This is a genomic window from Profundicola chukchiensis (assembly GCF_029664245.1).
Taxonomy (GTDB): Bacteria; Bacteroidota; Bacteroidia; order Flavobacteriales; family Weeksellaceae; genus Profundicola; species Profundicola chukchiensis.
In genome coordinates, this window is the sequence record NZ_JANAIE010000002.1 from 1 (window position 1) to 115343 (window position 115343).

The 115343-nt window shown below is 34.7% G+C and carries 102 protein-coding genes and 1 pseudogene (1 of these 103 running past the window's edge); 46 read left to right on the forward strand and 57 right to left on the reverse strand.

Going from position 1 to position 115343, the window contains the following annotated elements:
• Positions 1–309: 309 nt before the first annotated feature.
• A complete protein-coding gene (locus NLM59_RS02270) occupies positions 310–2625 on the reverse strand; it encodes an inorganic phosphate transporter (RefSeq protein WP_304416120.1) in 2316 nt (771 codons plus the stop codon).
• A gap of 300 nt (positions 2626–2925) precedes the next feature.
• On the opposite strand from NLM59_RS02270, the gene fabD reads away from it, so the two are divergent.
• Positions 2926–3801, forward strand: coding sequence for an ACP S-malonyltransferase (fabD, locus tag NLM59_RS02275; RefSeq protein ID WP_304416121.1), 876 nt, complete (start codon positions 2926–2928; stop codon positions 3799–3801).
• A complete protein-coding gene (locus NLM59_RS02280) occupies positions 3801–4709 on the forward strand; it encodes a GYDIA family GHMP kinase (protein ID WP_304416122.1) in 909 nt (302 codons plus the stop codon). The genes fabD and NLM59_RS02280 overlap by 1 nt, the downstream gene beginning before the upstream one ends.
• Positions 4710–4776: 67 nt before the next feature.
• Here NLM59_RS02280 and metK read toward each other — a convergent pair whose 3' ends face one another.
• Positions 4777–6036, reverse strand: a complete 1260-nt coding sequence (gene metK, locus NLM59_RS02285) for a methionine adenosyltransferase (protein ID WP_304416123.1) — start codon at positions 6034–6036, stop codon at positions 4777–4779.
• 308 nt (positions 6037–6344) lie between these two features.
• On the opposite strand from metK, the gene NLM59_RS02290 reads away from it, so the two are divergent.
• Entirely contained in the window at positions 6345–7154 is an 810-nt protein-coding gene (locus NLM59_RS02290) for a M48 family metallopeptidase (protein WP_304416124.1), read from the forward strand.
• An 85-nt stretch (positions 7155–7239) separates the two neighbouring features.
• Entirely contained in the window at positions 7240–7914 is a 675-nt protein-coding gene (gene trmB / locus NLM59_RS02295) for a tRNA (guanosine(46)-N7)-methyltransferase TrmB (protein WP_304416125.1), read from the forward strand.
• On the opposite strand, the gene tamL is transcribed toward trmB, so the two are convergent.
• Positions 7911–10472: a translocation and assembly module lipoprotein TamL gene (tamL, locus tag NLM59_RS02300; RefSeq protein ID WP_304416126.1), complete on the reverse strand. Its 2562-nt coding sequence runs from the start codon at positions 10470–10472 to the stop codon at positions 7911–7913. The two genes, trmB and tamL, sit on opposite strands and share 4 nt — an antisense overlap.
• A 23-nt stretch (positions 10473–10495) precedes the next feature.
• Here tamL and NLM59_RS02305 point away from each other — a divergent pair, with 23 nt between their 5' ends.
• A complete protein-coding gene (locus NLM59_RS02305) occupies positions 10496–11227 on the forward strand; it encodes a TrmH family RNA methyltransferase (protein ID WP_407986203.1) in 732 nt (243 codons plus the stop codon).
• On the opposite strand, the gene NLM59_RS02310 is transcribed toward NLM59_RS02305, so the two are convergent.
• Both NLM59_RS02310 and NLM59_RS02315 read right to left on the reverse strand, forming a co-directional pair.
• Positions 11220–11885 carry a porin family protein gene (locus NLM59_RS02310; protein WP_304416128.1) on the reverse strand — a complete coding sequence of 222 codons (666 nt, stop codon included), beginning with the start codon at positions 11883–11885 and terminating at the stop codon, positions 11220–11222. The two genes, NLM59_RS02305 and NLM59_RS02310, sit on opposite strands and share 8 nt — an antisense overlap.
• A gap of 9 nt (positions 11886–11894) precedes the next feature.
• A complete protein-coding gene (locus NLM59_RS02315; protein ID WP_304416129.1) occupies positions 11895–12581 on the reverse strand; it encodes a porin family protein in 687 nt (228 codons plus the stop codon).
• Positions 12582–12634: 53 nt separating this feature from the next.
• On the opposite strand from NLM59_RS02315, the gene NLM59_RS02320 reads away from it, so the two are divergent.
• On the forward strand, positions 12635–14173 hold the full coding sequence (locus tag NLM59_RS02320; RefSeq protein ID WP_304416130.1) for a protein adenylyltransferase SelO: 1539 nt from the start codon (positions 12635–12637) through the stop codon (positions 14171–14173).
• A 40-nt stretch (positions 14174–14213) separates the two neighbouring features.
• On the opposite strand, the gene NLM59_RS02325 is transcribed toward NLM59_RS02320, so the two are convergent.
• Both NLM59_RS02325 and recR read right to left on the reverse strand, forming a co-directional pair.
• A complete protein-coding gene (locus NLM59_RS02325) occupies positions 14214–15044 on the reverse strand; it encodes a glycosyltransferase family 2 protein (protein WP_304416131.1) in 831 nt (276 codons plus the stop codon).
• Entirely contained in the window at positions 15045–15656 is a 612-nt protein-coding gene (gene recR, locus NLM59_RS02330) for a recombination mediator RecR (RefSeq protein WP_304416132.1), read from the reverse strand.
• 130 nt (positions 15657–15786) lie between these two features.
• On the opposite strand from recR, the gene NLM59_RS02335 reads away from it, so the two are divergent.
• Genes NLM59_RS02335 through NLM59_RS02345 form a run of 3 tightly spaced genes read left to right on the forward strand, consistent with a single transcriptional unit; the run spans position 15787 to position 18289 of the window.
• Positions 15787–17268: a sodium:solute symporter gene (locus NLM59_RS02335; protein ID WP_304416133.1), complete on the forward strand. Its 1482-nt coding sequence runs from the start codon at positions 15787–15789 to the stop codon at positions 17266–17268.
• Positions 17268–18056 (forward strand): pyrroline-5-carboxylate reductase, encoded by a 789-nt coding sequence (gene proC, locus NLM59_RS02340; RefSeq protein WP_304416134.1) that lies wholly within the window; start codon positions 17268–17270, stop codon positions 18054–18056. Before NLM59_RS02335 ends, proC begins: the two co-directional genes overlap by 1 nt.
• Positions 18053–18289 carry a hypothetical protein gene (locus NLM59_RS02345; RefSeq protein ID WP_304416135.1) on the forward strand — a complete coding sequence of 79 codons (237 nt, stop codon included), beginning with the start codon at positions 18053–18055 and terminating at the stop codon, positions 18287–18289. Before proC ends, NLM59_RS02345 begins: the two co-directional genes overlap by 4 nt.
• Positions 18290–18390: 101 nt before the next feature.
• Here NLM59_RS02345 and ctlX read toward each other — a convergent pair whose 3' ends face one another.
• Positions 18391–19320, reverse strand: a complete 930-nt coding sequence (ctlX, locus tag NLM59_RS02350; RefSeq protein ID WP_304416136.1) for a citrulline utilization hydrolase CtlX — start codon at positions 19318–19320, stop codon at positions 18391–18393.
• A gap of 18 nt (positions 19321–19338) precedes the next feature.
• Positions 19339–20439: a DNA-processing protein DprA gene (dprA, locus tag NLM59_RS02355; protein WP_304416137.1), complete on the reverse strand. Its 1101-nt coding sequence runs from the start codon at positions 20437–20439 to the stop codon at positions 19339–19341.
• Between the two features lie 402 nt (positions 20440–20841).
• On the opposite strand from dprA, the gene NLM59_RS02360 reads away from it, so the two are divergent.
• Both NLM59_RS02360 and NLM59_RS02365 read left to right on the forward strand, forming a co-directional pair.
• On the forward strand, positions 20842–21861 hold the full coding sequence (locus NLM59_RS02360) for an HU domain-containing protein (RefSeq protein WP_304416138.1): 1020 nt from the start codon (positions 20842–20844) through the stop codon (positions 21859–21861).
• 86 nt (positions 21862–21947) lie between these two features.
• Positions 21948–22478, forward strand: a complete 531-nt coding sequence (locus tag NLM59_RS02365) for an acyl-CoA thioesterase (RefSeq protein WP_304416139.1) — start codon at positions 21948–21950, stop codon at positions 22476–22478.
• Between the two features lies 1 nt (position 22479).
• Here the strand turns inward: NLM59_RS02365 and NLM59_RS02370 are convergent, their stop codons facing one another.
• The 11 genes from NLM59_RS02370 to NLM59_RS02420 all read right to left on the reverse strand — a co-directional run bounded on the left by NLM59_RS02370 (position 22480) and on the right by NLM59_RS02420 (position 31531).
• A complete protein-coding gene (locus NLM59_RS02370; RefSeq protein WP_304416140.1) occupies positions 22480–22923 on the reverse strand; it encodes a nucleoside deaminase in 444 nt (147 codons plus the stop codon).
• A 3-nt stretch (positions 22924–22926) separates the two neighbouring features.
• Positions 22927–23940: a glycosyltransferase gene (locus tag NLM59_RS02375; protein ID WP_304416141.1), complete on the reverse strand. Its 1014-nt coding sequence runs from the start codon at positions 23938–23940 to the stop codon at positions 22927–22929.
• Between the two features lie 3 nt (positions 23941–23943).
• On the reverse strand, positions 23944–25074 hold the full coding sequence (locus NLM59_RS02380; RefSeq protein WP_304416516.1) for a THUMP domain-containing class I SAM-dependent RNA methyltransferase: 1131 nt from the start codon (positions 25072–25074) through the stop codon (positions 23944–23946).
• Positions 25075–25230: 156 nt separating this feature from the next.
• Entirely contained in the window at positions 25231–25575 is a 345-nt protein-coding gene (gene rplS / locus NLM59_RS02385; protein ID WP_304416142.1) for a 50S ribosomal protein L19, read from the reverse strand.
• Between the two features lie 82 nt (positions 25576–25657).
• Positions 25658–25879 (reverse strand): putative signal transducing protein, encoded by a 222-nt coding sequence (locus NLM59_RS02390; RefSeq protein WP_304416143.1) that lies wholly within the window; start codon positions 25877–25879, stop codon positions 25658–25660.
• 3 nt (positions 25880–25882) lie between these two features.
• On the reverse strand, positions 25883–26650 hold the full coding sequence (gene ppk2, locus NLM59_RS02395; protein ID WP_304416144.1) for a polyphosphate kinase 2: 768 nt from the start codon (positions 26648–26650) through the stop codon (positions 25883–25885).
• Between the two features lie 260 nt (positions 26651–26910).
• Complete coding sequence (locus NLM59_RS02400; protein ID WP_304416145.1) at positions 26911–27690, reverse strand: zinc ribbon domain-containing protein; 780 nt, start codon at positions 27688–27690, stop codon at positions 26911–26913.
• 2 nt (positions 27691–27692) lie between these two features.
• The gene (locus NLM59_RS02405; RefSeq protein ID WP_304416146.1) at positions 27693–28790 is read right to left on the reverse strand and encodes a Nif3-like dinuclear metal center hexameric protein; all 1098 of its coding nucleotides are present in this window, start codon (positions 28788–28790) and stop codon (positions 27693–27695) included.
• 132 nt (positions 28791–28922) lie between these two features.
• Complete coding sequence (locus tag NLM59_RS02410; RefSeq protein ID WP_304416147.1) at positions 28923–29927, reverse strand: peptidylprolyl isomerase; 1005 nt, start codon at positions 29925–29927, stop codon at positions 28923–28925.
• A 64-nt stretch (positions 29928–29991) separates the two neighbouring features.
• Positions 29992–30528 (reverse strand): FKBP-type peptidyl-prolyl cis-trans isomerase, encoded by a 537-nt coding sequence (locus NLM59_RS02415; protein ID WP_304416148.1) that lies wholly within the window; start codon positions 30526–30528, stop codon positions 29992–29994.
• A complete protein-coding gene (locus NLM59_RS02420; RefSeq protein ID WP_304416149.1) occupies positions 30509–31531 on the reverse strand; it encodes a DHH family phosphoesterase in 1023 nt (340 codons plus the stop codon). The genes NLM59_RS02415 and NLM59_RS02420 overlap by 20 nt, the downstream gene beginning before the upstream one ends.
• A 157-nt stretch (positions 31532–31688) precedes the next feature.
• Here NLM59_RS02420 and NLM59_RS02425 point away from each other — a divergent pair, with 157 nt between their 5' ends.
• Positions 31689–32579, forward strand: a complete 891-nt coding sequence (locus NLM59_RS02425; RefSeq protein WP_304416150.1) for a DMT family transporter — start codon at positions 31689–31691, stop codon at positions 32577–32579.
• Between the two features lie 105 nt (positions 32580–32684).
• Entirely contained in the window at positions 32685–33344 is a 660-nt protein-coding gene (locus NLM59_RS02430) for an FAD-binding oxidoreductase (protein WP_304416151.1), read from the forward strand.
• A gap of 533 nt (positions 33345–33877) precedes the next feature.
• Here the strand turns inward: NLM59_RS02430 and nqrF are convergent.
• From nqrF to NLM59_RS02460, 6 genes are all read right to left on the reverse strand, one after another.
• Positions 33878–35194, reverse strand: coding sequence for an NADH:ubiquinone reductase (Na(+)-transporting) subunit F (nqrF, locus tag NLM59_RS02435; protein WP_304416152.1), 1317 nt, complete (start codon positions 35192–35194; stop codon positions 33878–33880).
• Between the two features lies 1 nt (position 35195).
• Positions 35196–35942 carry an NADH:ubiquinone reductase (Na(+)-transporting) subunit E gene (gene nqrE / locus NLM59_RS02440; protein ID WP_304416517.1) on the reverse strand — a complete coding sequence of 249 codons (747 nt, stop codon included), beginning with the start codon at positions 35940–35942 and terminating at the stop codon, positions 35196–35198.
• Between the two features lie 111 nt (positions 35943–36053).
• On the reverse strand, positions 36054–36701 hold the full coding sequence (locus NLM59_RS02445; RefSeq protein WP_304416153.1) for an NADH:ubiquinone reductase (Na(+)-transporting) subunit D: 648 nt from the start codon (positions 36699–36701) through the stop codon (positions 36054–36056).
• 1 nt (position 36702) lies between these two features.
• Entirely contained in the window at positions 36703–37479 is a 777-nt protein-coding gene (locus tag NLM59_RS02450; RefSeq protein WP_304416154.1) for a Na(+)-translocating NADH-quinone reductase subunit C, read from the reverse strand.
• A 2-nt stretch (positions 37480–37481) separates the two neighbouring features.
• Entirely contained in the window at positions 37482–38702 is a 1221-nt protein-coding gene (locus NLM59_RS02455; RefSeq protein WP_304416155.1) for an NADH:ubiquinone reductase (Na(+)-transporting) subunit B, read from the reverse strand.
• 18 nt (positions 38703–38720) lie between these two features.
• Positions 38721–40076 (reverse strand): Na(+)-translocating NADH-quinone reductase subunit A, encoded by a 1356-nt coding sequence (locus NLM59_RS02460; protein ID WP_304416156.1) that lies wholly within the window; start codon positions 40074–40076, stop codon positions 38721–38723.
• A gap of 420 nt (positions 40077–40496) precedes the next feature.
• On the opposite strand from NLM59_RS02460, the gene NLM59_RS02465 reads away from it, so the two are divergent.
• Complete coding sequence (locus tag NLM59_RS02465) at positions 40497–41696, forward strand: type IX secretion system plug protein (protein ID WP_304416157.1); 1200 nt, start codon at positions 40497–40499, stop codon at positions 41694–41696.
• A gap of 93 nt (positions 41697–41789) precedes the next feature.
• Here NLM59_RS02465 and NLM59_RS02470 read toward each other — a convergent pair whose 3' ends face one another.
• From NLM59_RS02470 to NLM59_RS02480, 3 genes are all read right to left on the reverse strand, one after another.
• Positions 41790–42122 carry a phosphoribosylpyrophosphate synthetase gene (locus NLM59_RS02470; protein ID WP_304416158.1) on the reverse strand — a complete coding sequence of 111 codons (333 nt, stop codon included), beginning with the start codon at positions 42120–42122 and terminating at the stop codon, positions 41790–41792.
• A 22-nt stretch (positions 42123–42144) separates the two neighbouring features.
• On the reverse strand, positions 42145–44280 hold the full coding sequence (locus NLM59_RS02475; protein WP_304416159.1) for a TonB-dependent receptor domain-containing protein: 2136 nt from the start codon (positions 44278–44280) through the stop codon (positions 42145–42147).
• A gap of 147 nt (positions 44281–44427) precedes the next feature.
• Complete coding sequence (locus NLM59_RS02480; protein WP_304416160.1) at positions 44428–44811, reverse strand: hypothetical protein; 384 nt, start codon at positions 44809–44811, stop codon at positions 44428–44430.
• A gap of 235 nt (positions 44812–45046) precedes the next feature.
• Here NLM59_RS02480 and pruA point away from each other — a divergent pair, with 235 nt between their 5' ends.
• From pruA to NLM59_RS02510, 6 genes are all read left to right on the forward strand, one after another.
• Positions 45047–46681: an L-glutamate gamma-semialdehyde dehydrogenase gene (gene pruA, locus NLM59_RS02485; protein ID WP_304416161.1), complete on the forward strand. Its 1635-nt coding sequence runs from the start codon at positions 45047–45049 to the stop codon at positions 46679–46681.
• 293 nt (positions 46682–46974) lie between these two features.
• Positions 46975–48351, forward strand: a complete 1377-nt coding sequence (locus NLM59_RS02490; RefSeq protein ID WP_304416162.1) for a tryptophanase — start codon at positions 46975–46977, stop codon at positions 48349–48351.
• A 174-nt stretch (positions 48352–48525) separates the two neighbouring features.
• Positions 48526–49188 (forward strand): succinate dehydrogenase cytochrome b subunit, encoded by a 663-nt coding sequence (locus NLM59_RS02495; RefSeq protein ID WP_304416163.1) that lies wholly within the window; start codon positions 48526–48528, stop codon positions 49186–49188.
• A 7-nt stretch (positions 49189–49195) separates the two neighbouring features.
• Positions 49196–51106 (forward strand): fumarate reductase/succinate dehydrogenase flavoprotein subunit, encoded by a 1911-nt coding sequence (locus tag NLM59_RS02500; RefSeq protein WP_304416164.1) that lies wholly within the window; start codon positions 49196–49198, stop codon positions 51104–51106.
• Positions 51107–51114: 8 nt separating this feature from the next.
• Positions 51115–51858 (forward strand): succinate dehydrogenase/fumarate reductase iron-sulfur subunit, encoded by a 744-nt coding sequence (locus NLM59_RS02505; RefSeq protein WP_304416165.1) that lies wholly within the window; start codon positions 51115–51117, stop codon positions 51856–51858.
• A 153-nt stretch (positions 51859–52011) separates the two neighbouring features.
• Entirely contained in the window at positions 52012–53439 is a 1428-nt protein-coding gene (locus NLM59_RS02510) for an AAA family ATPase (RefSeq protein WP_304416166.1), read from the forward strand.
• A 129-nt stretch (positions 53440–53568) separates the two neighbouring features.
• Here the strand turns inward: NLM59_RS02510 and lon are convergent, their stop codons facing one another.
• The 3 genes from lon to NLM59_RS02525 form a co-directional block, all read right to left on the reverse strand.
• Positions 53569–55983 (reverse strand): endopeptidase La, encoded by a 2415-nt coding sequence (gene lon / locus NLM59_RS02515; protein ID WP_304416167.1) that lies wholly within the window; start codon positions 55981–55983, stop codon positions 53569–53571.
• Positions 55984–56245: 262 nt separating this feature from the next.
• The gene (locus tag NLM59_RS02520) at positions 56246–57199 is read right to left on the reverse strand and encodes a transketolase family protein (protein WP_304416168.1); all 954 of its coding nucleotides are present in this window, start codon (positions 57197–57199) and stop codon (positions 56246–56248) included.
• A gap of 46 nt (positions 57200–57245) precedes the next feature.
• On the reverse strand, positions 57246–58094 hold the full coding sequence (locus tag NLM59_RS02525) for a transketolase (RefSeq protein ID WP_304416169.1): 849 nt from the start codon (positions 58092–58094) through the stop codon (positions 57246–57248).
• A gap of 150 nt (positions 58095–58244) precedes the next feature.
• Here NLM59_RS02525 and NLM59_RS02530 point away from each other — a divergent pair, with 150 nt between their 5' ends.
• Positions 58245–58610, forward strand: a complete 366-nt coding sequence (locus NLM59_RS02530; RefSeq protein WP_304416170.1) for a Na(+)-translocating NADH-quinone reductase subunit F — start codon at positions 58245–58247, stop codon at positions 58608–58610.
• Positions 58603–59622 carry an FAD:protein FMN transferase gene (locus NLM59_RS02535; protein ID WP_304416171.1) on the forward strand — a complete coding sequence of 340 codons (1020 nt, stop codon included), beginning with the start codon at positions 58603–58605 and terminating at the stop codon, positions 59620–59622. Before NLM59_RS02530 ends, NLM59_RS02535 begins: the two co-directional genes overlap by 8 nt.
• On the opposite strand, the gene NLM59_RS02540 is transcribed toward NLM59_RS02535, so the two are convergent.
• The 12 genes from NLM59_RS02540 to NLM59_RS02595 all read right to left on the reverse strand — a co-directional run bounded on the left by NLM59_RS02540 (position 59623) and on the right by NLM59_RS02595 (position 74474).
• Positions 59623–62154 carry a T9SS type B sorting domain-containing protein gene (locus NLM59_RS02540; protein WP_304416172.1) on the reverse strand — a complete coding sequence of 844 codons (2532 nt, stop codon included), beginning with the start codon at positions 62152–62154 and terminating at the stop codon, positions 59623–59625.
• Positions 62155–62249: 95 nt separating this feature from the next.
• Positions 62250–63074, reverse strand: coding sequence for a translation elongation factor Ts (gene tsf / locus NLM59_RS02545; protein ID WP_304416173.1), 825 nt, complete (start codon positions 63072–63074; stop codon positions 62250–62252).
• A 66-nt stretch (positions 63075–63140) separates the two neighbouring features.
• Positions 63141–63911 carry a 30S ribosomal protein S2 gene (rpsB, locus tag NLM59_RS02550; protein ID WP_304416174.1) on the reverse strand — a complete coding sequence of 257 codons (771 nt, stop codon included), beginning with the start codon at positions 63909–63911 and terminating at the stop codon, positions 63141–63143.
• 210 nt (positions 63912–64121) lie between these two features.
• Positions 64122–64508 carry a 30S ribosomal protein S9 gene (gene rpsI / locus NLM59_RS02555; protein WP_304416175.1) on the reverse strand — a complete coding sequence of 129 codons (387 nt, stop codon included), beginning with the start codon at positions 64506–64508 and terminating at the stop codon, positions 64122–64124.
• 3 nt (positions 64509–64511) lie between these two features.
• The gene (rplM, locus tag NLM59_RS02560; RefSeq protein WP_304416176.1) at positions 64512–64967 is read right to left on the reverse strand and encodes a 50S ribosomal protein L13; all 456 of its coding nucleotides are present in this window, start codon (positions 64965–64967) and stop codon (positions 64512–64514) included.
• A gap of 143 nt (positions 64968–65110) precedes the next feature.
• Entirely contained in the window at positions 65111–65971 is an 861-nt protein-coding gene (locus tag NLM59_RS02565) for a helix-hairpin-helix domain-containing protein (RefSeq protein ID WP_304416177.1), read from the reverse strand.
• An 88-nt stretch (positions 65972–66059) separates the two neighbouring features.
• On the reverse strand, positions 66060–68159 hold the full coding sequence (locus NLM59_RS02570; RefSeq protein WP_304416178.1) for an amino acid carrier protein: 2100 nt from the start codon (positions 68157–68159) through the stop codon (positions 66060–66062).
• A gap of 244 nt (positions 68160–68403) precedes the next feature.
• Positions 68404–68625, reverse strand: a complete 222-nt coding sequence (locus tag NLM59_RS02575) for a PspC family transcriptional regulator (RefSeq protein ID WP_304416179.1) — start codon at positions 68623–68625, stop codon at positions 68404–68406.
• Positions 68615–69880 (reverse strand): DUF2851 family protein, encoded by a 1266-nt coding sequence (locus tag NLM59_RS02580; protein ID WP_304416180.1) that lies wholly within the window; start codon positions 69878–69880, stop codon positions 68615–68617. The genes NLM59_RS02575 and NLM59_RS02580 overlap by 11 nt, the downstream gene beginning before the upstream one ends.
• A 76-nt stretch (positions 69881–69956) precedes the next feature.
• Complete coding sequence (gene prfA / locus NLM59_RS02585) at positions 69957–71045, reverse strand: peptide chain release factor 1 (RefSeq protein WP_304416181.1); 1089 nt, start codon at positions 71043–71045, stop codon at positions 69957–69959.
• 184 nt (positions 71046–71229) lie between these two features.
• Positions 71230–73416 carry a glutamine synthetase III family protein gene (locus NLM59_RS02590; protein ID WP_304416182.1) on the reverse strand — a complete coding sequence of 729 codons (2187 nt, stop codon included), beginning with the start codon at positions 73414–73416 and terminating at the stop codon, positions 71230–71232.
• A gap of 116 nt (positions 73417–73532) precedes the next feature.
• A complete protein-coding gene (locus NLM59_RS02595) occupies positions 73533–74474 on the reverse strand; it encodes a calcium/sodium antiporter (RefSeq protein ID WP_304416183.1) in 942 nt (313 codons plus the stop codon).
• A 206-nt stretch (positions 74475–74680) separates the two neighbouring features.
• Here NLM59_RS02595 and NLM59_RS02600 point away from each other — a divergent pair, with 206 nt between their 5' ends.
• The 3 genes from NLM59_RS02600 (at position 74681) to NLM59_RS02610 (ending at position 79880) form a co-directional block, all read left to right on the forward strand.
• A complete protein-coding gene (locus NLM59_RS02600; protein WP_304416184.1) occupies positions 74681–78094 on the forward strand; it encodes a methylmalonyl-CoA mutase family protein in 3414 nt (1137 codons plus the stop codon).
• Between the two features lie 143 nt (positions 78095–78237).
• A complete protein-coding gene (locus NLM59_RS02605; RefSeq protein WP_304416185.1) occupies positions 78238–78510 on the forward strand; it encodes an acylphosphatase in 273 nt (90 codons plus the stop codon).
• Between the two features lie 182 nt (positions 78511–78692).
• Positions 78693–79880, forward strand: coding sequence for a WG repeat-containing protein (locus tag NLM59_RS02610; RefSeq protein ID WP_304416186.1), 1188 nt, complete (start codon positions 78693–78695; stop codon positions 79878–79880).
• Between the two features lie 88 nt (positions 79881–79968).
• Here NLM59_RS02610 and NLM59_RS02615 read toward each other — a convergent pair whose 3' ends face one another.
• The 5 genes from NLM59_RS02615 to rho form a co-directional block, all read right to left on the reverse strand.
• The gene (locus NLM59_RS02615) at positions 79969–80685 is read right to left on the reverse strand and encodes an SDR family oxidoreductase (RefSeq protein WP_304416187.1); all 717 of its coding nucleotides are present in this window, start codon (positions 80683–80685) and stop codon (positions 79969–79971) included.
• 177 nt (positions 80686–80862) lie between these two features.
• A complete protein-coding gene (locus NLM59_RS02620; RefSeq protein WP_304416188.1) occupies positions 80863–82290 on the reverse strand; it encodes an outer membrane beta-barrel protein in 1428 nt (475 codons plus the stop codon).
• Between the two features lies 1 nt (position 82291).
• On the reverse strand, positions 82292–82849 hold the full coding sequence (locus NLM59_RS02625) for an RNA polymerase sigma factor (RefSeq protein WP_304416518.1): 558 nt from the start codon (positions 82847–82849) through the stop codon (positions 82292–82294).
• 17 nt (positions 82850–82866) lie between these two features.
• The gene (locus tag NLM59_RS02630; RefSeq protein ID WP_304416189.1) at positions 82867–83277 is read right to left on the reverse strand and encodes a hypothetical protein; all 411 of its coding nucleotides are present in this window, start codon (positions 83275–83277) and stop codon (positions 82867–82869) included.
• 398 nt (positions 83278–83675) lie between these two features.
• Positions 83676–85514, reverse strand: a complete 1839-nt coding sequence (gene rho, locus NLM59_RS02635) for a transcription termination factor Rho (RefSeq protein ID WP_304416190.1) — start codon at positions 85512–85514, stop codon at positions 83676–83678.
• A gap of 248 nt (positions 85515–85762) precedes the next feature.
• Here rho and NLM59_RS02640 point away from each other — a divergent pair, with 248 nt between their 5' ends.
• Complete coding sequence (locus tag NLM59_RS02640) at positions 85763–86170, forward strand: DUF4293 domain-containing protein (RefSeq protein ID WP_304416191.1); 408 nt, start codon at positions 85763–85765, stop codon at positions 86168–86170.
• Between the two features lie 291 nt (positions 86171–86461).
• Positions 86462–86614 (forward strand): annotated as a pseudogene (locus NLM59_RS11855) (LytTR family transcriptional regulator DNA-binding domain-containing protein); the annotation flags it as partial.
• Positions 86615–86651: 37 nt separating this feature from the next.
• Here NLM59_RS11855 and NLM59_RS02645 read toward each other — a convergent pair.
• The gene (locus tag NLM59_RS02645; protein ID WP_304416192.1) at positions 86652–88487 is read right to left on the reverse strand and encodes an ABC transporter ATP-binding protein; all 1836 of its coding nucleotides are present in this window, start codon (positions 88485–88487) and stop codon (positions 86652–86654) included.
• 89 nt (positions 88488–88576) lie between these two features.
• On the opposite strand from NLM59_RS02645, the gene NLM59_RS02650 reads away from it, so the two are divergent.
• Both NLM59_RS02650 and NLM59_RS02655 read left to right on the forward strand, forming a co-directional pair.
• The gene (locus NLM59_RS02650) at positions 88577–89107 is read left to right on the forward strand and encodes an adenine phosphoribosyltransferase (protein ID WP_304416193.1); all 531 of its coding nucleotides are present in this window, start codon (positions 88577–88579) and stop codon (positions 89105–89107) included.
• Positions 89108–89261: 154 nt separating this feature from the next.
• On the forward strand, positions 89262–90176 hold the full coding sequence (locus NLM59_RS02655) for a dimethylarginine dimethylaminohydrolase family protein (RefSeq protein ID WP_304416194.1): 915 nt from the start codon (positions 89262–89264) through the stop codon (positions 90174–90176).
• Positions 90177–90252: 76 nt separating this feature from the next.
• Here NLM59_RS02655 and NLM59_RS02660 read toward each other — a convergent pair whose 3' ends face one another.
• Genes NLM59_RS02660 through NLM59_RS02670 form a run of 3 tightly spaced genes read right to left on the reverse strand, consistent with a single transcriptional unit; the run spans position 90253 to position 93706 of the window.
• On the reverse strand, positions 90253–91143 hold the full coding sequence (locus tag NLM59_RS02660; protein WP_304416195.1) for a Ppx/GppA phosphatase family protein: 891 nt from the start codon (positions 91141–91143) through the stop codon (positions 90253–90255).
• Positions 91130–93220, reverse strand: a complete 2091-nt coding sequence (gene ppk1 / locus NLM59_RS02665; protein ID WP_304416196.1) for a polyphosphate kinase 1 — start codon at positions 93218–93220, stop codon at positions 91130–91132. Before ppk1 ends, NLM59_RS02660 begins: the two co-directional genes overlap by 14 nt.
• Positions 93221–93706, reverse strand: a complete 486-nt coding sequence (locus tag NLM59_RS02670; RefSeq protein WP_304416197.1) for a SixA phosphatase family protein — start codon at positions 93704–93706, stop codon at positions 93221–93223. It abuts the gene before it with no gap.
• Positions 93707–93918: 212 nt separating this feature from the next.
• Between NLM59_RS02670 and NLM59_RS02675 the strand changes: the two genes are divergently transcribed.
• From NLM59_RS02675 to NLM59_RS02715, 9 genes are all read left to right on the forward strand, one after another.
• Positions 93919–94539, forward strand: coding sequence for a DUF4290 domain-containing protein (locus tag NLM59_RS02675; protein ID WP_304416198.1), 621 nt, complete (start codon positions 93919–93921; stop codon positions 94537–94539).
• A gap of 14 nt (positions 94540–94553) precedes the next feature.
• Positions 94554–95870 carry a UDP-N-acetylglucosamine 1-carboxyvinyltransferase gene (gene murA, locus NLM59_RS02680; RefSeq protein WP_304416199.1) on the forward strand — a complete coding sequence of 439 codons (1317 nt, stop codon included), beginning with the start codon at positions 94554–94556 and terminating at the stop codon, positions 95868–95870.
• 154 nt (positions 95871–96024) lie between these two features.
• On the forward strand, positions 96025–97041 hold the full coding sequence (locus NLM59_RS02685; protein WP_304416200.1) for a DUF368 domain-containing protein: 1017 nt from the start codon (positions 96025–96027) through the stop codon (positions 97039–97041).
• Positions 97034–98047, forward strand: coding sequence for a DUF368 domain-containing protein (locus NLM59_RS02690; protein ID WP_304416201.1), 1014 nt, complete (start codon positions 97034–97036; stop codon positions 98045–98047). The genes NLM59_RS02685 and NLM59_RS02690 overlap by 8 nt, the downstream gene beginning before the upstream one ends.
• Positions 98022–98771: a shikimate dehydrogenase family protein gene (locus NLM59_RS02695; RefSeq protein WP_304416202.1), complete on the forward strand. Its 750-nt coding sequence runs from the start codon at positions 98022–98024 to the stop codon at positions 98769–98771. Before NLM59_RS02690 ends, NLM59_RS02695 begins: the two co-directional genes overlap by 26 nt.
• Before the next feature lie 195 nt (positions 98772–98966).
• Positions 98967–101090, forward strand: a complete 2124-nt coding sequence (locus tag NLM59_RS02700; protein ID WP_304416203.1) for a DUF349 domain-containing protein — start codon at positions 98967–98969, stop codon at positions 101088–101090.
• 99 nt (positions 101091–101189) lie between these two features.
• Positions 101190–102218, forward strand: a complete 1029-nt coding sequence (gene ribD, locus NLM59_RS02705; protein WP_304416519.1) for a bifunctional diaminohydroxyphosphoribosylaminopyrimidine deaminase/5-amino-6-(5-phosphoribosylamino)uracil reductase RibD — start codon at positions 101190–101192, stop codon at positions 102216–102218.
• A complete protein-coding gene (locus NLM59_RS02710; RefSeq protein ID WP_304416204.1) occupies positions 102215–102820 on the forward strand; it encodes an IMPACT family protein in 606 nt (201 codons plus the stop codon). The genes ribD and NLM59_RS02710 overlap by 4 nt, the downstream gene beginning before the upstream one ends.
• Complete coding sequence (locus tag NLM59_RS02715; protein ID WP_304416205.1) at positions 102811–103734, forward strand: DMT family transporter; 924 nt, start codon at positions 102811–102813, stop codon at positions 103732–103734. Before NLM59_RS02710 ends, NLM59_RS02715 begins: the two co-directional genes overlap by 10 nt.
• Before the next feature lie 152 nt (positions 103735–103886).
• On the opposite strand, the gene NLM59_RS02720 is transcribed toward NLM59_RS02715, so the two are convergent.
• Entirely contained in the window at positions 103887–104381 is a 495-nt protein-coding gene (locus tag NLM59_RS02720; RefSeq protein ID WP_304416206.1) for an acyl-CoA thioesterase, read from the reverse strand.
• Between the two features lie 79 nt (positions 104382–104460).
• Between NLM59_RS02720 and dnaA the strand changes: the two genes are divergently transcribed.
• From dnaA to NLM59_RS02735, 3 genes are read left to right on the forward strand one after another with little or no spacing between them, the layout of a single operon-like run.
• Complete coding sequence (gene dnaA, locus NLM59_RS02725) at positions 104461–105891, forward strand: chromosomal replication initiator protein DnaA (protein ID WP_304416207.1); 1431 nt, start codon at positions 104461–104463, stop codon at positions 105889–105891.
• A complete protein-coding gene (locus tag NLM59_RS02730; protein WP_304416208.1) occupies positions 105891–106337 on the forward strand; it encodes a low molecular weight protein-tyrosine-phosphatase in 447 nt (148 codons plus the stop codon). Before dnaA ends, NLM59_RS02730 begins: the two co-directional genes overlap by 1 nt.
• Positions 106337–107044, forward strand: a complete 708-nt coding sequence (locus NLM59_RS02735) for an SAM-dependent methyltransferase (protein ID WP_304416209.1) — start codon at positions 106337–106339, stop codon at positions 107042–107044. Before NLM59_RS02730 ends, NLM59_RS02735 begins: the two co-directional genes overlap by 1 nt.
• Positions 107045–107131: 87 nt before the next feature.
• Here NLM59_RS02735 and NLM59_RS02740 read toward each other — a convergent pair whose 3' ends face one another.
• Positions 107132–107980 (reverse strand): OmpA family protein, encoded by an 849-nt coding sequence (locus tag NLM59_RS02740; RefSeq protein ID WP_304416210.1) that lies wholly within the window; start codon positions 107978–107980, stop codon positions 107132–107134.
• Between the two features lie 333 nt (positions 107981–108313).
• Here NLM59_RS02740 and NLM59_RS02745 point away from each other — a divergent pair, with 333 nt between their 5' ends.
• The gene (locus NLM59_RS02745) at positions 108314–109153 is read left to right on the forward strand and encodes an ion transporter (RefSeq protein ID WP_304416211.1); all 840 of its coding nucleotides are present in this window, start codon (positions 108314–108316) and stop codon (positions 109151–109153) included.
• Positions 109154–109165: 12 nt separating this feature from the next.
• Here the strand turns inward: NLM59_RS02745 and NLM59_RS02750 are convergent, their stop codons facing one another.
• Positions 109166–110161, reverse strand: coding sequence for a YihY/virulence factor BrkB family protein (locus NLM59_RS02750; protein ID WP_304416212.1), 996 nt, complete (start codon positions 110159–110161; stop codon positions 109166–109168).
• 25 nt (positions 110162–110186) lie between these two features.
• Between NLM59_RS02750 and rlmH the strand changes: the two genes are divergently transcribed.
• The 4 genes from rlmH (at position 110187) to trmD (ending at position 114916) form a co-directional block, all read left to right on the forward strand.
• Entirely contained in the window at positions 110187–110660 is a 474-nt protein-coding gene (gene rlmH / locus NLM59_RS02755; RefSeq protein WP_304416213.1) for a 23S rRNA (pseudouridine(1915)-N(3))-methyltransferase RlmH, read from the forward strand.
• A gap of 1 nt (position 110661) precedes the next feature.
• On the forward strand, positions 110662–111555 hold the full coding sequence (locus NLM59_RS02760; protein ID WP_304416214.1) for a CPBP family intramembrane glutamic endopeptidase: 894 nt from the start codon (positions 110662–110664) through the stop codon (positions 111553–111555).
• A 142-nt stretch (positions 111556–111697) separates the two neighbouring features.
• Positions 111698–114136 carry an alpha-ketoacid dehydrogenase subunit alpha/beta gene (locus tag NLM59_RS02765; RefSeq protein ID WP_304416215.1) on the forward strand — a complete coding sequence of 813 codons (2439 nt, stop codon included), beginning with the start codon at positions 111698–111700 and terminating at the stop codon, positions 114134–114136.
• Between the two features lie 102 nt (positions 114137–114238).
• Positions 114239–114916 (forward strand): tRNA (guanosine(37)-N1)-methyltransferase TrmD, encoded by a 678-nt coding sequence (gene trmD / locus NLM59_RS02770; protein ID WP_304416216.1) that lies wholly within the window; start codon positions 114239–114241, stop codon positions 114914–114916.
• A gap of 2 nt (positions 114917–114918) precedes the next feature.
• On the opposite strand, the gene NLM59_RS02775 is transcribed toward trmD, so the two are convergent.
• Positions 114919–115343: the 3' portion of a response regulator gene (locus NLM59_RS02775; RefSeq protein WP_304416217.1), read on the reverse strand. 229 nt of this gene lie beyond the right edge of the window; 425 of the gene's 654 nt are visible here — the last part of the coding sequence; its start codon lies off the right edge, out of view; it ends in the stop codon at positions 114919–114921.

A 115343-nucleotide genomic window follows, 5' to 3' on the forward strand; every position in this document is an offset into this window, starting at 1 on the left:
GTCGTGCGTCTTTCGCGTGAAGGATGGACAGGGCTTGGTCTTCTGCTGGACTTAGCGTGACTTACTTGTGGGTGTTATTTAATGACGTATTGGTTTTTCCTACTACTAAGTTGGTCTAGGCCAGCAGAAGACGGAACCCCGAAACAGCCTGATCTTGTTGCCTACCTCCCCTTATGTTTGATTAGAAAACCTACTTGCCCATCCGTGATGCTTCTTTAATTAATGACGCTGGCCAGCAACAAGGACACGCCCAAATAAAATAAGGAGAGCTAATGCTCCCCCTTCTTTATATTAATATATGTATTAGAATTACTTGGTCAGTTTTCCGTCTTGATAAATTCGCTTGTATAATTTGGCGAATCTTGTAGAAACTGCGATTAGGTCTTTTAACTCCATCAATACTGTGAAGTATAAGGAAGTGTTTTTGAACCCATACTTCTTATCCATAATTCCTTCGATCTGTTGAGAAGTTGCCAACTCAATTTCTAGCAGAAGGTTTTTCTTTCTAATATATAACTCCTGAACATTGGCATCTGTGAAGTCTCCGTTACGAATGATGTCTTTTAAGAAGACCAAGTAATCGGATAATAAGTCTTTAACAGAAGCAATGTGTGTACACTGTTCGCGCGTAAGAGGCTTGTGGTTATTTTTAACATGGACCGTAGCCGACTCAACGATTAGTGACAAACTCTGAAGAATATCTTGCATTAAGTCGTAGGTTAATACATATAAATGCGCAGATGTGGTTTCGTCTGATTTGTTCTTCTTAATAATCTTGAACAATCCATTTTTAACCATGGCGTATTCATTATTAAGATGATCTAATTTTTCGTTTGCATCTGTAAGTGCACGTTTGTTCTCTTTCACTACACCAATATAAGTAAGCTCTAAGGTACGTTTGATATCACCGATAGCTTCATCAACACTTGCTGACAACAAGGATAATGTTTCGTTTACATCCTTGTAGTTGATTGAAGTTTTAGTTGCTGTTAAAGCTTCTTTCTCCAATTTACTTGTATGGTGTCTAGAAGTCTTGAAGATCATAAATCCAGCAGCTCCTACTAAAGCAAGAATTCCGTAGATTCCTCCGTAGTACATAATGGCCGCGAAAATAGCAGCAACTGTTGATGCGATAATTGCGGTCAAGAACCATCCCACAACAACATTCATAACTCCAGCAATTCTATACACTGCACTTTCTCTACCCCATGCTCTATCTGAAAGCGACGTACCCATTGCTACCATAAAAGATACATAAGTAGTAGATAAAGGTAGTTTAAGGTCGGTTGCGATAGCAATTAAAATAGATGCCGTTACTAAGTTAACCGATGCGCGCACTAAATCGAAATGAGCTGCAGCACCTTCATTCTCGGTAATATCTACTGGAGCAAATCTTTCATCTAACTTCTTAGCAATTGGTTTGGGCATAACCTTTCCAATGCTTTTATTAAGCGTAGCAGTTGCATCAACAATAAGTCTTGCAGCTAAGTTTGGTTTAAATCTTTCATCGATTTCTGCTTGAGCACCAAGTTTAACCTCTGTCTCGGTAACACTACGTGCTTTTTTAGAAAACCATAAAGTTAATGTCATGATAGCACCTGCCAACATTAACATAAAGTAAGGTGTCTCGACTTTACCAGCTAGTCCATCCATTAACATTTCAGTTGGAGCTAATCCAGAGCCACTCCATAGTTCAAAAGACTGCCATGCTGCAATAGGAACTCCAATAAAGTTCACCAAGTCGTTTCCTGCGAATGCCATTGCAAGCGAGAATGTACCAAAAAGAACCACCAATTTAAGTGGATTGATGTTTTTCTTTTGCAAGAAGAACATTACTATACTCGAAATGATGAAACTGATTAAAATAAATACTGGAATATGGGTTGATACCCAATTATAGAAGACAGCGAATTTAGCTTGGAAAAAATTCATTTGTCCAATTTCTACGTCTTTTACAACAGACCCCATTCCTTTAAAGATTAAGAAATATAGAATTGCTGCGAAGGCCAATCCACTGAAGATAGACCCAAAATATTTCATTTTATCATTATATCTAAATGAGAAGAAGAATCTAGAAATAAACTGAACTACAGCACCAATAGTAAAGGCGATTACAACGGAGAGCAGGATTCCCGAGACAATACCCCCGGCTTTTTCCCAGTTCATAAATCCGATTATACCTTTATCGGGTTGATCTAAGTTGAATAGATAATTCATTGGTAGATCGCCATTTAGGGTCTTGATGACCGACAATGCAAAGGACGCACCTAGGATTTCGAATACAATGGAGACCGTTGTACTGGTAGGCATTCCAAAGGTATTGAAGAGATCGAGGAGAATAATATCCGTGATCATAACCGCGAGGAATAGGATCATGATTTCATTGAAATAGAAGTGTTGGGGGTTGAATATCCCTTTCCGGGCTACTTCCATCATTCCTCCTGATGTCATTGCTCCCAACATAATACCTACCGAGGCAATTATCATGATGGTTCGCCATTTGGCTACGTTAGAACCAATTGCTGAGTTCAAGAAGTTTACAGCGTCATTACTAACACCGACCACCAAATCAAAAACAGCGAGTAAGAAAAGTAAACCTACTATGAAAACATATAAACTCTCCATATATTATTTTAAGTTTTGTGAATGGGCAAAAATATGAGTTTAAATTACCACCAATGTTAAATTTACGTTTCCTTTTGGAAAATATCCCAACTTTATTGAAAAAAGAAGATGTTTTTTAAGATATATCAGTTCGGATTGAATTTAAGTAACTCTAAAAAAGACACTTATCAAGTTTATAATTTGAAAGAAGAGATTGCTTACCTCCACTATTTCATTTGTTCGAGCTTTTAAAAATAGATTCTATATCATTAAAATTTACTATTAAACTGTATATTTGGATTTAGAACAAAATAAGAATATATGAAAGCTTACGTTTTTCCTGGTCAAGGATCACAATTCCCAGGAATGGGGAAAGAATTATACGAAAAAAGCGCTGTTGTAAGAGGCTTATTCGATCAAGCGAACCAAATATTAGGTTTTGATATTAAGAAAATCATGTTTGAGGGTACTGCTGAAGATTTAAAACAAACTAATGTTACTCAGCCAGCAGTATTTTTACATTCAGTTTCTTTGGCGCAGATGATTGAAACATTCGAGCCTAAAGCAGTTGCGGGACATTCTTTGGGTGAGTTTTCTGCTTTGGTGGCGGCTAATGCTTTGTCTTTTGAAGATGGAATGCAATTAGTTGCTAAACGTGCTGAAGCTATGCAAGAAGCTTGTGAGTTGCAACCCTCAACGATGGCGGCTATTTTAGGATTAGAAGATAGTATTGTAGAAGAAGTTTGTGCTTCTGTAGATGGTGTTGTAGTACCTGCGAATTATAATTGCCCGGGTCAGTTGGTGATTTCTGGTGAAGTAGAAGCTGTAGAGAAAGCTTGTGAATTATTAAAAGAAAAAGGTGCTAAACGAGCATTGATTCTACCTGTTGGAGGTGCGTTTCACTCGCCAATGATGGAACCTGCAAGAGAAAAACTTGAAAAAGCTATTGAACAGGTTAAGTTCCACAAGCCTATTTGTCCTATTTTTCAAAATGTAACGGCAAGTGCGGTAAGCGATCCAAATGAAATTAAGAAGAATTTAAATATTCAACTTACGGCTCCTGTTAGATGGACACAAACTATTCAAAATATGTGGGCTGAAGGTTTAACGAGTTATTTAGAAGTTGGACCAGGTAGAACCTTACAAGGTTTGATTAAGAAAATTGAAAGAGAAGCTCAAGTTTCAGGCGTATTATAATGCAGGAATACTTTGCGAACGGTAAATTATTGCTTTCCGGAGAATATGTAGTATTGGATGGAGCTTTAGCCATTGGACTTCCGACTAAATTAGGTCAGAGGATGAAGGTTGAAGAATCCGAGCAAGATAAAACACATATTCTGTGGAAAGCATACTTGAATGATGATTCATTGTGGTTTGAGGCAGAATTAAACGATGAATTAGATGTCATTTCATCTAGTGATTCGATTTTAGGAAATAATATTTCTAATATTCTGAAGGCTGTTGAGTCATTAAAACCTGAAGTTTTTAAAAATAAAAGAATAGAATTCACCACTCAGTTGGAATTTCCGAAGGATTGGGGTTTAGGCTCTAGTTCGACATTAATTTCTCTTTTGTCTAAATATGCAGACATTGATGCTTTCAAACTATTAGAAAAGACATTTGGAGGAAGTGGATATGATATCAGTTGTGCGATGTTTCCAAAACCACAATCCTATCAACTCACTAAAAAAGACAGAAAAGTTGGTTTGATTCAACTTGATGAAAGCATAACCCAACATATCTACTTTGTTTATTTAAATGAAAAACAGAATAGCCGCGAAGGGATTGAAAGATATCGTGAGTTTGGGAAGGATAAAGATTTGATAAAAGCCATAACTGATTTAAGCTTACAAATTAAATCGTGTAAAAGTCTAGAGGAATTTGAAGACATATTATATGTACACGAATATATGATTTCGGGGCATTTAGAGATGGATACGGTGAAGGAAAGCTTATTTCCAGATTATAAAAATGGTATGATTAAGAGTTTAGGAGCTTGGGGAGGTGATTTTGTTTTAGTTACCAGTCATAACCATGACATGAGTTACTTTGAACGGAAAGGCTACTCAACAATACTCTCCTACGCGGAATTAATTGTAGATTAAAGGAAATAAAAAAAGACAAGAAATATTTAAACTTCTTGTCTTTTTTTGTTTTAATAAAGGATTGTTTTTAATCCTCTAAGTGAAATAATTCTTTCAGTTTTGAAACTAAATCTAGTTTTTCCCAAGTGAATAACTCAACTTCTTTTGTTATTTCTTCGCCATTATAAGCTTCAAAAGTTTTAGTTATAACTTGTGGAACTCTACCCATGTGACCATAAGCAGCAGTTTCTTCATAGATTGGGTTTCTTAACTTTAAGTTCTTTTCGATGGCATATGGTCTATAATCAAGATTATTGATTAAGATCTCTGAAATTCTAGCATCTGACATTTGAACTTTTGATGTACCATAGGTATCTACCATCATGCTCATAGGCTCCGCAACACCAATTGCATATGAAATTTGAACTAAAGCTTCATCGCAAATACCAGCGGCTACCATGTTTTTAGCTAAATGGCGCATTGCATAAGCTGCAGATCTATCTACTTTAGATGGATCTTTACCACTAAAGGCACCACCACCATGAGCTCCTTTACCACCATAAGTATCTACGATAATCTTTCTACCAGTTAATCCACTATCACCATGTGGTCCACCGATAACGAATTTACCTGTTGGATTAACATGATAGATAATATCTGGATGGAATAAGTCTTTAACTTTTTGAGAAACCTTTTGGAATACACGAGGGATAATAAATTGAATAATATCTCTCTTGATTCTCTCCTGCATAGCTTCTTCTCCACCAAACTCATCATGTTGTGTAGAAACTACGATTGTGTGAATTTTGATTGGCTTATGTTCATCATCATACTCTAAAGTTACCTGAGCTTTTGAATCAGGGCGAAGATAAGTCATCTCGTCACCTGTTTTTCTAACCTCAGCTAATTCCTGAAGAATCATATGGGAAAGATCTAAAGCCAATGGCATATAGTTTTCGGTTTCGTTTACCGCATAACCAAACATCATCCCTTGGTCTCCTGCTCCTTGATCTTCTGGATTTTCTTTGTCAACACCTTGTCTAATCTCATTAGACTGTTCGTGGATCGCTGACAGGATACCACAAGAATCATAAGAAAACTTCATTGAGCTGTCTGTGTATCCGATACGTTGAATAACTTTTCTCGTTACTTTTTGTAAGTCGATATAAGTTTGTGAGTTCACTTCGCCAGCCAAAACCACTTGTCCTGTGGTTACCATAGTTTCACAAGCAACTTTACTATCGGCATCAAAGGCCAAAAAGTTGTCTAAGATTGCGTCTGAAATCTGATCTGCTATTTTGTCTGGATGTCCTTCTGAAACAGATTCAGAAGTAAATAAATAAGGCATAATATTGTTCTTTAATTATATTATATCTTACATCAGAAAATTCTTGGGAAGCAATAGAAAAAAACGTTTTAGCATTTTTTAGAGAGGTTGCAACCCGGGTAAATTTGTCCTCTGTAATTTTGAACAGCAAATATACAAACAGTTTTTCGATATAAAATGCAAAACAGCTGTCTTAATATATAATTTAATCCTATTGGAAAACATTATTAATTGATAATATAATTACAAAAATCCGCTTCAATTTGATTAATGAATTCGCGTTTGGAATAGAACTTGTTTATTCAAATAACAATCAAAAAATTAGAGTTATGAAGAAAGTATATTTAATGTTAGTAATAATGCTGGTCGCGGCATGTTCTACTAACCCAATTACGGGTAAAAGCCCGCTTATATTGGTAAGTAATGCCGAGATTTTCCCGATGGCGTTTCAACAATATCAGCAAGTTTTAAAAGAGGAAAAACTTTCAACGAATCGACAACAAACTCAAATGTTGAAAGAGGTTGGGAATAATATTAAAGGAACCGTAGAAAGGTTTTTGGCTTCTCAAGATCAATCACATTTTTTAAATGGTTATCAATGGGAGTTTAACTTAATTGAAAGTGATCAATTAAATGCATGGTGTATGCCAGGTGGTAAAGTTGCTTTTTACACTGGAATTATGCCAGTTTGTAAAGACGAAAACGGTGTTGCAGTGGTAATGGGACACGAGATTACTCACGCTATTGCAGAGCATAGTGCGCAAAGAATGACACAAGCTATGTTGGCACAAGGTTTACAAGTTGCGGGTAATATAGCTTTAAACGATAGCAAATATCAAAATGTATTTAATCAGTTATATCCAATGGGAGCAACTGTAGGTATTTTAGCTTATTCTAGAAGTGCCGAATTAGAAGCAGATAAAATTGGTTTACAATTGATGGCTATGTCTGGGTATGATCCTAGAGAAGCTCCAAAGTTCTGGAATAGAATGCAATCTGTTGCTAAAGCAAAAGGTAGCCAAGCTCCACCAGAGTTCTTATCTACTCACCCAGATCCAGGTAGAAGGATTGCACAACTAGAGAGAGAAATTCCTAACGTGTTACCATTATACTATCAAGCTATTGGTAAAACAAAATAATTTCATAACTATAAATTTAAAAAGTGCCTTAATATTTAAGGCACTTTTTTTTATGGATTCAATTTAGTTTGAATAAATTTGTCGCATGGCAAAAAATAAACTTAGTCGTTTTGAGGAAAACAAAAGTTTTTCTCACTTAATTCAACCAGAGCGTAGCGAGATGCTAGATGGTTTTGAGCTTAGAGGTAAATGGAATCAAGAATTCTTTAAAAACAACAACCCTATTATTTTAGAGTTAGGTTGTGGAAAAGGAGAATATACCATTGGCTTGGGCGAGAAATTTCCAAAAACCAATTTTATTGGTGTAGATATTAAAGGTGCTAGACTTTGGCGTGGAGCAAAAACGGTTGAGGAGAGAAAAATGAAAAACACAGGCTTCCTTAGAACACAAATCGAACTGATTGATTTGGCCTTTGCTCCAGGAGAAGTAAGTGAAATTTGGATTACCTTTCCAGATCCTCAGATTAAGTTTAGGAGAAAAAAACATAGACTTACGCATCCGGACTTTTTAGCGAGATATAAAAAAATCTTAAAGCCAGGTGGATTTATTCATCTTAAAACAGATAGTGAGTTCTTGCATGGTTACACATGTGGAATTGTAGAGATGAATGATTATAAAGTCGAAATATCTAATCATGACATATATAATAGGTCAACTCATGACTTGCCTGATTATCTTTTCGATATTCAAACGCATTACGAGAAATTATTCTTGAATGAAGGCAAGAAGATTACCTACATTAAATTTCAATTAGATTAGAAAGGATAATTAATTCCGAATTGCAATTGTGGTCTCAATAACTTGATGTTGTTGAACCATCTATCTCCATCTGGGTAAGCCGGATCGTGTATTTTGTAGGCAAAATCTAAACGTGCTACAACGAAGGTTAAATCAAACCTAACACCAAGTCCGGACCCAACTCCCATTTGTTTAAGGAAGCTATCAAATCTAAATTGCGTCTTTTGATTATCGCTATTCAAACTCCAAATATTACCAGCATCTACAAAGAAAGCTCCGTTAATCATACCATAAATTGGAAAACGATATTCTGCATTTAAAGTGATTTTCATTTGGTCGATATAGGTTCCGTCGTCATTTGGTCTCAACGGTGACGGCGACAACTCATAGGCTTGCCATGCTCTAACGTCATTAGATCCACCTCCAAAATAAGATTTACTAAATGGAAGAACTTCTAAGTTTCCATAAGGAATGGCAACTCCAGTAAAACTTCTAAGTGCTAGTTGTGTTTTTGAACTTAAGTCAATCGTTTTTCTTACATCTAAATCAAAACGCACAAATTCTGAATAAGGAACTCCTCCCAAAACAGATCTAGTATCGCCAAAGAAACCTTCTTCTTGATTGAATCCAATCGTTTCATCGATTAACCTCATCAATGCACCCGCAACTTCTATTTTACTACTAATAAACCAAGGATGTTTTTTATCCTGTTTTGTAGTTTCATTATAGGTATAAGAGTGAGCAAAAGACTGTATTAAAACATCCTGAATAATACTGTTCTTTCTAAAAATAACATTTCGGAAATCAGTGAAGTCGTCAAAATTATAATTATTTACTGGTAGATTACTTACAAAGTCCTCATCACCATAAATTAACAGTTCTAACTCATTAGCGGTGATTTCCCCATTTTCGTATAAAGCTTGATAAAATGGTTTAAAATTAAAATAAGCATCAAAGGCTTGATTTTTAATCTCGTTATCTACCGTAAAGATTTTATAATACTTATCCTTTTCAGTGTTTTTAATGTATTGGAAATTTATCAACTCAAAATTATGATTGTTCATACCTGGTGTCCAAGTATAATCCATAACTGACGAATAATTTCTACTTCCTAAACCAATATTTTTCTGCCCAGATAAACCTAAGCTAATCGCCGATTTTGGGTTCCATTCTTTAGGAACTAAACCTTCTGTATTAAAAGGTAACACCCATCTTGGGAAGTTTAATTTTGTTTCGAATGAAAGTTCGTAGGCATTGAATAGCTCATTTTGAGCTTCAGAGGTGTTAACTGTTCCAACAGTTCCTCTTAAATTAAACTCTAAATTCTCTCCTCCTTTAAAAACATTTCTAGTTAATAATCTAAGTCCCGGTGAAATACCAAAACTTAAAAACTGAGAATACATTCCTTCAAAAGACAATTCTAGATCGTATTTAGGTTTAGGTCTAAGGATAATACTCGTGGTTAATAAACTATCTAAAGGATTATCTAAATTTCTCTCTACTTTCAGTGAAGTTAAAGAGAAGTTTTCTCTATCTAAAATAAGCTGACGCGTCCGCATAACATCATCAAAACGATACATGTCATTTGATTTTAAAGTAATCGCATCTGTATAAACTCGCGGTTTAAGTCTAAATTCATGGAAATTATAAAGATTATATCCTCGGTGTTCCCGCTCGAAGTTTTTCTTAGATTCTTCATCTTTATAATCTACGTAAACATTAATATCCCCAAAATAATATTGAGTAAAATCTTTAATCGTATCATTTTCTGGTTTGGCAATCTTTAAAGTTGCCGCCAATTGTTTGTCGTTGGTTGAATCAATTTTAAATATCAACTCGTTTCCAAATTCATTAAATTGGAAATATCCATTGTTTTTAAAAATCTTAACCAAACGATCACGCTCTTTTTCAAAATTTCTTACATCAAATCTTTCATTGAGAATAATCTTGTTATCCTCCATGTTTTGGGCATAAAGGCTCTCTAATTTAGTATCCGTAATAACTTGATTATAATCCACCAACTTAGAAGGCTCTTTCACCTCAACATTATAAGTAACACGTGCTTTTTGTGCTGCAGAATCTACATCAAAAGTCGGGTTAACTTGAGCATCAAAATAACCTCTTTCAAAGTAAAACTCTTCTAATTCATGCGCTGACTTCTGTGAATTTACTGTATCTAAAGTTATAGGCTTAGCTCCTGCTCTATAAATTAGCCTCGTCAACCACTTACTATCTCCTACATTTTCTTCTAGACCATAGTGCATAAATAAACTATCAAGCAACTTCTGGTTTCTATCTAAATTCGAATAAGTATAATAATCCATGAAGACTGAATCATACTTAGCCGGTACGCGATTATAAGCCCAATCTTTCATAGGCAATAATCCAAACAAACGTTTATTAGGTTTTTGACTCACATAATCCTCTAATTCATCAGAAAATGGAGACTCATCTACAAATTCGTAATCGTTTGATTTTAAGTACAATTCACCTGCAGGAATTTTTTTCGTAACATCACAAGCTGTGATGAGAAAGGAAATTCCAATTAAGAATAATATCTTTGAAAAAGTCTTCTTCATAAATTTAACTGCGTAACAAATATATGCTAACAAAAGCAACTCTCAAACTAGTCAAGCGATTGCAACAAAAAAAATACCGAAAAAAATTGGGTTTATTTGTTGTGGAAGGTAGAAAGTCAACCGATGAATTTCTTGCCAGTGATTTTAAATTAATTCATCTTTTTGTAAGCACGGATTACAAGGAAATGTATCCACAGGCAGATATAGCTAGCAGTGCAGAGTTTAAGCAGATGAGTAATTTGCGAACACCCCCTGAAATTTTGGCAGTTTTTGAGCAGAAATCATATGATTTACCTACGCAGATTAATAAGAGTTATTTTGCCTTAGATAATGTACAAGATCCAGGAAATTTAGGAACAATTATTAGAATCGCCGATTGGTTTGGGATGGAGCATGTTTTCTGTAACTTAGATACCGTAGAAGTTTATAATCCAAAAGTTGTTCAAGCCTGTATGGGATCGCTGGGGAGAATTCAAGTTCATTATGTAGATTTTGAAACTTATTTTAAAGAACTAGATTGTGAGATTTATGGAACCTTTATGGAAGGTGATAGTATTTATTCAACAGAACTCACTAAACCAGGCCTAATTGTTATGGGAAATGAATCCAACGGAATCTCAGCACAAATCGAAGATCTTTGTACGCAGAAGATTAGTATTCCACAAGAAACAAATCGTCCAACCGAAAGCCTGAACGTAGCTGTAGCCTCGGCGATGATTTCAAGTGAAATTTTCAGACAAAAACTGACTAGTTAAAATTATATTCTAAGCCTAGAGAAAAGACTTGGTTATACAAGGTAAAAGCATCGCGATCTCTTTGATCTAAAGAATTTAAACCTTGTGCAAATCTAAATTTAGCTGTAATTTTTTCATTAAAACTATACCCCGCACCTGCCAAAAGCGAGAAATCCCAACGAGCTACATCCTCTAGCCTATCTTCTAACATAAAGGTTTCTCCATTGAGAACTACTTTACCTTTAATCGTAATAAACTTACCTAAATTATAACCTAACTGCGGTCCTAATTCTAAGTGGAACTTATCAAAGACTTCATATTGCAACATCAGAGGAAGTAAAACATAAGGTAAATCGATATCACTACCTGCTGTTACTGGAACACCTTCCCAACGTTTAATATCAATGCGCGCACCTTGATAAGAAAACAATAATTCTGGTTGAACGCTTAATTTATCGCTAAGTTCATGATGATAAAATCCACCGACATAAAATCCAATTCTTGATTTTACATCAGTTTCTCTGCCATCGTCATCTTTGGTTGATTCACCTGAGAGATTCGATGAATTAGCACCAAGCTTAATCCCAAAATAGGAATCTTTGATTTGGCTCTCTTGTGCGTTGGTTAAATTAAAAAAAGTAAAAGTTAAACTAAGAAGTAAAAGTCTTTTAAAATTCATTCTCTAAAATTAAAATTTATACGAAACACCAAATGCTAACACACGATTTTTTAAATCTCTTTGATTCTCATCGCGGTCATCCACGGTTAATAATCCATGGGTGTATCTAGTATAAACACTCCAGTCTTGAATAAATTCGTAACCGGCACCAATGTTTAAACCAACATCTATACTTCTAGCATTTTTTAATCTATTATTTACTAAATTCTCAACTGTTTCGTCATTGATTCTTTCACCGTCTATATAAGTCTTAAGATTTATTTTCGGTAAATAATTCAATTGAGGTCCTACCTCTAAATGAAGTTTTTCCATCGGTTTGTATTGATACATAATAGGTATCAAAATATAAGGCATTCGAACTTTTCCAGTTGGCTTGATAGCTTGTCCAGCATAAGATAATTCATATTCAATATCTCCACCTTGTAAGGATCCCAATAGTTCAAATTGGACAGATGATTTATTACTTAGTGCATAATTAGCCCATGCCCCACCATGAAAACCAACAAATCCATTCGATTCTTTCACATAATCAAGGTCTAAGTAAGAACCGCTTAAATTGGCAAGATTTATGCCTGCTTTTAAACCAAAATTCCAAGGGCTAACTTGTTCAGCTTCTTGAATGACTACCATTTCAGTAGATTGTGCAGAAATTAAACTCGTGTAAATTAAAGCAAGTAAGATTGTTAATTTTTTCATAGAAATCTATTTGATACAATTTTATAAATTATAATTGATAATTTAAGTGCATTATGAAATTAAATCATTTTAAATATCCGTTTGTTGAAAAATTTCCAGGCGACGAAAGCTGGAATCCGATGCAACGACAAACACCAGGTGTATTGTATGCTTTGGTGCACCCTATTGGTTTCCCTAAGGCAGATCTGATAGCGAGCAATGATGAGTTATTAGAAAATTTAGGTTTTAAACTTCCACTTTCAAAGGAAGATATAGGTTTATTGAATTCCAATGTAGACGAGGATTTCTTGACTTATGCTACGGCTTATGCAGGACATCAATTTGGAAATTGGGCCGGACAGTTAGGAGATGGTCGGGCGATATATTTTGGGGAACTAAAAGATAAAGACAACAAAGTTTGGGAACTTCAGTGGAAAGGCGCTGGAGCTACGCCTTATTCTCGTCACGCTGATGGTAGAGCTGTTTTGCGATCTAGCATCCGTGAATATTTGATGAGCGAAGCTATGTTTCATTTAAACATACCCACCACACGAGCATTGAGTCTTTCGCTGTCAGGGGAAAAAGTAATGCGTGATATTTTATATAATGGAAATGCAGCTTATGAGCCTGGCGCCGTTATGGTTCGTGCCGCAGAGAGTTTTCTTCGTTTTGGACATTTTGAGTTGTTATCTGCGCGAGACAATATTGAAGAACTTAAAAATTTAGTCGATTGGAGTATTGAGCGTTATTTTCCTGAAATTAAGTCAGAAGGAAAGGAAAAATACATTGAATTCTTTAATGAAGTTAAAAACCTTAGCATCAAAATGATTGTTGAGTGGTATCGTGTGGGCTTTGTTCATGGAGTAATGAATACTGACAATATGTCGATTTTAGGATTAAGCATCGATTATGGACCTTATGCAATGCTAGAAGAATATGATTTAAAATTCACTTCTAATACCACCGATTTACCCGGAAGAAGATATGCTTTTGGTCAACAAGCCAATTTTGCATTATGGAATTTGAGCGCGTTTGGTAATGCTTTGTATCCACTTATTGAGGATATAGAGCCATTACAAGAGGTCTTAGAATCTTTTGAAGATCAATTCTGGAAGGCCTTTGATACAATGATGGGAGAAAAATTAGGTTTAGATAAGTTAAGAGAAACCGACAAAGTGTTCTTGCATTCTTGGCAAAAATTAATGATTGATTTAAAGCCAGATTATACTTTATTCTTTGTTGAATTAATGAAGCTTTATAATGAGGAAAGCGAACTTCATGCGAAAAAATTCTGCTATGAAGAGATTTCACAAGAACAACAAGAGCGCTTAGAGGATTTTGTTGAATTATATAAAATGCGAATTGCGTCTAATGAAATCAGCAAAGCCGAAAGTTTAGAGAAAATGCAGCGTTCAAACCCACAGTTTATTCTTAGGAATTACCAATTGTTTGAAGCGATTGAGGCAGCTGAACAAGGTGATTATGCTATGTTTAATAAACTAAACGAAGCACTCAAAACACCTTACGAAAATCGTTTTCCTGAGCTTCAAGCAAAAAGACCAAGTTGGGCAGATAATCAACCAGGTTGTAGTATGTTGAGTTGTAGCTCTTAATTAAATCGAAAGTATAAATTAGATTGAAGATTCGAGAAAGCTAATTTTTTAATTTAAGCTTTCCCATTTTATGCTTTAACTTCAAACCAGCGAGCATAACATAATACAGGAATGGATTCTTTGGTTTATGATACTTCTCGATGAAGATTTCCATAGCACCGTAAAAGTTTTTCAAATATTTTTCATCTTTTACGGTGCTTTCTCCTTTAAAATGGGTGATATATACTTCGCCTAAATAATAATTTTGATATCCTAAATTGAGTAAGCTATAGCTTATATCGATGTCTTCGCCATACATAAAATATTGTTCATCGAAACCGCCAACTTCCTCATAAACTTGTTTTTTCATAAACATACATGCTCCCGATAAAATCTCAACTTTTCCGTTCTCATTGGGCTGTAGAGTTTCATTGTAATATCTCTTCCCTACTCCATTGAACCAGGAAAACAACTTAGAAAAAGAAGCATATGGTGAGGGAATATTTCGTTTACTTTCTGGCAAAAAATCTCCATTACCATCTAGCATTCGAACTCCAATTGCGCCTAAATTCTCCACCGAATCTGCATAACTAAATAAAGTTGGAAAGAAATCTTGATAAACAATTGTGTCCGGATTTAAAATTAAAACCCATTCACCTTTCGCAAGACTTACCGCTCTATTATTAGCTCTACCAAATCCAAGATTTTCTGGATTTAAGATAAACTGCATCGAAGGATAATCCTCTGCTATATTTTCTATTTCACGATCGGGTGAGTTATTATCGAAAACAATCACTTCTGAATCTTCTGGTAAATGTTTTTGGAGCGAATCCAAACATTTCACCAAAAAGTCCATCGCATTGTAACTAACGATAATGACGGATAGTTTCATTTAATTAGATAAAGATGCAGCGTAAGGAACTCTGCGTTGAATAGACTGAACCAAGGTCACCTCATCTGTATATTCTAATTCATCTCCAATCCCGATTCCTCTAGCAATTGTTGTAAGTGTAATTTCGGTGTCTTTTAGGACTTTATACAAGTAAAACATAGTGGTATCACCTTCCATAGTGCTACTTAGCGCTAAAATAATCTCTTTAGCATCTGCCCCACGTTTTACCAAAGAATCTATTTTTAATTGCTGTGGACCAATACCATCCATGGGAGAAATTTTCCCTCCCAAAACATGGTAAACACCTTTGTACTGACTGGTATTTTCGATGGCCATAACATCTCGAATATCCTCTACCACACAAATCAAATCATGATTGCGCATTGGGTTACTACAAACATCACAAAGCTCACTATCACAAATCGCATGACACTTTTTACAATATTTAATATCATTCACCAAACTCACCAAAGACTTGGCAAGATTTTCCGTTTGAGAAGTTGGTTTTTTGAGCATTTGCAAAGCCAAACGCAAAGCTGTACGCTTTCCAATTCCCGGAAGTTGTGAGATTTCGTCAACGGCTTTTTCTAAAATTCTGCTAGGATATTGCATAATACGCAAAGATAAAGAATGTTTGTATTTCTATTGCAAAATTAAATTTGAACCACTCCAGAGATATATTAAACTTTTTAGCTGAATCTAGAACCGATAATATTTTTATATTTGAATCTAATTCAATTTTATGTTAACACCCACCTCCATTGCATTACTAATTGCAGGATATTTTTGTGTTTTATTAATCATTGCATATTTAACCGGTCGAAAATCAGACAAAGCTTCCTTCTTCACTGGGAATAATCAATCTCCTTGGTTGGTTGTTTCTTATGGGATGATTGGTGCTGCCTTATCTGCAGTAACTTTTGTTTCTATTCCAGGGAGTGTTCAAACCAAAGGATTCTTTGCTGCACAATTTTTCGTCGGGAATATGGTGGGATATCTCTTCATTACTTTTGTATTGATTCCGCTCTATTATAAACTCAAACTCGTCTCTATTTATTCCTATTTAGAGAATCGCTTTGGATGGTTTTCCTATAAAACTGGATCCTTTTTCTTCTTAGTTTCTCAGTCATTTGGAGCAGGTCTAAGGATGTTATTGGCCATTAAAATCTTACAAGTTTTATTTGATTTAGATAATTCCCATATGTGGTGGTTGGCTGTGTTGTTTTTAGTCTTAATCTTTCTATACACCTTTAAAGCTGGTATCAAAACCATTGTTTGGACAGATTTATTACAAACCACCTTTTTGTTATTAGCTGCTTTATCCATCGTTTGGATAATCTTCTCTAAAATGCAACTTGGATTTGGGGAAATTGTAGATTTAGGAACCGAGAAAGGCTATTGGAAATGGTATGACGGCGATGTAAAATCAGGCACCTATTTTTGGAAACAATTCATCTCTGGTATCTTAATCGCCATGGCCATGATGGGATTAGATCAGAATATGATGCAAAAAAGTTTGACTTGTAAAAACGTTAGAGAAGCTCAGAAAAACACTTTTGTATTTAGTTTTTCGGTTGGTATTGCCCAGATTCTATTCTTATTCTTAGGAATGATGTTATTCCTTTTTGCAGATGTAAATGGCATCGAACTTCCTACCAAAACATTTGAGCAAAACGGAGAAATGGTTACAGCTATTGCCACCGATAAAGTTCTACCGTATTTAACCTTAAATCATTTTGGAATCTTTGCATCTATTATGTTTGTCTTAGGAACAGCCGCAGCTGCATTTTCTAGTGTAGATTCAGCGCTAACTGCTCTTACTACCTCGTTTTGTTATGATTTCTTAGGAATTGAAAAAAGGAAAAATCCTACTCAATTAAAAACTATTACCCACATTGGATTTAGTTTGGTGATGCTTTTAATCATTTTGGCCTTCCAAAACTCGGGAGATAATGTCTTTGATTTAATCTTTGGATTAGCCGGATACACCTATTCTCCTCTACTGGGCTTGTTCTTATTGGGGATTTTCACCAAAGTAAAATTAAACGATTGGAGTGTTCCAATTGCTTGTTTAGCCACACCTGTAATTGCGTATTTTATGAATAATTACCTCAATGCAACCTATGGATTTAATATTGGTTTCTTGACTATATTTACAGGAGCTGTTATTACAATTATACTCTTATTGTTATTTAAATTTATACCCTTTAAAGTCGAAAAATAATGCGAAAATTAGCTGTATTAGGAGCAGGAAACATGGGAATTGCTTTAATTGAAGGTCTATTAAAAAGCGATTTCATAAAAGCAGAAAACATCTATGCCACTAGAAATAGATTAGACAGATTATCCTCTTTAAAGGATGTAGGCGTAAATGTTTCAAATGATAATAGGAAAGCCGTTCAAGATTCAAACTTCATTATTATCGCGGTTAAACCTCATTTAGTTTCTTCTATTTTAAATGAAATAAAGCAAGATTTAACTGAAGCATACACGCTAATTTCGATAGCAACAGGTGTTACTTTAAATGAAATATCTGATATTATTGGAGCCGATGTCAAAACCTACCGAGCAATGCCTAACACGGCTTCTAGCGTGGGTGAAGGAATGACTTGTATTTCAACCTTAGATGAAAACTCAGATAATAAACAGAAGGTTAAAAATATTTTCGACCAATTTGGAGAAAGTATTTATATTGAAGAGAAAATGATGGATGCCGCTACCGTTATTGGTGCTTGTGGAATTGCATATTCATTAAGATTTATGAGAGCTATGATGCAAGGAGCTATTGAAATTGGTTTCGATTCTCGTACAGCTTCAAAAATCGTAAGTCAGATGGTGAAAGGCTCTGCAGAAATTCTAATCAAGAGTGGAAATCATCCAGAAGAAGAAATTGACAAGGTTACAACACCCATGGGTTGCACTATCACTGGTTTAAACGAGATGGAACATCAAGGTTTTAGCTCTTCATTAATTAAAGGTATTGTTGCTTCTCACATAAAAATAAACAAATGAAAAAAATTCAATTAATATGGGAATTTAGAGGTCCCGACGCCGAGAAAACCGCTGAACATCATGCGATTCACCTCAATGAATATGTGGATAAACAAGATTATCCATTGAAGCAAGTAGGTTCAGAAGCCATTAATGATTCCTATGCCGTAGCTACGATGGTAATTATGGAAAAAGATATGTTGGAGTTCAGAGATAGTTTAAAGCCTCAACGTGCTATTTATTGGGAAGAATAAAGATTTAATTTCTTCTACTACAAGCTAATCAACACTTGAATTTTTGACATAAAAAAGGCCACAAAATGTGACCTTTCTATATTTTAAAAACTTAATTCAAGTTATTCTTTTGGTAAGAAAACCTCTGCCATCATACATCTTACACTTCCTCCACCTAAAGTTTCGATTGTTGGAATTGCAGGTGCAAGAATTTTATCAAATTTCTCAATCTGCGCAATTTGATCATCGGTTAATGAGTCATAAGCTGATTTAGACATAGCCAAGAAAGTTTCTTTACCATTATTTACCTGAAGCATATTTCCAGCAAACTGGTGCATTTGGTCCTCGGTAATTTTCACGATTTCCTTTCCGCTTCCTTTAATAGTGTCTATCACCATTTTACGCTCGCTTTTACTGTCAATCGTATCTAAGCAAATAACAACATATTTATCAGCAACACACATCATAACGTTGGTATGATAAATTGCTAATCGCTCTCCATTTACAGTTTGGTTAGCTGTAAAAATAATCGGTGTGTACTCAAAGTCTTCACAAAATTCGATTACTAAACCTTCGTCAGATCTATCCGATAGACAAACATAAGCCAAACGGTTTTCTCTATCTAGAATAAGACTTCCTGTTCCTTCTAAAAAGATTTCCTCCTCTTCTGCCGATGAATAATCAACGATTGTAGAAATCTCGAAACCATTTTTCTCTAATTCCTCTAAAATATCTTCTCTACGCTCGGTACGTCTGTTTTCAGCATACATAGGATACAAACCAACAGTCGCATCATCATGCATAGAAATCCAGTTATTCGGGAAAATAGAATCTGGCGTATGTGGATTTAAAGTATCTTTAATGGTGATAACATTGATTCCATTATCACGCAACAATTTAACCATGTCATTGAATTCCGCCAATGCTTTCGCTTGAATTTCTTCTTGGCTTTCAGATGGTTTTTGTTGAAAATAATTATTCGTAGCCGTTTCAGCATTAAAATAAAATGCAACAGGCTCAATCATCAAAATTGTATCAGTACTTTGTTTCATTTTGCAAAAATAGCTTATTTAGTTCAAATCATAATATTTTCCAGGTAAAGGTGAAATTAAATTCTTTAACTCCAAATCCAATAAAATCGGCATTAGCTGATAGGTAGGCATTCTCATGTCCAAAGCAATCTTATCAATATGCAGTTTCCCATTCTTTTTTAGCAAATCATATAGCATTTGTTCAGGCTGACTTAAGGAAATAAAAAGCTCTTTTTGAACAACTTTTTCTGTCTTTCGAGGCGAAATATTCAAATAATTCAAAACATCCGAGGCTTCTGTCAATAAAAAAGCTTTATGATTTTTAATTAAATGATGACAACCTACAGCTGTGGCATCATTCGGTCTGCCAGAAAGTGCAAAAACATCTCTATTATAATTATTTGCATGCGTGGCCGTACTCATGGCGCCTCCAGCAATAGGAGATTCTATGATAATCGTGGCTTCACACAGACCAGCAATGATGCGATTTCTTCTCAAGAAATTTTCAGGTTCTGGCGCATGAAAAGTTGAAAATTCTGAAAATAAACCACCATTATCCATCATTTTTAGGCCAATTCTTTCATTGGTTTTCGGGAAAACCTGGTTGACACCATGGGCTAAAACACCAATGGTAGGTAGTCCATTTTCAATGGCGGCTTTATGCGCTTCTGCATCTACACCCAAAGCTAAACCACTCACAATAGTGATGGGTTGATTCTTAAATCCTGCTACCAATTCATGGATAAAATCCTTCCCGCGCGAAGTCATTTTTCGAGTTCCAACAATAGAAACATATTTCCCTTGATTCAAGTCAACATTTCCACGCTTAAAAGTAATAAAAGGTGCATCCACACACTCCTTTAGCAATTTAGAATAATCGTTCTCGAATTTACTAATAATTTGAATATCATGTTTTTCACAGAAAGAAATCTCATTTGCGGCTAAATCCCAAATTTTCTTAGAACCAATTTGATTTGCTATTTCTGGCGTTAAACCTTTAATCGAATTCTTTTCCTTTGCGCTCAAATTCCAAACCTCACTGGCCGTTCCATACATCACCAACAAGTCCTGAACTGATTTAGTTCCGAGTTTTTGAACATAAGTCAGGGCCATTAAAGCCTGTTTTTCTTGCACTTGCATATTCAAATATAATTTATTTTGGGCGATTTTTGATTTTAAAATCTACTAGACCTTAGCATCCCGATTAAACCATAAATTTCATCCTTCTAAAATTAGTTTAAATTAAGGATAAAATCAAAACTAGGCTATTGCGGAGTTCCGTATTGTTGTGCCACACGTCTTCGTTTTTTAGTTTTACAAATCAACATTTCTATACGTCTTTCTTCCCATCAAAAGCACAACAACACCAAGTCCTCCATATCCTTATCGCGGGCTTCGCTCCTATTTTTTCAACAACTAAAATTAAACTCTACTTAATTCACTGAAATTATGTATATTAAACCATAATATTTGTTACTTATATGTTAATATCTATTTTCAGAAGAATTTTGAACTAGATATAAATTACCTATTTTTGTTATTATGAACATGGAGAATACTATCAAGAGTTTACTGTACCGTTATGATTGTGTAATCGTACCCGATTTCGGTGGTTTTGTCGCCAAGAGAAAAAGCGCCATTTTCCATCCGATTGACTACAAATTTGATCCACCAAAGAAAATGGTTGGATTTAATAGTGATTTGGTTCACACCGATGGATTATTAGCCAATGAATTCGCTAAACACAATGATTTATCTTATCAAGAAGCTATAGAGCAAATTGAGAAAGAAGTATCTAATTGGAAAGCGACTTTAGATAACAATCAAGCGCTAACAATTCCTGACTTAGGAACTTTCACTAGTAAAAACAATGTGATAGAGTTTGAACCTTCAGAAAATCAAAACTTTGCATTAGAAAGCTTTGGTTTGTCTTCATTGAGAGGTAAGTATATCTTGAGAGAAGAAAAAGAAGTGGCAACTCCTAAGAAAGCCAACGCATGGGTTTCTTATGCTGCTGCCATTGGGTTTGCCTTTTTAGTGGGTGGATCTAGTTTCTTTGCTAACCAAAATCTTGTTCAAAATCAGTTAAGTAGCGTTTTACCATTATTAAATGCTAACGCCATAGTAGATACTCCAAATGAAACTCCTGTAGCTCCAATCATTGATGTGAACAACATCGACAATAATGATGTGGTATCTATAACTCCAGTTGAAGAAACAATCAACACAACAACATCAATAGAAGCTGACGGAACTGTAGAAATCTCAGCTATTGCTGAAGAACCTACTGTGGATGACGTAACTACGACTGAATTTATTCCGACTGATATCGATTTATCAGTTAAGAAATATCAAGTTATTGGTGGTTCGTTCAAAATCTATTCTCGTGCGATGGAGCATCAAGCAAAATTGAAGCGTCAGGGATATGACAGAGCTATCATCATTGGGAAAGTAGGTAATTACTTTATGGTTGCTTATGACACATTTAATGATGCCACCGAAGCGGCCAATTTCAAGAGAGAATTAGAACGAAAAGGAAAAGACGTATTTATGCGTCCATAAAATGGCTTGGAATTCTACACTAAAGAATCCAAACTAATTCAATAAAATTTAAGACCTTTGCAAACTCAAAATGCAAAGGTTTTTTTATGGACAAGTACAAGACTCCCAACGATACACTTACGATAATGACTAATATCGTATTACCAAGTGAGACCAATTATTTAGAAAATATGTTTGGTGGTGAATTGCTATCAAGAATGGACAAGGCTTGTTCTATTTCAGCTAGACGACATGCTGAGACTCATAGAGTTGTTACTGCTTCTGTGAACCAAGTTAGCTTTATTCATCCAATTCCTGTGGGAAGTATTGTGAAAATTGAAGCTAAAGTTTCTAGAGCTTTTAATTCATCTATGGAAATTATTTCTGATGTATGGTTAGAAGATCCAACCACAGGAGAAACGATTAAAACCAATCAAGGTATTTATACTTTTGTGGCGGTTAACGAAGAAAACAAACCGATTCCAGTACCTCCGATTATTCCGCAGTCTGTAGAAGAGCATGAGAGATATGATGCTGCATTAAGAAGAAAACAATTGAGTTTGGTAGTAGCAAGACGTATGTCTCCAGATGATGCTACAGAGTTAAAAGCATTGTTTTATCCTGATTTAGAGGAGTAAACTACCTCCTTTTATTCTTAAAAAACTCCTGAATTAAATTAGAAGATTCTTCCGCCATAATTCCGTAGGAAACTTCGGTTTGTGGATGTAAAGGTGTGTTGAATTTTCTATATCCACGATGTAAATCTTCAGCACCGAAAACAATTCTGTCTATTTGTGACCAATATAAAGCACCTGCACACATATTACATGGCTCTAAGGTCACATAAAGTGTACAATTCTTAAGGTATTTACCACCTAAAAAGTCTGCAGCAGCAGTAATGGCTTGAAGTTCAGCATGAGCTGTAACATCGGTTAGTGTTTCGGTTAAATTATGTGCTCGTGCTATAATTCGGTTATTAGAAACAATGACCGCCCCCACTGGGATTTCATCTTCCTCATATGCATTCATAGCCTCTTGAAAAGCCATGCGCATAAAATATTCGTCTGAGTAAATATCTTTCATGATTTATTGATTATAAAAATGTGTGGGAAAAGCCTCTTTAGGATTCTTACCTAATAAATTGATCATAATTTGCGAACGTAAAAAGCCAAATCCATACATTTCAAATTGGATAAAAGTCGTGATACAAGACAATAAACCGACTTTTAAAGATTTATTTTGAATGGATGAAACAATAAAAATCAGGGCAAAATAAATTCCATATAAAGCTAAAAACTGCCAAATCCCGAAGAAAGAAAGTATTATAGCCAATGTAAAACCTAAAATAAAAATAGTTGGAAACCAAAAGCTCAGTGATTTATATTTTGGGTGGCGTTGGTTTAAAATCGGTCGAGCAATTCCAAAAGATTTAACTTGTCTTCCAAATTTTTTGAGAGAAGTTCTGCGCTTATGATACACATAAGCATTAGGAAACCATCTACTTTTGAATCCTTTCTCCCACAAAGTCATAGTTAAATCTGGATCTTCCCCTACTCTCATCTCACTAAATCCGCCCGTAGCCTGATAGGCCTTTTTAGAGATTCCCATATTAAAACTTCTTGGTTGGAAGTTCTTAACAGCCTTTTTACCTCCTCTAATACCACCGGTCGTGAGAAAAGAAGTCATTGAGAAATTAATTGCCTTTTGTAGTGTATCAAATGATTCATGGGCATTATCTGATCCACCAAAGAAATCAACATAATCCGAAGTTAATTCATTTTTAACTTCCTCAATATAATGCTCGGGAATGATAGTGTCAGAATCTAAGAAAATAAAGTAATTACCTTCTGCTTTAGACATTCCATAATTACGCGTCAATCCTGGACCAGAATTATCTTTATAATAATATTTGATATTCGACTGATCTTTAAAACCATCGACCACAGATTCCAATTTCTCAGGAGAACCATCATCAATAACTAAGACCTCAAAGTCTTTATCAGACTGATTAACAAGACTATTCAACAAATCTGTCAGCTCATCTTGACGTTGATAAACTGCTATAATAATTGAAAGTTGTATTTCCTCTAATTGTTTCAAAATTTATGAAGTAGAACCGTCACCAGCATTGTAGATATCATACCTCAAGAAATTGGTTTCTAATTTTCCGTTGTATAATTTAATCTCTTGCTCTGGACGTAATCCTGTTTCTTTCACAGCTCTATTATCTGCTGTAATAAACCATGCAGTAGTGTGTGGATATCCCTGCTTTAATGTATCTCCAATTTTACGATAGAAATTATCAACTTTAATCTCTAAACGCTCATCATATGGCGGATTAAATACAATCAACAATGGACTTTCTTCTTTTTTAGTTTGGAAGAAATTGACTTGTTTCACCTCGATAAACTCTTTAAGATTAGCATTTTCGATGTTTCTTTCTGCTACTTTAATCATTACATAGTTATTATCATAACCTGTAATGGTACCATAGAAATCATTCATTCGCTCTAATCTAACATCACGAATTTTATCCCATAATTCCTGATCAAAATCCTTCCAGTTTTCGAAAGTAAAATGTTCTCTGTGAACTTGAGCCGGAATATTCATGGCAATCATAGCTGCCTCAATCAAAAATGTTCCAGAACCACACATAGGGTCTAAGAAGTGACCTTTTCCGTCCCAACCTGCCATTTGCAATAGACCAGCAGCCATTACTTCGTTGATAGGTGCCTTACCTCCATCTTGGCGATAGCCTCGCTTAAACAATGGCTCACCCGAACTATCCAATGACAAAGTAATCGTGGTATGCGTAATGTGTAGATTGATAACAATATCCGGATTGTATTTCTCTACGTTGGGTCTTCTACCCTTTCTATCCATAAATCTATCTGCAATCGCATCTTTCACGCGTAATGCAGCGAAATGAGAATGCTTAAAATTAGGAGAGTTTACTGTAGCGTCGATTTTAAAAGTTGCCGTACTACGAATATGATCTTCCCAAGCATAAGCCTTTACTTGCTCATATAGTTCGTCTTCGTTTTTAGCCTTAAAACTAAGAATCGGTTTCATGATTCTAATGGCTGTACGTAGGCTATAGTTGGCTTTGTACATAAAGCCAGTATCACCATAAAACTCAACTAATCTATTTCTAACTTTAACGTCGGCACCGCCCAACTTTTGAATTTCACGGGCTAATATCTCTTCAAAACCATAAAAGGTTTTGGCTTGCATTCTAAAATTTTCCAAATTTTCGGATTTTTTCAAAGATAAGGCTATTCTTGGATTTATTTAAAAGTAGTGTTTCGAAAATCCAAGAAATTAATATAAAACAAAAAATCCCAAAACTTATAGCTTTGGGATTTTCTAACACAAATAGATTTAGACTTTTTAAACTTCTTTAATCCTTGCTCTTTTACCGCGTAGTTTTCTAAAGTAGAAAATTCTAGCTCTTCTAACTTTACCTCTTTTGTTCACCTCAATTTTTTGGATTGATGGCATGTTTAAAGGTAAGATTCTTTCAACACCGATTTCACCACTCATTTTTCTAATCGTGAAAGTTTCGGTTGCACCTGAACCTCTTTTTTGTAAAACTACACCACGGAAAAACTGAACACGTGTTTTACCACCCTCAGAAATCTCTTGGTATACAGTGATTGTATCACCAGCAGCAAATTTTGGTAATTCTTTTTTAGCAACGTATTTATCTTCTACGTACTTAACTAAATTGTCCATTGTCTTATAATTTCAATTTATCAACTCAACAACATACACGATTATCGTCAGAGGTTATTCAATCGGACGGCAAAATTACGAATTATTCTTCATTCTCCAAAGATTTATCTAAAATCTGTTTAGCTTTTAAAAAATATTCTGTTTCTACCTGTAATCTATAGCCTCCCATAGTAGATGGAATCTGCGAATACAGCTGATTTTGATCTAAAACATAAGCTCTAATTCCTTCGCTTTCCAATCTCGCTTTGAAGATTTCTGCTTCAACGGGATTATAAAATGTATGTAATATGGTGAATTTTGACATCGATTAGGAGTGTTTAGTTACAATCTTCTTTTTGGTTTTAATTTTAACTTCAGGATCATAACCTGGAATATTATCTAAAACATATTTGATAGCCTCTAATCTTGCTTTTTTCTTGCTATCAGTTTTAATCTCAATCCAAGGTAGTTCTTCCGTAGAAGTTTCCTTTATCATTTTTTCGATGTATTTAGAATAATCATCCCATTTGTCTTGAGCTTGTTCATCTAATCCACCAATCTTCCATCTTTTCAATGGACTTTCTCTTCTTTTATCTAATCTTTCCTTTTGCTCTTCTTTAGAGATGTCCAAGAAAAATTTAAATAAGATAATCCCATCATTTACCAAACGCTGCTCTAGCGGATTAACTTCTTTCATGAAAAGCTCATACTGCTCCTCCGTACAGAAGCCAAAAACGGGTTCAACCACAGCGCGATTATACCAACTCCTATCAAAGAATGCAATTTCCCCTTCTCTAGGTAAATGTTTGATATATCTCTGGAAATACCATTCTTTCTGCTCTTGCTCTGTAGGTTTAGGTAAAGCAACAATCTTAGCTTTTTTAGGATTGATATTCATTAAGAATCTCTTAATCGTTCCACCCTTACCCGCAGCATCTCTTCCTTCGAATATAATTAAAAGCCTTTTTCCGCTTTCTATAATATGGGACTGCAAACGAACCAATTCTACTTGTAATTCAGCTAACTCTTTCTCGTAAGCAAGTTGTTTCAGGAATTTCTTCTCTTTGATGACTTTATTATCGATCAAAAATTCCATTATCTCCTTTTCACTATGAATTAGTTCTAGATCTTTTAAATTAAATTCTCCCATCGGTAAATCTGTTTATCTCAAAAATAAGGAAAAACAAGCGAATCTCTATGTTTTCACAAGCTAATCCTAACAATTTTATTCTTAAACATTCAAATTATAAAAACTATATCACTTCAAGATAAGTGCTTGAATCATTTTTGAAAGTATAAATCAAAAAAAAATCGCTCCTTTTGAGAGCGATTTTAAATATTGTAAACAAAATGATATTAATTAATAATATCCTCCATTTTCTTTCTTTCTTCAGCTGCTAATTCAGCATCTACCAAAATTCTACCACTGTGCTCATCTGTAATGATTTTCTTGCGTAATGCAATTTCCATTTGACGTTGTGGGGGAATAGTGAAATAAGAACCTGCAGATGCTCCTCTTTCAACTGGAACTACAGCTAAACCATTTTTAACGGCTGCTCTAATTTTAGTGTAAGCTTTTAACAATCTTGGTTCGATGTTTTGAGAAAACTCCTCTGCTTTTTTCAACAAAGTTTTTTCTTCTTTCTCTGTTTCCTTAACGATTTTATCTAATTCAGAGTTCTTGTGCTCAAGGTGCTCTCTATAGTTCGCTAATTTTTCATCAACCTTTGCAATCAATTCTTTTTTCTCCTCGATTTTGAATTTAAACTCTTTGATTCTTTTCTCACTAAGTTCAATTTCAAGCTCTTGGTATTCAATTTCTTTAGCTAAAGCTTCGAATTCACGGTTATTTCTAACGTTATCTTGCTGGCCTGTATATTTTTTAATTAAAGCTTCTGACTGCTTAATTGCTTCTTTGCGAGCCTTGATGTCTTTATCCAATTCTTTTACCTCGTCGGTAATTTTTGCGTGTCTCTTTTCGTATCCTGCTATGTCATCTTCTAAATCCTGCACTTCTAAAGGCAACTCGCCGCGCGTGTTTCTAATTTCATCCAGTCGAGAATCAATTAATTGCAAATCATATAATGCGCGTAATTTATCTTCAACCGTTACGTCACTTTTTTTTGTTTTAGCCATAATTAAATATAGTAGTTTATTGGATTCGTGTTTATACCTGATATAAGGATTGCAAAATTAGGAAATTTTTCTGTAATATAGCTTGTTATATGATTTTTAGTGAATTGTTCTGATTCATAATGTCCAATATCACATAACAATATGTCTTCATCGGCCAAAAAGAAATCATGATATTTCATGTCAGCGGTCACAAATGCATCAGCACCAGCGGCTTTAGCAGCGGCAATCCCAAATGCACCCGAACCTCCTAATACAGCAACTTTTTTAATTTTCTTGCCACTTAAATTAGAATGACGAATGCAGTCTGTTGGTAAATTCGTTTTTACAAGTTTTAAGAAATCATCCTCATTCATAGGATTTTCTAATTCTCCTATCTGTCCCATTCCTTTGGTTTGGTCAGGATTCTTCAAAGCAATTAAATCGTAGGCAACCTCTTCATAAGGATGAGCATCGCGCATAGCCTTAAGTGCAACCCCAATCTGATGACTTTGAACAAGGATTTCTACTTTGGTTTCGGGTTCGGTATGTCTGACATACATTTCGCCTAAAGTTGGATTGGCTGAACCCACTGGCATAAACGTTCCTTCACCTTTAAGACTAAAACTACATTCTGCGTAGTTTCCAATGGTTCCTGCTCCGGTGGCGAAAATCGCATCTTTTACTTTCTTTGCATCCTTGTGTGGCACATAGAAAACTAACTTATGTAAGTTATGATTTTTAGGCATTAAAATTTGATTATTCTTCAAACCTAATTGAGAACAAATTCTTCCATTTACACCATCTAATTGTGCATCTAAATTGGTATGGATAGCATAAATAGCTATATTATTCTGAATCGCTTTAACGACTAAACGCTCTACACGAGAATTACCAGAAAGGCGCTTTAAACCTTTAAAAATCAAAGGATGAAAAGTGATAATAAGGTCAGCTTTTTCATCTATTGCCTCTTCCATCACATCGTCTGTAACATCTAAAGTAACCAAAGCTTTATTAACTTCTGCAGAAGGATCTCCAACAAGCAATCCTACGTTGTCAAAATCTTCTGCATCTGATTTGGGAGCCCAATTTTCTAAGGCGTTTATAATTTGTTTTAATTGCATTAATTAAGAATCTTCAAGTTCAAAAATAAGATAGAAATATACGGATTTAATGTTCAAGTTTAAAATCTTAAAACAAAAAAAATACGGACCTTAAAATTAAGATCCGTACTTGATTTATTAAGTTTTATAATATTACTTTAAAACTTCCATATCAAAATACAAGGTAGCGTTTGGTGGAATAATTCCTCCAGCGCCTTGTGTACCATATCCTAATGTTGGAGGGATGGTTAAGAAAACTTTAGAACCTCTCTCAAACATCGTCAATGCTTGCATCCATCCTTGAATTAATTGGGTTTGCCCAACTGTAATATCTAAAGGTTGTTGTCTGTCGTAAGATGAATCTAAAACTTTACCATTTGCTAAACGTAGAGTATAGTGTACTTGAATATCATCTCCAGCCACTGGTTTTGCACCATCACCTTTTTCTAAGATATTATACTTTAAACCACTATCTACAATCTCTGAATTTTTGCTTAATTCTTGGATTCTATCAGTTTCAGCTTTTAATTTTTCAGCTTCTCTTTTCTTAGCTTCTTCTAATTTAGTTTTGTGATTAGCTTTGGCTGATTTAAAAGATTTTAAAGCATCATATTTTTTGTAATCATCACCTTTTCTAATAATGTCTACGTGCTTGATAGCGATATCAACTTTTGGCTTGTCTTGTGGCCCTTTAGCTACATTAGCAATGCTGTCAATAACTTCTAAACCATCGATTACTTCACCAAAAACTGAATGTTTACCATCTAACCAAGGTGTAGGAACTTCTGTAATGAAAAATTGAGAACCATTTGTGTTTGGTCCTGAGTTAGCCATTGATAAAATACCTTTTTTATCGTGTTTTAAGTTTTCATCAAACTCATCTTCGAATTTATATCCAGGATCTCCCATACCTGTACCCGTTGGGTCTCCACCTTGAATCATAAAATCTTTGATAACTCTGTGAAAGATAATTCCATCGTAAAAAGGAACACCTAATTTCTTAGCTTTATTGTCAATTTTACCTTCTGCTAAACCTACAAAGTTGGCTACAGTCATTGGAGTTTCTTTCTCATGTAATTTGATTAACATGTCACCCTTGGTGGTTTGCATGTGTGCGTATAAACCGTCACCTAATGCTTTGTACTCTTCTTTACTCATATATTTTGGTATTGTACTACAGCTTGTTATGAATAGCATAACAAGTATTATTAATTTGATTGAATTACTTTTCATAGTTGACTATATCTTCTAAATTTATTTCGATAACTAGAGGCTCATCAGTTCCAATGTTTTTTCTATCTCCATCTACGCCATAAGCCAAGGAAGAAGGAACTAATAATTTGGCATATTCGCCTTCACTCATTCTTTTTAAACCATATTCTATCCCTGGAATCATAGAAGTCTGCCCCATTACAATAAGCTGATTTCCAATATCATCATAGGAATAGATGATACTATCTTGCATATTGCTAATTTGATAGTTAAATCTAATGGTATCGAAATCTTTAACGTTTCTAACGTTTACCATTTCAGTTCTGGTCATATAAAAGCCTGCATTTGTAGGAAGGAAATCCTCTTCATGCTTTTGAATATAAATTTGTATATCCTTGTCTTCTAAGTCCTTTAATTGTTTATTAAACTTCTTAGAGTATTCTAGGAAACCGTCATTAGAATAAACGGTAGGATATTGAGGTGGAGCTTTTTTACAACTCACCAAAAAGCTGCTTGCCAAAACAAGACTAAATAGTAGTATTTTCAAGTTTTTCTGCATAATTAGGCAACAAATTTACGAATTCTTTTACGGTATCTTCTATACTTTTATCGGATCTTCCGCCTGAAGCATTTACATGGCCTCCTCCATTAAAATGTTCTCTTGCCACTTCGCTACAGTCGAAATTGCCCTTAGATCTAAAAGAGATTTTAACCATATCTTTTTGTGTATCATCTGCCATAAATACAGAGAAAACAATATCTTCTAATCCCAAACCATAATTAACAAAACCTTCGGTGTCTCCTTTTTGGTAGCCATTTTCTAATAATTCCTCACGGCTCATGGTAAACAATGCTGTTCTGTATTCAGGAAAAACTTGAATATTATCTAAAAATCGACTTAATAATTTAAGTCTAGACTCAGAAAAAGTATCTAGATAATCTAAAATTTTATACGGCTCTGCGCCATGTCTTATTAATTGAGCAGCAGTTTCTAATGTAGAAGGTTTAACAGAAGCGAATTTAAAATTCCCGGTATCGGTAATAATTCCGGTGTACAGACAAGTGGCAATATCAGCATCTACCAAATCTGTCCAATTCATGGCTTCTGCAAAATGCCAAACCATCTCACAGGTTGCAGGCATTTCAGTATTAGAATAGGTGAAATCAAATTCTTGCGGAAATTGATGATGGTCGATAAGAACTTTATAAGCTGAAGAGTTATTGATTAAGTCTTCTAACTGATCTGCTCTAGAAGGTTCATTGAAGTCTAGCATGAATAAAACATCGGCTTGAGCAATACCGATTTCTGCTCCTTTTGGATTGAAATCAGCGTTAAAAATTTTCTTTGCCTCTGGCATCCACTTTAAGAATTTAGGAAAATCATTCGGCGAAATTATTTGAACATCATGACCTAACTTCTTTAATATTTGAGATAAGCCCAAGGTAGAACCAATAGCATCGCCATCGGGGTTTTTATGGGGAATAATCACAACTTTTTTAGGAGATTGTAAGATTCTTTTAAGTTCAAATATTTTATCTGGATTCAACATAAACTAGTTTAGGTATTGCGAAAATAATCAATTTAAGTTGATTTTACTTGCTTTAAAACTAAAGCATTGAGGATTTTAGAAGCTTGCTCGATTTTTCTATCTTTTGTATTCTTATTTATTCAGAAAATAGTTAGAATTTTACCCTTCAATTTAATTCATGAGTTCAAAAAATAAATACTTCATTCTCATTTTGTTAGCCTTGGTTTGGGGTACATCTTTTATATTGATTAAAAAATCGGTAGATGTATTTACACCTTACCAAGTGGGTGCATTGAGAGTGACTATGGCTGGAGCTGTATTAATGTTATTTGGTATTCCAGCGATGAGAAGATTAGACAGGAAAACCATTATGTGGGCAGGTATTGGAGGTTTTTTTGGGAATTTTATACCGATGTATTTATTTCCTATGGCCGAGGTTAGAGTTAGTAGTTCGTTGGCGGGGATATTAAATTCATTGGTTCCGATATTTACTTTATTATTTGCCTTTTTATTATTTAAAACTAAAAGCTCTAAGGTTCAAATCATAGGAGCTATTATTGGATTTTTTGGCGCCAATATTCTCATGTTTTTTGCGGGAGGTCCTGGAGAAGAATCTAGCTTTTGGCATGCGATGTTGATTGTATTAGCTACCATGTCCTATGCACTAAGCGGATTGATTGTAAAAGAAAAACTCAATCATGTTAAATCGATGGATTTAGGTGGAATTGTGTTTACGATTTGGTTTTTCCCTTCTGTTATCATTTTATTTTTCTCTGGATTTTTCGAGTCCTGGACTGGCAGTCGAGAACAATGGGAAGGATTAGGCTATGTAAGTGTGCTTGCGTTTATTGGAACAGCTATGGCCATGATTTTATTTTATAAACTAATACAACAAACCTCGGCTGTATTTGCCTCCACAGTGACTTATCTAATGCCTTTGGTTGCCATTATGTGGGGCGTATTAGCTGGAGAAAGTTTGAATGTATGGTTTATTGTAGGTGGATTGTTAATATTGGCTGGTATCTACTTAATACGAGAGAAACCAAAATTGGATTCATTAGAAATATAAAACTATATGATTGGAAATGCTACTAGTGTTCTAACACAATTTAACGTTAATGATTTTAGTGGATTCCAAAATATTTAATACCTTCATTCATTAAATTTATAAAGCATGTTTCCAGCAGAACTTAGCATATTAGCCTCAGAGTTTATTACACCAGATACCAAAAGATTTATAACTACTAAACCCAAGGGATTTGTTTTTCAACCAGGCCAGGCTTTGTTACTTTCTATTGATTTGCCAGAGTATAGAGACATAGTACGTCCCTATTCTATTACCTCCTTAAATAATGTTGATTATTTAGAATTTATTATTAAATCTTACCCAGACGGAACTTTTACCAAGAAGGTAACCAGTTTAAATGCGGGGGATAAATTTTTGGTTCATGGTGAGGTAAGCGGAATCAAATTTAGAGGACCAGGGATTTTTATAGCCGCAGGTTCTGGTATAACTGGCTTTATTTCGATCATACGTGCTTTGTACGCCTCTAAAAATATGCGAAATGTTGGTTTACTTTATTCTGTACAAACTCCACAAGACGTGATCTTAGGCGCCGAGTTTAAAGAAATATTTGGTAATAACTTTGTGCCAGTGTTTACTAAATACAAGGTTATTGGTTTTAGCGAAGCTAGAATGGATAAGAAATACCTAGTTGACACGATTGGAAGCTTTGATCAGCTATTTTATATCGCAGGGCCAACGAGTTTTGTTCAGGATATTTCTAAATATCTAATTGAGTTGGGAGCTGAGTCCGAGCATATTATTATTTAAGTTAAATCATCTGTAAGTACCATTTGTATTTTATATTTTGATTATATCCAACTTCTCTCTTTCCACTTACATGATGAACTCCTTCAAAATCATCTTACTCAAAACGAAATGTCAAAGAAATTCGATTGTTTATAATTTTACTTGAAACACACTGTAGGACTTGGTGTTGTGCTAAAGCCTGCTATTTCGGGATTTGGTCACAAGGAATATCAAATAAGGCAAGAGGGTTGTCATTCAACAATAATTTAACATCTTTTCTCCTAAAAGATTCGTTCATATATAATTAACTTAGATTCCAAGTTTGCTATTATTAAATTCAAGAAATAGAATTCTGTGGTCTTTAATTTTATTTTTGAAGATTCCTTGTTAAAACTGAATAGCTGTATAGGTATAAAATAAGACTTAAAATAAAGATAGTGTCATGCTAAAATCGGGCGTATTTACTCGATGAAATAAAACACATAGAACAATCCGCAATAAAAATAGCCACCTCAAATGAGGTGGCTATTCTATGTATTATTTATAACTTCTAACTATCCGAAGTCATCGAATCTAACGTTCTCTGGTGGAACTCCGAAATCTTCTGTCATTTTCTCTACAGCTTGATTCATTAATGGTGGTCCACAGAAATAGAACTCAACATCTTCTGGTGTATCATGATACTGTAAGTAGTTATCGATTAAGGCTTGGTGAACGAATCCAACAAAACCATCTCCTTCTGTATCATTGATATCTTTCATCACTTTCCAATTGTCTTCTTCCAATGGCTCTGAAAGTACCATATAGAATTTGAAGTTTGGAAAATCTTTCTCTAATTGTCTAAAGTAGTGGATGTAGAACAATTCAGCTCTAGAACGACCTCCGTACCAATAAGAAACCTTTCTGTTGGTTTTAATGGTGTGGAATAATTGGAATAAATGTGATCTCATTGGTGCCATACCAGCTCCACCACCAACATAAATCATTTCTGAATCAGATTCTTCGTTGATAAAGAACTCACCGAATGGACCAGAGATAATACACTCATCACCTTCTTTTAAATTAAAGATATAAGACGATGCAATACCTGGGTTTACATCCATCCACTTATTATTCTTTCTATCCCATGGTGGCGTAGCAATACGTACGTTCAACATAATTTCACGTCCTTCTGCTGGATATGAAGCCATAGAGTAGGCTCTTTCAACTACTTCATCATTCTTCATCACCAATGGCCATAATCCAAATTTATCCCATTCTGCACGGAACTTATCTGGTTCACCTGGGTGATCTGTAGGGTGAGCAGAAATATCCATATCCTCAAATTTGATTTCACATTTAGGAACCTCAATTTGGATATATCCACCTGCTTTGTAGTTCATATCTTCTGGAATCTCTACAACAAATTCCTTAATAAATGAAGCTACGTTATAGTTTCTAACAACCTTAGCATTAAATTTCTTAATCCCAAAAATTTCTTCTGGAATTCTAATTTTCATGTCTTGCTTTACCTTAACTTGACAAGATAAACGAGCTCCATCTTTCAATTCAGCTCTTGTAAAGTGAGGTGTTTCTGTAGGAAGTGCTTCTCCACCACCTTCGTCTACGTGACATTCACATTGAATACAAGTTCCACCTCCACCACAAGCAGATGGTAAGAAAATGTTTTGGCCACTTAAGGTAGTTAGTAGAGTATCTCCCGATCCTACCGTAAGGGTTTTCTCGTTATTAATCGTAATTTGAACAGGCCCTGAAGGTGCAAGTTTTTGCTTGGTAAATAATAAAATAGATACCAACAAAAGCACCAATACTAAAAATGCAATAACGGCTGCGGTTACAGTTAGTCCAACGGATGCTGCAAGTATTGTCATATTAATTGTTTTTTTCGATTAAGGAAGTTTCAACTTGATTGATCATAGCCGTATTCACTTCTTCGTTATTATTTTCTTGAATTGGATCTACTTGTGTAGTTTCTTCTTTTACCTCTTTTTTCTCACCATCGCTTGTCAACATACCTCCGAAACTCATAAACCCAATCGCCATAAGTCCTGTAATGATGAAGGTAATTCCTAATCCTCTCAATGGAGCTGGTACGTTTGAATATCTAATTTTCTCACGAATAGCTGCAATTGATAAAATCGCTAAGAAGAATCCAAATCCAGATGATGCACCATAATTTAATGCTAAATCAATAGAAGCAATATCTCTAGACTGCATAAATAATGATCCTCCTAAAATCGCACAGTTTACTGCAATCAATGGTAAGAAAATACCTAATGAGTTATATAAAGCTGGTGCGAATTTCTCTACAATGATTTCCACTAGCTGTACCATCGTTGCAATGGTAGCAATAAATAAGATAAACGAAAGGAAGCCAAGGTTGATATCCGCAAACTCAGGACCTAACCACACTAATGCTCCGTCTCTTAATATATACTGATCTAAAAGCCAGTTTAAAGGAACTGTAATTGCCATTACGAAAATTACGGCTGCTCCCAAACCAACTGCTGTTGATACTTTTTTGGATACGGCCAAATATGAACACATTCCAAGGAATGTGGCGAAGACCATATTGTTTATAAAAACAGATTTAAAAAATAATTCTATATGTTCCATAATTCGGTTTTCAGTAGTTTGAATATGGTTGCGAACAACTTTATATTTTTGACTACTTTTTTAAATTTAATTTAATGCAAAACAATGAATGGCTCTAAAAGCCTATTTCACTTATTAAGCTTCTTCTATTAATTCAGGGTTTCTAGAACGTTGAACCCAAATAATGATACCTACGGTGATTAGTGCCATTGGCGCTAACAACATAAATCCATTATTTTCATATCCAAATGCGTATAAACCTGTCTTTGCAATTGGGTCTCCCAAAACTTGGTATCCCAATAAAGTTCCTGATCCTAATAATTCTCTAAAGAATCCAACGATAATTAGGATAACAGCATAACCTGCCGCGTTTCCAATACCATCTAAGAAAGAATCAAATGGACCGTTTGCTAAAGCAAATGCCTCAAAACGTCCCATAATAATACAGTTGGTAATAATAAGTCCAATAAATACAGACAACTGCTTACTCAACTCAAAAGCAAAGGCTTTCAAGACTTGGTCAACAATAATTACCAAAGCAGCAACTACTACTAATTGAACAATAATTCTAATTTTAGAAGGAATGATGTTTCTCATTAAAGAGATAACCACGTTACCAGCTCCCATTACAAACAATACAGAGATTGCCATTACAATAGAAGGCATTAATTGAGCAGTAACCGCCAATGCTGAACAAATACCTAATACCTGAATAGTAATAGGGTTGTTATCCGTTAATGGATCTGTTAATAAAGCTCTATGTTTTTTATTTAAAAATTCCATTTTATTTACTCTCTTTAGATAATTTTAATAAATAAGGTCCGTACATATCTAGTGTAGAGCTAATCATAGCTGCAACACCATCTCCTGTAATTGTAGATCCAGCAATAGCATCAACTGCATGGTCATCTTTTCTTTCGTTTAATGGGTCCATATTTCCTTTGGCAACTTTAATACCTTGGAAATTATTGTTACTGTCCACTAATTTTTCTCCATGGAAATCATCCATAAAGAAACGTTCTTTAATATTAGCACCTAAACCAGGAGTTTCTCCAGCGTGATCAAAAACAACACCTTCAACACTCATATCTTTGTTGATAGCCATATATCCCCAAATGGCATCCCATAGTCCATTTCCTCTCATTGGGATGATGAAATATTCATTACCATCTTTTTCTCCAACAAATAAAGGAAGTCTTCTTTGGTAATCTGGGTTTTTAGATAAATCACCTTCTTTCTTAACATCAATTAAGTAAGCCTCATCATCTTCTGTCATTTCCTCTCCTTGAAATACATATTGCTTCTTGATTAATTCATCAAATTTAGCTTGTACTTCTTCTGTAGGAATAAATGCTACACTACCTGTACCTGAATAAGCGTTTTCATTATTGTTAACACCCATTGCGTACAGAATGTTCTGTTGGGTTTCAAACTTTTCGTTTGTCTTAATTCTATCGCTTAATGTTGCAGCAATAAAAGCTAAAATTGCTCCTACTACAACCACCATAACAATTGCAAAAATTATGGTATAGCTATTCTTATCTGTTCTTTTCTCCTCCATAATTATGCACTCTTAACTTTTAAACGTTTCAATCTCTTGTTCATATTTCCTTGCAACACATAGTAATCAATGGTTGGCGCGAATACGTTCATTAATAAAATTGCTAACATAACACCTTCTGGATACGCTGGATTGAATACGCGAATCATTACCGAAATAAATCCAATAAAGAATCCATACCACCATTGTCCTTTTAAGGTTTGTGCACCGGTTACAGGGTCAGTTGCCATATAAACAATACCAAATGCTAAACCTCCAATTAATAAATGTTGCCAGAACTCTAAGTTCATCAATCCATAGAATGAGTTGGTTGGTGTAATCCATCCCATATTAGTTACTCCATTAAAGATAAGTCCCATAACTAAAGCTCCTACTACTGCCGAAAGCATAATTCTCCAACTTGCTACTTTAGTAAATATTAAGAATAGACCCATAACTAAAATGATGATAGTTGATGTTTCTCCTACAGAACCTGGAATGAATCCCATAAATTGTTCCCAAACTGAGTAAGTAACTTGATGTCCTTGAGCTAATTCACCTAAAACAGTTTCACCTGAAATGGCGTCTAATTGAGCTCCATTAGCAATTTCGTTATTTCTTTCTACTGCTCCGGTTACCCACACTTTATCTCCTGACATCCAAGTTGGATATGAGAAGAATAAGAAGGCTCTAATCGTTAAAGCTGGGTTTAAGATGTTCATACCTGTACCACCAAATACCTCTTTACCGATTACAACACCAAAGGCAACTGCTACAGCTAACATCCATAATGGAATATCAACTGGTACAATTAAAGGAACTAACATACCAGTTACTAAGTAACCTTCCTCTACTTCGTGTCCTTTAATAGCAGCGAAAATAAATTCGATTCCTAATCCAATACCATAAGAAATTAATACTAATGGTAATACCTTAACTAATCCTAAAGAAAAGTTATCTAAGTTCCAGAAAGATGTGTCAAAGAAACTTGTTACTCTTTCTATTTCTCCTAAAGCTAAATAATGTTGGTAACCTGTATTGAACATTCCAAAGATTAAACATGGAACCAAAGCCATGATAACCGTGTTCATTACCCTTTTTAGGTCGGTAGCATCGTGTACATGCGCACCACTATTACCTGCTACATGATCTGGAGCATACAAGAAAGTATGAAAGGCATTAAACACTGGTGAGAACTTAGTGCCTTTATATTTCTCTCTTAAATTATGTAATTGTTTTTTCAAAACTAATTTTTTTAATTATTAACCAACTTCACGAATCATTTCGTCTAAACCTTCACGAATAATTTTCTGATGCGGAAGTTTAGAAACACAAATAAATTCAGTTACCGCAAAATCTTCTGGAGCTACTTCGTAAATTCCTAATTTCTCCATCTCATCGATGTCTTTGTATAAACAAGACTTCATTAAGGCAACTGGATAAATATCTAATGGGAATACCTCTTCGTAGATTCCATTCAATACAAATGCTCTTTCCTCACCATTATTATTGGTCGTAAGATTGTATTTTTTGTTCGGCGTTAAGAATGAGAACATCATCGCTCTCAAAACACTAAATTTATTAGGTTGTGGTTTGTTCCAACCGAAGAAATCATAATCGTCTCCCTCTTCTAATACCGTGATTTGATTGGTATAGAAACCTAAGTAATCATCCATAGAAGATTTAGTACCCGAAAGTGGATGTCCTTCTATGATTCTATTGTTGTCTCCCTTAATTTCTACGCTACTTATGATATCCGAAATCTTAGCTCCGATACTGGTTTTAAGATAACCTGGATTACCAACTTGTGCTCCGTTCACAGCAATCAATCTCTCTGGATTGAAAACTCCTGTGCTTAGGAATTCACCAATAGTAACAAGATCTTCTGGCATTACAACCCAAATTAATTCTCCTTTGTTTAAAGGATCAACTTGTGCAATGTGCGTACTCACATTCCCAACAGGGTGTGGTCCTTTTGCATTGTGTAATGTAATTCCATTAAGTCCTCTAAAGACAGAATCCTTATTGTCGGCTGCTAAAGTAACGTGTACTTCACCTGGAGTTAATTTCTTCAATGCATCGATTCCTGCCTGCAAAAAGTTCTCTTTACCTTTAACCAACATATCAACTTCAGCCGCGATAGGACCAGAATTGTATGCTGAGATAAAAATTGCTTTTGGCGTTGTATCAGGATTAGCTACCACATCATATGGACGTTGCTTGATGAATGGCCAACAACCAGCTTTACAAAGCAATTGTTTAAACTCTTCATCAGAAGCATTGCTCCAACCCGATACATCATGCTCTACACGGCTATGCTGTGAATCTGATTCAATGACAATTGCTAAAATCTTTCTTTTATCGCCTCGTCTGACTTCTTTTACGGTTCCACTCACGGGTGATGGGATTAGGATTCTCTCATCACGTTTAGCATGGTAAACTGCTTCACCTGCTTTAACGTAATCTCCTTCTCTCTTAATCAATCGTGGTATAACTCCGTGTAAATCATCTGGTACAAGGCCATACTCTGTTGAAGTTTTGGCATCTGTTATAACTTGCTCGGCAGCACCGACTAGTTTAACATCTAAGCCTTTACGAATTCGTATGTCTTTGGACATGATAAATAGGGACTTTTATTAATTGCGCAAAATTAAGAACTATGTGTACAATCTACAAGTATTTTGAACTTTATTATTAAAAGCCATTTAATTAATTGCAATAAATATAACATAACTCCTAGATACTAAGCTTTCTTATTTCTTTGTCAGTCTACCCTTAGCTTTAATGAATTAAATTTCACAATAAGAAGTAAAAATATAAAGTCGCCTTTTGAGTTGATATATTTAATTTAAGTTTTAAAAATGAATAATTATTCCATATTAATATGGCTTCAAATAACATTACACCACAAATACTCCTTCATAAATAAATACTAAGTTTATCGTCAAATCACTTTCATTCAATATATTTGGCATTGATTGTGAACTTTCAATCTTATAAACGCTTGCAAAATGTCTAGATTTCTATTAATATTTTTTATGATTCCTCTCCTTTCTATTGGACAAGAAAACATAAAAACCATACAATTATTTAACCCGCAATCTAATGATCACACCCCTGTGATTAGCATGAACGAATACCTCATCTTTTCCTTTGATGATTTAGAGGCTAATTATAAAAGGTATGAATACCAAATTGTACGTTACGATAGATTTTGGAATGAGTCAGACATCTTTCAATCAGAATATTTAGATGGGTATCAAAAGAACTACATTAGAGATTATAGAAACTCCTTTAATACGCGAGTTCCTTATGTTCACTACGAAGTTCAAATTCCTAATCGTGATTTTAATTTTAAACTTTCTGGAAATTATGCTATTCAACTTCTTGCGCCTAACTCGTCTCGTGTAATTTTAGAAAAGAGATTCTCGGTATATGAGGATTTAGTGGCTGTTGGTGTTAACGTAGATAGAATTAACAATTTAGCAAATAAAAATCAACAAGTTGCAGTTCAAGTAGCTTCTATGAATCAATTTGATTTAACCCAAAATCAACAAGAATCCATGCTCGTTATTCTTAAAAATAATAATTGGCAACAAAGCTTAACTTTAGATCAACCTGTTTTTGCTCAACCATTCCAGTTTTCTTATAATCAACTAGATAATGTTTTCGCAGGTGGCGTTGAATACCAATGGTTTGACACCAAAAACATTGAAATCGCAAGTTTAACTACCGAAAGAATCATTAGAGATGATACCTACAAAACTGTTTTATATCCAAATGAATTTAATTTAGATGAAACCTATGTAGATCGACCTGATGTAAATGGGAATTTCTATGTTAGAAGTTCGTCTATTCCGGATCCAAACCGAGCAGCTAGCGAGGCAGATTATACAGAAGTTTATTTCGCATTAGCTAACTACGAACCAGAGGAAAACGAAGAGATTTGCGTTTATGGAGCATTTACCAATTTTGAATGCACTCCTGAGTCTACATTAACTTATGTTCCTGAAACTCAACTCTGGGAAACAAATATGCTTTTAAAACAAGGATATTATAATTATAGTTTTGCGGTTAAAGATAAGTATACTGATAAAGTAGATTATAGTAAAATCACAGGCTCTTATTGGCAAACAGAAAATGAGTACAGTGCACTGATGTACTATCGTCCTTGGGGAAAAAGATATGACTTATTGATTGGTTATGGCGAGGGATATTCTCGTCCGAGTCAACGATAAAATTTAAATTACATTGAACAAAATAAAAGGCAGAATAAATAAAAGTTTATTCTGCCTTTTTTAATAATTCTTACCAAAATAAGAAAAGATCTTTTATCCTCCTTTTTCTTCGTCTTTCATTGGAATCTTACGCATTAGCTTAGAGGTTTGAGCTGGTTCTGCTCCTCCCACATTATCTACCATAGTTCCCTTGGTACCATCATTTGCTTCTATAGCATATAAAATCATATTATCACCTGGATTACTCATTCCTTCATAACGCAAGTGCATGATGATTAATAAATCTTCTGGTTTGTAGGATTTTTTATTAGACAGTCCAACAATCTCACCATCTCTAGTGTCAAATTGCTCGGTATAACCTGATTTCATCATAGCATTTTGAGCTTCTGATAAAGACGAATACTTTCTTAAATCTTCTATTTTCATATAATTATTTTTGGTCTAAGCATCAAAAACTATACCTCGTGAAGACAGAAAAATTTCTACCAGGTTCATTAATCGGAACATTTCCAAAATCTGCTTGATTCACATAAGAGAAATTCTGATGATTATGATAAGCTTTATCAAACATGTTCTGCACAGCTCCACCTATCGATAAACCTTTTATAGACATATAAGTCATCTCAAAATCCCAGATACCATAGCCTGGTGTTTCGGTTTCCCCAAAAGATGTAGCTAAATTCTTTTGAGTGCTCAAAGCTCTGAACTTTAAATTAGCTCCAAAATCATCTCGCTCATACATTAAGTTAAACTTCGCTGTAAATGGAGGCAATAAAGGTAAAGACTCATCGAAATCTTTATTTTTAGCGTAAACATATGCTAAGCTAGTCCCAAAACTCCATCTAGGGTTAAATTGAGTGTCTACAAATAACTCAAATCCAGTTTTATAAGCTTCTTCTACATTAATATAGGTCTTCACATCTGGCGCCGTCATGGTAGCCAAGCTAGGGTCTATAATTGCACTAATATAATTTTCTATCATGGAGTAATAAACAGAAGCACCATAATTAAACTTAACTTGAGAGTTCTCGTTTAATCTTGCTTTATTTTTAAACCCAAGCTCAACTTGACGGTTTATCTCTGGTTTTAAATTAGGATTTCCAACATAATTATATCGATCCTGTCCTACCGTAAAGTAATTAATATATCGTTCGGTCATATTGGCTGAGCGAACGCCCTGTCCTATAGCGAGTTCATAAATCATTTTCTTATTCGGAGAAAACTTAAGCCCGATATGACCACTAAAGTTTGTATCATGATAGGTATCCAATTCGCCATAAATTTGCTTGAAGTTTTCCGCAACTAATTCCGGTTTTGATTCAATAAAGTCTAACCTTAAACCTGCCTTAAGAACCAAGGGTTTCTTTAATTGATAGTTAGCTTCAACGAATAATCCTAAATCATTCACATAGGCGTCTTGCCAAACATCAGTTTCCATCGTACTCGGATTGGCAATAGGATTTCCTTGCATATCGAGTTTCTTGATCATGTATTTAGTTCCAGCACGCTCAACATTAAACATATCCGCACCTAAATACAATTTTAAATTTTCGTTGGGCACGTATTGAGCTTCTAATTTCCCACCATAAGTTGTCGCCTCTACCTCAGAAACGGCAGACATTTTATTGAAACTTGGTCTTAGGCTATTACTCATAACATGATCCACAAAAGAATAATAAACCTTAAAAGCAACTTGTTTAATTTTACCCTCTAAATGATCTGCATAGTAATCGAAAGAAAAAATAGAACTATCGTCACTATCTGTATCCATAGGCAATCCGGCATGTAAAACGTCACGACCAAAAGATTGTCTCCAATTGGCCATAAAATGATGTTTTATACTCGGACTAAAACCCGCTCCAAGAGAATAATCTGTACTCCTGAAAGCCGACGGAACTTCTACCCCATTTCCATCTTTATAATTACCAAAATCACGATAACCAAGATTACCTTTAACATGAAACTTGTTTGCTACATATTTTAATCCCGCTGAAGTTAAATAGGTATTTCCATTGGATTCATAACCCGCTTTTAAATCTCCGGAAATCCCCAAATCACCCAAGCCTGGCTTATTGGTAACCATATTAATTACACCGCCAAAATTGGCTCCATACCTTACCGAATAAGGACCTTTTATAATTTCAATTTTATCTATATCCTCAGGTAAAACATGGGTCGTCACAGGATCCATACGATTCGGACATGCATGCATAGCCTTAACACCACCATCATATTGAATATTAAGCTCTTCGTATTGCGATGCTCTAAATGAAGGATCTATAGCATAATTTCCACGTTTTATAAAACTCATACCATCTACATCTTGAAACAAGTCAGCCACATTCTTTGGCTGAACCGCCTTTTTGTCTTGGTTGTTTACCTCAATAGTAAAAGTTGGATCTGTAAAAAAATCACCTTTAATGATAATATCACTTAGATGTATTTTATCCGAGGCTAAGAATTCTATCGAATCTTGATCATTAATAATTTCCTCCTTTATTTCTTGACCAAAGCTTAGCATGGGCAAGCAGGCTAACATGAGCCATTTATATTTATTTTTCATTTGATTGTATATTAAATGCATTCCAGTGAATATTTTCTCTGGAATTAAAAAAGTTGAATGCTAAAAAAACAGTATCTAAATCAGGTTTAAAAATGCCGAAACACTCGTGTACGAATCATTGATTTCAGTAATTCAATACACTTGATTTGAAAATAACAGAAAGCTCAGTTAAGCTATAGGAGGGTGAAAAATAAAATCAGAAAAACTGAATTGATATAGGTTATGTGGTTCATCAGTGGGTTGATTCGAAAAACTAAAGGTTTGTTTATGTTCCAATAAGTTGGGAACTACAACCACATATAACCAAATATTCTCGTGTAGATTTTTATTTAAATAAAATGCATGTGAATCCGTATGCTCATCATCTATTTCCTGCAACAAATGACATTTACCATTACATTCCAATTCGGGATTATCTATGTTTTCGCAATACATTTCTGTAAATGATTCATTAAACACTGCATAATGAAAAAACGTAACCGATAACCTCAACGAATAAAACGTGATGGTAAACAAAAGGGATAATATACTTACGAATAACCTCAATTGCATAAGCCAAAATTACATAGAGCACGATTTATTGCTTATGACCTAAGTCACATTGCCCATATGATTTAAAATAGGTTTTAAACTCAGCTACAAAGCGAATAAAAACAGCTAAAGTGTTTATTATATTGAAACTAAGACTAAAATTTAACTTTCCTTTATATAATTGAAGAGCCCATTAATTTATTAATCGCCAATAAAATCGTAAATTTGAACCACTTAATTTAAAAATATTCAAAATATGCCCAAAGGAATTTTCAATGTACCCTACGCAGTGAACGAGCCTATCAACAGTTATGCTGCTGGTACGCCAGAAAGAGCTGAGTTACAAAAAGTATATGATGAAATGTGGAACAGCACTGCTGATGTTCCATTATATATAGGTTCTGAACAAGTTAGAACAAACAAAAAAAATGATATTCGTCCTCCTCACGACCACAGACATGTTGTGGGTCATTTCTATGATGGAGATGCATCTCATGTAAGAAAAGCCATTGATACAGCTTTAGCAGCGAGAGAAAAATGGGCTAACTTACCTTGGGAGCAAAGAGCTTCTATTTTCTTAAAAATGGCAGATCTAATTGCTGGTCCATATAGAGCTAAAATGAATGCAGCTACAATGATCGGTCAAGGTAAAAATGCATTTCAAGCGGAAATCGATTCTGCATGTGAAATCGTTGATTTCTTAAGATTCAATGTTCAGTACATGACTGAAATCTATGCAGAGCAACCAATTTCTGACGACGGAATTTGGAACCGTGTAGAATACAGACCATTAGAAGGATTCTTATACGCAGTTACACCATTCAACTTTACCGCTATTGCTGGTAACTTACCAACTTGTATGGCTATGATGGGTAACGTAGTAGTTTGGAAACCAAGTGACAAACAAATGCTAAGTGCTGGTGTTTTAATGGAAGTTTTCAAAGAAGCTGGTGTTCCTGATGGAGTTATCAACATGGTACAAGGAGATCCTGCTGAAATTACAGATATCTGTTTTGATCACGAAGAATTTGCTGGAATCCACTTTACTGGTTCTACAGGTGTTTTCAACCACTTCTGGAAAGAAATTGGAGCTAGAGTAAATAAATACAAATCTTACCCAACTATTGTTGGTGAAACAGGTGGTAAAGACTTTGTTTGGGCACACAAATCAGCTAATCCAAAAGCAGTTGCTACAGCATTAGTTAGAGGTGCTTTCGAATATCAAGGTCAAAAATGTTCTGCAGCTTCTCGTGCTTATATTCCACAAAGTTTATGGGAGGATGTTAAGAATTACATGGAAGCAGATTTAAAAGAAATTAAAATGGGAAGTCCTAGAGATTTCACCAATTTCGTAAATGCTGTGATTAGTAAAGATTCTTTCGATAAGATTAAAGGATTTATTAGCAGAGCTAAAGAAAGTAATGACGCTGAAGTTGTTTTAGGAGGAAATGCTGATGATAGCAAAGGTTACTTTATCGAGCCAACAGTTATCTTAGCTAAAACTCCTGATTACGAATCAATTCGTGAAGAAATCTTCGGGCCAGTCCTTACTGTTTTTGTTTACGAAGATGAGAAATGGGAAGAAACTTTAGATTTAGTAAATAATACTTCTATCTACGCATTAACAGGTGCTATCTTCTCACAAGATAGATATGTTGCAGATTTTGCATCTAAAAAATTAGTTGATGCTGCGGGTAACTTCTACGTAAACGACAAACCAACTGGTGCTGTTGTTGGTCAACAACCGTTTGGTGGTGCAAGAAAATCTGGAACTAACGATAAAGCAGGTTCTGCACAGAATTTATTACGTTGGGTTTCCCCAAGATTAATTAAAGAAACATTTGTATCTCCTACAGACTACAAATATCCTTTCTTGGAAGCTGACGAATAATTATAGATACATTACAATTTATAAGGCCTTAAGGAATTTTCTTTAAGGTCTTTTTTTGTTTATATTTTAAATAATTCCTTAATTATCATTCTATAAATCAGCAATCTAGTAAGATATTTTAGTAAAATTCAACTTAAACCCATGTCAAAGATTATAAGAGTTTTATAATCTTCATTTATACTTTTTTTCTCCTTCTCCCCTTTCCGAATTTCCATCTTTTCTTAAAAAGCTATTTAGCAAACAAGCAATTTCTTTATTATTTTCATATTTTTAAAAATCAAAAATCAAATAATATGAAACTACCTTGGGCTGAGCCCTTTAAAATTAAAATGGTTGAAACCATTCAACAATCAACCGCAGAAGAAAGAGCAAAATGGATTGAAGATGCAGATTTTAATTTATTCAATTTAAAAAGTGAGCAAGTTTATATCGATTTGTTGACTGACAGTGGAACGGGCGCAATGAGCGATAAACAATGGGCAGAAATCATGACTGGCGATGAAAGTTATGCGGGCTCTCGTTCTTTTGAAAAATTAAAATCAACCATTCAGGATATAACAGGTTTTGAATATGTTTTACCAACACACCAAGGTCGTGCAGCCGAAAACGTACTTTTTTCTGCTTTAATTAAAGAGGAAATGATAGTTCCTGGTAACTCTCATTTTGATACAACCAAAGGTCATATTGAGTTTAGAAAAGCAAGAGCTATTGATTGTACGATAGAAGAAGCTTTCGACATCGAAAATCCTCATCCATTCAAAGGAAATATTGATTTAAATAAATTAGAAGAAGTTTATAAAACTTATCCCAAAGAGAAAATTCCTTTCTGTTTAATTACTGTTACATGTAACACCTCTGGAGGTCAACCTGTTTCTATGGAAAACATAAAAGCAGTTAGAGAATTGTCTAATAAATATGACATTCCAGTTTATTTTGATGCAGCGCGCTATGCAGAGAATGCATGGTTTATTAAACAAAGAGAAGAGAGTTGTAAATCGATGAGCATTCCAGAAATCGTTAAAGAAATGTTCTCTTATGGTGATGGAATGACCATGTCTTCTAAAAAAGATGGTTTAGTAAATATTGGTGGTTTTGTTGCCTTAAACAATGAAGAGGTTTTCACTGTAGCGAGTAATTTCACCATTATATTTGAAGGCTTTATTACCTATGGTGGTATGGCAGGCCGCGATATGGCAGCTTTAGCACAAGGATTGAGAGAATCGTCTAATGAGCAATATTTAGAAAGTCGTGTTGGACAAGTTGAGTATTTAGGAAATAAACTGATGGAGTTTGGTATTCCAATTCAAAAGCCGATTGGTGGTCATGCGATTTTTGTGGATGCTAAAAAATTCTTACCCAATGTTCCGAAAGAGGAATATATCGCACAAACTTTGGGAATTGAGTTATATAAAGAAGCTGGTGTTCGAGGTGTTGAAATCGGAACTCTATTAGCAGATCGTGATCCAGATACCCGAGAAAATAGATACCCAAAATTAGAATTATTGCGTTTGGCTATTCCAAGACGAACCTACACCAACAATCATATGGATTATATTGCAGTGGCTCTGAAAAATGTATATGACCGTAGAGATGAAATTACTTCAGGTTACAACATCAAATGGGAGGCACCTATCATGCGCCACTTTACTGTGAAGTTAGAAAAGTCGTGATTTTCTAATTTAGTTTAAAAATTTATTAGGTCTTAAGAATTGAATGATTTCATTCATTTTTTAAGACCTTTTTTCTTCTTATCTTTAAATAACATATAAGAAAAATTAAATTCTATTAGCTGTCCACTTTTATAGTTTTTCAGCTTATAGCATTCATATTTTAAACTAAATCATATGAACAATATGTTTCTACGGAAATGGATTATTGCTGCCACAGGACTATTTCTATGCATTTTTTTAATCGTACATTTATCGGCTAACAGTATTTTACTTTTACCTGAAGAAACAGCCAGAGGATTGTATAACTCCTACTCTACGCTTTTACGTGAAAATCCACTTATTACCATAGTTGCCTATTTACTCTACATTTCCATTATTTTCCATGTGGTCTATGCGCTTATCATTAGCATTAAAAATCGAAAATCAAAAGGTAAAACTAATGTCGTAAATAAATATCGTGAAAACAGTTCTTGGACTTCACAGAACATGGGTTTCTTGGGTATTTTCATTCTCCTGTTTATAGTAGTTCATATGGCGAATTTCTGGGCTCGAATTAAATTGGGTTTCGGAGAGGAAGTTGGCCTCGACAGTGCTGGGCACATAGATGTTTATGAAGTGACTTATAGCTTATTCCATAATGTATATTATGTGGCTTTTTATACGCTTTTGATGATTCCATTAGGTTTTCATTTACATCATGGCTTAAAAAGTGGTTTTAAAACTTTAGGTTTTTATCATTCAAAAGGATTGAGAATATTGGCTAATGTTTCTCTTTTTTATGCTTTAATAATTTCTATTGGCTTTGGAATTATTCCTTTAATCGTTTTCTTTAAATAATATAAGTATGCAATTAAATTCAAAAATACCTGAAGGAAGACTAGAAGAAAAGTGGAGAAATTATCAGTTTAAATCTAAATTGATCAACCCTGCTAACAAGAAAAAACTTAATATTATTGTGGTCGGTGCAGGCTTGGCAGGCGCGGGTGCTGCTGCTACTTTGGGTGAATTAGGATATAATGTACAATGCTTTTGTTATCAAGATTCTGCGAGAAGAGCACATTCTGTTGCTGCACAAGGTGGAATAAACGCCGCTAAAAATTATCAGCACGATGGCGATAGTGTGATGCGTATGTTTTATGATGCATTGAAAGGAGGAGACTTCAGATCGAGAGAAGCTAATACCTATAGATTAGCTGAACTTTCTGCGCCTTTAATCGATCATTTTGTTCAGCAAGGAGTTCCATTTGCTCGAGAATACGGTGGTGTATTAGCTAACCGTAGTTTTGGAGGTGTTCAAGTACAACGGACATTTTATGCTAGAGGACAAACCGGACAACAACTATTATTAGCAGCTTATTCTCAATTATATAAAATGGTACGCGCTAAGAAAGTTGAGATGATAGCCAGACATGAAATGTTGGATTTAGTGGTGATTGATGGAAAAGCGAAAGGTATTATTGCACGAGATTTAGTTTCGGGAGAGATAAAAAGATATGCTGCTGATGCTGTAGTATTAGCAACTGGTGGATATTCTAGGGTTTTTAGATTATCTACACTTGCCATTGGATGCAACGGAAGTGCCATTTGGAAAGCGCATAAACGAGGAGCATTTTTTGCCGCACCGAGTTTCACTCAAATCCATCCAACGGCATTACCACAAACTAGCGAGGCGCAATCTAAGTTAACATTAATGTCTGAATCACTCCGAAATGATGGTAGAATTTGGGTGCCAAAGAAAAAAGGAGACGTCCGAAAAGCAAATGATATTCCAGAAGGTGAAAGAGATTATTATCTAGAAAGACGTTACCCTAGTTTTGGAAATTTAGCACCTCGAGACATTTCATCAAGAGCTGCCAAAGAAAGAATTGACGCTGGACATGGCGTTGGTAATCTTAAAAACGCAGTTTATCTAGACTTTAAACATGCTATTGAAAGATTAGGCATTGAAACCATACGAGATCGCTATGGAAACCTATTTGACATGTATAAAAAAATAACTGGAATTAATGCCTATGAACAACCGATGATGATTTCACCAGCCGCTCATTTTTCAATGGGTGGACTGTGGGTTGATTATGAACTCATGACGACCATTCCAGGTTTATATGCAATTGGTGAGTGTAATTACGCAGATCATGGTGCCAATCGCTTAGGTGCTAACTCTTTATTACAAGCAAGTATCGATGGGTATTTTATTCTGCCTAATACGATTAATAATTATTTAGCAGATGAAATTAAATTAGAAAAACCTAGTATAGAGCATCCTGAATTTGATAAAGTTGAACAAGAAACAAAAGAGCATATTCAAAAGATACTTTCTATAAAAGGCAATAAAACTGTAGATGATTTTCACCGTGAGCTTGGTAAAGTCATGTGGCAAGAATGTGCAATGAGTCGAAATAGAAGTGGTTTAGAGAAAGCTATAATTGAAATTGAAAATATTAAGGAAGATTTCTGGACTCAAGTTAAAGTAACGGGCGGGGACAAGGAATTAAACACAGAATTAGAAAAAGCACTGCGTTTGGCTGATTTTATAGATTTAGCCATTTTAATGTGTAAAGATGCATTGCAAAGAGAAGAATCTTGTGGAGCTCACTTTAGAGAAGAGTATCAAACTCCCGATGGTGAAGCCTTAAGAGATGATGAAAATTTCGCCTATGTTTCTGCTTGGGAATATAATGGTGGTGACTTTAAGTTGCATAAAGAAGATTTAGTATTCGAAACTATACAGCCAAGTGTTAGAAGTTATAAATAATTAAAAAGATGAAACTTAGATTTAAAATTTGGAGACAAGAAAATAGTTCAGCTAAAGGAGAATTAAAATCTTATGACGTTGATGGAATTTCTGAGGATATGTCTTTTTTAGAAGCGCTAGATCATCTGAACGAAGAATTAGTTCGTAAAGATGAGCCAGTGATAGCTTTTGAACATGATTGTAGAGAAGGAATTTGTGGTCAATGTGGTGTATTCATTAATGGCCGTGCTCACGGACCTCATGATCATATGACCACTTGTCAAGTACATATGAGAAGTTTTAAAGATGGAGATACCATCACGGTTGAACCATTTAGGGCTGAGTCTTTTCCAGTGATTAAGGATTTAGTTGTAGATCGTTCTGCCTTTGATAGAATCATTGAACAAGGAGCTTATATATCGGCCAAAACGGGAACTGCGCCAGAAGCCAATGCAATTCCTATTTCCAAGGAAATAGCTGATGAGGCAATGGATATGGCAGCTTGTATTGGTTGTGGTGCCTGTGTAGCTACTTGTAAAAATGCTTCGGCGGCTTTATTTACATCTGCTAAAATCAATCATCTCAATAAATTACCTCAAGGAAAATCAGAAGCGCATCATAGAGTTCTCAATATGACCCAACAAATGGAAATTGAAGGTTTTGGTAGCTGTACATTTACAGGAGCTTGCGAAGTTGAATGTCCAGCTGGCATTTCACTAAAAAGTATTGCAGAAATGAATTCACGATATATGAAAGCAAAGATTTTTGGATAATGCAACATGTAAATTTTAATCTTAAATAAGATATTCACATGCAAAAATAAACTACACCAATAAAGACTATAAATAATTCATTCATAAAACAATAATTACTATTTTTAGTGTAAGAAAAATTACAATTATTTCACAAAAAGCATATAAATAAAAATGGATATCAAAGATAATACTTTCAGAAATGTAGCATTTCAATTAGGGTTAAGACAAAGCACAATTAGACATTTCTGTCGATATTTTGAAATTCCCTTATATGAACAGTTCATTAAAGATGAATGGTCTGGAACTCCAATATTAAAAGTTGAATTTATTAGATACCTTCAGCAAAATGCAGAATTTTTACTTGATTTTCAAGAAGATTACTATAAAGATAAGACTCCGACTATAATTTCGCAAACAATAAACAGAGATTTGGTTGAGGTTGAAACATATTTAAAAAATAACCATCCAAATTATTTTAAAGATGGTGTTTTTATGGAGCACATGAAACTAAGTCTTCGATATGTTTCTTCTTATAATATTGATTACAGACTTGGGGGAGATTATGGGTTTTTAAAATTCAACAATACTCATTTAAATAATCAAAATATTCAAAAATTATCTAAGCCTAATGAATTGGAAATAGTCGGTTATGAAGATATTTTAATTAGCATTACGGAGCAAATAGAACCAATTCTAAATCCATCCGATATCAAAGATTGGGGATTAACTAATCCTGGAGGTATATTACTTTTTGGACCTCCGGGATGCGGAAAAACATTTTGGGCAGAAAAAATAAGTGAAATATTAGAATATACCTTTATTGAAATTCCTCGTAGTATTTTTGGTAGTAGCTTAGTCGATGGTGCAATGATCAATTTAAAAAATAAACTTGATGAGTATTCTAATTCAACAAAGACAGTATTATTTTTTGATGAGTTTGACTCTATAGCATCCTCTCGAAATTATCAACCTTCAGGTTCAAGAGAAAATTCAAAAGTAGTAAATACTCTTCTACAAGAAATACCTAAATTAATAGAAAAGCAAATATTAATTGTTGCAGCTACCAATTTTATAGACTCCATTGATCCGGCAGTAATTAGACCTGGACGATTTGATTTAAAAATACCTGTGTTTCCACCAAATTTTGAAGAAAGAGCTGATCTCATTGTTAATAAACTAACCTACAACCTTCAAAGTTCATCCCCTTTATTACGAATTTTGAAATACAATAATGCGCAACATGCTTTATTTTGGAAAAAAATAGCTTCTGAAATGGTTCTGTTTTCAAACAGCTTAGTAATTGATTTTACTCAATTATTAAAGCGAAGACTTAAAAGTATTTACAATGAGACGCAAAGCATTGAAATTAATTTAGATGAGGAAATTCTAATCAAGGCATTAAATGAAACTAGTGCAAAATTAACTCAGAAGGATGCTGAGTTATGTGCTCATTTCTACAATGAGGTTAAATCTTTAGGTAGCAGTTATTATCAAGAGAGATTGGATTGGTTATACCAAGATTTAGAACGATATTATTCTCGTGTTAGCAAGGAAAAGAAACCTAAACCTATTGGCTTCAGACGTCCTATAATTGACTAATAATATTGAATAAAAATTTAATTTTACTTTAAGTTTCATTAATCATAACATTAACTAATTTACAGAAATAAGAAAAATAAAAAAAGCCACGTTTTCACGTGGCTTTTATACTTTTATCTTTTAAATGAATTAAACCGTAGTTTTCAATAAAGCAATATCTAGAACTTCTTCCATCGATTTCACATAATGGAAAGCAACTCCTTTTAAGTAACGTTGCTCGATTTCTAACACGTCTTTACGGTTGTCATCACACAAAATAATATGTTTGATTCCGGCACGTTTAGCCGCCAAGATCTTCTCTTTAATTCCTCCAACAGGTAAGACTTTACCTCTTAAAGTAATCTCACCTGACATCGCGACATTAGCCTTAACTTTGCGACGCGTGAAAGACGATACAATCGATGTTAACATCGTAATACCGGCAGATGGTCCATCCTTAGGCACAGCTCCTTCTGGCACGTGAACGTGAACATTACTCTCTTCTATCAGCTTCAACGGAATGTCTAGTTTTTCGTGATTTGCTTTCACGTATTCCAATGCAATTTGAGCTGATTCTTTCATTACTTTACCTAAATTTCCGGTCATACTTAAATTCCCTTTTCCTTTAGATAAAATAGACTCAATGAATAAGATATCACCACCTACACTTGTCCAAGCCAAACCCGTAACCACTCCTGGAACATCATTGTTCTCGTACTTACTAGATTCCCTTGGTGGACCTAAAATCTCCTCTAAATCTGCTTTCTTCAATTTAGGCTCAACCTCGATTTCCATCGCCGTGTTTTTGGCCACATTTCTAACAATCTTTGCTATTCGTTTTTCTAAAGTACGAACTCCAGATTCACGAGTGTAGCCATCGATCACAAACTCTAATTCTTTATTCCCTAAAACCACATCACCTTTTTTAAGACCATGCGCTTCTAATTGTTTTGGTAATAAATATTTCTTAGCAATCTGCACCTTCTCCTCTACCGTATAACCATTCACTTGAACCATTTCCATTCGATCTCTCAATGGCGCTGGAATATTCGAAATATCATTTGCCGTTGCAATAAACAACACATTTGATAAATCATATCCCATCTCTAAATAGTTATCATAGAATTCCGTGTTTTGCTCTGGATCTAAAACTTCTAACATCGCAGAAGTAGGATCTCCGTGCGCACTTCTAGAAAGTTTATCAATCTCATCTAAGACAAATACAGGATTACTAGAGCCTGCTTTTTTAATACTTTGCAAGATTCTACCAGGCATCGCTCCGATATAGGTCTTTCTATGTCCACGAATCTCTGACTCATCATGCAAACCACCCAAAGACATTCTCTGGTAGTTTCTGTTTAAAGCACTTGCAATAGATTTACCTAAAGACGTTTTACCCACACCCGGAGGTCCATATAGACATATAATCGGTGATTTCATATCACCTTTTAGTTTAAGAACTGCCAAATATTCTAGCACACGCTCTTTCACTTTTTCTAAGCCGTAGTGGTCTTTATTTAAAATCTTTTCAGCTCGCTTTAAATCTAATTTATCCTTAGAAACCTTGTCCCATGGTAAATCCAACATAAATTCCAGGTAATTTCTTTGAATCGAAAACTCTGGCATTTGTGGATTTAATCTTTTCAATCGTTTTATTTCCTTCTCGAAATGCTCACCAACTTCTTTAGACCATTTTTTATCTTTAGAACGCTGAACTAACTCATCAACTTCTTGTTCTTGAGAAACACCACCTAATTCTTCTTGAATGGTGCGTAACTGTTGATTTAAGTAATATTCACGCTGCTGCTGATCCATCTCTGTTCGCGTCTTGGATTGAATATCCATACGCAATTGAAGTTTTTGCAACTCCATATTGAGATGTTTCAAGGTAGCAGTTGCTCTTGCCTTTAAATCAGATTCAGCTAATAATTTCTGTTTTTCCTCATTAGACAAATCCATATTCGAAGCCACATAGTTCACTAAGAAAGATGGACTCTCGATATTCTTAATCGCAAAACTTGCTTCTGATGGAATATTTGGATTTTTCTTAACGATCTCAATCGCAACTTCTTTGATAGAATCATGAATCGCTTGATATTCTTTATCCTTTTTTGGAGGACGAGCATCATCGATTAATTTAATTTTTGCCTTAAAATAAGGATCAGTCGCCGTAAACTCTTCAATTTCAAACCTTCTTAAACCTTGAAGAATCACTGTCGTATTATCATCTGGCAACTTAATCATTTTGTGGATTTTAGCCACCGTACCGATGATATTGATTTCAGAGGTTTCAGGTTCTTCAATGCTAGGATCCTTCTGCGTTGTCACACCAATAATTTGGTTTTTCTTGTAAGCTTCACGCAAAAGTTTCAACGATTTATCTCTTCCTGCAGAAATTGGAATTACCACTCCTGGAAATAACACCGTATTTCGCAAAGGCAAAATCGGAATTTCATCTGGTGTTTCAGTATTTAACAAGTGATCCTCCTCCTCTGGTGTCAACAAAGGGATGAATTCTGAATCTTCGTTTATATTTTCTTGTAATGACAAGTTGTCTATTATCATACTCTTTTGGGTTTAAAATCGATAAATACTGCCGAATCGTCAGTTTTATATTAATTTAACCAAACACACAATCAATTGATTATCAGTGTATTTAATTTAATATTGATGAAACAGATTCACTCATATTTATCGAACTTATTATAAGGTCAATAGTTATGCCACCCGAACCATTGCTAGTATTATGAAAGTTGGGTTAGGCACAAAAAAAGTGCTCATTACAATTTATGCAATGAGCACCTTATACTTATTTATTCAAATCAAATTATTTCTTTCTAGAAATAACTGCTTTAACTTTCTCTACAATAGTTTTAGAATCGATACCGTATTTCACCATTAATTCTTCTGGTGTTGCACTTTCTCCAAAAGTATCTTGTGTACCTACAAACTCTTGTGGAATTGGGTCTTTAGTTGTTACTAAACGCGCAACGCTTTCTCCTAAACCTCCAAAGATATTGTGCTCTTCAGCTGTTACGATAGCTCTAGTTTTAGCAATAGATTTCAAGATTATTTCTTCGTCTAAAGGCTTAATTGTATGAATATTAATCACCTCACAAGAAACTCCTTCTTTCTCTAATTCATCAGCAGCTACTAATGCTTCCCAAACTAAATGTCCGGTAGCAACGATAGTTACATCTGTTCCTTCTTCTAATAAAATACCTTTACCAATTTCGAAAGGTTGATCTTCTGGCATGAAAACAGGCCATTTCGGACGACCAAATCTTAAGTAAACCGGACCTTCGTGTTCTGCTACAGCAATGGTTGCAGCTTTAGTTTGGTTATAATCACAAGGATTGATTACGGTCATTCCAGGTAACATTTTCATCAAACCTAAATCTTCTAAAATCTGGTGAGTTGCACCATCCTCACCTAAAGTAAGACCTGCGTGTGATGCAGCAATCTTTACGTTTTTATTTGAATAAGCAACCGATTGACGAATTTGGTCATAAACTCTACCTGTTGAGAAGTTAGCGAAAGTACCTGTGAAAGGAATTTTACCGCCTGTAGCAAGTCCTGCAGCAATTCCAATCATATTAGCTTCTGCGATTCCAACTTGAAAAAATCTTTCTGGAAACTCCTTTTCGAAGCCATCCATTTTAAGTGATCCCGTTAAATCCGCACAAAGAGCAACAACATTTTCGTTTTTCTTTGCAGCTTCCAACAATCCATCACCAAATCCTGATCGTGTATCTTTTTTCTCTGTATATGTATATTTCATTGTATTGGCTTAATTGAAACTTAATTCTAATCTTTTTAATTTAATTTTAATAATCTTTAAGTGATGTCTCTGGAATCTGATTCATCGCTGACTCCATTTGCTCAGCATTTGGAGCTTTACCATGCCACTCATGAGTTCCAACCATAAAGTCTACTCCGTAACCCATTTCTGTGTGCAGTAAAATTGCTACTGGTTTTTGTTTACCAGTTCTTGATTTAGCTTCTTTTAATCCAGCTAAAACTTGCTCCATATCATTCCCGTCTTTCACGTGAACAACATCCCACATAAAAGATTTTAATTTATCTTCTAATGATCCTAAGTTCAACACATCATCTGTATCACCATCGATTTGTCTTCCGTTCGCATCGATTGTCATAATGATATTGTCAACTTTATTAGCTCCAGCATACATTAAAGCCTCCCAAATTTGACCTTCTTGTAACTCACCGTCTCCTTGTAGAGTATAAACTAAGTGAGAATCATTATTTAATTTCTTAGCAATTGCTAAACCGATTCCAGCCGATAAACCTTGACCTAAAGAACCTGTAGCGATTCTAATTCCAGGTAAGCCTTCGTGGGTAGTTGGGTGACCTTGTAATCTAGAATTTAATTTTCTAAAAGTTTGTAATTCACTTACAGGAAAGAAACCAGTTCTTGCCAAAACACTATATAAAAGAGGAGAAATATGCCCATTAGAAAGAATGAAGACATCTTCGTCTTTACCGTCCATCTTGAAGTCGGTAGAATAATCCATAACTTCTTTATACAGTGCTACCATAAATTCTGTACATCCTAAAGATCCACCTGGATGTCCACTGTTTACTGCATAAACCATTCGGAGAATGTCTCTTCTCACTTGTGCGCTAAGTTCTTGCAACTCTTGTAAATTAGCCATACGTTTTAAAATTTTACCAAAAATAACAATTTACGACAAGAAAGTTGAGAAGTTTCTGTCTTTATTATATCATAATATTGAATTTGGATTTTAATAAAAGGCTTTTATATAAAATTCAGTGCATTCTAATAAAAAATGTACCTTTACTATATGAATTTTACGGAAGAAGAGATTCACCATATCGGAATGAATTTTATTGGTGAAGAGTTACAGAAATTGGGTTATGAATTTTTAGGAGTTAATTCTAAACTTAAAAAACATCCTCAATTTGTTATTTTCAAATCTGGAGAGCCTATTACATTTGTTATGGTCAACACCGTGTTGTTCCCTAATAGTTTTGTTGATGTTCCTGAGGTTTCTGAAAAGGTAATCGAGCACGCAAAAACCCAAGATTCTAGTGTTTGGTTTGCAGGTGTTGGTTTGTGTAATGACGAAGATCCAAATGCACCAATGCAAAGAGGAAAACCTTATAGAATTCTATTTAATGGATTTAAAACCTTACACACTCATGCGTAATTTATTAATTTTCAGCTTTATAAGTTTATTTTTGATTTCTTGTCAGAAAGAGGAACAAAAAGAACAAGCCAATGAACCTATCGTCATGGAAGGCGATGCTTACGGTTCTACATTTAGAATTGTTTATTATAGCTATGACAAAAATTTTAATGAGGATATTCAAGACATTTTAGAAGAATTCGACCATTCTGTAAATACCTACATCCCTACTTCTATTTTAACCAAATTCAATGAAAGTGAAAATGGAAGTTCAGCGGATAGAATGCTTTTGGAGTTATTTTCTATATCTAGAAATTATAATACTAAAACCAATGGTTTCTATGATCCAAGTGTTTCTCCTTTATCTGATTTGTGGGGATTCTCATCTAAAGGTATTAAGAACTCACCAACGGAGCAGCAAGTTGATTCGGTGATGAAATTCATCGGATTAAAAAACATTAGCATTCTTGAGAATTCTCTATCTAAAACAGATCCGCGTGTGGCCTTAAGCTTTAATGCAATTACAGGTTATGTGAATGATGAAGTTGCTAAATTCTTGGATAGTAAAAAAGTTGAAAGTTATCTGATTGAAATCGGTGGAGAAATGATTGCTAAAGGAAAAAAACCTAATGGCGACGCTTGGACAATCGGAATTGACGAACCTATAGAAAATGCAGAAGAAAGAGTACTTAATTCTGTTTTAGAATTAAACAATGAAGCTATGGCAACATCTGGAAATTACAGAAAATTCCACATAGATGAAGAAACTGGACAAAAAATCGTTCATACGATGAACCCTAAAACAGGTTACCCAGAGGTTTCTCCTTTATTAAGTGCGTCGGTGATTGCACCAAGTTGTGCTGAAGCAGATGCAACCGCAACAGCCCTTATGGCGATGGGATTAGATAAAGCTTTAGAATATATTCCAACCCGTCCTGAATTAAAATTCTATTTAATTTGGAGTGATGAAAATGGAAATTTTATGAATAAAGCCTTTAATGGATTTGAATTAAAGAAAAATGACGCAGAATAGTTATCTGTAATTCTTTACCGTAATGTGTCCCGAATATTTTCGGCCATCTACCACTTCAATTAAATACCAATAACTATCAGTAGGTAATTTTTTGCCGTTGTGGGTACCGTCCCATTCAAAGCTACCATCGATGGTTTTATCTACTAATAGCTTACCGTATCTATCGAAGATTTTAACGCTGGTACCAGGATAAGCTTCTAGTCCTTTCACATACCAAGTGTCATTTAATCCATCATTGTTGGGTGTAATTACATTGGTAAATGAGAATAAGGCAAAATTAAATTCGGTAATTCCACAAACATTTTCCCCTCTTACGTAAGCTGTGTGTTCCCCAATAGGTAAATCTGTTGCATTGGGGTTGCTCGACCAATTTTGGCCATCAAAACTATATTCTAGCGGTGGAATTCCGGTTGCAATAATGCTAGCATCGTTTCCATTAATACTTACACTTTGAATCGTGGCTGCCTCTTCATAAGTTACTGTTACTTGCTTCTGAACTGAGCAGTTATCATTAAACACTTCTAATGTATAAGTTCCGGCTTGTGTGATTTCAACCTCATTCGAGTTTAAATCATTTTGCTCAGCATCTACATTTTGTAAGCCACTCCACTGGTAAGAAACAAAACTATTAGGAACAGAAATTCTTAAGCTCTCACCTTGACAAAGACTTAAATTTTCAGTCCAATCAAAATCTGGAGTAGGGTTTATATTTATACTTAATTCATTTAATGTAAAACAATCTGAATTAGCGTTATTTTTAACCTTAACGATTAAATTCTGTTGATTACTTAAGTTTAAATTTCCCGATAATTGATTCATTCCATTATTCGCATCAGTTTCAGAATTAAATAAAGTATAATTTAAAGCTGGATTTACATCATTTAAGGAAGAAATCAATTCAGCCGAACTCACTGAAATATTTTGAGAGTCAGAACAAAAAGATAAAACTTGATCTGTAAAAACTGGTAAACTCTCCGCGCTAACTGTTATTTGCTCTGTTAGTGTACAGTTGTTTCCATAACTCACTGTTAAGGTATAAGTACCAGCTTGTGTAACAGTAATTTCACTTGAATTTATATCATTATTCACTAAATCCTCACCTTGTAGCCCAGACCACTCATAAGAATCAAAACTAGCATTTGGGCTAATGGTTACAGATTGACCTTCACAAAAGCTTAAATCACTTCCTAAATCCAATGTTTCAGCATCATTTTGTAATGTAATGGTATTAAAAGAATCACATTCTCCATTAGCGAAACGAACATAAATTAGCTGATCTTCACTTGTCGCTTGAAAAGAAGTTGGATTGTTAATAGGATTGCTTTGATTCTCTGCATCGTTCATTGAGGTGTAATAGGAAATATTAACACCTGTTGTATCATTTAACATATTAGGAATCGCATTCGTTAAATCATATACACCTAATTCATTTCCGGTTGAACATTGATATAAGCTAGTAGCTTGGGTTTCTGGTGGTGTCACTACATTTAAATCTAAAGCAATCACCTCGGTTTCATCAGTAGTTTCGTTATAAATTCTAATGAAGATTTGTTGATAATTAGGAACCGTATTACTAAAAGTAGAGTCTAACGGATTAGAACCATTTTGAGCTTGTTCTTGAGTTAAGTGAAAACTAAAATCATAGCTAATGGCTTCGTGTAATCCCGCCGCTCCCCACCAAGGAGTTGTGCTAGAGTTTTGAATAATTCTTTGTGTGTTTAAACTTGGTAAATCAATCGAATATAAATAATCCGGTGTAACTCCATATAGGATACCATTTTCTGCTGCCAATCCAAAAGTTTGATCATCGATCATTCCTAAGTTCTCATGGCTCACATACTGATTATCGTCGTCTAGTGTAACTTTATATAAATAGTTGTCGTAATTAATCGCCCAAGCAATGTACATATATTCGCCAATCACGACGAAATCTCCCCCAGAACTACCTGCTCCGAAGTCATGCCAAACATAATAATCATCGAATTGCCCAGCATCGGCTCTATAAACCTTAGAATGTCTTCCACCAACATATAAGTTATTTTGTGTATCGAACGACATCGCAAGGTTTGAAGTCTCAGGCAAAGAGCCCACACGCGTGTAGGCACAAGTTTCAGTATTTACTGAATGTAAGCCATTTCGTGTACTTACAAATACAGTCATATCTTGATTAATCGCAATTTCGTATAAGGAATCACTATAGTCACAAACAAAAACCCTGTTAGGATTTGTAGAAACATTTTCTATCTTAATAATACCATTGTAAGAATTGGCAATCCAAACTTCGTCTTCTGCCCCTGTAGAATCTTGAAACTCTTCGTTCAACTGAGCTACTATTTCATCAAAAGTAAAAGTGGTAATACCGTCGAAATCATCATCACAAACAGTAATAGACCAAACTTGATCGGTTGTATTGTTAATTTCACTTGAGGTAGTTGGTTGTGAATTATTAAATCCATGGGAGTCACTCTCAACCGGTTGGGCATTGAAAATAATAGCAATGAATAAAATAAAGTATAGGTAGGTATTTTTCAAAAGTTAGGATTTATGCTACAAAGATAATAAAGCATAAATAAAAAAAGCTCCTCCCGAGGGAGAAGCTTTACGAATTCTATAATTGGAGGTTTATATTATAAACCTACTCTAGCATAATCTGTGATAGATAAACCTTCTTTAACTTCAGCTAAGTATTCTTTAACTGATTGTTTTTCTCCCATGATATAATCTTGGTGAACTAAAGTATTATCTTTAAAGAATCTTTGAAGTTTACCTTTAACGATATTGTCTAAAATATTTTCTGGCTTACCTTCTTTTCTTAAAGTTTCTTTAGCGATTTCGCTTTCTTTCTCAATGATTTCTTTATCAACACCATCTTCGTCTAAAGCGATTGGGTTCATAGCAGCAACTTGCATTGACAAGTTTTTAGCTACTTCTTCTCCATTATCTACAGCTTCGCTTAATCCTACTACAGCAGCAATCTTGTTACCATTGTGAATGTAAGAACCAACGAAAGGAGCTTCGATAGATTTGAAATCTACGATACCGATTTTCTCACCGATAACACCTGTTTGCTCAACTAATTTATCTTCTACTTTCATTCCTTCGAATTCAGAATTTAATAATTCTTCTTTCGTAGAAAAGTCTAATGCGTGATTTGCTAATTTAGTAGCTAAAGCAACGAAATCATCGTTTTTAGCAACGAAATCTGTCTCACATCCAAGAGCTACAATCACTCCTTTTTTGTTCTCAGAACAAGTAGCAGCGATAACAGCACCTTCAGATGTTTCTCTGTCAGCACGCTTAGCAGCAACTTTTTGTCCTTTCTTTCTAAGGATTTCAATGGCTTTGTCAAAATCTCCCTCAGCTTCAACTAAGGCTTTTTTACAATCCATCATTCCTGCACCTGTGATGTTTCTTAATTTACCAACCTCTGCAGCTGTTACTTTATATGACATTTATTTATTTTTTTTAAGTTTACAAAAATTTTAAAGATAAGTTTTCACTAAAAAGTGAAGAGAAATTTATTCTTCTTCGTCTTTAGAAGCTTTAGCTGGCTTAGCTGCCTTTTTAGCTGGTTTATCTTCTTTACCTTTTGATTTCTCTGCTTTTCTAGCAGTTAATCCTTCTCTTACAGCGTCAGTAACTGTTTGCATGATAATCTCGATAGATTTTGTAGCATCGTCGTTTGCTGGGATTGGGAAATCAACTTCTCTAGGATCAGAGTTTGTATCTACAATTGCAAAAACAGGAATGTTTAATTTCTTTGCTTCTTTAACTGCGATTGATTCGTTTACGATATCAACAACGAATAAAGCCGAAGGCAATCTCGTCATATCAGAGATAGAACCTAAATCTTTTTCTAATTTAGCTCTCTGACGATCAACTTGTAATCTCTCTTTTTTAGATAAACTGTTGAAAGTACCATCTTTCTTCATTTTATCGATAGAGTTCATTTTCTTAACTGCTTTACGAATGGTAACAAAGTTAGTTAACATTCCACCAGGCCAACGCTCAGTGATGTAAGGCATGTTAACATCTCCAGCATATTTTGCTACGATGTCTTTAGCTTGTTTCTTAGTAGCAACGAATAAAATCTTTCTACCAGAAGCAGCCATTTTCTCCATTGCATTAGAAGCATCTTCTAATTTAACTGCAGTTTTGTGTAAGTCGATGATGTGGATTCCATTTTTCTCCATGAAAATGTAAGGAGCCATGTTTGGATTCCATTTACGCGTAAGGTGACCGAAATGTACACCTGCGTCTAACAATTCTTTAACGCTTTTTTTTGCCATTTTGTTGTTTTAAAATTAGTTTACTTTCCGCTCAATAGCAATCAATCATTTGGTGGTCAACCTATATAAATTTGGTCTCGCCCAAAAAATTTGGATGCTAAACTAACCGGCTATTTGTTTTACTATTATTATTGAAAAAAGTTCGCCCAAAATGAATTGGGCAAACTGTATATTGTTGAATGAGTTTCTGATTCGAACAAGCGAAATATATTAACGCTTCGAGAATTGGAACTTCTTACGTGCTTTCTTCTGCCCGTATTTCTTACGCTCAACCATTCTTGGATCACGAGTCAATAAACCTTCTGGTTTAAGAACACCTCTGAACTCTTGGTTGATGTCACACAATGCTCTAGAGATAGCTAAACGAATAGCTTCTGCTTGACCAGTGTTTCCACCTCCGTGAACTTTTACACTAATATCATACTGACCTAGTGTTTCAGTTAACAAGAAAGGTTGTTGAACTTTGTATTTTAATACTTCTGTAGAAAAGTAAGTATCCAAATCGCGGCCGTTGATATTGAAATCGCCTTTTCCTTCCTCTACGTAAGCTCTAGCGATAGCTTTTTTTCTACGACCTATTTTGTGAATAGTTGCCATATATTATTTGAATTCGTTTAAATCTATTTTAGTAGGTTTTTGTGCCGACTGATCGTGCTCCTCTCCTACATAAACTTTCATGTTTTTGTAAATCTTTCTACCCAATTTATTTTTTGGCAACATACCTTTGATGGCACTTTCTACCAAACGAGTAGCATCTTTCTTGAATAACTGAGTAGCAGTTTCTGATCTCTGACCTCCTGGATATCCAGAAAACCTTTGATAAACTTTATCTTCCCACTTATTACCAGTAAGATTAATTTTCTCAGCATTCACAATCACAACATAATCCCCGCAATCTGCATGAGGAGTAAAGTTTGGTTTGTGCTTACCGCGAAGCATTTTAGCAACTTTAGAAGCTAAACGCCCAAGATTTTGACCATCTGCATCAACCAATAACCATTGCTTATCCGCATTAGCTTGGTTTACTGAAACTGTTTTATAACTAAGTGTATCCACTGAACTGATTTTAAATATATTAATCTTCCGTAATAAAATCGGGGTGCAAATTTATAAAAATGTTTTAAGTTACCAAAATGTTTTTTGGTATTTAATCACTTTTTATTAATCCTCAGATTTTAAGACTGCAAAGATATATTTTATTATTCAAATACCATCCTATTTTTAAACTTTTCTAAGTCTTCGGACGAAATATATTTACATTTCTCTAAATCTGCTAGTTTTTTAAAGCCTCCTATGAATTCTTTATACTTAATTATATTCTCTGCATCAGCCGTATCCCAACCCAAAGCTTCCCAATCACTGACCGACATTTTATTAGGATTTAAACTAGTTGTACTCAACTTAGATTCCTCTTTACTTTCAACTTCAAAGGAAGGAGAATTAGTAATTCTAACATAATCTTTAATCCGATTAAACATATACTCATTAATCACAAAACAAGCTTTTATTTGCTCTAAGGTTTCAAAACGCTTACCTGGGAGTGAGTTTTTGTAGTTGAAAATAACAGGAACTTGGTTTTCACTAAAACCTAATTCCATCCATCCCTTAGCATCTAATTCATTAGGATCAAATGCTTTCATTTTGGAGTAGGACTTTTTAGTCTCATACTTATTCTCGTATTTAGCTTGACTTGGTTTCCTAACTAAAGTCGCTGCATAAGGTTTAATATCAATATAAGACTCAAGCCTATCCATCATATAATCCGACATTACATAAGCCGCGAAAAACTCCTCCACACTACTAAAATTTCCTCCTAAACTATTTCTATACCTAATTAAAGACTCCGCTTGTTTTAAACTAAAACCTAATTCCTCGAAGCCTTTAGCATCTAAAGCATTTGGATTAAACCTTTTTAGTTCAGCTTTTTGAAACTCGGCATTTTGAGCCCCAGTTTCTTCTTCTTGTTTTAATAATAAAGCTTCTTCTGTTGGTGTAAAACTTAAGTTTTGAGTAGTTTTATTCTGTCCAAATGGATAAAACTGTATAATTAGTTCTGCCATTACTACCAAGAAAATTAAAATAAAAAACCCACTCCGTTGACGCTTGGTCATGCCGAAGTGGGAAAAAAAATAGTCCTTAAGACTATTGCTATTTCTTCTTGACTTTTTCATTTTTAAACAAAGTTCCAGCCTTTAGATTTTTCATGTAATCATTTAAATCAGCTTTAACTTCATTAGACATTATATACAATCCAATAATGTTAGGGAAAGCCATTAATAAAATCATCATATCAGAAAAATCTAATACAGCACCTAAACTAATCGATGCTCCGATTACCACAAACACCAGGAATAAGCCTTTATAAATCAATTCAGATTTAAGACTCTTTCCGAATAAGTAAGTCCAAGCGCGCATTCCGTAGTATGACCAAGAAATCATAGTAGAAATCGCGAATAAGAATACCGCAAATGCCAAAACATAAGGGAACCATGAAATCACAGAACCGAACGCATCTGAAGTTAATTGCGCTCCTGCTAAACCTTCAACTTCGTGCATTCCAGTGAAGATTAATACTAAAGAAGTCAATGTACAAATCACAACTGTATCAATAAAAGGCTCTAATAAGGCAACAAAACCTTCACTTGGTGGGTGACTTGTTTTAGCAGCTGAGTGAGCAATAGCTGCCGAACCAACACCCGCCTCATTAGAGAATGCTGCTCTTTGGAATCCAACAATTAAAACGCCTATTACTCCACCTTTTAATGCCGATGGATTAAATGCACCATCAACAATAGCTTGGAATGCCAAGCCAATATTTTGAAAGTTCATTCCAATAACAACTAAACAAGCAATTACATATACTGTTGCCATAAATGGAACCACTTTCTCCGTTACACGAGCAATACTTTTAATTCCTCCGATAATTACAGCACCAACTAAAATAGCTGTAATCACACCAAACCAAAAACCATGGCCTTGGAAAGTTTCTATTTGTCCGGCTAGCTGCTCAAAAGCTTGATTGGCCTGGAACATATTTCCACCTCCAAAAGATCCTCCTACAGTTAGAATAGCAAATATTACTGCTAAAACTTTCCCGAAACCTTTCATCCCTCTCTTTTCTAAACCTTCGCTTAGATAATTCATAGGTCCCCCGAAAATTCTTCCATCTTCGTGTAGTTGTCTATATTTTACACCCAAGGTACATTCAACAAACTTGGTTGACATACCTAAGAATCCAGCGACAATTAACCAGAAAGTTGCTCCTGCTCCACCTAATGAAACCGCTACAGCAACACCCGCAATATTTCCTAAACCTACTGTTCCAGATACCGCAGTTGCCAAAGCCTGAAAGTGAGTCACTCTACCTGGCGCATTAGGATCATCATACTTACCTCTTGCTAAATCAATTGCGTGTTTAAACCCACGAATATTGATAAACCCCATTCTAAACGTAAAGAATATAGCTGCAATAACTAACCAAACTACAATAAATGGAATATTCTTGGTTTGAGTACTTCCGTTAGGATGTTTTAAAGCTTGAGGCTTATCATACTCAACTGCTGCAAGGTAAAATGCACCTTGCTCGATAACATGAGCCTTGTTCTCAGAATCATAAATAACTCCACCCTCTTTTACTAAATATTTTAATTTACCATTAACGGTAGAGGTAATCTGTTGTACTTCACCCAATTTATTTTCAATTTCGGCGATAACTTGACCTTCATTCACATGAGCTCCTTCTTCTAAAAGCCATTTCTTTAATACAAATCTATCTTCAATATCAGAAGTCCAGTTGGGGATAGGTACTAGTTTTTGATCAGCATAAACCACTGGATCATAAATTCCTAGCCAAGAAAAAACGTCAAAAAACATGACACCAGAAACTTTATCAACTAATGGAACAAAGAATCCATTAAACTTTTCTGTGATACTCGTAGCAGGAATGTAAATTTCCTTAGTTAATTCTTTTCCCGTAGCATCCTTAACTCTTACTGTTTTTCTAACTCCCTCTGTCAACCCTACTGATCTATTAGAAAGCGTATCGGTAGTTTCCTTTGGCCAATAATAAACGTAAGGCTCTGTACCGCCAAATACATTTAATCTAATTTCAGCATCATTAATTAAATCACTTGGATTAATTACCTCCGAAGTCATTCTAAACTCATCTGAACCAGTGCTTAACTGATCTGGTTCCTGAGCGAAAACCAAAGACGATATAAAAAAGAAAAATATAATAATTCGAGTCATGGATTGTGTTTAGAATTAAAAATCTAACACAATAATAGCGATTTCTTAATAAAATTCAAATATAATGTTCAAACCGTCAGTTGAACCCCCCTATGTTTAATGAGTATATAGATTTGATAATCAACTCGTTTAGATGCATTTTAGAGCTTGTATATTTAACATAGGTATTACAAAGGAAAGCTCAATTTATGGCAAGATTCTTTAACTTTTCAGCTAAATCTGATAGGTTTTGAATGAGAAATTCTTATAAATCAAAAACAGATTTTCTTTTTACTACTAAACCATCTTTCACCCATAAGAAAAACGCCAATACTAAGTAAAAAACAAAGGTTACTCCGAGCGTGGCAAAAGATAAGTAAATAAACAACAAACGTAGTTTAGAAGCTCGTAATCCGAACTTGTCCGAGATACGAGAAATCACCTCGAATCCGTTTCCCTCCATAGTTGTTCGCAATTTATCTAACATGATGAATGATTTTATTTCCAATTCTGCAATTTAAGCATTTTTTAGAATCACAGTAGTGTTTTTTCAATTCCAAATAAGCTTGACTATCTAAAGCATCTTTAATATTCGCGCCAATTTGCTTAAAGCTTTTAATAATAGAATTGTTTTCAGGTTTAATTTCTCTTACTATATCCAATAAATCCTCGATATTATCGGCTCCATATTTCTTAGCATATAAATACTTAATAGGCACAACGGCATTCAAAATAATGAGTTGAATTCTTTGTTGTGTCAAACACTTTTCAGTATTGGTTTTAGCTAGATTACCAAAAGTATAATGCGTATTCCAATAAGTGGAAGCTTTTACCTTTTGAAAAATATCATTCAATTGATTTAAACTTTTAGCTCCCATTATTTTTGAGAATAAATTAACCTCATCGGCATACAAACTCGACAATTGCGAAATTCTAATCGTGGGAAAGTTAGGCGGTCTTAATCGCAATAATTTAAAATGATGATTTTCTAATGCTTTTAAATTGTATTTATGTTTAAGGAATTGATATTCATTTGAAAGCATTTGATGGTATTCATCGGTGGGTTCATTCAAATATCCCGCTTGACCGAATAAAAATGCTTCCATATTTTCAGCTTTACGATTGATTTCTTGTAGGTTTTTAAATGGGAAAGATTTAGCTAACATTTCAAAAGCATCAGCATTTACTTTTAAACCAAAAACATAAGCAATTCGTTCAAACATCAGAGCTTCCCAATCACCATTTAAGCGCTCGAGGCGTTGCTCTAACATACGTGATCTCTCCTCTAATCTTTGAATATACAAAGCCTCTAAAAAGCTAGATTTAGTAAATCCATCTACCGTATGGAAAAGATTTTCGCAGGGAATAAATTGAGTTGTTTGCTGAAGGTTTTTATAGTTTTCGAAAAGACTCAATGGGATTTTCTGATTCAATTCTACCAGCGGACAGTCATGTGGCATTGCATCAGTATCGTGGTGATAAACCACGTGTAAAATTAAATTTTCATAATTAGGATCATGATCATGACCATGGAGATGCCAATCAGATGTTTTGACATGAATTTCTACATTTCCATGCCATGATATATTACCAATTTTAAGACTAGCATTCAAAAAATCTGGACCAGCATTAACATTTCTAAGACCTGGCTTTTCAACAAAGACCTCTTCACCATCCCATGTAAACAAAGGATTATCGAACAGTTTAAACTGCCAAATATAATATAGGAAGTCCTCAGTCAAAAGTCTCGTTTTGACTAAGTTATAAAAAGAAAATTATTTAATCTTAAAAATTATTCAGATTTGAACCTAGAACTAATTAAAAAACCTCATCACTACCTGCTTGTAACTTAGCTGTATTCTCAGCAAGTTTAAGCGCATCGATCATTTCTTGAATATCTCCATTCATGAAATTATCTAAATTAAAGATAGATTTATTGATTCTGTGATCCGTAACTCGACCTTGTGGATAGTTATAAGTTCTAATTTTAGCCGAACGGTCACCACTAGACACCAATGATTTTCTTTGTTCTGAACGTTCATTTTGAGCTTTTTCTAACTCAATCTCATACAATTTAGCACGTAATAGTTGTAATGCTTTCTCTCTATTCTTGTGCTGCGAACGAGATTCTTGACATTGAATCGTAATTCCAGAAGGATGGTGAGTTAATTGAACTTTAGTTTCAACCTTGTTTACGTTCTGTCCTCCAGCACCACTCGAACGAGCCGTTTGGTATTCTAAATCAGCTGGATTAATTTCAACATCCACTTCTTCTGCCTCTGGCAAAACAGCCACGGTAATCGCCGAAGTATGAACCCGTCCTTGAGATTCAGTTTCTGGAATACGTTGAACACGGTGAACTCCAGATTCGAACTTCATGGTTCCATAAACACGATCCCCCGAAACTTCCATCACCAATTCCTTGTAACCTTTTACACTACCCTCGTTGGCATTTATAATTTCAAATTTCCAGTTCTTTTCTTTGAAGTACATGGTGTACATTCTGAAGACATCTTCCACAAAAATTGCAGCTTCGTCTCCTCCAGTTCCTGCACGTAATTCTACAATCACGTTCTTATCATCTGCAGGGTCTTTAGGAATCAACATAAACTTGATTTCCTCTTCAAAATCAGACAAATTAGAAAGAACCTCATCCTTTTCCATTTTCGCTAATTCAATCATACCTGGATCTCCTGAGTTTTCTATAATCTCATTCGCCTCCTTAAGTAGATTCAAGCGAGCTTCATAGTCTTTTTTGACTTCCATATATTCCTTTAAATCGGAATATTCTTTATTTAATTTGGCATAACGTTCATGATCTTGAATAATATCCGGCTGGATGATTAAATCCTGAATTTCATCAAAACGTTGTTGTATACCTTGTAATTTTTCTAATAAATCTGACATATGATTGCTGGAATTTTCTTCTTATAAAAGAGATGCAAATATATATAAATTTGATTTAGAGTTAATACTTATAAATAGATAGTGTTTGGGTTTTAAGATAGATTTATAAGTTCCAAAGCATATTTTTAAGCATAAAAAAATCCGCTCAACAAGAACGGATTTATAAAATTGAAGTAAGTGTCTTTTATCTCAAGAACATCATCTCTCGATATTTTGGTAATGGCCACATTTCATCGTCAACCATCATTTCTAATTCATCTACATGAAAACGAATTTCTTCCATTCTTGGTTTCACATTCTTACAGAAGTACTCTGCTTTTTCTTGAGCATCTTCCATTTGAATCGCCATATCTTTATCTTCTAATAAAGCCTCCGTTAATCTCTTTAATTCAGAGTTGTGAGAAGAAATCTTCTGAATAAATTCAAATTCTTCTTTTCCGTATTCCATAAAGTCTGGACCGAAAATATCTTTTAAACCTTTAACGTTTTCAATCAATTCGTTTTGATATCTTATAGCTGTTGGCACAATGTGATTTCTCGCTAAGTCAGCCAAAACTTGTGATTCAATAGCAAGTAAATTACTATATTTTTCAAGTTTAATTTCATTTCTCGCTCTTACCTCTCTTTCTGTTAGAATTCCAGTTTCAACATAAACATCGATATTCTTTTTCTCTAACTCAATTGCCAAAGCTTCTGGCGTAGATACAAGATTTTTTAAACCACGTTTTTCTGCCTCTTCAACCCAAGCTTGAGAATAACCATCACCTTCAAAACGAATCTTTTTACTTGTTTTAATATATTCTCTTAAAACATTAAAAATAGCTTCATCTTTTTTCAAGCCTTTTTTGATTAAGGTATCTACTTCTTTTTTGAAGTCACGTAATTGTTTTGCCATAATGGTATTCATTACGGTCATGATTTCAGCACAGTTCGCAGTTGAGCCTACAGCACGAATCTCGAATTTGTTACCTGTAAAAGCAAAAGGTGAAGTTCTGTTTCTATCGGTATTATCCAACAAAATCTCAGGGATTTTACCTACTAAATTTAATTTTAGGTTGGTTTTCTCATCCGGACTTAATTTCCCTTTCTTCACTTTTTCTAACTCATCTAATACGCTAGACAAAGCAGAACCTATAAATACAGAAATAATAGCCGGTGGCGCTTCTCCTGCTCCAAGTCTATAATCGTTGGTAGCAGTTGCAATTGCCGAACGAATTAAATCTCCATATTCAGCAACAGCTTTAATGGTATTCACAAAAAATGTAAGGAACTGAAGGTTTTGTTTTGGATTTTTTCCTGGACTCAATAAGTTATCTCCAGAATCTGTAGCTAATGACCAGTTGTTATGCTTACCAGATCCATTCACTCCTTTGAATGGTTTTTCATGTAAAAGAACTTTAAAATGGTGCTTTCTAGCAATACGCGCCATAATATCCATTAACAATGAATTATGGTCAACTGCCAAATTCGCTTCCTCAAACATAGGAGCAAGCTCAAACTGATTCGGTGCCACCTCATTATGTCTAGTTGTAACAGGAATTCCCAGTTTTAAACTCTCTCTTTCTAATTCCTTCATGAAGTTCATTGTCCTTGCGGGAATCGAACCAAAGTAGTGATCATCTAATTGCTGACCTTTTGCCGGTGCGTGACCTAACAAAGTTCTTCCTGTTAGTTGTAAATCTGGTCTTGCATTTACAAAACCTAAGTCAATCAAGAAATACTCTTGCTCCCAACCCAAGGTTGCCTGAACTTTTTTAGTATTACGATCAAAGTAAGACTTCATAACATCCGTTGCAGCAACATCGATTTCATATAAGGCCTTTAATAAAGGTGTCTTATAATCTAATGTCTCTCCAGTGTAAGAAATAAACACCGACGGAATACATAAAGTTGTTCCGATGATAAAAGCCGGAGAAGTTGGATCCCATGCTGTATAACCACGCGCCTCAAAAGTATTTCTAATTCCACCACTTGGAAAAGATGAAGCATCTGGCTCTTGCTGAATCAACATACTACCATTAAAACGTTCAATAGCCTTTCCTGGTTCGATAGGTGTAAAGAATGAATCATGCTTTTCGGCTGTTGCTCCATTCAGTGGCTGGAACCAGTGTGTATAGTGCGTAACACCTTTTGCTAATGACCAATCTTTTAATGCAACTGCAATTTGATCAGCAATATCGCGAGAGATTTTATCACCGCTTTCAACGGCTCCGCTTATACTTTTATAAGCTTCTTTGGTAAGATATTCTCTCATGGTGTCCATGGAAAACACATTGTCGCAGAAGTACTCTGATAATTTCTTTTCTAATAGGACTTCGCGGTCAGGCAAAGTGCTTAATTTTTCAATGGCTTTGAATCGTAAAATAGACATAAAGTTTTATAATTATAGAAGCAAAAGTAAAGTAAAAATATTTTACCCCCTATAAAACTCATGTAAAATTTACATAAAATTGCTTTTACCAAGCTTCAACCCTATTAAATTATAGGTTAAAAAGCTAAATACACAAAAGCAAGGTATGCGAGCACCAAAATTAGACCATGTGGTCGGCTTAATCTGTATTTCTTTCCAATAAGAGCCATTGGTAATAAGATTAAAGAAAACCCTAGCATCCACCATATATCATTATTAATAAAACGAACATCCTCTACTATAATAGGTTGGATTATGGCTGTAATCCCTAAAACAGAAAGTATATTAAAAATATTGGAGCCAATTAGATTACCGAAAGAAATCGATCGCTCACCTTTTATAGCTGCAATGACAGAAGCCGCCAACTCTGGAACGCTCGTCCCAACGGCTACTACAGTTAATCCAATCACACTTTCTGGAACATTAAAACTAAGTGCAATACTCTTGGCACTGTCAACCAACAACTCTGAACCTAACCACAAACCTCCTGCACCCAGAACAAGGTAGAAAAATATAATGGTCCATTTTTCATAAACTTTGGTTCGCTTTTGATTACTCTTAGAATAAGAAGGTTTTTGAGTTTTAATTAAAAAGTAAATAAAGAAGCTTAAATATAAAATAAAAATTATCCCATGCCACCTCATTATACCGTCATAGTATATCATAAAAAGCATTGCCATGGCAGTGGAAACAATCAAGAATATCCAGTCGGTCTTGAAGAACTTGCGTGGAATATTCATAGGGGTAATAAGAAGCGTTACGCCCAATACCAGACCGATATTAGCGACATTAGATCCAATAACATTTCCCAAAGCAATCCCCGAGGAACCCACCAAAGCAGCTTTTAAACTAACAATTAATTCAGGCATTGAAGTCGCAAATGACACCACAGTAAGCCCAATCATCATAGAAGACATTCCCAATCTAGACGCCAATGCAACAGAAGACCGGAGAAGCCAATTACCGCCTAACACAAGTAGTCCGAAGCCAGCAAGTAAGAATAGAATGTCTAAAATCATAAAGAATTTCTTTTAATATATCCTGCAAATATAGGGCGTTTATAAGGCTTTTCTTTAAAAGCGACCCAATAGAATACGATGCTAGGATTAAATTTCTATTAAATCTTCGAATTTTAGTCTGTTCTCCTTGTTTCCTAAGCTTCTAGCCTTATAAGCTTTTAAAACCCAAAAAAATCCTTAATTTTACCTACTTCAAAGTAAAGTTTATGAGTACAGCAACAGATACTAAGAAATCTAAAGATTCTAATCATGTCTATTCGCCTAAGAACCATATTCGTATGGTTACTGCAGCTTCCCTATTCGATGGGCACGATGCAGCCATTAATATTATGCGACGCATCATTCAGCGCACAGGTGTTGAGGTAATTCATTTGGGCCACGATCGCTCGGTAGACGAAGTAGTGAATTGTGCTATTCAAGAGGATGCACAAGCCATTGCAATGACTTCTTACCAAGGAGGACACAATGAGTACTTCAAATACATGTATGATTTGCTAAATGAAAAAGGTGCTGGACACATCAAGATTTTTGGTGGCGGTGGTGGTGTAATTCTACCTGAGGAAATCAAAGATTTGATGGACTATGGTATTGGTAGAATTTATTCTCCAGATGATGGTCGTGAATTAGGTCTACAAGGTATGATCAACGACATGGTAGAGAAATCAGATTTCGCTACAGGAGAAGAGTTATCTTCAGAAATGATTTCTAGACTATCTACAGATAATTTGGTAGACGTTGCACATAGTATTTCTGCTATTGAAAACAATCCAGAAAAATTTGAGGATTTAATCAAAGAAATCGAAAACAAAGCCAATAGCGATGAAGCCAAGGATATTCCAGTAATTGGTATAACAGGTACAGGTGGAGCTGGTAAGTCATCTTTAGTAGATGAATTAGTTCGTAGATTCTTAATGAACTTCCCTGATAAGAAAATCGGAATTATTTCTGTTGACCCTACCAAACGTAAAACTGGTGGAGCTTTATTAGGAGATAGAATTAGAATGAATTCCATCAACCATCCGAACGTATATATGCGCTCGATGGCGACACGAACGGCTAACGCATCGATTTCTAAGCATGTGGCTCCTGCCTTAGATGTTTTAAAAGTTGCTGGATTTGATTTAATTATTCTTGAAACCTCAGGAATTGGGCAAAGTGGTGCTGAAGTTTTAGAATATTCAGATTTACCAATCTATGTGATGACGCCAGAATATGGTGCAGCGACTCAATTAGAGAAAATTGACATGCTTGACTTTGCGGAGTTGGTTGTTGTAAATAAAACCGACAAAAAAGGTGCATTAGATGCCTTACGCGATGTTAAGAAACAATACCAAAGAAACCACGAGTTATTTACACAGTCACCAGATGAAATGCCTGTTTATGCAACACGAGCTTCTCAGTTTAATGACCACGGAACAAACGAATTCTATGCAGCATTAATCGCAAAAGTAAATGAACTAACGAATGATAAGTTCAATGCTGAGTTATTCCATACAGCAGAAGCTGACGAGAACTTATTCATCATTCCTCCGAGAAGACAAAGATATTTATCTGAGATTGCTGAAGAATCTCAACGCTATGAAACATGGGTGAAAAACCAAACTGAATTAGCGGATAAACTTTATGCTATTAAAAAGACATTAGATTTAGTTGAAAACAAAGAATTAGAACTTGACAGCGAGTCTCTTTCAACTAAGTTTGAAGACTTAAAAGCAGATTTAGATAAGGACAACTGGAAAACTTTAGAAGGCTGGGAAGAGGAAAAAGATCGTTACAAAGCTGATGAGTACATCTTTAAAGTTCGTGACAAAGAAATTAGAATTAAAACACATACAGTATCACTTTCTCATACGCAGCTACCAAAAGTTTGCTTACCTAAATATAAAGCTTGGGGAGATGTTCTAACTTGGGTTTTAAGAGAGAACGTTCCAGGGAAATTCCCTTACACCGCAGGTATTTATCCATTTAAACGTGAAGGTGAAGATCCAACAAGGATGTTTGCTGGAGAAGGTGGCCCAGAGCGTACCAACAAGCGTTTCCATTATGTGAGTTTAGGCATGCCAGCTAAGAGATTATCTACGGCATTTGACTCGGTAACGCTATATGGACAAGATCCAGGTGTGCGTCCAGATATTTATGGTAAAATTGGTAACGCTGGGGTTTCGATTGCAACTTTAGACGACGCCAAAAAATTATATTCAGGATTTGATTTAAGTAATCCAATTACTTCTGTTTCTATGACCATCAATGGTCCGGCAGCTATGTTGTTAGGGTTCTTTATGAACGCAGCCATTGACCAAAACTGTGAGAAATTCATTAAAGAAAATGGATTAGAAGATAAAGTTGAGGCAAAACTTAAAGAGAAATTTGACGATAATGGTTTAGAAAGACCTACTTATCAAGGTGATTTACCAGAAGGAAACGATGGTCTTGGGTTAATGTTATTAGGTTTAACCGGAGATGAGATTTTAGAGGCAGAAGACTACAACCGAATTAAAGAAGAAACTTTAAAACAAGTTCGTGGAACGGTTCAAGCAGATATCTTAAAAGAAGATCAAGCTCAAAATACTTGTATTTTCTCAACAGAGTTCGCTTTAAAATTAATGGGAGATGTTCAGCAGTATTTCATTGATGAAGGTGTTAGAAACTTCTACTCTGTTTCAATTTCAGGTTACCATATTGCAGAAGCTGGAGCTAACCCAATCACACAATTGGCATTTACTTTAGCAAACGGATTTACCTATGTGGAATACTACTTAAGTAGAGGAATGGACATCAACAAGTTCGCTCCTAACTTATCGTTCTTCTTCTCAAACGGTATCGATCCAGAATATGCTGTGATTGGACGAGTTGCTAGACGTATTTGGGCGAAAGCAATGCGCAATAAATACGAAGCTAACGAGCGCTCACAAATGTTGAAATACCACATTCAAACAAGTGGTAGATCACTACACGCACAAGAAATCGATTTCAACGATATTAGAACAACACTACAAGCATTGTACGCGATTTACGACAACTGTAACTCATTACATACGAATGCATACGACGAAGCTATTACAACGCCTACAGAAGCAAGTGTGCGTCGTGCTATGGCAATTCAATTGATCATCAACAAAGAGTTAGGTTTAGCTAAAAACGAAAACCCGATTCAAGGTGCATTTATCATAGAAGAGCTTACAGATTTAGTAGAGGAAGCTGTTTATGCTGAGTTCGACAGAATCACAGATCGTGGTGGAGTTTTAGGTGCTATGGAAACTATGTATCAACGTGGTAAGATTCAAGAAGAGAGTTTATACTACGAACACTTAAAACATACAGGTGACTTCCCAATTATTGGGGTAAATACTTTCTTGAGTAAAGATGGTTCGCCAACAGTTACGCCAGGTGAAGTAATTCGTTCTACAGAGGAAGAAAAGCAATACCAGATTACGGCTTTAAATAATTATCATAAAGCAAACGAAGAAAAAGCAGCTAAAGCTATTGAAGATTTAAAATCAACGGCACTGCATAATGATAATATATTTGACGCTTTAATGGAGACAACCAAATATTGCTCATTAGGAGAAATCACACACTCTCTATATGAGATTGGGGGTAGATACAGAAGAAATATGTAATACTCACTTTATAATTAAACATCAAGTGGTCATAGATTTTCAGAAATTTATGGCCATTTTTTGATTTTCAGGCTCATATTAACTTTGAACACTAAATCTCAATACAAAAAAATTTGTTATCTTTAAGAATTATATTTTAAAAAATGACAATTAAAATTACGGTAAAGGGCAAAGTACAAGGTGTTTTTTTTAGGGACACGTCCAAAGAAGTTGCCGACAACATGAACATTAGAGGAACAGTTGAAAACCTAAAAAATGGAGATGTAGAGATTCTAGCTCAAGGAAAGAAAAAAGCCTTGAAGGAATTTTTAAAATGGTGTGATGAAGGTCCAGAAGACGCTGAGGTTTCGGAAGTAACTTGGGAGGTAATTCCTAATTCGAACTTCTTGAAAAACTTTATTATCAAACGTTGGTAGATAAGATTTTTCAAAGAGATTTAAAGTAATATTTATAAATATAAAAGGTTCGGTTTTTTAAATCGAGCCTTTTTTCATGCATTAAAAATCATTAAACCCATTCATTCAACAACTTTAAAGGCTTTAAGCTTATAAATTTTTCATCACTAATATTTATATTAGCTATTATAAAACAAAACTCTATGAAAAATTTAATCTTCTCATTACTCATTTTCCATGTTACTTTCGTCTTTTCTCAAGAAAAAACATGGAAAGGAATCAACGAACAAGGACAAGAATTATTCGAAATTCAGGCGAAGCAAGTTTCTAGTTTTAAGGATGGAATGGCGCGAGTCGTAAAACTAGTTACGATGGGAAATAAAATTTATTCTCTCGAAGGCTTTATCGATAATTCCGGAAGGCTGATTATTGAGCCACAATATGACAAAATCAAGGGAACAGGTTTTGTAAATGGCCGAGCTTGGGTTAAAAAGAAAGGCGATAAATATTGGACATTGATCGATAAACGTGGTAATATTATTCCCACTAAAAACTATGAAGATGTTGGCTATTTATTCCCGTTTAATAAATCTGTAACAGCTGTTTATGAAAATCGTAGGATGGGATTTATTGATTATAACGGTGTCGAAGTTATACCATGCAAATATGTTGGGGCAAGCGCATTTGAGGAAGGCTTGGCTAATGTAGCTGAATACGATAAACAAAATTATTTTGGTTTTATTAATGAACAAGGTGAAGTTGTAATTCCTTTTAAATATAAACAAACAGGAACTGCTAACTTTATGAAAAGTGGTTTTGCACGAGTTAAAATCGGAGGCCAAAGCGCACTTATTGACAAGGCAGGTAATGTTGTTATTAAAACCTCTAAAGGTAATATACAAGGCGTAAGTAATAATTGGATAAGATTATTTACTGGAAATATGCTCAATAATTGGGGATTCATGGATTTTAATGAAGAATTTAAAATTAAACCCATTTATGAAAGCTTAAGTGATTTTGATGAATATGGTCATGCAGTGGCTGAAAAAGGTGGGCTAAAAGGATTGATTGATACCCAAGGAAATACAGTTTTGGAATTTAAATATTCGGCTTTTTCTAGCAATCCACAAGAAAATGGATATTACAGAGCTGAGTATCCGAGCGATTATTCATCATCCAAAAGAAGAGTTGACTACTTCACTACAAGTTTAAAGAAAATGGAAAACAGTCAGGTCTTACATATTTATCCTGCCGAAGGAGGTCGATTGATTCCATTTAGTAATATAGACAAAAAGCATGGTTACTTAAACAGAAATTTCGAAATCGCAATTCCAGCTATTTATTCAGACTCTAAACCTTTTAATGATGGATTAGCTTTAGTTGCCGAATAATTAAAAGAATTTCTTAAAATAAAGAAACCTGTAAAGACAATCTAGTCCTTACAGGTTTTTGCTTTTTCTTGACTAAAGATTTATTGATTTATTTCTTTAAATCTGGTCTTGTAGGCCTTACCTCGATTTTACTTGGTAAGGTACGAGGATGCATTTGCAGTAAATCCCAAACTAACTTACCGATATCTTCTGGTTGAATTTTCCAAGCATCTTTATCTGATGGCTCATGGTTGTTAAACTCTGATTTCACAGAACCTGGCATAATCGTAGACACCTTAATATTATGCTGTCTTAAGTCTAACATCGCAGCCTGCGTAAATCCTACCACTCCAAATTTAGATGCATTATATCCTGCTCCGTTGGCAAAGAAATTCGTTCCCGCCAAACTCGCTAATGTCATATAATATCCTTCTGATTTCTTTAAGGCTTCGAAACTAGCCTTTAAAGTGTGGAAACACCCTGTTAGATTGGTTTCAATCATCTGTTTCCACTTATCGACTTCCATTTCATAAATGGGTGCAAAATGCCCAACACCTGCATTGGCTAATACGACATCTAACTGACCGAATTTCTCGATAATTTGCTCTACAGCTTTTTGTTCATCTTCAAAATTTGTCACATCCGATGAAATTCCTAAAACTTTAGAATCATCTGAGCTCAACTTTTTAGCCGCCTCTTGAGCCGTTTCTAACTTTCTACCCGAAATCGCAACACGCATTCCGTGTGATAATAAAACTTGGGCAACGCCAAATCCAATTCCGTGAGTTCCACCTGTAATGTAAGCTACTTTATTTTTGTAATCCATAAGATTGTTTGTTTTAAAATCCTAGTGTGCATAGCTTCAAAAACCAATCCAATGCAGTTCAACTGACGTAAAGTCAACTTTATGATTAAATAAAAATGACGCCACAGATTTGAATAAATCAAACTCTGTGGCGCCACTATTAAAACAAAAAATATATAAAAGTGTCTTTTTAAATATCTATAAGGCAATGCTCAAACCAGCATTTACAGCTAATAAATAAGGTTGAACTTCATCATTGGCAGTAACCGTGTTAATCATATATCTCACTTGTGGCTCTACATTCACTGAAACCTTTTCCGTAATTGCATAATCTAATTTAACACCGGCGTTAGCTGAAAATGAAACCGATTTCATATTGGTGGACTCAGCAAAAAGCCTGTTTTGTTCAGATAAATAAACATCGTTTTTATTCAAAAACAAAGTACTTAATCCACCAGTTGCCGCCATATTCATTTTTTTATTATCCGTCAATTGATATTCCACCTCTACAGGTACTTCAATAAATTGAAGCTCATGAGAAATACCTTCTCTCATTCTCTTTCCTTCGTCTAATTCATTGGCAGCATAAGTAGATGTTGCTTGTCGGTGATCCGATAAATCAACGCCTAAATTAGAGTGACTCTTTAAATTATAACGAATCTGACCGTCCATTGTATTCACGCTTAACGGAACATCGTATGTTTCTTGCTGTAAATCAATCACGCCAAGTCCTGCTCTCATCTTCAAGCGATCATTTACTCTATAAGAAGCTTTTGCACCATAAGAAGTAGCTAATTTATTTTCAATTTTTAATGGATTATACTCCGGTGAAATTAAACTCGCCTCGTTCAAACTTCCTAAGTAAGCAGTACCCGCATAAGGAGAAATCTCAAAACTTCTTCTCTTTCTTGGCTTTACCTCTTCTACCTCATTTTCTTTCTCATCCTCTCCAAACAAACTTAAATCTAATGCATTAGAAGCATGTAAGTCATTATTCCCATTACTTTCTTGATTAACTTTTTTATTTTGATTTCTAAAAGGCGAAACCAGAGCTGTAAGCGTATTTACTCTTCGTTTAGGGAAGATATCATAGCTTTCATTCTTAACTTTATTTTCGTCTGAAACCTCAGATCCCGACCATAAATTCGAAAAGAAGTTCATGACTTTATTTCCTCTTAAAACAGTATTTGATTTATCCTTCGCAGGCACTTGATTTCTCATCGAATTTGCATCGATATTATTTGCATAACCCTTATTCGGAACATCAGAGTTAGTCCAATCATATAAACCATTATCCATTCTTGTTTCTACTCCATTTACAGAATCTTGCGTGTTTTTATCTTCAACGACTGTTGCTTGTTGACTAGATTTAACAATAGTTTTTTCTGTACTCTGAATACTAGAATTAGAATCCTCATTTACATCAAAAGGATTGGTCAACCAAATACCCACAGCCACAAAAGCAGGAATCAAAATAGCTGCTATACTTAGCCATTTAGCCCATGGTTTAGCCTTTGGTTTTTCATTTTGCAAAGCAGATGAAATATTTTCCCATGCCATTGGAGGGGGTTGCATTTCATGGTTTTGCAAGCTTTCTTTTATTTTATTTTCAAATTTATCTTGCATTTTAGGCTATATTGGTTTTAACATATTTTTTTTTTAGCTCTTTCCTTAGCCAAGCTTTGGCACGAGAAAGATTTGATTTAGAAGTCCCTACAGAAATATTTAAAGATTCAGCAATCTCTGCATGCGTATAATTTTCTACAACATACATATTGAAAACTAATCTATATTGATCTGGTAGTTCTTGTATCGTTGAAATCAACTCATCATTAGAATAAGGCAATTCAACTTCTTCCTCTTCTAATTCTTGTTCTTGTTCTTGGTAAATCTGTGGATTATCCGTTACAATCGTCAAACGTTTACTCCTGAATTTATCCATACATTTATTGACCATTATTCGTCTTAGCCAACCTTCAAAAGAACCATCACCATTATAGGAATCTATCTTCTGAAAAGCTTTGATAAAAGCCTCCTGAAAGGTATCCTGCGCATCATCTCTACAATGCGAATAGCGCATACACACAGCGAACATTACAGACGAAAATCGTTCATAAATCTCGCTTTGCGCTTTCGGATCGTTCCGTTTGCAGCGTTCAATCAGTATGTTAAGATCGGGTTCCAGATATCAGAATTCAATGATTAACGAATATAAATATCTTTTGTCAAGAAAACATCTTCATTGGTTTCCTCATCTACCCCAGCCCAGAATCTAAAGTTGTACCATCCAGTGGATTGTGGCATAAAGTAAAAAGATGGACTAATCACAGTCTCCTCACCACATTCAGAATTGTCAAATCTCACAAACCAAGCCGTCACCGTTCTTTCATTTCCTACAATATCATATCCATGCGTCTGAAAATTCTCACATCCCTCATACAGTTTTGTGTAAGTTTTAATCTCAACACGCTGATTCAGCATCGCCGTATCTGGCATAGAAATACTGTCAATTCCGCGTCCAACATAGTGAAAACTAGATTTTGCATCGTCATCGTTACAAGACCATAAGGTCAGCGCCGTGAATAAAATACCAATGATCCAAAAGTTTCTCATCTTTTCTATTTTATTAAATATATTAGGTTATTTACAAGTTAGACGCCCATTAAAACTCAAGGTTGCGTATAGTTTTTAAAGTTTTATTTCTTTGGGCGCTATTGCTGGCTATTCGCTTCAATCTTTGGTTTTTGTAGCCACAAAACATGTTGTTGCAAGGAGCTTCTGAAGTCGCTCTCGCAACTTCCTGTTTTGTCTGTCAACAAAAATCCAAAGGATTTCCGCTGCTATCCAGAGCGCGCTCTGCTCCTAATGCTTAGTCCTTATAAATATACTCAATACTCGGTAGAATTCATGTAATACCAAAATTAATCTTCTTATAACTCAATTTTCTAGGCACAAAAAAAGCCCTGATTTCTCAGAGCTTTATTTAATATCTATTTTCAAGTAACTATGAATTAAGTATTCATACTTACTAAAAATTCTTCGTTTGATTTAGTCATTTGCATCTGCTTCTTAATGAATTCCATAGCTTCTACAGGATTCATATCTGCCATGTGATTTCTAAGAACCCACATACGTTTAGAAGTTGGTTCATCTAATAATAAATCATCACGTCTAGTAGAAGAAGAAACCAAGTCGATAGCAGGGAATACACGCTTGTTAGCAATCTTACGATCTAATTGTAACTCCATGTTACCCGTACCTTTAAATTCCTCAAAGATTACCTCATCCATTTTAGAACCTGTATCAATTAATGCAGTTGCAATAATTGTTAATGATCCACCACCTTCAATATTTCTAGCAGCTCCAAAGAATCTTTTTGGTTTGTGTAATGCATTCGCGTCAACACCACCCGATAAGATTTTACCTGATGCAGGTGCAACTGTATTATAAGCTCTTGCCAAACGAGTGATTGAATCTAATAAAATCACCACATCATGTCCACACTCTACTAATCTCTTAGCTTTAGAAAGTACAATATTTGCAACTTTCACGTGGCGTTCTGCTGGCTCATCAAAAGTTGAAGCAACTACTTCACCTTTCACATTTCTTTGCATATCTGTCACCTCCTCTGGACGCTCATCAATCAATAAGATGATTTGATAAACCTCTGGATGATTAGCCGCAATAGAGTTAGCAATGTCTTTCATCAACATTGTTTTACCCGTTTTGGGTTGAGCTACAATCATTCCACGTTGACCTTTACCAATAGGAGCAAATAAATCTACAATACGAGTAGAAACTGTACTTTGCTTACCTGCAATATGGAAACGCTCTTGTGGGAACAATGGAGTTAAGTGTTCAAAAGAAACACGATCTCTAACGTAGCTAGGTTCGCGACCATTGATTTCAACAATCTTCAATAAAGGGAAATATTTTTCTCCTTCTTTTGGTGGACGAACTTCTCCAACAACTGTATCACCTGTTTTTAAACCAAAAAGTCTAATTTGTGATTGAGAAACATAAACATCATCTGGAGATGGCAAGTAATTAAAGTCAGATGACCTTAAGAAACCATAACCTTCATTCATCATATCCAAAACACCCTCTGAACGAATAATACCATCAAACTCGTAGTTTGGATCTAGATATTTATTCTTGTGTTTGTTTTGACTTTGGGGCGCATTACTTTTATTTCCATCAACATCATTTCCTTTTTGGTTCTGATTTGATTGGTTTCTGTTATCGTTGCGCTGATTCCCTTTCTGATTGTTGTGCTTAGGCTTGTTTTGCTGATTCTGATTAGAATTTCTGTTTTGGTTATTCTGGTTAGAATCTTTGTCTTTGTTCTGATGCTTATTGTTATTAGCATCTTTATCATGGCCTTGATTCTTGTTATCATGATCTTGGTTCTTGTTCTGAACATTGTCTTTGTTAGAACCCTGATTCTTTTGATTAGAATGTTGGCTATGTGTATTTTTTCTTTGAGGTTGAGCTTTTTGTTGTTTGTTTGGCTCTCTCTCTTTTTGATCTTTATTCTTATGAGAAGGGTGATCAGCCTGTGATTTATTCTCGCTATCGTTAGAATTTTGATCTTTGTTAGCCTGCGATTTAGAGTTATGTTTTTTAGAATTATTATCCTTTTTACTTTGTTTAGCTTCTTGTACTCTTTTATTGGTAGGCTCTGCAGCAGAAACGTTTTTAATTGCAGAAGGATTAGCTGCTTGATGATCAAGGATAAGGTAGATAAGTTCTTGTTTCTTTAAAGGTTGAAAACCTTTTAAACCAAAATCTTTAGCAATTCCTCGAAGATCGGCAACTTTCTTGCCTTTCAATTCATTTAAATCGAACATATAGTTTGTGAATGTGATTGTTTAAAATGTAAATTTTTCAAGTGAAAAATAGGAGAAAGTCGTTGTTGTATGGTATTCTCTTAATGCAATATTACAAATAAATTACGAAACACTGCAAAAAAAAATAATATCTGAAAATCCTATGTATTATAGCTTTATATAGATTTAAAGAATTAAAAACATTTGAATTAAAATTAAGCTTCCCTTTTTGAGCAAAATTTGATATATTTGCGGTCGATAATTAGAATATGATTCAGAGAATACAATCTATTTTTTTATTTCTTGCAGCACTTGTTTCAGGTGTTTTTTCGAACATTTTTGATTTGTGGAAAAGCGGATCAGAATGGATGCAAGCCAATGATTATACAGTAATTTACGCGTTATTTATTGCTTCTGGTATTTTAGCCTTAGCTAATATTTTCTTTTATGGAAATAGAAAACGCCAAATGCTGTTTAATGTTATTAATATCTTTTTGAATATAGTGTTGGTGGGACTATTGGTTTATCAACTATACAATTTACCTGGAGAAGGATTTTCTTCTGAGAAAGGTATTGGGTTATTTCTTCCTGTAATTTCGATGCTGTTGCTTTGGCTTGCCAATCGCAGCATTATCAAGGACGAAAAACTTGTAAAATCGGTAGATCGGATCCGATAATCGCACTTACTTATTTATATTGAGTGTTGAAAGCAGTTGAGAAATCAGCTGCTTTTTTTTATTCTAATTTCTTACAAATCTAAAACTTACAATTCATCCACATAATACAACAGTTTGGTAACTCTAATAATATCAGCGTTTAATAAATTCAAAAATACACGCCAAAATCCTGTTTTATTTTCAGCGAAACAAATACAAGATTTGATTCAAGCTAACTTTCTACAAAGTCAAAATAGAAGTTACTTAATAGACAACTCTCTAGAGGAGATTTTGGAGTAATTAGATCCTAATCAATTTTATAGAATTAGCCGTCAAGCTTTGGTGCATTTATCTCACATAGTAGAAATCCTCTCCCACACCGGAAGTCGACTTACTCTTAGCTTCAAAGACGATAATGAAAAATGGGTCGTTAGATGCGAGTGTGAGACTTTAAAGTATAATTAGCGAGTTTAGATTTATTAAAATTTAATTCTTAAAAAAACTATCCGAAATTCTGCATTCTAATCAGGTTAGCATAAATTCCATTTTGCTCGATTAAATCTAAATGCTCTCCAGTTTCTTTAATTTCACCGGAATCCATTACAATAATTTTATCTGCATTTTGAATGGTAGACAAACGGTGAGCAATTACCAAAGAAGTTCGATTGGTCATCATATTATCCAAAGCCTCTTGCACTAAACGCTCGGATTTAGTATCTAATGCCGAAGTTGCCTCATCTAAAATCATAATCGGTGGATTTTTCATGACGGCTCTAGCAATAGATAAACGCTGCTTCTGCCCTCCCGAAAGTTTACCTCCACTTTCTCCAATATTCTCGTAATACCCATTAGGCAGGGTAACAATAAATTCATGAGCATTAGCAATCATAGCCGCTTCTTTCACCATATCTTCAGTAGCATCTTCTTTACCCATGGTAATATTATTGTAAATACTATCATTAAATAAAACAGATTCTTGTGTTACCATTCCCATCAGAGCGCGGTAATCATCTAGTTTAACATCTTGAATTGGTGTCCCATCAATAAGAATCTCCCCTTCGGTCACGTCATAAAAACGTGTCATCAAATTGGCTACGGTAGTTTTACCACTACCGGATTGCCCAACCAAAGCAACCGTTTCACCTTTATTAATAACTAAATTGAAATTCTTTAATACAGGTTGATCTGATTCATACGAAAATGAAACATTTCTAAACTCAATACTTTTTTCAAATTTAGTCAAAGGCTTAGCATCCACTTTTTGATTAACAACCACATCTGCATCTAAAACTTCAAATACTCTTTCTGCAGAAGCATTACCTCTAGAAACATCTGAAAATGATTTAGATAAAGCTTTCGCTGGGTCTAATAATTGAAAGAACAAACCTAAAAATAAAATAAAAGCAGGTCCTTCTAATCCTTCACCTTCCAATACCAGTTTTCCACCAAACCAAACCAACATAATAATAGTCAATGAACCTAAAAGCTCACTGGTTGGAGAAGCCAATTCATATTTACGCTCAACTCTATTGGTCAATGATCTCCATTGGGTATTGGTGTCAGAAAATCTTGTGCTCAAATGTTTTTCGGCGTTAAACATTTTTACAATTTTGGCTGCACTTAAAGTTTCTTCAACCTGAGAAATTAAATTTCCTAAAACTTTCTGAGCCTCACGCGTATCATTTTTTAAACTTTTGGAGATTGTTGAAATCACCAATCCCATAACTGGCAGAATAACAAATGCCGCTAGAGTTAACTTCCAATTCATGAAAATCAACATAGCCAGTGTAGCAATAATCATAATTGGCGCACGGAAAAACTCGATAATCGGCATCAACGTGAAACGCTGAACTCCATCTACATCACTTGAAATTCGGGTCATAATATCTCCCTTCCTCTGATCGGTAAAATAAGAAACTGGCAAGGCCAATAACTTATTGTACATAGCATTTCTGATGTCTCTCGATGTTCCAGACCTCAATGCAATCATATAATATTGAGCAATATACCTAAAGAAGTTTCTGAAAAAGAACATAACTACCGTAGCAGCACATAGCCAAGCTAAAACTGTTAATTGACCATATTGCTGCATTAACTCCGCAACATAAACGGTGGCATCATGTTGAAGTTTATCAAATAAACTCACATCGGCAGCTGTGGTATCGATAGGTTCTAAATCTTCTTTCTTAACATTGTCAAAAAGTATCTTTAGAATAGGTAAAATAGATGTAATAGAAACAATGGCCATTAATGAATAAAGGACATTGAACACAATGCTCAACACAAAGTAAATGCGGTAAGGTTTTGCGAACTCTAATATACGTCTGAATGGACTCATATTTAATTTTGAATTTTCAAAGGTAATCAAATTGTATTTCTTTGAATAGAGCTTATTATTTTCCTAACTTTGAACATACAAGATTTAGAATGAATTTACAGAAAAAGATTGAATCTCATATTCGCATTGTCGAAGGTTTTCCTAAGAAAGGCATCTCATTTAAAGACTTTAGTGGTGTTTTCCAAAATGCCGAATTATCCAAAGAAATTATAGAAACTTTTGCCGATCATGTGAGAGGTGAAGTCGATTTGGTCTGCGGTATCGAGAGTAGAGGCTTTATATTTGGGTTTCCAATTGCCTTAGCTTTAAATGTTCCATTTGTAATGGTGCGCAAGGAAGGAAAGCTTCCACCACCCATTGTTTCTGCTAGTTATGAACTAGAATACGGCGAAGCGACACTCGAAATTGTCGAAGGACAAATTCCAGAAGGAGCTCGTGTTCTGATTCATGATGATGTATTAGCAACAGGAGGAACCGCTGCTGCATGTAGTGAACTGGTTAAGAAAGTTGGAGCTATTCCTGCCTCCTATTCCTTCTTGGTTGAGTTAGACTTCTTGAACGGGAGATCTAAGATTGAATCAGAAGCAGAGGTGTTTTCTTTGATTCATTATCAATCTTAAAATTCCAATAATTTATTTAATTCCTAATAAATCTTATTTTTAAGAACTCATTAATTGTTAAAAACTGGCTGAAATTAATTTAAATTTCATTTCTGAATAGTTGTGAATATTAAAAGGTATTTCTAAATTGCCCTTTCCCTGAAATTTAATTTCTATGATTTTAAATGTAACTAATGAAACCGATACTCTTAAAGCTGTTGTTCTAGGACAACCAGGCGGTATGGGTGAAGATCCAGAATTAAAAGACACTTTTGACTCAAAGTCAAGAGAAAGTGTTAAGCGCGGTATTTATCCAAGCGAAGAAGATGTAACCAAAGAAATGGAAGCTTTTGAAAAAGTGCTTAAAAAGCATGATGTTCAAGTTTTTAGACCTTGGGTGATTGAGGATTTAAACCAAGTTTTCTCCCGTGATGTTGGATTTGTAATCGATGATAAATTCATCATTGCCAACCTAATCGAAGATAGAGAAGAAGAACAAAAAGCCTATGAGCGCATTATTGATTCTATCTCAGAGAAAAATATAATTAAAACTCCAGATGATGTTCATGTAGAAGGTGGTGATGTTATTTTATGGAATGAATTTATGTTTGTAGGCTGCTATAAACAAGATGATTATTCTAAATATAAAACAGCACGAACTAACGCAAAAGCTGTTGAGTTCTTAAAACATCATTTCCCACACAAATGGGTGATTGATATGGAGTTAATTAAAGATGACAACGATCCATTTAGAGGAATTCTACATTTAGATTGCACTTTCCAGCCTGTTGGTAAAGACAAAGCTATTATCTACAAAAATGGCTTTTTAAATGAAAGACATTACCAAATTCTATTGGATTTATTTGGTCGTAAAAATGTGTTTGAAGTAACCAGAGAAGAAATGTATTGGATGAATACCAACATTTTCTCTATTTCGCCTGAAGTGGTGGTTTCAGAAAAGAACTTTACGCGTCTAAACAATCACATGAGAAATGAATGGGGACTAACCGTAGAAGAAATTCCTTATCGTGAAGTTTCTAAAATGGGTGGTTTATTAAGATGTTCAACTATGCCGTTGATTCGAGAATAAGCTTAACTTAAAAACATAAAAAAGAGCGATAGTTTAGAAATAAATTATCGCTCTTTTTCCTTTTATCTGGTAATCCTTAATACTTGTTGTGATGATACATAAACTGAATAATTCCATCTGATAAACCAATTTTAGGAACGTGAATCTTCTTAGATCCAGCGAACTTCATAATACTTACATAGATTTCAAGTGCTGGAATTACCACGTCTGCTCTATCCGTTTTCATATTATATAGCGTCAATCTATCTTCAAAACTTAAGCCTTTAAGAATCTTTAATTGTTTAAATAAATAATTATATGACAAAGGCTTTCCAGGTTTACTTCCAGATTGCTTAAAAATGTGGTTAATATTACCTCCTGAACCCAAAAGCTCAATACTCTCATATGGTTTACAGTTTTCAACAACCCATGGTTTAACTTCTTTTTCAAGAAAATCCGCGCCCACTTTATCATGCAACCAACGTACAGTACCCACAGGAAAACTCTTGGTTGTGATTACTTTTCCATGCGCTAATAGCGTACATTCGGTAGAACCACCACCAACATCCACGTAAAGATAATTCTTAGAATCAGTTACATAAGATTTTAATTCTGTTTCGAAAATAATATTCCCTTCGGTTTCTCCATCGATAATCTGCAAATCAATATCAGCCTCGTCTTTAATTCTCTGCACTACTTCTTCTCCATTACTCACTTCCCTCATCGCTGAAGTGGCAAAAGCTCTATAATCCTGGATTTCGTGTACATCCATCAATAACCTAAAGGCTTTTAAAGCTTTAATCAATCGAGTAAGATTTTCATCTGATACATGCTCGGCAACAAAAGCGTCATACCCTAAACGCACAGGAGCTCTCACCAAACTTGTTTTGTTAAAAGTCCTGTGTGTTCCGTCGTCGTAAATGGTATTAACCAGCAAACGAATCGCATTGGAACCGACATCTATTGCTGCGAGTTTAGTTATCTTCATTGTATCTTTTTTTATAATATTCATAAATGCTCACTTGTGAGCGATTAGGTGCTAAGTCGTTTTCCTGATAAATCTCGTCTAAGGTTGCATTTTGAATTCTACCTTTCACATTATCATTAAAACTTAACTCAAATGTATCCATTATTTCTTCTTGAAGAATTGGATCATAAATCGGGCAAGTCATCTCTACCCTATGGTCAATATTTCGTGCCATTAAATCTGCAGAGGAAATATAAATTTTATCTTTTCCAGCATTTTTAAACCAAAAAACTCTCGGATGCTCAAGAAATTTATCGACTACACTTATGGCTTTTATATTTTCGCTTAACCCATACTTACCTGGTATCAAACAACAAATTCCACGCACAACTAATCTCACTTCAACGCCAGCATCATTTGCTTCGTAAAGCTTATCAATCATTCCTTTATCAGATAAACTATTGATTTTAATATTAATCTGTGCTGGCAAACCATTTTTCTGATTTTCAATTTCTTGATCAATAAGTTCATAGATTCTTCTTCGGGTACTAAATGGAGATAAAATCAAGTGTTTGTAATCTTTAACTTTATAATTAGCTTGGAAAAAGTCAAAAACTTCATCAATTTCAGTGGCAATTTCTTTGTGCGATGTTAAAAGAGTGAAATCCGTATAAATCCTGGCAGTTTTCTCATGAAAATTCCCGGTTGAAATAAAGGCAATCTTCTTTAAATTTTCTTCATCCTCTTCATCCGTGTAAGTTACTACACCTATTTTTGAGTGAACTTTAAGATCAGCCACTCCAAAAATTACTTGAACACCTTCGTCTTGCAGGATTTTAGACCAATTCACATTGTTAGCCTCATCGAATCTAGCACGTAATTCTAAAACAGCTGTGACTTCCTTCCCGTTTCTAACAGCATTAACTAAGGCACTCATTATTTGCGACTGATTCGCCACACGATAAACTGTCATTTTAATCGCCTTAACCTTAGGATCTATCGCGCACTCTCTAAGAAACTTTAAGAAAATAGAATAGTCCGTATAAGGCGCATGCAACATGTGGTCTTGCTGTTCAATGGCTTTAATATAACTTTTAACACCAACCAAAGCAGGAGGCGTCAAAGGTTGAATGGCTGCATTATTTAATTCGGCTCTACCTAAATCCGGAAAGCCAATAAAGTCTCTTTTGTTGTGATATTTACTCCCTGGCGAAACACTATCGTATTTATCGATGTGCATGATATTTTTAACGTACTCAAAAGTATCTGGAGCCATGTCTTTATCATAAACCAAGCGAACGGGCTCGCCACTTCTACGTCGCTCTACGCTTCGTGCTATTCTATCCATAAAACTACGCTGAACATCTTGATCTAAATCTAGTTCAGCATCTTTAGATGACTTAATAGAATGAGCTTCAATATGGTCATAATCAAAGATTTCGAAGATTTCATCGAGATTATATCGAATCGCATCTTCTAGCATCATAAAATACTTCTTATTTTCCTTGGAAGGTAAAACGATAAACCTTGAAAATATATAAGTTGGAACCTCTATTATGGCATAATTCACAATATCTTCATTCAGGTTTTTACTGAACTTGGTCATCTTAACTGCCAAATAATAAGCATCCTCTCTAAAAGACGGAATCCTTTCTTGGTCAGGTTTCCATAAGAAAACAGCCGTTGTGTGACTTAACTTTTCTTGATATAATTTTTTGATATAAGCAATATGCTCCTCCTCTAGCTGATGCTCGTCGATAAAATAAATATCCTCATCCTCTAGCTGTCTGATAATCTCTTGAAATGTTCTATCGTAATTATCTTGTTGAAGCGCTACCACTTCTCTTATTTCAGATAAAAGCTTTTTTAAAGATTGACCTTCTATAATATTATTATATGCTGCAGAATCAAGTTCTAATGCACGCAAAACGGTAGCATATCTAACCTTATAAAACTCATCTAAGTTATTGGAGTAAATACCCAAAAACCTCAATCTATCTAATAAGGGAACTGTTTTGTCTCTCGCCTCCTGCAGCACTCTTGCATTGAATTTCAACCAAGTTATTTCGCGATTTATGTATTTAATAGGAGTCGTCATTTACAGGATTTTGCCTTTTGAAATTAAAAAATTTAACTTTCCATCAGCAATATCATGCCAATTATCTTGCTTAAAACTAATAGATGCAACACTAGCAGTTTTAAACTCAAATAATGATTCACCTGTAAGAAAGCTTATTAAATCAATACAAGCATCATTGTGTCCAAAAATAATCGCTGAATCCATTTCATTAGGAAACTCTGCAATAGCTTTTTTTAAATCTAGATAGAAGAATGTGTATAAATCTTTATGAATTTTCAACCGATCTAGCTGCTTAAATTCTTTAGAAAATATAACCGCTGTATGCAAAGCTCGTGTCGCATAACTTGTAGCCCAAAAAGCAGGTATTTCGGTTAGTTTATTTTTTAAGATGGCAGCGTGATTTTCTGCTCTATCAATGCCACGTGGAAGCAAAGGACGATCATAATCTGCGATATCATAATCCCAACTCGATTTGGCATGTCTTACGATGATTAAATTCTTCATAAATGAAGCTTGTAGATTTCTTGGTGAATGTTGATTTCTAACAAATGTACAATTTAATAAAACAAATTTTATTTTAAAAAACACGAATGAAAGCTAGAGAGAACCAAGCAAATAATGCTTAAATTGCAGGATACTTAACTTTAAATTTTATTTTAAAGTGGTAATTCTCTATTTTTACCACCTACTTACACATTTTTAATCCATAGATTTCAATGCAATATAATACAACGAGAGAGAAATTGATCATTCCAGAATATGGTCGACATGTTCAGGAAATGGTAAATCATTGCAAAAAGATAGAAAACAAGGACGATAGAAACGAATTTGCTCATGCTATTATAGAGGTAATGGGTAACCTAAACACGCATCTACGTGATGTTCAGGATTTTCAACATAAGCTTTGGGATCAGTTATTTATAATGGCAGATTTTGATTTAGATGTTGATTCTCCCTATCCAACACCTAAAAAAGAAGATTTCTCTAAACCACCTAACAAAATTCCTTATCCGGTATTTAATTTAAAATATCGCTACTACGGACAAAACATCCAGCGAATGATTGATGTGGCTGTTGAGTGGGAAGAAGGAGAAAAAAGAGATGGGCTTATCCAGTCGATCGCCAACCAAATGAAAAAAAGTTATTTGCTTTGGAACAAGGATAATGTAGACGATAGAGTTATATTCAATCAATTAAAAGATATGTCTAATGGTAAAATTGATATCCAACAAATGGAAGAAGATATCAATCTTTCCTCTTCGCGTGATTTAACGCAAGGAAAACCAAGAGGAGCCAAGAAATACTCTAAGAAAAGAAGACCAAAAAGAAAAAAATAAAATTCTAAATTTATATGCCAAAATTGGAGATTCGTGGTGGGAAACCGCTTAAAGGCGAAATCATACCACAGGGAGCTAAAAATGAGGCGCTGCAAATTCTTTGCGCTACCTTATTAACAGATGAACCCGTACGAATTAAAAATATTCCCGACATTAAAGATGTCAACCGCTTGATAGAAATCCTAGGAAGTTTAGATGTTAGCATCACCAAACACGCCAAGGGAGATTATACTTTTCAAGCGAATAATCTACACATAGACTACCTTAAAACTAAAGACTTCAAAAAAGATGGCGCGTCTCTTCGTGGGTCGGTTATGTTAATGGGACCTTTCTTAGCAAGATTTGGATTTGCTTATATGCCAAAACCAGGTGGAGATAAAATCGGTAGACGTAGATTAGATACGCACTTCGAAGGATTCGAAAAACTAGGCGCTGAATTTAGATATTCTCCAGAAGAAAGTTTCTATGGTGTAGAACTTCCCGAAGGCAAAAAATTAAAAGGAAGCTATATGCTTCTAGAAGAAGCTTCTGTTACGGGTACAGCCAATATTCTTATGGCAGCCGTTTTTGCAGAAGGTAAGACTCAGATTTACAACGCTGCTTGTGAACCATATATTCAACAATTGTGTAAGATGTTGAATCGAATGGGAGCTAAAATCGAAGGAGTAGGTTCAAATTTACTAACCATTGAAGGCGTTGAAAAACTAGGTGGAACAGAACACACCATTCTTCCAGATATGATTGAAATCGGTTCTTGGATTGGCTTAGCGGCGATGACAAGATCTGAAATTACAATTAAAAATGTTGGATGGGAACATCTTGGTGTTATTCCAGATACTTTCAAAAAACTTGGTATTAAGTTAGAAAAAGTTGGAGACGACATTTATATTCCAGCTCAAGAAAGTTATGAAATCCAAAGTTTTATCGATGGTTCAATCATGACAATCTCTGATGCGCCATGGCCAGGTTTCACACCAGATTTATTGAGTATTATTTTGGTAGTAGCAACACAAGCCAAAGGAAGTGTGCTTATTCATCAGAAAATGTTTGAAAGCAGATTGTTCTTCGTCGATAAATTAATTGACATGGGAGCTCAGATTATTCTATGTGATCCTCATCGTGCAACTGTAATTGGACAAAATCATGCGACACCTTTGAGAGGTCAGACTTTAACTTCTCCTGACATTAGAGCGGGTATTGCTTTATTAATTGCAGCTTTATCGGCAAAAGGAACAAGTACGATTTTCAACATTGAACAAATCGACCGTGGATATGAAGATATCGACGAAAGATTACGCAAAATTGGTGCGGATATAAGACGTGTCGATTAGACTAAAATAATATATATAAATTACAGAAAACCATGTTCAAAATACGTTCTTTTGGCATGGTTTTCATTGTAAATAGGAATTAAATAAAGCTAGAAATTGTTTTCATCTCATTAGATTAAGACTACCTTTGCAAACGATTATTTCAATCCAAACTATGCGCAGTTTCAAAGATTATTTTATTATATTTTTAAAAGGCCTAGGAATGGGTGCAGCCGATGTTGTACCAGGAGTTTCAGGAGGGACTATTGCCTTTATCGCAGGTATTTACGAAGAATTATTAGATAGTATCTCCGCCATAAAACCTTCTTTAATTAATGATTTAAAAGAAGGTGGAATTTCGGCTGTTTGGGAAAAAGTAAATGGAAATTTCTTAGCTGCTCTACTTTCAGGAATCGCTGTTAGTATTTTGTCATTAGCTAAAATATTAACCTATGCCATGCAGTTCTACCCTACCCAATTATGGGCATTCTTTTTTGGGTTGATTATCGCCAGTATTTGGTACGTTGGAAAACAAATCAAAAAATGGGATTTCGGGGTTATTGCCGGTCTTATTCTTGGAACTTTAGCGGTTTATTATCTTTCGATTACACCACCATTAGGTGCTAATTCATCCTATTTATTTTTATTCTTTGCAGGTTCAATTGCGGCTTGCGCTATGATTTTACCCGGCGTTTCAGGTAGTTTTATCTTACTACTTCTAGGAGCATATGCCACGGTGATTTCGGCAGTTGGAAATCATGATTTTGTGACCGTTGGCGTAGTTGGAATTGGAGCTGTAACTGGATTGATCGCATTTTCGAAGTTATTAAAATACCTTTTGCATCATTATCACAATACACTCATAGCTGTTTTAACCGGTTTTTTAATCGGATCATTATGGAAGATTTGGCCATGGAAAAAAGATGAAATGATTTATGTAAAAGAAGTCGGAGCCTCAGAAGCATCCAATTATTTGGGTGATTTCAACAGCCTATCTGCCTATCTTAAGACAGCAAGCACAGAAGAGTTTGGACGATACAAAGCATTTATAGAAACTAATATATTACCAAAAACCTACGAAAACCTTAACCCTGGAGCTAGCGCAGATTTAATACCTGCTGCTATATTTTTAGTCCTAGGCTTTTCGGTTATATTTATCATAGAATTCATCGCGAAAAAGAAAAATGTATAAAAGATCATTCATAGACTACGTCGTACTTTATTTTAAAGGACTCCTAATGGGAACTGCTAACAAAATCCCAGGGGTTTCTGGTGGAATGATAGCATTGGTGACGGGATTCTATGAAGAAATGATTTATTCATTTCAAAAAATCAATATCAAATCACTTCAACTACTCTTGGCGGGTAGATTTAGAAAGTTTTTTGAATACATTAATTTTAAGTTTTTATTCGCAACCAACTTTGGTTCTATTTCTGCCTTTTTCTCCATCTCTCTATTGATAGATTGGCTTATGAGAACCCCGGCAGAAAAGGGTTTAGGTTTAGAAACTGAAGTCTGGAGTTATTTCTTCGGACTAATTATCGGATCTATTTATTATGTTTCCTTAAAAGTCAAGAAATGGACACTCAAACCTTATATGGGGGTTGTTTTCGGGGCAGTTTTGGGACTTATAATATCCTTTATGGACCCGATGCCACCCAACGATAATTATTGGTTTATCTTTCTCTGTGGTATAATTGGCGTATCTGGAATGACATTACCCGGTTTCTCAGGATCCTTTATATTAATCATTATTGGAAATTACAACTTATTAATGGTAGATGCGGTAAATAACCTATTCTATGCGCTCACAGCAGTATTTAACGGCGACTTCAAGATGTTGGGAACTTCATCTTTGGTTGAGCGTGCTGAACGCGTTAGAATGATTTATTTAGTTGGAATCTTTGCCTCTGGTTCTTTGTTTGGAATGGTAACTTTTTCCAAATTGATGGGCTTCTTATTAAGACGTTGGCACAATATCGTAATTGCCACATTAATGGGCTTTATTATTGGATCATTAGGAGCCGCTTGGCCTTGGAAAACAGAAGATTTAGACCATCACAATCAATTGATTGGCTACACTCGATTTATACCAGAAATTGATGCTAGATTTTTTATCCAAATTTTATGCATTATCATTGGTATTGCATCCATATTACTTATTAAGCATTATGAAAACAAAAGAATCAAACTTTAAAAGGTTTGGGTTAGTTGGTAGAAAAATTAGTTATTCTTTCTCTCCTGCCTATTTTAAAGAGAAGTTTAGCACAGAAAAAATAGATGCCAGCTATAAAATTTTTGAATTAAACCAGATCCAACAATTTCCTCAATTGTTTTTAACAAGCAATTTAGCTGGATTAAACGTTACAACGCCCTACAAAGAGGAAATCATGATTTTCATGGATAGTTTATCTCCAGAAGCAAAAGCCATTGGAGCAGTTAATACAATTAAATTTAAAGGTGATCACTTAATCGGTCATAATACAGATTATATTGGTTTTAGAGACTCCATTAAACCTTTACTAAAGGAAAACCATACAAAAGCTCTTATCCTTGGAACAGGTGGCGCTACCAAAGCTGTGAAATATGCACTTGAGTTATTAAATATAGAATTCAAGACTGTTTCGCGAGATAGTAGTAAGGCAGATTATACTTACGAGGATTTAACACCAGAAATAATTACTGAACATCCTATCATTATTAATGCAACTCCACTGGGTACATTTCCCGAGGTAGAACAAGCACCAGAAATTCCATATGAAGCTATTACAAATCAACATTTAGCTTATGATTTGGTCTATAATCCGGAGAAAACTCTGTTTTTGACTCAAGCTGAAGCTCAAGGAGCTCAAATTAAAAACGGCTATGAAATGTTGGAAATCCAAGCCGAAGAATCTTGGAAAATTTGGAATTCGAAATAATTTCTTATTTCAAGCATGAATATTATTAAAAATTTAAGCAAGCACGGCTTTAAATTTTAGAATCTTAAAATCAAAATATTCTAAGCTTTTTAGGTTAAAAATACCATTCAAATATCTATTAAAATTGTAAGCTATTCTGTTTAGGTATTTTAGATTGAATTCATTAGATTTGTTATTTACTGAAAGTATATTATTATGTCAATTGATAAAGATAACCTGCCAAAGGCAGATGGACAAGAGAATCTTACCAACGCACCTGAAACAACAGAGACTAATCAGGATGCAAAAGCTAGTGAGCTAACCGCTGAAGACACAACAGGAGAAGCTCCTATTCAAATTCACGGCGATAGCGCTGAGCAAGAAATGACGGAAGATTTAGAAAAATTACCTGAAGGCGTAGTTCCTGATGCAGAGGAAATGAAAGAGCAAAAACCTACAAGTATTGAAAAGGATTTTGATGAAAACGCCGATCAAGACCAAGCTCAGAATGAGGATGAAGAAGAAAACGAAGATGAAGAGCAAACGGTTCCATTAAAGGACTATGACGACATGTCATTGGCCGATATGGTAAAGGAAGCTAAAGAATTAATTGGTACGTACGCACCCCTTAAACTTCGTGAAGCTTTTGGAAACTTGAGAGATTCTTTCCGTAAAAAAGCAGAAGAGATTGAAGCTGCTGCAAAGGAAAAATTCTTAGAAGAAGGAGGAAATGCCATCGACTTTAGACATGATAATCCACATGGCACACCTTTCTTTGATGTTTATGCTGAGTTCCGCTCAAAAGTAGATGCTCATTATAAGAAAGTAGAAGCTGAACAAGAGGCTAATCTTAAAGAAAGAGAAGCAATCATCAATGAATTAAAGGCTTTATATACTGAACCTTCAGAAAACAATTCACATATATTCAAGAAGTTTAGAGATCTAAAAACGCGTTGGCACAATGCGGGTAGAATCCCTAAAGCACAAGCTGGAAACATTTTTAAAACTTATTATTTCCACTTAGATAACTTTAATGAATTCTTGGATTTAAACCAGGAATTAAGAAAAATGGATTACGAACACAACTTAGAGGTTCGTCATTCGATTATTGATAGAGCAAAAGCTTTATTAAAAGAAGAAAACGTTCAAAAAGCATTGAACGAGCTACAATACCTTCACCGTATGTGGAAAGAAGAAGGTGTTCCTGTAGCGGAAGAAATGCGTGAAAAAACTTGGTTAGAGTTTAAAAGTTTAACCAATAAAATTCACGATAGAAAAACTGAATTAAACGAGAAACTTCAGAAAAAACAGCAAGAAAATCTTGAAAAGAAAAGAGCTGTAATTGATAAAATTTCAAAGTTAATCGAGGGAGATTTACCGAAATCTCACAATGCATGGCAAAAGAAGATTAAAGAAATGAAAGGCCTTCGCGAAGAGTTCTTTGCATTAGGTAGAGTTCCAAGAGAGAACAATCAACCAACTTGGGATGCATTCAAAGAAGCTTCTAAAGGATTTAACCATGAGAAAAATGCTTTCTACAAGAACATGAAAGCTGAACAGATGGAAAATCTTGAGAAGAAAAGAAAATTAGTAGAAATTGCTAATGAACACAAAAACAGCTCAGATTGGAATAATTCTGTTCAAGTTGTTAAACGTATTCAAGCTGAATGGAAGAAAATTGGACATGTTCCAAGAAAGTATTCAGATAAGATTTGGAAAGAGTTTAGTCAGGCAAATAATCAATTCTTTGATCGTTATAAAAATAGAAACAACGAAAAACTAGAGAAGCAAAAAGAAAATCTAGACAAGAAATTGGCGCTATTAGAAGAAATGAAAACCGCCGAAAAGCCAAAAGACAAAGATGCTTTATTAGCTTGGATTAATGATTATAGCGTTAAATGGTCTACGATTGGTTATGTTCCAAATGGAAAACAAGATATCAATAAAGATTTCTCTTCATTAACAGAGAAGTTCTTGACAGATGCTGGTTTAGATAAAAATGCTATTGCAAAAGCACAATGGGAAAGTCAGATCGATAGAATTAAGACTACCCTTGACGAAGATGCATTACGTAATCTTAAGTACGACACCAGAAAACAAATGGATGAAGTTCAAAAAGAGGTTACTCATTTACAAACCAACTTAGCGTTTTTCTCTAATGCAGACGAAAATAATCCATTATTCAAAAATGCGATTCAAAACATTGAGAATAAAGTAAATGAACTTAAAGAGCTTGAGTCTAGATTTGATGATTTAAGACATATAAACTTAGATGCACTAGAACAAGCACAAGATGCAGCAGCAGAAATAGAGGCTGATGCTGCTTCTGAAGAGGAATAAATAGGTTTTAAATAATCAATTCAAAAATCCCAAATTCTTAATATTTGATATATAAAGTTTGGGATTTTTCTTCTGAATAAAATTAATTATCGGTTGAGTATGGACGAATTAATGATGCAAAGATGTTTAGAACTTGCCAAAAATGCTTTGGGAACCACTTATCCCAATCCATTGGTTGGAAGCGTCATTGTTCATAATCAGAAAATTATAGGCGAAGGTTGGCACAAAAAGGCAGGTCAAGATCATGCTGAAATTGTAGCCATCAACAGTGTTCAAGATAAATCACTTTTGAAGGAAAGCACCTTATATGTGAACCTAGAGCCATGCTCCCATTTTGGAAAAACACCTCCATGCTCACATAAAATCGTAGAATACGGCATTCCTAAAGTAGTTGTTGGAATTAGAGACAAAGCAGCACATGTCAACGGAAAAGGCATCGCTTATCTGAGAGAAAACGGTGTGGAGGTCGTTGAAAATATTCTTGAAGAAGAGTGCGAATGGTTGAATCGTAGATTTTTCACCTTTCACACCAAAAAGCGTCCTTATATTATTCTAAAGTTTGCTCAAACTTCTAACGGGTATTTTGCGCCACTTGGTCAAGAACAAAAGTGGATTACTAATGCCTATTGCAAACAACTTGCGCATAAATGGCGAACCGAAGAAGCATCTATTTTAGTAGGAAAAAGAACTGCTGAGATCGACCAACCTCAATTGAATGCCAGATTATGGCAAGGGAATCAGCCGATTAGAGTATTAATTAGTAGGGAATTGAGCCCAGAAATTAAATCCTTTCTATCATCTGACCTTAAAACCATCGCTTTTACGGAAGCAGAGAATGAAAAGAGGCAAAATGTTGATTTTATTAAAATCGATTTCAAGGTAAATGTGTTAGAACAAATTCTTCATCATTTACACGAACAAAATTTACAGTCGATTATAATAGAAGGTGGTGCAGCGACTTTAGCACATTTTATAGAAGAAAATCTTTGGGATGAAGCGAGAGTTTTCACTGGTGATGTGGCTTGGGAAAATGGAATCAAAGCACCTATATTGGAGAATGCTAGTTTAAAGTTCCGACAGGATTTGGGCAGAGATGAATATAAATTATATGTGAATCGCAAACAATGAAATACGAGTGCAAGACCATAAGTAAATCCGTGGTGGATATTATTCAAAAGGAAAAAGGCAGCAAATTCATTGGCTACGCCTATTATGTCCGAAATGAAGGTGATGTAAAGAAAAGATTAGAAGAAATCAAATCGATTCATCCGTCTGCAACACATCATTGTTATGCCTATCGCTTAGGATTTGCCGGTAAAAAATACAGAGCTAACGATGATGGCGAGCCAAATGGAACGGCTGGATTACCTATTTACAATCAACTTTTGTCATTTGATTACACCTTCACATTGGTGGTGGTAGTTCGTTATTATGGAGGAACCAAATTAGGCGTTAGCGGCTTGATTAAAGCTTATAAAAACTGTGCTGAGGAGACTTTGCAGAATGCTAAAACTAAGATTTTAGAGAAGAAAGAAAGACATCTTTTGGTTTTCCCTTATTCATCTCAAGGAGATGCCATGCGCATCATCGATCGCTACAATGGCGACATGTTGACCCAAAGTTACATGGCCGAGTGCGAGATTGAAGTAGAAGTTAGCAAACGAAAGAGTAAAGAATTTCTTGAACATTTAGAGGCGTTTCAAGATATAGAAATTTATGAATGCGACTAAGTAAAGTAGTTACAGCCCACATACTTTTGTTGTTGGCTAATTTGATTTATGGGGTCAATTATACCGTTTCTAAAATCCCCATGCCTGAATACATCAAGCCGCTTGGTTTGGTTTTATTAAGATGTATTGCAGCGGTTGCCTTTTTCTGGATATTACATTATTTCATTAAATCCCCAAGTAAAAAGCAGAAAATAGAATCCAAAGATTGGGTACGACTCGTTCTAGCTGGATTATTTGGGATAGCCATCAACCAAATTCTATTCTTCAAAGGATTAGAGTTATCACAGCCCATTAGTGCGTCCATTATTATGACGAGCACACCTATAGCCGTTCTAATCGTTGCCTTATTCATTGCAAAAGAAAGACTCACATGGAATAAAGCTATTGGATTATTCCTAGGTCTCGTGGGTGCATTGGCACTTATTCTTTCAGGAGACTCTAGAGCCAGCTCTTATGCCCCCAACCCTACTTTAGGCAATATTATGATTTTCATAAATGCCTTATCCTATGCTATTTACCTTGTTATTTCTAAAAAATTAATTGAGAAATATGACAATATGCTTTTCATGAAATGGGTGTTTAGCATTGGCTTATTTATGGTTTTACCCTTTGGATTTAATGAAGTTATAGACGCCAGATGGTCTGAGATGAATACAGAAATATGGTTGTCGATTGGGTTTATTTTAATTTTTGTTAGCTGTTTAACCTACTATTTCACTACCGTAAGTTTAAACGTCCTTCCCTCGTCTACCGTTGGAATTTATATCTATGCACAACCTGTTTTCGCTGTTCTGACAGCTATAATTTTAGGAGCTGACTCGTTGGACTTGGTTAAGGTAGTATCAGCTTTAATGATTTTTGTGGGAGTATATTTAGTTTCGAATACTAAAAAATTAAAAACAAAAGCAACTTAAATTAAAAATAGGATTAAAATCCTCTTGATTTGTTGTGGAATAATCCAGCATTTCAAAAAAGTGAATATATCTATCAATAAATTGAGTTTCAAAAAAAAGTTTCCTGATTTTTAGGGTTAAATTTTTAGAAAACTAATCTTTCCATCTTTAATTTAGCTTTCCTTCAAATTATCATAATCGAGGAGTTTTTCTCTCAAATTGTTCGGAATTCGGCAAGGTCGATTTTTTAACATATCAACAAATACCAATTCTGTACTTCCTTCATGAAGTAATAAATCTGATTCATTAAAAATTTTATATTCAAATTTTATCCTTACACCATCGGGAACTTTTGGGATGCTAGTAACGATTTTCAACCTATCATCATAGCGTGCTGGGTGGTGATAAAAACTTTGCATATTTATTACCGGCATCATTACTCCTTTGTCCTCCAATGACTTGTATGTTACACCGATTTTTCTAAAGAGTTCTACACGTCCAATTTCAAAGAATTGCGCGTAATTACCGTAATAGACATAACCCATCTGATCGGTTTCGCCATATCTCACTCTAATAAAAGTAGTTGCCTCAATCATGCTTAATGTATTCTTTAATAGATACGAAAATGTTTTCAATTTTGCAATAGGTAAGTGACTTTTTTTGTTCAAAGTTTTTTCACATTTTTGTACCACAGGGCTCAATTATATGTGAGCCTTTTTCGACTAACAAATTTAACTAAAAATAGCTATGTCCAAAACAGCAGCTTCTGTATGGAGCAATTGCTTAGAGTTCATTCAGGATAATATCTCTCCTCAAGCCTACACGACTTGGTTTGAGCCGATAAAGGCCATTAAACTTGATAAATCAATCTTAACCATTCAAGTTCCCAGCAAATTCTTCTACGAATGGCTAGAGGAACACTACATAAAATTATTAAAAGTTTCCTTACAAAAAGAGTTAGGAAGCGATGCTAAGTTAGTTTATAGTATCGTAATGGATCAGAATATTTCTAAAAAAGATCCTTACACCGTAAAGATACCGAGTTCGAATAAAGAAAAATTAAAACCACAAGAATTAAATGCTCCTCTTCACCTAGAAAGTTCTAAGGTTAAGAATCCATTCATCATTCCTGGTTTACAAAAAATAAAAATTGATTCGCAATTAAATATTCATTTTAATTTCGATAATTTTATAGAAGGTGAAACTAACAGATTAGCGAGATCTGCAGGTAAAGCTATCGCCAAAAGACCTGGCGGGACTTCATTTAACCCTTTATTTATTTATGGTGGTGTTGGTTTAGGGAAAACTCACTTAGCACACGCCATTGGACTTGAAGTTAAAGAAAAGCATCCAGAGAAAACGGTTCTTTATGTAGACATGCAGAAGTTCATTCAGCAATACGCAGAGGCATCACGTTCTAACAATAGAAATGATTTCATTCACTTCTATCAAATGATTGATGTATTGATTATTGATGATGTTCAATTCTTGTCAGGCAAAAAAGGTACTCAAGAAGTATTCTTCCACATTTTCAATGATTTACACCAGAGAGGGAATCAATTGATTTTAACTTCTGATAAACCACCTGTGGATATTCAGGATATGGAGCAGAGATTAATCTCTCGTTTCAAGTGGGGACTATCTGCTGATTTACAAGCACCTGATTATGATTTAAGATATAATATTCTTAAGCATAAATTAGAAAAAGATGGAATGGAAATTCCAGAGGAAGTGATTGAATATATTGCTAAAAACATTAAAACCAACTTCCGTGAATTAGAAGGTGCGCTTAACTCTTTGATGGCTCAATCTTTATTGAACAAGAAAGAAATTACCTTAGAATTAGCTGAAAGAGCTTTAGTAACATTGATTCAAACGCAACGAAAGGAAATCTCTATCGATTATATTCAGAAAGTAGTTTGTGACTATTTCAAGATTCCATTAGAGAAAGTTCAGTCAAAAACAAGAAAGAGAGACATTGTTCAGGCTAGACAGTTGGCGATGTTCTTTGCAAAGAAATATACCAATGCTTCATTGGCGAGTATTGGAACTCAAATTGGGAAACGCGACCACGCAACTGTGTTACACGCTTGTAAGACCGTAAAGAACTTATCTGAAACAGATAAAGTATTCAAGGGTTATGTTGATGATTTAAGAAGAAAAATTTCTGCAGAGTAATGAGAATTTTAATGGTTTGCTTAGGAAATATCTGTCGTTCACCATTAGCCGAAGGCATTTTAGCCTCTAAAGTGGGGGACGATGTATTTGTTGATTCAGCTGGAACAAGTGATTGGCACGTTGGAAAGGCACCAGACCCTCGTTCGATTGAAGTGGCTGCTCAACATAATTTGGATATTTCTCATTTAAGAGGAAGACAATTTACGGTTGAAGATTTCGATAATTTCGACCTCATCTATGTGATGGATGCCAGCAACTACCAGAATGTTGTGAGATTAGCTAGAACCCAAGAAGATGAAGATAAAGTTATCATGATTCTGAACGAAGTTAATCAAGGACGAAACGAGCAAGTTCCAGACCCATACTATGGTGGCGATGATGGTTTTGAGAAAGTTTATCAAATGCTGGATGAAGCTACAGATCGTATCCTTATGAAAATTTCTTAATGAAAACGGCTAAAGTTTATGTAATTCCTTCTCTCTTAGGCGAAAGTTCACCTGAGCGTGTTTTGCCTACTTATAATTTAGATATCATACGAGAGCTAAATCATTTTGTAGTTGAAAATGAAAAATCAGCGAGAAGATTTATTAAAACTATTTTACCCGAAAAGGTTCAATCTGAATTAAAGATTGAAATCTTGAACAAACATACGGACGATCAAGAAATACCCAAATTATTAAAACCATTAAAAGATGGAGAATCGATTGGGATTATTTCAGAAGCAGGTATGCCAGGCATAGCCGATCCAGGAGCGAGATTAGTTTGGGCTGCACATCAAAATAAAACACCCGTGATTCCACTGATTGGCCCCTCTTCTATTTTTCTAGCTTTGGCAGCTTCAGGCTTTAATGGTCAATCCTTTAGTTTTCATGGCTATTTACCTATTGATAAACGCGAAAGGAGACAAGCACTATCAAGACTTGAAAACAAAAGCCAGAAAGAAGGTTCTGCAGAGATCTTCATGGAAACCCCTTATCGTAACAATAAGTTCTTAGAGGACATAAAACAGACCTTATCTAAAAACACACGACTATGTGTAGCTTGTGATATTACTTTAGAAAGCGAAATGATTTATTCGGGGACGATTCAACAATGGAACTCTATGCAAGTCGACTTACATAAAAGACCAGCTATTTTTATCCTACAAGCCTAAGTCTTCTATTTTAAAAATTAAATTTAAAGCATAAAAAAACCTGTTATCAATGATAACAGGTTTTTTAATTTTATTGAATCAGAATATTTACTCAGTTGGAGCTTGTCCAATTAATTCCATAAACTGATCTAAGTTAGGAAGAATAATAATTTCTGTTCTTCTGTTCTTATTTCTACCTGCAGGCGTAGCATTTGTAGCAACAGAGTTGTACTCACCACGTCCACCAGCAGTCATTCTCTTAGGATCTACACCATGCTTAGTTTGTAATGCCTGAACAACTGAACTTGCACGTAAAGCACTTAAATCCCAGTTATTTCTAATGTTTTCTCTAGAAATTGGCACATTATCCGTGTTACCTTCAACCATTACGTCATAAGTTGGATAATCTTTAATGATTTTTGCAATCTTAGAAAGAACATCGTTTGCCGCTGGGCTAATTTCGTAGCTACCAGATCTATATAACATGTTGTCTGATAAAGAAATGAAAACAACTCCTTTCTGAACTTGAACATCAATATCTTTTAACTCTTCTCTAGATAGAGATTTTGTTAAGTTATTAGTCAATACTAAGTTAAGTGAATCACTCTTATTTTTAGAGTTAATTAATTGCTTAATGTATTTGTTAGATGAATCAATCTGCTCAATCAACTTGGTAATGTTCATACTACCACTAGATTGTGCATTTAAACATTTATCTAAAGCATTCTCAAGAACCTTTACGCTCTCTTTATCTGATTGACTTAGATTTTTAACCCCTTCTAACTGAGCTTGTAGAGATGCTACATCGCTATTACATTTTGTTAGCTCGTTGCTCAATGATTGCTTAGACTGGTAAACACCATCAAATTGGGCCTGTAAGTCGTCATACTTTTTCTTACTTACACAGCTCGTTAGCAAAAACACCGAAGCACCTGCTAATAAAAGAGTTTTTTTCATAATATTTTATTTTAATTTATTTTCAACATTTACCTCTAGAATCTTACTTCAACTATTATTCACCCTCTAGAGTTTCTGAATAATCATTCAAAATTTGTAGCAAAGCCACAAGCTAACTGAATTACTCTTTGCATTCCTCGAAATAACAACACTATCAAAGATAGGTTTTTATTTACAATATAGATGTACAGCAAATTTAGAGCCAAATTTGTTTATATAACGATGTGATATATATATTATTTTTTAGTTAGTTTCAATTCAACATTATTTGACTGCTAATTAGGTTTTAAATCAAATAATTTCATTGAAAATATTTTTGATTACATTTGCTTTATGCCAACGCGTGACGAAAAAAACTTCGACCCAAATAGCCTAAAAGGAAAAACTCACGAGATAATCTTTGAGGCGAATACTTTTTGGGGTAAAACCTTTGATGTTTCCTTACTTATCCTCATTGTGATAAGTATTGCTGTATTGATGTTAGAAAGCGTTGATGCTTATAACATACTTTACTATAAGTATTTTTATTACATAGAATGGGTCTTAACCATCTTATTCTCTATCGAGTATGCCGCGCGCTTATATGCCGTTAAAAAACCGATGAAATATGCCACCAGTTTTTATGGTGTCATTGATTTATTAGCCATCCTACCTACTTATTTGGAGTTCTTCATCGTGGGAACCCACTTCTTTATGGTACTTCGTGTGATGCGATTATTGAGAATCTTTAGGATTTTTAAGTTAGTTCAATTCTTAAACGAAAGAAACACGCTAGCCTATTCGCTAAGAAGAAGTTGGCCTAAAATTTCATATTTCCTATTCTTCTTATTACTTACGGTGTGTGTTATTGGAACCTTAATTTACCTCATCGAAGGTGGAAATCCATCTTCATCATTTGAAAATATACCGGTGAGTATTTATTGGGCTATCGTTACCCTAACCACAGTTGGATATGGAGATATTACACCCATTACACCTTTAGGACAGTTTTTAGCATCAGCTATTATGATTATGGGTTATTCGATTATTGCGGTACCTACTGGAATTATTAGCGCCGAAATTGCTCGACATAAGAGCGGTGATGATCTTGAGATTCTAGTTTGTCAATATTGTAGTGAAGAAACACATCTTCCTAATGCAGAGTTTTGCCATCAATGCGGACACCCACTTTAAGATTTAATTACATCAATAAAGCTCCTCTTCCATTACATCATAAGGCAAATCGTTTTCACTTTGAATTTTCTTGACCAAAACTTCTTGACGATCCTTAGCGTAAAGCAGTGTCATATTAAGCTCAAATCCTAAGAGGATTATAAGCACTGAGGCATATAGGAATAACATCACGATTAATAACGTACTAATCGAGCCATAAAGCAGGTTATAATTATTGAAATTTTCAATATAAAAGCTAAAACCAACTGTTAGTCCAAAGAACAATAATGTTGTCAAAAACGCACCTGGAATCATCCTTCTAAATCTTCCATCGAATTTAACTCCATAGAAATAAAGGAATGAAATTGCCGTAAGAAAGAATAAAAATCCAGCCACAAAGAAAATTACTCGTTTAACGCCCGAAACCACCCATTCCGTCTCAATCATAGAAGTCAGAATTTCTGTACTTGGGGTCAAAAAATAAATTAAAAACCACATATAAACTAGCAGAAAAGCAGTTACGGCAATGGTAAAAACCAGTGCAATCAGGTATTGTTTGATGGTATTTCTTTCCCTAACTCCCGCAATTCTTCGCGTGGTATTGTTAAACCCCGTCATCAGCGAGTTAATACCATTGGTCGCAAATATAATAGCGATTGAAATCGTAAAGAAACTACTCGTATTTCGACGCGCAATCACCGAAACGTAATTCTCAATCTGGTCAGCTTCGTTCTGCGGAAAGATTCGGTCTACCAAGAATTCATAAATGCTCTTTTCTATCACATCGAAATTAGGCAAGTAGGGAATCCATGAATAAACGAAAAGTAAAAATGGAAATAAGCTCAAGAATAAACTCCAAGAAATTGCGGCTGCACGAGTGGTAATCGCGCCGCGTAATAGTCCCGAAATGTAAATCTGCAATAAGGTATATAAATTCAAACCTTCTAAAGTGGGAATTTGAATACTTTTGAGAAAGACTTTTGTTCGGCGAACAATTTTTAGATTATCAAATTTATCTTGAAAACTCATACATTTATCCTCCAAAAACAAATATATGCAAATTTCATTGCTCTGCATGGGGTTAACAGACGAATCTCAAATTATTCAACTGATGCAAAAATATGAGAAACGCCTTCCCTCTCATTATAATTTTAAACGAGTAGAACTTCCTGATATTAAAGGAAGAAAGAACCTGAGCCAAGAACAACAAAAACTTCTAGAAGAGGAAGCTTTTTTAGATAAAATCAATCCTTCTGATTATGTTGTTTTATTAGATGAAAAAGGGAAAAGCTATACCTCAACTCAATTTGCGAAGTTTCTAAATAATCAATTTATTTCTATGGCCCACCACTTGGTTTTTGTGGTAGGTGGACCTTATGGTTTTTCAGAGAAAATGTATCAGCGAAGTAATGCTAAAATCTCCTTATCTAAAATGACCTTTACTCATCAGATGGTGAGATTATTCTTTGTTGAACAAGTCTATAGAGCTTTTACTATATTGCAAGGCAAATCATATCATCACGATTAATATGAAATCAAATCCATCGCGTCCTGGCTTAGCCACCTATTTTAATTATCAAGTAAGCATCGGTGAAGCTATTTTATACTTTTTCTTAACCCTTCTAATAGGGCAAATTGTAGGTGGAGTCATTTCTGCTCCTACTTATTTTATGAAAGAGCTTTCTCATGTTCTGCTTCCTTTATCATTTCTATTAGGATTTGGTTTAGCTGCCTTGAGCATCATGACCATAAAAAAGTTGAGAATACAAGAGTTAAAAAACTTTTTTCACACCAAAGTTCAGGTGAAACATATCGTCATGGCCATTGCTCTGTATTTTTCTATTATGCCCATTGCAGAGTATTTAGCTATGATTGTTCCAACCGAAGGATATCCTATTCTCGAAGATTTATACAAGACTTTTGAATCAAGTTTTGCAATGATTTTTGAATATAAAGTAGCTGCTTTTATTATGGTGGTTATTTTAGCTCCTATATTAGAAGAATTAATATTTAGAGGACTCATACTTAGAGGAATGCTTAATGCTAACATCTCTCCTTGGGTGGCTATATTTTTAAGTTCATTTTTATTTGGAATTGCACATTTAAATCCTTGGCAATTTCTAGGCGCTGGAATGATTGGGTTGTCACTTGGGTTTATTTATTGGAGAACACAGTCTCTATTGCTAGTTATATTTCTTCATGCCTTGAACAATTTCATTGCTTTTGTTATAACATTAAAAACGGAAAGTTTAGACGAAACTATTTTTGAGCCAAATTACTTAACTCTAGGCATCGCTATTATATTAAGTGTATTAATTGCATTTTTCTTCTACAAACACTCACAGGATACAGCTTTGAACGGGGTTGACTCCAATGATGACATACAAGATTTAGAATCTATTGGGGAAATAAATGAGCATTAACAATAATTAATTTTAAGCCCTCATTAGGCTTGAATACTAGCTTTAATATCAAAATCTTAACGCATCTAGCTATAAGATTAAAATCCAATAAGTAAATCCAAAATAATCTTTGTATTTTTGTGATATTCGAAACAATACACATATGCACAACGAGAATATTTTGAACCAGGAAATTTCTTTCGACATTTTTAAAGAAGAAATACTTCATGATTATTATTTAGCTCGATTAAGCCGTGAAACCAGTCTTTTAGGAAGACGCGAGGTTTTAACGGGTAAAGCTAAATTTGGAATTTTTGGCGATGGAAAAGAACTTCCACAAATCGCCATGGCTAAAGTTTTTAAAAATGGAGACTTCCGTTCTGGGTATTATCGTGACCAAACTTTTATGATGGCTATTGAGCAATTAACCATCGAAGGTTTTTTCGCTCAACTATATGCTGTAACCGACGAAAATGTTGAAAAAGCTTCTTCTGGAAGACAAATGACGTCGCACTTTGCTACGCATTCTTTGAACAGAGATGGTTCTTGGAAAAAATTGACGGAGCAAAAAAATTCAAGTGCTGATATTTCTCCAACGGCTGGCCAAATGCCTAGATTAGTTGGTTTGGCGCAAGCATCTAAATACTATAGAAACCATCCAGAGGCAGATCAAGACAACAACTTTTCAATAAGCGGAAACGAGATTGCATTCGGTACTATTGGTGATGCTTCTACTTCAGAAGGTCATTTCTGGGAATCGATTAATGCAGCAGGTGTTTTACAAGCTCCTATGATTATCTCTATTTGGGACGATGAATATGGAATTTCTGTTGGACACAACTACCAACGAACTAAAAAGAATTTATCTGAAATGCTAAAAGGCTTTCAGAGAACAGATAACGAGCGTGGTTATGAAATCATCACAACTTACGCACACGACTACCCACACTTGGTAGAATCTTATCAAAAAGCAGAAAGATTAGCTAGAGAGGAGCATATTCCAGTGGTAGTTCACGTTAGAGAATGTACTCAGCCTCAAGGTCACTCAACTTCTGGTTCACACGAGAGATATAAATCTAAAGAACGTTTAGAGTGGGAAAAGAAGATGGATAACATCGAGTCTTTCCGCTCTTGGATCTTAGATTTCGAAGTAAGCGAAGGTGATCAGGTTTTAAATATTGCCACCGAAGAACAACTAAGCGAATTAGATAAAAAAGCTAAAAAAGAAGCTAAAGCAGGTCAAAAATCAGCTTGGGCAGTTTATACTTCTCAGATTGATGATCTTAAAAATGCAGCAGTTCCTTTATTGAAAAACTTAGCAGAAGCTTCAGCTAATAAGAATGCTATCTTAGAAGAAATCAATGCTTTATCTACTAAGTTAAGCACGTACAAAAGAGATGTTTTCCATACCGTTAGAAAATCATTAAGATTAAGTATTAATGAAAATACGAGCGCACGCACAGCTTTAATCAATTGGTTAAATCACGCGATGGCAAAACAAAGAGAAAATTATTCTTCTTATCTATATTTTGAAACTCCAGAACAATTGCCAGCAGCAGTAGCTCCAGTAATTTCAGAAGATTCAGAATTAGTTGATGGTCGTGTGGTTTTAAGAGATAACTTCAAAGAAATCTTTAAGAACAATCCAAAAGTTTTAGTTTTTGGTGAAGACAGTGGAAACATTGGTGACGTAAATCAGGGATTAGAAGGGTTACAACAAATTTACGGGGAAAGCAGAGTAAGCGACACCGGAATTCGTGAAGCCACTATTTTAGGTCAAGGTATTGGGTTGGCAATGCGTGGTTTAAGACCGATTGCAGAAATTCAATATTTAGATTATGTTTTATATTGTCTACAAGGAATGAGTGATGACTTGGCAACAGTATTATATCGTACCAATGGTCGTCAGAAGGCTCCAGTAATTGTTAGAACGCGTGGTCATAGATTAGAAGGAATTTGGCATGCTGGTTCTCCAATGGGAGGAATCTTGAACCTAGTTCGAGGAATGTATGTTTTAGTTCCTAGAGATTTAACCAAAGCAGCTGGTTTCTATAATTCATTATTGAAAACTAATACACCTGCGATTGTTGTAGAAAGCTTGAATGGATATAGATTAAAAGAGAAAATGCCTAGCAACTTAGGTGAATTCATAACACCTATTGGTGAAGTAGAAATCACTAAAGAAGGAAAAGATGTTACTCTATTAACTTATGGTTCAACTTGGAGAATTGTTGATGAGGCAGCCAAAGAATTAGAGAATTTAGGTATCAATGCTGAGGTTATTGATGTTCAATCATTAATTCCATTTGACAACTCTCAACAAATTAAGAAAAGTTTAGAAAAAACAAATCGTTTGGTAATTATAGACGAGGACGTTCCTGGAGGAGCATCTGCATATATGCTTAAAAATATCTTAGAAGATATGGATGGTTATCGTCTGTTGGATAGCAAACCGCTAACCATTACAGCCAATGACCATAGAACGGCTTATGCTACGGATGGAGATTACTTCTCTAAACCATCATTAGATGATATTGTTGAGAAAGTTTATAACCTTATGAACGAAAGTAATCCAGCTAAATTTCCAAGTATTTTCGGATAATTGGACATTTTTTTAAAATAATTTAAAAGGGAATCTATATATCAAGTAGATTCCCTTTAATTTTGCTTTTATTCTGAATTCAGAATCATTAAATTTCAAATTATGAGAATTGATATTGTCACTGTTTTACCAGAACTATTAGAAAGTCCCTTTGCTGCATCAATTTTAAAGCGTGCGCAAGACAAAGGTCTAGTAGAGGTTCATTTACATAATCTACGTGATTGGACAACTGACAATTACAAATCGGTAGATGATTATCAATACGGTGGTGGCGCAGGAATGGTGATGACGCCAGAACCTATTCAGAGATGTTTTGAGGATTTAATGAAAGACCGAGAATACGATGAAATTATTTATCTAACTCCAGATGGAAAAACTTTCAATCAAAAAATCGCAAACCAATTATCTTTAAAAGGGAATATTTTAATGCTTTGTGGGCATTATAAAGGTGTAGATCAAAGAATTCGAGATAAATATATTAGCCTTGAGATTTCTGTAGGTGATTTTGTTTTAAGCGGTGGAGAATTAGCAGCAGCTATTGTTGCTGACGCTGTGATTCGTTTAATTCCTGGGGTTTTAAATGATGAAACTTCTGCTTTAGAAGATTCGTTTCAAGATAATTTACTAGCACCTCCCGTTTATACACGACCAGCAGTTTGGGAAGGCATGGAAGTTCCAGAAGTCCTGTTGAGTGGCGACTTTAAGAAAATTGATGAATGGCGAGAAAATCAAGCTTTGAAACGAACAAAAGAGCGACGCCCAGATTTATTAGAAGACTAATTTTAGTCGATTAAATTATTATTTCGAGCCTTAATGATAGCTTCAATCTTATTATGTACTTGCAATTTTTTGTAGATATTTTCGATGTGCTTTCGCACTGTCCCTGAAGAAATAATTAAATTATCTGCAATAATAGAATAGCTATAGCCTTTTGCCAACTGTTCCAAAACTTCAGTTTCTCTATCAGTTAAGGTAATATCAGCTTTATGATGAGAATCTACATTCACAATAGGATTTCGAAGTAGTCTTAAAGTTTTAATAGCGATAGACGGATTCATCGCAGCCCCACCATTTATAGTATCTACAATACCTTGATGAAGCTCTTCAGGTTTTGTTTCTTTAAGCAGATATCCATCGGCGCCGGCTTTAATGGCATTAAATATATTCTCATCGTTATCGAATGCTGTGAGCATAACAATTTTAATAT

Coding starts and splice junctions, on each gene's coding strand:
- NLM59_RS02270 (WP_304416120.1), bottom strand. CDS start 2,625: ATGGAGAGTTTATATGTTTTCATAGTAGGTTTACTTTTCTTACTCGCT.
- fabD (WP_304416121.1), top strand. CDS start 2,926: ATGAAAGCTTACGTTTTTCCTGGTCAAGGATCACAATTCCCAGGAATG.
- NLM59_RS02280 (WP_304416122.1), top strand. CDS start 3,801: ATGCAGGAATACTTTGCGAACGGTAAATTATTGCTTTCCGGAGAATAT.
- metK (WP_304416123.1), bottom strand. CDS start 6,036: ATGCCTTATTTATTTACTTCTGAATCTGTTTCAGAAGGACATCCAGAC.
- NLM59_RS02290 (WP_304416124.1), top strand. CDS start 6,345: ATGAAGAAAGTATATTTAATGTTAGTAATAATGCTGGTCGCGGCATGT.
- trmB (WP_304416125.1), top strand. CDS start 7,240: ATGGCAAAAAATAAACTTAGTCGTTTTGAGGAAAACAAAAGTTTTTCT.
- tamL (WP_304416126.1), bottom strand. CDS start 10,472: ATGAAGAAGACTTTTTCAAAGATATTATTCTTAATTGGAATTTCCTTT.
- NLM59_RS02305 (WP_407986203.1), top strand. CDS start 10,496: ATGCTAACAAAAGCAACTCTCAAACTAGTCAAGCGATTGCAACAAAAA.
- NLM59_RS02310 (WP_304416128.1), bottom strand. CDS start 11,885: ATGAATTTTAAAAGACTTTTACTTCTTAGTTTAACTTTTACTTTTTTT.
- NLM59_RS02315 (WP_304416129.1), bottom strand. CDS start 12,581: ATGAAAAAATTAACAATCTTACTTGCTTTAATTTACACGAGTTTAATT.
- NLM59_RS02320 (WP_304416130.1), top strand. CDS start 12,635: ATGAAATTAAATCATTTTAAATATCCGTTTGTTGAAAAATTTCCAGGC.
- NLM59_RS02325 (WP_304416131.1), bottom strand. CDS start 15,044: ATGAAACTATCCGTCATTATCGTTAGTTACAATGCGATGGACTTTTTG.
- recR (WP_304416132.1), bottom strand. CDS start 15,656: ATGCAATATCCTAGCAGAATTTTAGAAAAAGCCGTTGACGAAATCTCA.
- NLM59_RS02335 (WP_304416133.1), top strand. CDS start 15,787: ATGTTAACACCCACCTCCATTGCATTACTAATTGCAGGATATTTTTGT.
- proC (WP_304416134.1), top strand. CDS start 17,268: ATGCGAAAATTAGCTGTATTAGGAGCAGGAAACATGGGAATTGCTTTA.
- NLM59_RS02345 (WP_304416135.1), top strand. CDS start 18,053: ATGAAAAAAATTCAATTAATATGGGAATTTAGAGGTCCCGACGCCGAG.
- ctlX (WP_304416136.1), bottom strand. CDS start 19,320: ATGAAACAAAGTACTGATACAATTTTGATGATTGAGCCTGTTGCATTT.
- dprA (WP_304416137.1), bottom strand. CDS start 20,439: ATGCAAGTGCAAGAAAAACAGGCTTTAATGGCCCTGACTTATGTTCAA.
- NLM59_RS02360 (WP_304416138.1), top strand. CDS start 20,842: ATGAACATGGAGAATACTATCAAGAGTTTACTGTACCGTTATGATTGT.
- NLM59_RS02365 (WP_304416139.1), top strand. CDS start 21,948: ATGGACAAGTACAAGACTCCCAACGATACACTTACGATAATGACTAAT.
- NLM59_RS02370 (WP_304416140.1), bottom strand. CDS start 22,923: ATGAAAGATATTTACTCAGACGAATATTTTATGCGCATGGCTTTTCAA.
- NLM59_RS02380 (WP_304416516.1), bottom strand. CDS start 25,074: ATGCAAGCCAAAACCTTTTATGGTTTTGAAGAGATATTAGCCCGTGAA.
- rplS (WP_304416142.1), bottom strand. CDS start 25,575: ATGGACAATTTAGTTAAGTACGTAGAAGATAAATACGTTGCTAAAAAA.
- NLM59_RS02390 (WP_304416143.1), bottom strand. CDS start 25,879: ATGTCAAAATTCACCATATTACATACATTTTATAATCCCGTTGAAGCA.
- ppk2 (WP_304416144.1), bottom strand. CDS start 26,650: ATGGAATTTTTGATCGATAATAAAGTCATCAAAGAGAAGAAATTCCTG.
- NLM59_RS02400 (WP_304416145.1), bottom strand. CDS start 27,690: ATGGCTAAAACAAAAAAAAGTGACGTAACGGTTGAAGATAAATTACGC.
- NLM59_RS02405 (WP_304416146.1), bottom strand. CDS start 28,790: ATGCAATTAAAACAAATTATAAACGCCTTAGAAAATTGGGCTCCCAAA.
- NLM59_RS02410 (WP_304416147.1), bottom strand. CDS start 29,927: ATGAGTAAAGAAGAGTACAAAGCATTAGGTGACGGTTTATACGCACAC.
- NLM59_RS02420 (WP_304416149.1), bottom strand. CDS start 31,531: ATGTTGAATCCAGATAAAATATTTGAACTTAAAAGAATCTTACAATCT.
- NLM59_RS02425 (WP_304416150.1), top strand. CDS start 31,689: ATGAGTTCAAAAAATAAATACTTCATTCTCATTTTGTTAGCCTTGGTT.
- NLM59_RS02430 (WP_304416151.1), top strand. CDS start 32,685: ATGTTTCCAGCAGAACTTAGCATATTAGCCTCAGAGTTTATTACACCA.
- nqrF (WP_304416152.1), bottom strand. CDS start 35,194: ATGACAATACTTGCAGCATCCGTTGGACTAACTGTAACCGCAGCCGTT.
- NLM59_RS02445 (WP_304416153.1), bottom strand. CDS start 36,701: ATGGAATTTTTAAATAAAAAACATAGAGCTTTATTAACAGATCCATTA.
- NLM59_RS02450 (WP_304416154.1), bottom strand. CDS start 37,479: ATGGAGGAGAAAAGAACAGATAAGAATAGCTATACCATAATTTTTGCA.
- NLM59_RS02460 (WP_304416156.1), bottom strand. CDS start 40,076: ATGTCCAAAGACATACGAATTCGTAAAGGCTTAGATGTTAAACTAGTC.
- NLM59_RS02465 (WP_304416157.1), top strand. CDS start 40,497: ATGATTCCTCTCCTTTCTATTGGACAAGAAAACATAAAAACCATACAA.
- NLM59_RS02470 (WP_304416158.1), bottom strand. CDS start 42,122: ATGAAAATAGAAGATTTAAGAAAGTATTCGTCTTTATCAGAAGCTCAA.
- NLM59_RS02475 (WP_304416159.1), bottom strand. CDS start 44,280: ATGCATTTAATATACAATCAAATGAAAAATAAATATAAATGGCTCATG.
- NLM59_RS02480 (WP_304416160.1), bottom strand. CDS start 44,811: ATGCAATTGAGGTTATTCGTAAGTATATTATCCCTTTTGTTTACCATC.
- pruA (WP_304416161.1), top strand. CDS start 45,047: ATGCCCAAAGGAATTTTCAATGTACCCTACGCAGTGAACGAGCCTATC.
- NLM59_RS02490 (WP_304416162.1), top strand. CDS start 46,975: ATGAAACTACCTTGGGCTGAGCCCTTTAAAATTAAAATGGTTGAAACC.
- NLM59_RS02495 (WP_304416163.1), top strand. CDS start 48,526: ATGAACAATATGTTTCTACGGAAATGGATTATTGCTGCCACAGGACTA.
- NLM59_RS02500 (WP_304416164.1), top strand. CDS start 49,196: ATGCAATTAAATTCAAAAATACCTGAAGGAAGACTAGAAGAAAAGTGG.
- NLM59_RS02505 (WP_304416165.1), top strand. CDS start 51,115: ATGAAACTTAGATTTAAAATTTGGAGACAAGAAAATAGTTCAGCTAAA.
- NLM59_RS02510 (WP_304416166.1), top strand. CDS start 52,012: ATGGATATCAAAGATAATACTTTCAGAAATGTAGCATTTCAATTAGGG.
- lon (WP_304416167.1), bottom strand. CDS start 55,983: ATGATAATAGACAACTTGTCATTACAAGAAAATATAAACGAAGATTCA.
- NLM59_RS02520 (WP_304416168.1), bottom strand. CDS start 57,199: ATGAAATATACATATACAGAGAAAAAAGATACACGATCAGGATTTGGT.
- NLM59_RS02525 (WP_304416169.1), bottom strand. CDS start 58,094: ATGGCTAATTTACAAGAGTTGCAAGAACTTAGCGCACAAGTGAGAAGA.
- NLM59_RS02530 (WP_304416170.1), top strand. CDS start 58,245: ATGAATTTTACGGAAGAAGAGATTCACCATATCGGAATGAATTTTATT.
- NLM59_RS02535 (WP_304416171.1), top strand. CDS start 58,603: ATGCGTAATTTATTAATTTTCAGCTTTATAAGTTTATTTTTGATTTCT.
- tsf (WP_304416173.1), bottom strand. CDS start 63,074: ATGTCATATAAAGTAACAGCTGCAGAGGTTGGTAAATTAAGAAACATC.
- rpsB (WP_304416174.1), bottom strand. CDS start 63,911: ATGGCAAAAAAAAGCGTTAAAGAATTGTTAGACGCAGGTGTACATTTC.
- rpsI (WP_304416175.1), bottom strand. CDS start 64,508: ATGGCAACTATTCACAAAATAGGTCGTAGAAAAAAAGCTATCGCTAGA.
- NLM59_RS02565 (WP_304416177.1), bottom strand. CDS start 65,971: ATGGCAGAACTAATTATACAGTTTTATCCATTTGGACAGAATAAAACT.
- NLM59_RS02570 (WP_304416178.1), bottom strand. CDS start 68,159: ATGACTCGAATTATTATATTTTTCTTTTTTATATCGTCTTTGGTTTTC.
- NLM59_RS02575 (WP_304416179.1), bottom strand. CDS start 68,625: ATGTTAGATAAATTGCGAACAACTATGGAGGGAAACGGATTCGAGGTG.
- prfA (WP_304416181.1), bottom strand. CDS start 71,045: ATGTCAGATTTATTAGAAAAATTACAAGGTATACAACAACGTTTTGAT.
- NLM59_RS02590 (WP_304416182.1), bottom strand. CDS start 73,416: ATGTCTATTTTACGATTCAAAGCCATTGAAAAATTAAGCACTTTGCCT.
- NLM59_RS02595 (WP_304416183.1), bottom strand. CDS start 74,474: ATGATTTTAGACATTCTATTCTTACTTGCTGGCTTCGGACTACTTGTG.
- NLM59_RS02600 (WP_304416184.1), top strand. CDS start 74,681: ATGAGTACAGCAACAGATACTAAGAAATCTAAAGATTCTAATCATGTC.
- NLM59_RS02605 (WP_304416185.1), top strand. CDS start 78,238: ATGACAATTAAAATTACGGTAAAGGGCAAAGTACAAGGTGTTTTTTTT.
- NLM59_RS02610 (WP_304416186.1), top strand. CDS start 78,693: ATGAAAAATTTAATCTTCTCATTACTCATTTTCCATGTTACTTTCGTC.
- NLM59_RS02615 (WP_304416187.1), bottom strand. CDS start 80,685: ATGGATTACAAAAATAAAGTAGCTTACATTACAGGTGGAACTCACGGA.
- NLM59_RS02620 (WP_304416188.1), bottom strand. CDS start 82,290: ATGCAAGATAAATTTGAAAATAAAATAAAAGAAAGCTTGCAAAACCAT.
- NLM59_RS02630 (WP_304416189.1), bottom strand. CDS start 83,277: ATGAGAAACTTTTGGATCATTGGTATTTTATTCACGGCGCTGACCTTA.
- rho (WP_304416190.1), bottom strand. CDS start 85,514: ATGTTCGATTTAAATGAATTGAAAGGCAAGAAAGTTGCCGATCTTCGA.
- NLM59_RS02640 (WP_304416191.1), top strand. CDS start 85,763: ATGATTCAGAGAATACAATCTATTTTTTTATTTCTTGCAGCACTTGTT.
- NLM59_RS02645 (WP_304416192.1), bottom strand. CDS start 88,487: ATGAGTCCATTCAGACGTATATTAGAGTTCGCAAAACCTTACCGCATT.
- NLM59_RS02650 (WP_304416193.1), top strand. CDS start 88,577: ATGAATTTACAGAAAAAGATTGAATCTCATATTCGCATTGTCGAAGGT.
- NLM59_RS02655 (WP_304416194.1), top strand. CDS start 89,262: ATGATTTTAAATGTAACTAATGAAACCGATACTCTTAAAGCTGTTGTT.
- NLM59_RS02660 (WP_304416195.1), bottom strand. CDS start 91,143: ATGAAGATAACTAAACTCGCAGCAATAGATGTCGGTTCCAATGCGATT.
- ppk1 (WP_304416196.1), bottom strand. CDS start 93,220: ATGACGACTCCTATTAAATACATAAATCGCGAAATAACTTGGTTGAAA.
- NLM59_RS02670 (WP_304416197.1), bottom strand. CDS start 93,706: ATGAAGAATTTAATCATCGTAAGACATGCCAAATCGAGTTGGGATTAT.
- NLM59_RS02675 (WP_304416198.1), top strand. CDS start 93,919: ATGCAATATAATACAACGAGAGAGAAATTGATCATTCCAGAATATGGT.
- murA (WP_304416199.1), top strand. CDS start 94,554: ATGCCAAAATTGGAGATTCGTGGTGGGAAACCGCTTAAAGGCGAAATC.
- NLM59_RS02685 (WP_304416200.1), top strand. CDS start 96,025: ATGCGCAGTTTCAAAGATTATTTTATTATATTTTTAAAAGGCCTAGGA.
- NLM59_RS02690 (WP_304416201.1), top strand. CDS start 97,034: ATGTATAAAAGATCATTCATAGACTACGTCGTACTTTATTTTAAAGGA.
- NLM59_RS02695 (WP_304416202.1), top strand. CDS start 98,022: ATGAAAACAAAAGAATCAAACTTTAAAAGGTTTGGGTTAGTTGGTAGA.
- NLM59_RS02700 (WP_304416203.1), top strand. CDS start 98,967: ATGTCAATTGATAAAGATAACCTGCCAAAGGCAGATGGACAAGAGAAT.
- ribD (WP_304416519.1), top strand. CDS start 101,190: ATGGACGAATTAATGATGCAAAGATGTTTAGAACTTGCCAAAAATGCT.
- NLM59_RS02710 (WP_304416204.1), top strand. CDS start 102,215: ATGAAATACGAGTGCAAGACCATAAGTAAATCCGTGGTGGATATTATT.
- NLM59_RS02715 (WP_304416205.1), top strand. CDS start 102,811: ATGCGACTAAGTAAAGTAGTTACAGCCCACATACTTTTGTTGTTGGCT.
- dnaA (WP_304416207.1), top strand. CDS start 104,461: ATGTCCAAAACAGCAGCTTCTGTATGGAGCAATTGCTTAGAGTTCATT.
- NLM59_RS02730 (WP_304416208.1), top strand. CDS start 105,891: ATGAGAATTTTAATGGTTTGCTTAGGAAATATCTGTCGTTCACCATTA.
- NLM59_RS02735 (WP_304416209.1), top strand. CDS start 106,337: ATGAAAACGGCTAAAGTTTATGTAATTCCTTCTCTCTTAGGCGAAAGT.
- NLM59_RS02740 (WP_304416210.1), bottom strand. CDS start 107,980: ATGAAAAAAACTCTTTTATTAGCAGGTGCTTCGGTGTTTTTGCTAACG.
- NLM59_RS02745 (WP_304416211.1), top strand. CDS start 108,314: ATGCCAACGCGTGACGAAAAAAACTTCGACCCAAATAGCCTAAAAGGA.
- NLM59_RS02750 (WP_304416212.1), bottom strand. CDS start 110,161: ATGAGTTTTCAAGATAAATTTGATAATCTAAAAATTGTTCGCCGAACA.
- rlmH (WP_304416213.1), top strand. CDS start 110,187: ATGCAAATTTCATTGCTCTGCATGGGGTTAACAGACGAATCTCAAATT.
- NLM59_RS02760 (WP_304416214.1), top strand. CDS start 110,662: ATGAAATCAAATCCATCGCGTCCTGGCTTAGCCACCTATTTTAATTAT.
- NLM59_RS02765 (WP_304416215.1), top strand. CDS start 111,698: ATGCACAACGAGAATATTTTGAACCAGGAAATTTCTTTCGACATTTTT.
- trmD (WP_304416216.1), top strand. CDS start 114,239: ATGAGAATTGATATTGTCACTGTTTTACCAGAACTATTAGAAAGTCCC.